This window comes from Methanobrevibacter boviskoreani JH1 (assembly GCF_000320505.1).
Classification (GTDB): domain Archaea; phylum Methanobacteriota; class Methanobacteria; order Methanobacteriales; family Methanobacteriaceae; genus Methanarmilla; species Methanarmilla boviskoreani.
In genome coordinates, this window is the sequence record NZ_BAGX02000020.1 from 173,014 (window position 1) to 288,356 (window position 115,343).

Consider the following 115,343-nt stretch of genomic DNA (forward strand, 5'->3'; position numbering starts at 1 on the left):
AAAGAAGTTTTTTATTAAAAAAATTAGGTCATTAGGAGTACTTATTTAACTTCAACCACCAACTAAAATTGAAGTTATTAAAAAAAGGAAGAATTTTAGTAACTCCAATGACCTAAAAAGTGTATATTACTTCCAAAAATTTAAGAACCAACAAATAAATTAATGGAAGACACATACTTACTTTATGGCTTTATTTTTTTAAATTAAAGTTATATCTAACTTTAATTCCGTGTTTTGAAGCGACATTATTTAATTTATAGAAACCAAATAATTAACTTCTTATTTTTTGAGTTAAACAACTCTTACAACCCATATTATAAAATTTATTGAATACCTAAGGAATAATGGAAAATATCCAATAAAATTTTATAAACCCATATCTATTGAGTTTAAAAATTAGGGCACTAAAAATTCAAACCCAATAGAACACCTTTTTTAAATTAATATTAATTTAAAATCCCTACTTTTTAACTAAACACCAATATATAAATTTTTATCTAACTTTTCAAATAAATTAATTGCTGAATATGCTGCAAGTAAACTAGTTTTAGGATTAGATCTACAAGGTGAATTAGAAATTCTAGTAGAAAATTGACCAAAATCTCCTTTTACATCTATTTGATGAATATTTTGACTTATAGAAGGATCACTTATAATTTTAACATCAATATCCTTATTAGCTACCAAACTTAAAGAGACTGCAACATTCATATTTAATGGAAATTTTTTAATAGCTTCTGAAGCTTTACCTTCAAAAACAACTTTTTCAATATTTTCATTTTGATTTAAAGCTTTTGGTGGTTTTCTAGTAATCAAGGATACAGAATATAAATTACCAATTGAAGCAGATTTAATTCCATCTAAACCTATAACTGCACCAGAAGGAACATATATTTTAACGTTTTTCTTTTCTGCAACTTGAATTAAATCCTCTCTAAAATTTTTATCCATTAATGAACCAACACTCATTATAATCAAAGATTTACCACTGTTTACAATATTCAACCCATATTCTTTAATAGCTGAAGGTGATGCTGCCTCAAAGACAATATCAACTTTGTTTAACATCCGATTGAAATCTTTAACAACAACCCCATTAACTAAGGAGGATAAACTCTTAGACTTATCCGTAAATTTATCAAAAAAATATTTTGGCTGAATATCTAAATGAGAATGGATAAGGTAATTTACTATAACTGATGAAATATTTCCACAACCTAAAAAACCTAAAATCATAAAAAACCACCTTAAATAATACCAGTACCTCGATGATGATTAAATTTTAATTATATAATGTTTTTGACTTTATTATTAGATAATCAATGAAATAATGAATAAAGCTAATAATTAGCTTAATTCATTAGATCATTAAAGAGATGTAAACATTTGGTGAGAATAATTTAGAAGTCAAAACCTGTTAAACGAAAACCTCCGTATTTAGATTTATATTTAATATTTAAACCAATGAGTAAAGGTGTAACTACCTCTATCAATTGTGCCTTTTCAAGAGCCCCTGCATCGATTACTTTAATACCCGGTATCTTCTCAATCAACTCTTTTGCAGTGTCTTTAGCCTCTTGATTATCACCTGCAATAATGCAATCACAGTCAATTGGTTCAGGAATATTTAAAAGTAAACTATTACTTATATTATTAAAAGCAGCAATGACTTTAACATCTTCACCTTCCAATATTGAAGCCGTTCTCTCTGCAGCAGATCCTTCAGGCAATTTAAGAACCCTTGAAACTTTACCTCCAATAGCTGTTTCTAATGGAACCGTTGCATCTAAAAAGATCTTTCCTTTAACAAAAGGTTTGATAGTTTTTAATGTTGCACTTTGAGCTTGTAAAGGTACTGTCATAATAAGAATATCCCCTTCTTTTGCAGCATCCTCATTAGCCAAACCTTTAATATCAACATCATAATCTTTTAATTCATCAATTGTTTCTCCGACAACCTTTACTGCCTTTTCTTCTTTACGTGAACCAACAATTACAGATTCACCAGCAATAGCCAAACGCTTAGCAATACCTAAACCTTGAGGTCCAGTACCACCAATAATACTAATGATCATTAGAATTACCTCCATTTACTTGAAATTTATTTCCATTCAATCTGAAAAATCCGTCATCATCCTTTACTAATCTTTCAAAATCACTTCTATGAATATATTTATTGATTTTTTTAATGACATTATAGATAGTATTTCGACTATATCCTGTTTGCTCTGCAATATCTGCAACTGACATGACATACATATTGAAAATAATATAACTTAAAACACTTATCGGCATTTTAGAATTTTCAAAGAAAGTTCCACTAAAATCATTGAATGCATGATCACAGTCATTACATTTAAATTTGCGTATTTTACCCTGAGGATATCCCTTATCAATAAATCCTTTTTTATTTACATTAAAAGATTTACATCTAGGACAATAAACACCATTAGCCCAGCGAATAGATCTAAATATATCCATAAATAATGTTTCATATGAAAAACTATTCACAAATTTAATATCAAGATTTTTCTCATAATCCTTGTTTATCATTTTAACCATCAAATGAAAATAAAAAATAATATTAGAAATTAAAAGATGAAGATTATTGAAATAATATTCAATAATCAACCTTTTCTATTTCTTTGGATAGAAACCACTTGGTTGCTCAGATAGATTAATCATTATATTTTTCATCTGTGTATAATGTTCCAATATAACCTTATGAGTTTCACGACCAATACCTGATTGTTTATAACCACCAAATGGAGCACCAGCAGGAATTGAATTATAAGTGTTTACCCACATACGACCTGTTTCAATAGCATTACATACACGGATAGCACGGTTAATATCCCTAGTCCAAACAGCACCACCTAAACCATATGAACTGTCATTAGCCATTTCAATTACATCTTCTTCATCTTTAAATGGAATGACAACAGCTACAGGTCCAAAAATTTCCTCTTGTGCTACTTTCATATCATTAGTAACATTGGTTAATAATGTAGGTTTAAAGAAACTACCTTCTGAAAGTGGTCCCTCTTTAAATCTTTCACCACCAACAGCAATTGTTGCACCTTCTTTTACACCATCTTGAACACATTTTTCAATTTTTTCAACTTGCCTCTCATTAATCTGAGAACCCATCTGTGTATCCTCTAACCATGGCATATTTACATTTATTTTACCAAATTGATCTACAGCTTCCTTAACAAACTTATCGTAAATATCTTCTTGGACAAATACACGGGAACCTGCACAACATACTTGACCCTGGTTAAATAAAATACCTAATTGTAAACCGTCCATTGCCATATCCCATTTACAATCATCAAAGTAAATGTTAGCAGATTTACCTCCTAATTCTAAGGTTGATGGAATTAATCTTGATGCAGCACAGTTTGCTACATTACAACCTATTTCAGTGGAACCGGTAAATGCTAATTTTCTGAATCCTGGATGTTCTAACATGTATTGACCTGATTTTGAACCTTTACCAGTAATAACATTAAATACACCTTTAGGAATAACTTTTTCAGTCATTTTAGCAAATTCGAGTACACTTAAAGGAGTGGAACTTGATGGGTGGAATACAGTACAACATCCTGCAGCAAGCACTGGAGCTAATTTCCAAGCAGCCATTAAGAATGGGAAGTTCCAAGGAACAATTTGACCAACTACACCTATTGGTTCCCTTAAGATTAAGCTTAAGGTATTATTGTCCAACATTGTTGCAGAACCTTCCTCAGCACGTACAGCACCAGCAAAGTAACGGAAGTGATCTGATGAAAATGGCATGTCTATAGCCATATTCTCCCTAATTGGCTTACCATTATCAAGTGTTTCAATCATAGCTAATTTATCAGCATTGTCGTCAATAATATCTGCAACCTTAAGTAGAATTTCTTCTCTTTCAATAGGTTCAACAGCTTTCCAATCTGGAAATGCGGCATTAGCAGCATCAACTGCCTCATCCACATCTGCGTTAGTAGCTTCAGCACATGTAGCTAGTTTTTCACCATTTGCAGGACAAAAAGTTTCAAAGGTTGAGCCGTCTGATGCATCTTTCCATTGTCCATTTATATATAATTGATACTTTTCCTGTGCAGGGTTATTAGGAATCTTTTCCATATTATTACCTCTTTATCTCATTTATTTTTTATCTAGAAATCAATCTCATCTATACCATAGTATATATTGTGTAAAAGTTTTTCAAACAATTCTGCAGTCATTTCTCTTGGGTTTGCAGCAGTACATGCATCAGTCATAGCATTTTTAGAAATTTCCTTGACTTTTGCATTAAATTCATCTTCATCTACACCCCACTCTTTAAGATCATGAGGTATACCTAAGTATTTATTAAAGTCTGCAACAGTATTACATAGTTTTTCAACCAATTCCTCATCAGTACCTTCCCATCCAAGATAACGGCCAATAGCAGCATATCTTGAAGGATCTTTCCTAGCATTAAATCTAGTAGCATATGGTAGATACATAGCATTAGCTTCACCATGAGGAATATGTCTTCCAGAGAATGCAGCTCCAGTTTTATGAGCCATAGAATGGACAATACCTAATAATCCATTAGAAAATGCAATTCCAGCTTCAGCCTGAGCATAATGCATCATTTCCCTCGCATCTTGATTTCCGTCATAGGACTGTTTTAGATTATTCAAAATCATGTGAATCGCATCTAAAGCCATAGCATCTGCAAATGGTTGATGGGTTGAAGCGGTATATGCTTCAATAGCATGAGTTAAAGCATCCATTCCAGTATGTGCTACTAATTTAGGTGGCATACTTGCTGGTAACTGTGGATCTACAATAGCCACATCTGGAGTTACTTCAAAATCAGCAATAGGCCATTTAATACCGGTATCATAATCAGTTATAACTGAGAATGCAGTTACCTCAGTACCAGTACCACTTGTAGAACCAATAGCGCAGAAATGAGCTTTTTGTCTCATTTTAGGTAAACCAAATGGAACACATGCCTCTTCAAAGGTTAAATCAGGATATTCATAGAAAATCCACATACCTTTAGCTGCATCAATAGGGGAACCTCCACCCATTGCTACAATCCAATCTGGTTCAAATTCACGCATTTGTTTTGCTCCTTCCATGACAGTGGTAACAGAAGGGTCTGATTCTACTCCTTCGAATAATTTTGTTTCCATGCCTGCCTCTTTAAGATAGTCCATGACTTTATCCAGGAAACCAGCACGTTTTAAGGATCCTCCACCAATTACTACAAAAGCCTTTTTACCTTCTAAATCTTTTAAATTTTCTAATGCACCTTGACCTACGAAAATTTTTCTAGGTACACAGAACAATGTTTTATCCATATTTTTTCCTCCGAAATTTAAGTAACGTGTTTATGGTGGTTAAATTCTTAAGAATTATTTTATCCACATGTAAAAATAAAAATATAAAAAAGGTATAAATTGAAAATTATTAAGTGGTACTTAAAAATCAAAATAATAAACAATAGAGCATGAAAAAATGTAAAAAAATTAACTAATCAATAGCATACTAAAATATTCCCATAAATATAAGTGATATGACTTAAGTTTATAAGAATTATATTAACTACAACCATTACAATTAAAAATTTTTACAAACTTCTATGATATCCTTTGTTATATCTATTTTACAATTAAAAATTGTAAGAACTAATATATAAACTAATCAAAAATGAAAAATTTGTAACTAACATCAAGCTTAGTTTCAATAAATAAGAACAAAATAAAAAATTAGTCTAAAATTAGATAATTAAAAATCAAAAAGAATTTATAAGAATTTTCTAAAAATCAATAAGAAAAAATAATATTATTATAAATAAATAAACTAAAAAACTACAATTAAAAAATTAAATTTAAATTGAATAGTTCATAAAATATGAATTAAATAATTTTAAAAAAACAGTTAAAATAGCTTTAAATAGAAAAATAAAAATGAAAATAAGTTAAAATAAGTATTAAATGAATAATTATATGTAAATTAATATATATAGAAATAAAAAAATTTTAAATATAAAATAAAATAATAATTAATTGTTGTACAAAAAATAAGAAATAAATAAAAGTATATTAAGTAAATAAAATAATAAATAATCTTTATTTAATTAAATCAAAGTTATAAAAATTTTTAAAAGAAAAGTAATAAAAAATAAAGAGTATTTTTTAAAAACAAAATAGGATTCATTTTAAATAAGAAAAATAGCTAAAATACTACCATTAAAAATTAGAAGAAATCCTCAAAACAATGCAATATTAATAAAAGGGTTTAAGAACAGATTAGAATAAAAATAATAAATTACATTTATTAAAATCAATTAAATTTGAAAATATGAAAACGATCTAAAAAAAGTAATTGCTAATACAAAATAAAAAAAAGAAAAGAAAAAATAAAGAAGTTTAATATTCATAGTATTTATCAAATGGAACAGGAAGTCCCATCTTCATCCTATTTTCAGCTTCTTTCTTATTTTTATCTTTTTTACCTTTAGCTAATTTACTGAGTAAACCTAAACCTGGTTTTACAGAATCATCAAATTCCTTAGTTTCAATAAGGCCTGCACTTACAGCAGCATTGAAAATAGATTCACCATCATCGGTTCTTGTAAATACAGTAGACCAACCATCTGGAGAACCAACAGATCCAGTAGCAACATCAGCAAATTCTGCTACATAATCAGGACAGACATTACATCCTGCTTGTTCATATCCATGTGTTTCTTTTAAAGAAATTCCGTGATTGTCATCAGCCGTTTCTGCAAAGAATTTACCTTTACCAATATCCATTTTAGTAATATCATTAATGTCTAATCCCATTTTTTCAGCAGTGAAAGTTTCAATTGAAGCCATAGGGAAGTTTTCCATACAGAAAATACCGATTAATAATTTAAGTTTATCTGCAACGAATCTTGTTGAGAATGGATATACTTGCATTTTTCTAATACCCATGATTTGACATGGAGTTCCTACAGTACCGACTTTTTCAATACCTGCTTGTCTTACAGCTTCTTTTAACGCCCAAACATTAGGTGAATGAGTATATTTAGTTCCAGCTGCAGCAATAAGCTCATCGGTAGTAGTAGCAACTACTGGTTTAGGTACCCAAGGTTCATCACTAGGTCCAGCGACAACTGCTCCTTCAATAATACCTTCGTCTAATGCATAGGAGAATAAAGCAGTTACAATTCCACCATCTTGAGCAACATCTTGAATTTTTTTATCGGTAGCTCTTGCACAAACAACTTGTTTATATTTTCCAAATTCTTGACCAAATTCCATACTAAATCCTCCTATAAGTCAAATTCTTTTTGAATCCTTTCATATGGGAACCAAGATCTAGGACAATGTACATAACATGAACCACATTTAATACATCTATCCTTATTACATTCAGGTCTACCTTCAACCATAGTCATTGCTCTAGTTGGACAAGCTAATGCACAAGTTCCACATCCGGTACATAATGATTTATTAGTAATGTTAGTTTTTACATCACAACCACATGCTAAATTACATGAAGCAAGGTTAAGTGCAGGTTGTAAATAATCCATATCACTATTAATTAAAGCAACAACAGCTTTAGCAATCATTTCCGGAGAAACAGGACAACCAGGAAGAGCAAGATCTACTTTTACCAAATCACTTACAGGTACAAATGACTCGTGTTTAGGTTGTGCTTGTTGACCACCATGAGCAAATCTAGTGAAACAACCAGTCATAGCACAGGAACCGAAAGCACATATTAAATCAGAATGTTTTCTAGCTTCTTGAACTTCATTTAAACTGTGTTCATCTTGTAAACATACAGAACCTTCAATAAGACATAAGTCCATATGAGGCATTTCCTCTGCATAAGTACCATGAATCCATTTATCTACTAAAGTTTGACCATATACAATATCTACCATATCAGAAAGTAAGGTTGATAAAATATCATAGTTTTCAGTTAAAGACATTGCATCACCGGTACAACCACTTAAGTGGATGTATCCGATTTTAGGTTTATTAGTAGGTTTTATAGAAACTTGACCTTCCTCGTATTTAACCTCAGATTCAACAGGTTTAGTTTCTTTTTTACCAAAAGATTTTTTTAATTTATCAAACATTTAATTAACCCCTATCTCTTTAAAAATCATATCAATGGCTTTAGGAATAGCGTTTTCAACAGGCTCAGTTAAGCCCATTACTATATCTGGTGCAGAAATTTCTTTTGGTTGGCAACCTACTATTACAACATCAATTCCTTGATTTGCCAAATCTTGTAATGGTTCTTCAACAGCCCAATTATGAGCATTTTCATATTTACCTTTAGGCATCTCAAAAGGTGAGAAAAATCTTAAGGTACCTGGTTCAGCATTAAAATCAACTACATCAACAATTACTAACTTTTTCCATTTTTCACTAGGTAGTGAAAAAACATAGTAAGTTGCGCTAGTACCTGCATCAATAAAGTCAACTTCTTCAGGAAAGTCTTTATCTTTGAAATATTTTTCTTTGATTGTTTTAATTACATATGGTCCAAAACCATCGTCCTGGAACAATACATTTCCACAGCCAACAACTAAATTTTCTACATCATATGCCATTTAAATTCCCCTATAAATTTACCATCTCACTTTTGAGAACACTTTTATCATCGTCATCCACTACCATTACATGAGTAGCACATGATAAACATGGATCATAAGCTCTAATTACATGAGGTCCATATTCATGGTGGAAACCTTCAGTAGCAGGACCCATAATTGGGATATTCCAGGTAGTTGGTACTAAACATGAATAATATTGAACCCTACCGTCTTTAATTTGAGCCATATGAACATCAGTTCCTCTAGGTGCTTCAATTACACCTAAACCTAATTTATTGGTACCTCTAGGGTCAAAGTCAGCTCTAACAGGAGCGGAAGTATCTAATTGATCAACTAATTCCACAATTCTTGCAGCATTAAGTTTCATTTCTTCAGCTCTTGCAACATGTTGAGCAACTACACCTTTATCTTTAAATCCATGATACATTTCCATTCTAGCTCTAGGTCCAGTTTCAATAGGTTTACCTTCCCATAAAGGAATAGTAGAACAAGCCCTTTTACCTATTTCCGGATCATCATACCATTGTTCAGGCATAATTTCACTGAATTTATCAAAGTCAAAATAAGATCTGTCACCATAGTAAGGACTAGATGAAAATGGTTTATTTTTAACAACACCTAAATCTTTAGGTAATCCTTTATCCGCAACTAATCCTTCGATTAATTCAGCATGTTTCTCAACATCAGGTACTAATTCTTTAGCAATCTTTGTTATTTTTTCTTTAGCTAATGGAGAAATATTTCTAGCCATTCCGCCTACTCTAATATCAGATGGGTGAATACCTTCACCTGCTAATGTATCTACAATAAATTGAGCTTTTTTCCTAATATTAGATACACTGTCTACAGCTGTTTTAAATAAGTTATCAGGTACAAAATCTGGTGCGATTAAGAAATGGTGAATAGCTGCACTATCAAGACAGTGAGCTGCTAAAGTTACCTCTCTCATAATTTTTCCAGCTTTAGGAACCTCAATATCTAATGAATCATCTATAGCTTCAACAGATGCTAAGGTATGAGGTATAGGACAAACACCACAAATTCTTTGACATAAAACAGGTGGAGTTTCAGGTGCCTTACCTACAACCATCTTTTCTAAACCTCTAACAGGAGTAATACTAAAGTATCTACCCTTTGTAACAATTCCTTCATCATCCACTTCCATGACAAGTTCTGCGTGGCCTTCTTGTCTGGTAGTAGGTGATATAACTATTTTTTCACTCAAATGTGTCACCTCTTATATTAAAAAATTAGAAACCAACGACAGTTATTAATTTATTAAAGATGATATATAAATGATTTTTAATAAAGTAAAACGAAAAATTTATATAGTAAAAGATTAATGAAAAACGAAAATTATACAAAGATGCAATAGAATTTAAAAAAAATATAAAAATAATACATAATTTAAAAAATCATTAAAAAAATTAAAATAGAAAACAAATATTGAATAATAGAAAAAAAGTAAGCATATAGCTTTAAATCCGCAATATAATGAATAAAACAATTATTTTAATAAAATAGAAAAATAATTTTATGAATTTTTAGATAAAAAGTAATACAGAAAATAGATAAAATGAAATATACAAAATTTTATAAATAAAAAAAACCATATAAGAAAAGTAATATATATTATATAAAAGTTTTGTAAAAGATTTATAAGTATAAGTAATTATAATTATAAATTTTTTACAGAACAAGTCTTATACAATATAGAGGTGAGTTGAGTGGAAAAATCTAATATTATTATCTCAATTATTATTGTTATTTGTATTGCAGCAGGAGTAACTGCTTATGGATTAACTAGTGAAGATAACGGAGTATTCAAGAATCTCCAAGGAATTGGTGCAGATAACGGAGGATCTGGTGTTGGAAATTCTACTAACGTAAGTACCAATACAGATAATTCTGGCTCTGGCTCATCAGATAACAGTGGTTCTGATGGACAATATTCTGGAGGAGACAGTTCTGGTGCTGGTTACTACGATGGTAGTGGCAGTAGTAGTGGTAGTGGTGACAGTGGAAACAATGCTATTACTCCAAATGATAACGGCGGCTCAAATGATAATGGTGGATCAAATAACGGCGACATACATGCAGTTGCATATGAATTAACCACATATCACTCCGATGGATCTTATACTGTAACTAAATATAATTACCTTGACCAGAAAGTTGGATTTATTACTTATGATAAGGATGGAAATCAAATTGAAGGTGGAGGTGGTGCTTAAAAACACCATAATAATCAGTAAAAACATTTACTGATTATAATCTTTTTTTTTAAAAAATTTAGAATTTAGTAATATTACTTAAAAAATAGTAATATTTATATATTAGTTTAAACTAATATTCTAATGTTGATATACATGGGCCGGTAGCCTAGTAGGATAGGGCGTCGGACTTCTAATCCGAAGATCCCGGGTTCAAATCCCGGCCGGTCCGTATAAAAGATACTTTTTTTATTAATTTTACTTACTCTAAAAAATTTACTGTTTAATCATAAATTTAATTAAAAAAGGGCTTGTAGCCTAGCTGGATAGGGCGTTAGACTCCTAATCTAAAGATCGCGGGTTCAAATCCCGCCAAGTCCGTTTTATAAATAGCTCTCATTTTTTAACTTTTAAACTTAGAAACTTTTATAATAAATATAATTTAATATAAAACTATGGCAAATGATATATGTGAGATTAAAAGTATAAGAGAAGATGTTATTGAAGAAGTTTCAAGGGAAATGAAAACTTGTAAGACTTATGAAGACACAGCAAATATATTTAAATTGCTTGGGGATTACAATAGAATTAGAATCATTAATGCATTGAAAATTAAAGAATTATGTGTCTGTGAGTTATCCATATTATTAGATATGAGCCAATCAAGTATTTCACATCAATTAAGAATATTAAGACATCACAATATTGTAAAGAATAGAAAGGAAAATAAAAGGGTCTTTTATTCATTAAATAATGATAAAATATTCAAACTCATTGAAGAGTCTGAGGAATTGATATAATTGAATAAAAATAATCTAAAATATAATTTCCTTAACTTGAATTATTTAAAAAAGTTATCTAAAATAAATACCACTAGATATTAAAAATCAACCAAAATTATCCAATGTAACTACCTTTTTTGAGTCTGTATTTTCCTGTTTTTCCACTTTATCGAAAGATATTTCACCATATTTTCCACCACCACCTGGTGTGATATGTACAGTACCATTTCTAAATGACAAAATACCATTTGAAATCTTTGAATCAACCTTTTCAATATCCTCAATTGGAGTATTAATTAAAACCTCAATTTCAGGACCAAACTTATTTATAAGGTTTTCCCATTTACCTTGAACTGTTTTTGTTGTGACCCCTTTATCATAAATCTTAGATATAATTTCTGCAAGAGGCATTAAATGGACATATGGAGGTCTAAAGTCTGGATGATGAGGTGAATCATAGTCATTAATCTCACTAATCCTATAGTCTACACCTTTTTTAACTCTTCCGCCACAGTCCAAACATTTCATATTGTTTTCCTTTGCTATTAAAGGATCCACTAAACTGTGACAGTTTGTACATGCTGTCATGTGATATTTTCCTAAGTTTGGAACAAGACCATAGTTAGCTTTAATTCTGTTATGTTTTATTGCATATTTTAGTGAGGAATATGAAATATCTTTCATCTCTATTTGATTAAACTCTCGACCTAATCTATGAGGCCATGGTGAATGTGCATCTGAGTTTGATAAAAATGGAAAATCCTTTAATTCTTTAACTGTATCTGCCATATCTGTATCTGCAGATAAACCTAATTCTACAAAATCAACTTTTCCACCGTAACAATCATAGATACTATCATAAGACTTATACATTCCAGTCCAGGGTGTGAAAGCATGGGCAGGGCCAATTAAACAATCATAATCCCTAACCATATCGAAAATTTCACTGCCACTCATTTTAGTACGTGGTCTTCCATCGGAATATTTATTCTTAGATACCAATTTATCTGAAAGTTCACGGGCTGTATCCATATTTGGAAGTATAATCAGGTGGTGTATTTTCTTTTCTGCCTCAACCTCAACAGTTAGAATAAAATCACAATCCCTATATGAGTATATTCCATCGCCAACATATTCCGTATTTTCCTCAATCATTTCAAGCCATTTTGGATGGAAGGCATCCCCTGTACCAACAAGATTAAGACCTTTTTCCTTAGCTTTGGGAGCCATGTTCTCTATTAACATATCCTTAGATGTTGCCATGGAAAAACAACTGTGAACATGTAAATCAGTATTAATTAACATAAGTAATGATTAGCTTAATTTAATATATTAAACTTTTGAAAAAAAAAGATCAAACAAATAATCATACATAAAGTAAATTCAAATTCCATATTTAAAGAATAGCTAAAAAATAAAACAAAACACTGTAATACCTTTTAATTAAAAAATTATAAAGAATTCCCCAGTATTATAAAAAATTAAGAAATTAAAAAAATATAGACTGTTTCAGTATTTAATTAAAATGAAATAAAAAAAAGTAAGAAACTAAAAAAAATAATAAAAAAATTAACCGATATATCTTAAATCATCTTTATCCTGTTTTGGCATAGAACGATTAATCATATCTTGTTCCATTTGTTGAGCTTTAGAAATCATTTGTCTAGTTTCTTCTGCCCTTTCTTCAAGTTTATCGGTGTTTACTTCTATTTTAAGTAGAATAGAAAGTTTATTTAATAATGCTTCTGCAGCTTCGGCATCTATAAAATAACCTGGAGTTTCACCCATCAAACAAGCACCAGACATTCCTCTAAGTTGACCTAAACCTAAAAATAATCCTGAAGCTCCAATGATTCCACCATCAACAGACCTGATTTCTATACCTGCATCCTTTAAAATATCGATTTTCTCCTCATCGGTAGCAGCACCATAAACTGTAGTCTCCTCTACAGGTTGACCTGTTGCAAGTCCGCCTAAAGTAAAAATGTTCTTAACGCCAAACTGTTCTATAAAGTCAAGAATATCTCCACATATGGAATACTGGCCCTCTGTAGACAAACCTTGAGAATTACCTACCAAAACAATTAAATCTCTTTCATCTTCACCTTGGGATTTTAGATAGTATAATTCATTAGACATACTCTCGATAATTCCATTTTCACCTATAAAAACCTGAGGAGGGAAATAAGGAGAATAAATTTCCGCAAATTTAGTGGCATTCAACTCATCAATTAAATGATCAGCAGCTAACTTACCAACATGACCGATACCTGGAAGTGCTTCAATAAATATAGGATTATCTAAAGAAACCTCTTCTAAAACTTTAATTTGAGTATTTTTCATGATTAACCTCATTTAGATTCTTCTTTTAATTTCCTTCTATATTTACCATACTTGTCTTCAATGGAATATTTTGGAGGATAAATAACATTTAATTCTCCACCACACTTAGGACATTTATCTTGTATGGTATAAATATTACATGATTTACACTTGTGCATTTTCATTTTCATAATATCACAAAAAATAGAATTAAAATTTAGTTATAAAATCACGTAAAAAAAATAATAAAAAAAGATAAGATTTAACTAATCTAATTCTCTTAAAAATTCTCCATTACCACCAGATTGCTCAATTATATCAATTGCTCTATCTGCAGCAGCTTGAAGTTCTTTTTCAGCTAAGATATAATCGGTTGAAGTAACAGTAATACGATATCTAGGAGCACCTACACATTGTACTTTAATTACCTCTCCATCATTATCGCCATTATTTTCCGCAGCGAGTAAAGCCTCTTTTACAATGTCTACACCATTATAATCAAAGGTTTGAATATCTACATATCCACTAATATGAACCTCTGGAGGAGTAATGTTTCTTTTAGCAACTTCGGTGATTGCTTCTGCCCACTCTTCACTAATACCTTCATCAGTTAAAGCAGTAGCACCTTCATCAACAGCAGTTTCAAATGCCCCGTAAATATCTCCAAAGATATCCATTAAGTCATAACCTACTTCTTTATAAGCAGTGTTTAAATCTTTTCCTAATGATTTAGCAGATAATTCTAAGAATTTTTCAGCTTTTTGTTCAATTTTCCATTGCTGAATCTTTTTGGTTCTTTGATCTTCTCTGATTCTTTTTAAAGAAGCATCAATATGACCTTTTTTAGGATTTACTCTAATACAACGTGCAACAATTTTCTGATTTTCTCTAACATGGTCACGGATGTTTTTAACCCAACCAGAAGATACTTCACTAATATGGATGAAAGCCTCTTTTCCAACATATTCTTCAAGTTTAGCAAAACAACCATAAGGGAGAACTTTGTAAACTGTTGCAACAATTAATTCACCTTCTTTAGGCCATTTACTGTTTTTTCTTACCATTAAAACACCTTCATATATAAAATATTAGGTTCTTAATTTTTATTAGGATATATAAAAAATAAAAAATAGCAATAATAAAAATTAAAAAAATTTAAAATAATTAGTTTAAAACTTCATCGATATGAGCCATGATTTTAGCTTTGGAACCACGGGATTTAACAATAGTTTTACCACAGATAATACATTTTACATCAGATGCAGCACGATCAAAAACTATTTGTTCATTTCCACAATCTAAACATTTGACTCTTAAAAAATTTCCTCTTCCTTTGCTAGCCATATTAAACACCTATTGACTTACGAATTCAGGTTTACCAGTTCTAAATGCTTTTCTAATGTGAGATTTTCCACATTCTTTACATTTGTATCTTAAGTCTAATTTCTTAACTGGTTTACTTCCACTAGGTAATGGTCTTGGGTAACCTCTGTATCCTGCAGTTACACGTCTGAACTGTCTTTGACCCCATTTTAATTCACTAGCTTTTCGTTTTTTAGAAGTACGAACTTCATGAATAGTATGTTTTTTACAATAAGGACAATAAGTCCTTTTTTCTTTTGGTATCTTCATATAATCACCTTTTTAATATTACCAACTAAACAGGAACGATTTAAGTATCCCTTTAGCCAATAGTATCTATAACTCATATCAAACTAGACAAGAACTTATTAGGTATCCCTCCAGCAAGATAATCTATAAGAATAAGTCAATATAATAAGAAGTTATTTTTAGAAAAAATAAGTAATTCATATTATCTTATAATAGATACATTTATTATATATATCACATTAGTATTTAAACTTAACTAAAAAAATAGAATCTAAGGAATATAAAAATTAGCTAGATTTCTATAATGCGTCCTTTTCTACACCTTACTATTACATTAGCATTTGCTTTAGGCATAATAACTAAATCCTGAGATTTAAATGGACCATAAATCTTCTCATCAACACCAATTATCTGATTAAAATCTTTAAAAACCAGAACCAAAGTTTTATCTACCAGATGTTTATTTTTTATTTTTGAATCCAAAAAATCCTCTTCCTTTAAATCTACAAATTGATTATCGATAGATTCCTGTAAGTTATCTAATTCATCAACATTACTTGAATCCTGATTAGTAACTACACGGGAGGAGTTTACTGATTCCCTTTCATTAGAAGATTTGTTAGTCTTGAAAGGGGCATTGTTAACATTATTTTTTTTTGCCCTTTCAATTTTAGAATTAATTATCTGTTTTTCAACGGATTCCCTCTTCTCGTTTTCTAAGACTTTACCCTTGGAGATTTCATTTAACCTATTTAAAACCTCATCATCTGAATCATCCATTTGATGAGAGTTTTCTCTAGAAGTATCCTGGTTAAAAACCGTGGCGGATTCCTCTTTCTTACTAGATTTATTGAAGGAATCTAAGGAAATGTTATTTCTATGATTTTTAAATGCGTCTATCAATGAATAGTACAATTTTTCCTCTTCATCAGTTAGATTAAGTGGGGTAGTATCCAATAAGTCAAATTCAGGTTTACCTTTAAATAAATGATATGACCTATGAATATTCATTAATGCCGCTTCGGCAATTTTATGTTCCCTTCTTTCACAGATTTCTGTTGCAATTCTTTGAGTATCCTTTAAAAGATAGTTTACATTTGAAAAAGGATCATCACTAACATTATCTATAAGATCATTAATATAGGAATAAATTAGACTATAGAAATTATTATCCACTTTAGCCAGTGAACTATTACCCCGTTCTTTTTTTTGGATTTTACGTAATTCTTGAAAAAATTTATCCACATTAATCACTCACAGAAATAAGAAAATAAAGTTTAAAAAATATGTTTAAAAGATAAAGATTCAAAATCCGATTATTCATCGGATTCAATACGTGGAGCAAGTAAGAAACTAAGTTCCCCTTCCTCAGAAACCATTTTAAGTGAAAGACTTAAAGGCATATCATTACCTAGTTTAATAGTAGCAACATCTGAGAATTTATCTGCTTTAAGCATTTCCCTAATTTTTTCCAAAGAGAATATGGATTTAGCCTCATTATCTATTTTTTCACCATGTATATATTCAATATTAGCATCACCGAATTCTCCTTCAGCTGCTGCTTTAAATACCTCTTCATTAACCATTAATATGATTTTATCAGAGAAAATATCAATATCATTAATAGAATCTTTTAAAAGTGCAAAAGGAATATCAAATTTAGTTGGATATTCTAATGGTGGTGCTGATGGAGCATCATATTCCATATCTATAAGGCGTATTTTAAATGTTCTTTTAGCTTCACCTTCAAAGGTAATAATAAGATTACCTTCATCCAATGATAAAATTACCCTATCGTTAGATTTGGAACGTTTTAAAACTTTCATCAATTCTTCGGTGTCAACATTTATTTTTTCAGGTTCATCGCAAATAAATTCATCAAATAAACTTGCTTTAAGCTCTAAATGAACAAAAGTTATATGACTTCTATCAAGAGCATTTAATCTGACACCTTCACTATCAGTTTGTAATTGTACTTCATCAACAATTGATGAAATAGCATCAAAACTTGTTTTTAAAATATTTGGGTCACTTAACTCTGCTTTAAACATAACATCATCCCAAATAAAGTTTTTAATTAAAATAATTATAAACTTTATAAGTAAATTACATCTATAATAAATTATATTATTATATATTTTTTGTTATCATTACTTATAAATTTATAATATGCAATGCCATTTATAAAAAAAATTAATAAAAATTACTAATATATAAAAGATTTAAAAAACGGCTAAAAAAGGAAAAAAACAGGTTTAGTATTAAAGTCAAAGCCTCAATAAAAAGAGAACTTAAAAACAAAAAATAGAATAAATCAAAATCATAATAAAAAAAGAACTTAAAAATAAAAAAAAGAGCAAATCAGAATCCGATGAAAAATTAAAAAAAAGATAAAAACATTAAAGATTTTATTTATCATCATCCTCTTCATTATGAACTGAGGTGTTGACTGTGATTTTAAAATCGTCTGCATCTGTTTTTACATAATCAGAATCAAAAGACTTTTTAGTAACATTATAATTGTCTTCATTATCTTCTAGTTCATATTTTTCTTCAGATATTTCAGTTTCATCATCTAAATCTTCATTATCTGTCTCTTTACCCTCGGGGATATCATCAACAGTAATTTCATCTAGAAAATCATCCATATTGATATCTTCCCTATCAATACTTCTCATTTCATCAAAAGTGTTATCGAATGGAGTTTTAACAGAAATAATCTGTATTAAAGAAAATATAAAACAGATAGCCCCAATTATAAACAAGAGAATAGACATACCAACATATTCTCCAGAAGCCACACTATCTACAACTCTTGCAGATCTGCCAAATACAAGATAGATTCCTAAAGATATTGTAACAATACCTACAATAATTCCCAATATGGGAATTATACTCAAGTTAACTTTTTTAATACCTATGCCAGACGGGTTATCTTCAACAGATTTTCCTGGTTTGGTATTCTTATCTCTATCTGCATCAAATATAGAATTTTCAGTTTTAGATTCTTTCTTGAAATCTTTAGATTTGTTTTTATCTTCATCTTTATCATTATCTTCTTCAACTTCTTTAAATGATTGATGAAGTTTAGATAAGAAAGAAGAAGAAGTTTTAGATTTTAAAGAAAATTCCTTATCAGAATTATCTTCAATATCTTCAAAATTTGAAGAGTTATCTTCAGAATCAACCGAATCATTTTCATCTGATTTTTCCTTTAAACTCATATTAATATCTTCTTTATCATTTTTAGAAGGTTTATTATCGTCTTCAAAAATATCATCAACATTATTTAAAATATTGTCTTCAAATGAGAAAGATGCCCCTTCATCAGATTTATTAATTTTTGATTCTTCTGTTTCATCTATTTCTAATTTATCAAAACTTAACTTATCATCATCTGCAAAGGAGGAATCATGTTCAAAATCCTTAGCATTTTTTAAACTCTCATAATTTAAAGTTTTTTGAATATGTACAGTAGGTTCATCATTTTTAGAGGAATATTCTGTAAGTTTTTTATCGTTTTTACCTTCATCTAAATCCTCATCTAAAATTTTATCAACCTTTTTGAAAATATTTCCAAGTGAAGATTTCTTGTCTTCTGCAGAATCGGACTTTTCAATATTCTCAGTTGGTTTTAAACTATCTGATTTAGAGGAAATGCTTTTGGATACAGATTCTTTTTTTTGGTTTTCTTTTTTAGAACCATCATTATCAGATGATTCGGAAGAATACTCTACAGATTCATCTTTAATAGAGATAGATTCTGTAGTTGCTGGTGTCTTCTTAACAGCTTTCATAATATTTTGAAGATGTTTAATAGAATCTTCATAATCTGATCCATTATTAGATTTTTTCATAATAACTCTCCATCACTATGATTAAAATTAATCATATTCTCTCCAAACATGTTTACATTCCATACATTTAAAGAATCTAGTTTCAGCTTCATCAGCACTACGTGTTTGTTGTAACCACCAATAAGCCTTAGTAAAACCACAATTTGGACAAGTAACTTTAGTAGTCGGAAGGGTCTCAATATCTTCCCCTTTCATAATAACATTATCTTTAGCTTGTACTTTTTCAGAAACCTCATATTCATCTGTTTCTGATTTGGATAAATCTTTTTCATATCCACATTTATTACATTTGACCTTGTTACCTTGTGGAAGTAACATAGCACCGCAATTTGGACAGAATTCCATTTTAGACCTCCAATAATATAATTGATTATAATAATAAATTACATTAAAAACTTTTAGAATGTAATTTGTAAATTAATATTTAAAAACATTAATTAGATTTATTTTAATATAATATGAATTATATTTAACTTACTATTATATAAAATTTATAGGATTTTTTAAAAAAAAATAAGCATTTTATCAAATATTCTTAAACTTGTTTTAACATTCATTTTAAAAAAAAAGTTGAAATAGAATCAAAAATTCCTAAAACTCTTTAAAAAAAAATAGAAAAATAGATTTAAATTTAATTGAAAACTAAAACCAATATAAATTTAATCTATCAACCATTTTAATTAACCAGTTTATGGATATCCTTAATAATTTCCCCATGGTCAAATGCCAAGTCAATATTTTTTAAATCCTCAAATGAGAAAATATCAATATCCTCTGCATCGTCATCTGCTTTTCTATCATCAAAATTACCTTTTGCCAGGAAAACAACAGTGACTGTATGACCTCTAGGGTCCCTATTGGGATCGGAATAGACTCCAACTAATTTAGTTAATTCAACATCAATACTTGTTTCTTCTTTAGCTTCACGCCTTGCGGCATTTTCAACTGTTTCCCCATATTCTACAAAACCTCCAGGAAAAGCCCAGCAGTCCTTATATGGATCATTTTTACGTTTGATGAGTATAAAATTATTCTTATCATCATATATAAAAATATCAACAGTTAATGATGGCTTTTTATGATAAGACATTTAAATCACCTAAAACTTTTTTTTATTTCAATATAAAATTGGAATAAAATTAAGAACTTAATTAGAAATTTACTAAATTAAAAATAAATATTAAAAGATTATTCTAAAATAATTCAATATCTAGCCAATAATTTAAAAAAAGCAAAATAGCCTAGAAAAGAATAATTTAAAAAAATTTAGTTTTTTTAAAAAAAAAACTAAAATAAATTAAAAACGATTATATTTGTTCTACTAAAGATTTAAATTCTTCAGCTTGATCTTTTAAAGTTTCAGCAGCTTTTTTAAGGGAGTTTCTTGCAACTTTTTTCTGCTTAGTTTTGATAGTCATTATTGGCTCACCAATCAATGGATGGTCAATACCATATACAGCATATTGTACATCATCATCTTCCATAAGAATTTTTCTTAAAGCATTACAAAGTGCATGTTTCTCTCCATGAAGAACAATTTCTAATTCTAATTTTTTATCAGTTAAAACTTCAATATCCATTTTATCAACCATTATAATTATAATTTAAATCTAAATAACACAATAAAACTTAAATACGATAGTTTGAAGAGACTTTACGTTTCTCTTTTTTACCACATCTAGGGCAAACTAATTCATCTTTCATACTAGTAGGTTCTAAAAATTGGCGGCATCTAGTACACATAGCCTTAACAACACCACAGTCATCATCTTCAGTATTTAAATCGATATTTTCACCTGTAATTCTAGATACTTTACCTTCTATGATATCCCCAATTCTAAAAGCATCAGTTAAACGCTCTAGATAATCATTTTTAACTTGAGATATATGAATAGCACCAAGATAAGGTAAAGCTAATTCTCTATCCTCACCAGATTTACCCTGAACATCAATTAAAGCCCTTTGACTACGAACATCAGTAATCTGCCCATAAACCATGTCTCCTTTTTCCAGGACAATAGGACTACCTGTAAGTGGACTGACTGATACCTGTCTATTTACCAAATCTAAATTTACATTACCAAAAATAGAAGATTTAATAGTACCATTATCATCAAATGTTCCTTCACCAGGTAAATATTGTTCTACAATTCCTAAAAAATCGCCGGGCATTACTAAATCTCCTGATTCCACCTTCATTTACACACCTCTAAAAATAGGAAAAATGAAAAACTATTAAATTTTTAATATAAAGCTTATCAAATACTTATTTATAATTTTTTTATAATATAAATATATTTAAAATTAATTACTATTTATATATTTCATATTAAAAAATATTATTCTTTGTAACGTTCATCAAATAATATCTCATCTAATTGATAGTCTTCCCATTTTCTTTTATCTGTAACAATTTCCAATTCCTGAGGAGTGATTACCGGTTTTTTATACATTGCAGAGTCATCAATTGCTATTCTAGGACATGCAGTTACTACAAATCCACCTAGATCCATATAGGGTAAAAGAATTTCAGGACTAATCATATCTACAAGAATAATGTAAGCCTCCATTCCTTCATCCTCAAGGCTTTTCTTTATTTCTTTGGCCAAAGCCATTCTATATTGACCTTCTTTAGTAGATACTAAAATACCCCATTTGTTTACGGCTTTTGCTTTAGTTATTCTTGCAAATCTGATTCTTAGAATCCTATCTGCATAATCGGAAATTTCCCTAACCTCACCAGTATAAGGATCAGCTGCAATAACTGGAGCCTTTGTAAACAGATGAATACCTACAGGATGAAAATTACCAGTACCTATAAAAAGATAGACCTCTGCATCGAGATTTTTAATGGATGAAAAATTACAGCCTAGAACTTGGCCCTTTGTAGTGCCTCTAGAGGAGGAACCTACCACCACCTCTTTACCGTTATCCTCCAAATAATCACTGATTTCATTAATCAAATGAAGATGTTGAGTTGTAGTTGCAAGTGCTATTTTACTAGAATCATCCAATAACTCTAATGTTTTATCCAAAACCTTTTTAATTTTAACGTTAGAATAAGCCTCAATGAACATTACAGGAACCTTATATCTTAAAGGCAATGGTGTATGAGCATAGTGAACAATCATATCCACCATACCTTCCATCTTTTTATCACAGACATCACATGATCCAAAACAAGGATCACCTGATATGATGACTGTCGCATCTGTTTCTTCCTCAATTCTTTTTGCAATGGAGGTAGCCTGTGTTTTCAAACCTTCTGGAAATTGTAAACCAATCGTTTTATAATCCTTTTTATTAATATGATTGATTACCTTATCCACATTCATATTATACAATGACATAAAAATCAAGAAAATTGTAATTTAAAAAAAAAGATAATTGAATTTAAATAGTCTTTAGGATTAGTAATCCTCTCCAACCACGCCGTCGACAACCACTTTATCGTTTTCAATATGTATCTTTACAACGGTATTAACTTTACAGCCTGTTTCCCTTTCTACAATCTTCTTACCTTCACCCTTTTCCAAAACGGCAATAATGGTAACAAGATCCACACCTATTTCCTTAAGGGCCTCGATAGTATTGATTAATGTTCCGCCAGTACTTACAACATCATCAATCAATAGAATCCTATCACCCTTATGTAGATCATTTACATATAAAGTTGATTCGCCATATCCTGTTTTTTTATGTATGGTTTTTTCTCCATCAAGACCATATTTTCTTTTTCTAATAATGACAAAAGGAATATCTGTTTCTAAAGATAAAGCAGTAGCCAAATGAATACCCATAGCTTCGATAGCTACAATTTTATCCACATCAATATTAAAGTTCTTAACAATAAGTTTTGAGATTTCCTTTAAAACCTCAGGTTTCATTGTTGGAACACCATCACTAATTGGGTGAACAAAATAATCGTAATTTCCTTTTTTAACAATAGGTGCATTTACTAATGATTCTTTTAATTCTTCAAGCATAATTTTCCTCTTTAATTTAAATTAAAAAATATAATTTTAAAAATTGTTTTAAAAGATAGTTAATTAAAATAAAATTTACAAAAAAAATTTATAAACTATTAATTAAAATTATAGTTTTATATATTTACTTAATAAAATATAATATTGCTTACTATATTATTAATATTTAATATATTTTAAAATTTTACAAAAACCAATATTTTAAATCTATTTAATAATTGTCAAAACAATTACAAACACAATTCAATTAAAAATTTAAAGGCTGTTGATAGATATGTTAGGAAATTTAGGAGAGAGCCTAAGTAACAGTATAAAAAAATTAGCAGGAATGTCTGTTATTGATAAAAAAACCGTTAAAGAAGTTGTAAAAGATATACAACGTGCATTAATTCAATCTGATGTTAACGTTAAATTGGTTTTTAAATTATCAAAGAGAATTGAAGACAGAGCTTTAAACGAAAAGCCTCCTAAAGGAATAACTGCAAGAGAATATGTCATTACAATTATTTATGAGGAAATGGTTAATTTATTAGGTGGTTCAGAACCAGCAAAACTAGAAATTACTGAAAAACCTTTTAAGATTCTATTTCTTGGATTACAAGGTAGTGGTAAAACTACCACCATCGGTAAACTATGTAAATATCTGATTAAAAAAGGATATAACCCTGCTGTTGTATGTACAGATACATGGAGACCAGCGGCATATGAACAATTAAGACAATTGACTGATGAATTAGATATTTCCTTATACGGAGATCCTGAAAACAAGGATGCTCTTGATTTAGCTAAAAAAGGTCTTGAAAAATTTAAAAACCAGAGAATCATAATATTCGATACAGCAGGTAGACATAAACAGGAATCCGATCTAATCGAGGAAATGAACAAATTGGACAATGTTATTAATCCAAGTGAATCCATACTTGTAGTAGACGGAACTATTGGACAGATTGCAGGAGAACAGGCAAAGGCATTTTCCGAGGCTACCGATATTGGTTCCATAATCATCTCAAAATTAGACGGTTCAGGTAAAGGGGGAGGAGCACTGTCTGCAGTAGCGGAAACCGGTGCACCTATTAAATTCATAGGTACCGGTGAGAAGATTGATGATTTCGAAGTCTTTGATCCGGAAAGGTTTATCTCAAGATTACTTGGTATGGGAGATATTCAGTCACTTGTTGAAAGGGCAGAGGAAAACATCGATGAGGATGTCGCTCAAAAAACCATGAACAATATGATGAGTGGTAAGTTTACACTTGTTGACATGAGGAATCAATTCGATATGATGAATAAGATGGGGCCAATGCAACAGGTTATGAGCATGATACCTGGACTTGGAAATAAAGTGCCTAAGGAATTTACAAAGATGACCGAGGACAAGATTGAAACATTTAAAATAATCATGTCCTCAATGACTCAGGAGGAGATGGAAAATCCTAAGATGATAAAACAGTCAAGGGCAAGAAGAATTGCAAGAGGTTCCGGTGTTGAGGAAAAAGACATTAAGGAACTTTTGAAATACTATAACAATAGTAAAAGAGCAATGAAAGGTATTGGTAAACGTGGAGGATTTGGTGGCGGAAATATTAACCGTATCATGAACCAAATGAGAAGATAATCCCCAGTTAAAATTTAAATTTTTTTATTTATTAACCTTAACAGTCGATAGTATGGAAGATGAAACATTAGATATTGCAAGAAGATTGATAGAACTTAGTGATAACAAGATATGTAATCACTGTCTAGGACGTAAGTTTTCAGATAAGATTGAAGGAAAGGACAATGAGGAGAGAGGTCTTAAAATAAGAAAGGAACTTTCTTTTGATAATCCTAAAAACAATGACATATGTCCAATATGCCAGAACACATTTGAAAAGATTAATGAGGAACTATTCAATAAGATACAGGATAAAATTGATTCAATAGGCCTTGAATTTGACAATTATTTAGTAGGTTCTAAGATTCCTAAAGAGATTCTAAATAAGGACGATGAAATCTCAGAAAGATATGACTTTAAGGTTGAGAATATAAAGAAGGAAGTCAATAGAATAATCGGGAAAGAAATTGGTTTAATCTACAATAAAGATGCCGAATTCAAACATAATGACATTACCATTGAAATCAACTTTAAAAAAGACAATCTAAGTGTCTATATCCAAATAAATCCAATCTTTATAGAGGGAACCTATAATAAATATAAAAGGGGCATTCCCCAGACCAAATGGTTATGCAGAAAGTGCCATGGAAAGGGATGTGAATACTGTAATTATCAAGGTAAAATGTATCCGGAATCCGTTGAGGAATTGCTATCAGATGTCTTACTTGAAAAGACCAAGGGAAGATCCTGTAAATTCCATGGTGCAGGTAGAGAGGACATTGATGTTTTAATGTTAGGTGACGGAAGACCATTTGTTATTGAGGTTGTGGAACCTAAGATTAGAAACATAGACCTTAGAGAACTGGAAGATGAGGCAAATAGACATGCTGCAGGTAAAACAAAATACAACAATTTAAAGTATTCAAAGAGAAACAGGAAAGCAGAGATAAAGCTTTCCTCACCAGATGCATATAAGGCATATGAGGCAATTGTTGACTGTGATGATGAAATCGATGAAGGGGAACTTGAGATTTTAAAAACATTAGATTTGATTAAGCAGCAAACCCCTCAGAGAGTGTTAAGAAGACGTGCCGATAAAGTTAGAGAAAAGAGAGTTTTAGGTGTTGAAACTGAAATAATAGGCCCAAAATCATTTAAAATGAAAGTTAAAACCCAAGGGGGATTATATATTAAGGAACTTATCTCATCAGATGATGGAAGAAGTAATCCAAGTGTTACCAGTCTTTTAAATAAGCAGTGTGTCTGTAGGCAACTAGATGTTATTGAGGTAAGTAAAAAATAGTAGGTGAGGAAATCCCCTAATTCCATTTAACTATAAAAAAAATATATTAAAATATTATTATAGATTAAAAAATTAAACAAGACCGATAGGCTTTATTTTAAGAAAACAAAAATTTAAGAGGATTTTAGAAGATTTATAAAAAAATTAAAAAATTTCAAGAATCCTATTTTTATAGAAAAAATAGCCGAAAAACTAAAAGTATATTAATAACTTTGTAGTAATAGATTAACATTATTAATTTTATGGAAAAAATTTTCAAAATTATTAAATCATTATTTTATAAAAATTTATGAAATTTATCCATTTTATATATTAAATACTAAAAAACTATGTTTTTATTATAAAATTGATTTATCCTAATGATTTAATCTAAAAATTAATATTATATATTTTTAAGTTAATAGGCTAATCAATATAATTTTTTATTAGAATAATTATTCGAGGTTATAAAAATGCAAAGATCAAGAGGATTTAAAAGTAGATCAAGAAATAAATTAACCAAAAAACCACGTGTTGGTCGTTCTAACCCTATTACTAAAAAACTTCAAACTTTCAATGAAGGAGATTTAGTACATATCATTATTGACCCAAGTATCCACAGAGGACAACCACACTCCAGATTCCATGGTAAAACTGCTAAAGTTATTGGAAAAAGAGGTAGTGCTTATTTACTTGGATTAAAAGATGGTAACAAATACAAAGAATTAATTGTAAGACCAGACCACTTAAAATTACAAGAGTGAATACAATGATAGGTAAAAATACAGTGAATAGAGAACCTATACCTGCAGCTAAAGTAAAAAGTATTCTTGAGAAATTTGGTGAAAATCATGACCTTAGTTATGAACAAAATGTTACATTAAACCATGTTAGTACTTTTAGCCAATTATCTGAAGAGGATACCGACAAATTAGTAGCTGAACTTGAAGGAAAAGTTAAAAGGAAATATGCAGTTCGTATAGCTGATTTATTACCTCAAGATTTAGATGATATGAGATTAATTTTTGCTAAAGAAAGAATTTCATTATCTAAAGAAGATATGGAAGAAATTCTTGAAATAGTTGAAAAATACACATTATAATTCAATAATCCAAGTGTATTTATAGTCTAAATAAGATTTAGACTACTTTAATTTTATATCTTTAAAAAAATTATGGCTTTTAATTTAAGTACTTTAAATATCTTTTTTTTCTAATTTTAATAAAGTTTAATTTTAACAGAATCCTTAATTTACAACTATTTTTATTCATTAACTATTTTTTCATAGATAATTTTTTCATAATCTAGAAAAATATCTAAAAGTATTTTAATAATAAAATTATTATAGATTAAAAAATAGATTATAATTCACTTATAGATTATATTTCCAGGTTTATAACAATTTTATAATTATAATTAAATGACTTAGTGAAGTGATTAGATGGCAGATAAAACACAAAATAAAAACAAACACTTATTTGTTAAAGAGGAAAATGCTATTATACTAGATTATCTAAGTTTAGGTTACACAAACAAAGATCAAACTAGATATAAAAGAAAACCAATCGCACAGGCAATAGGAACCGAAAAATTCACTTTACTTGAATTAATCCCCAAAGAGAATGTAGACATTGAAATACATGAAAAGGTATACATTGGCCCTGGTAAGAGAGATAAGATTAAAACCGTCAAACAACTTAAATATGAAAACTTAACCCCCACAAGCCGTATAGAACTTGAATATGTTGTCAAGGAAATTGTCGAGGAAAATGAGGAAAAATACATTGAATTCTTTAACACAACAGGATCACTTAGTACAAGACTCCATAAACTGGAATTGATTCCTGGAATAGGTAAGAAAATGATGTGGTCCATTCTTGATGCCAGAAAAGAAAAACCATTTGAAAGTTATGAGGATTTAAAAAACAGAGTCCCGTCACTACCTGATCCGGTTACTATGATATCTAATAGAATCCTTCAAGAGCTGGACAACACTACTGTAAAAAAAGGTAAAAAGAAATATTACCTGTTTACCCAAATTCCAAATGAAAGGATGAAGGAGTATTATAGAGAACAGAAAAGAAAAAACAAAAGGTACCATAGAAGAAGGTAGAACAGATTCTTAAATATAAAGTTGGTGATGAATTGAGTAAAGGTTACTCACTTTCTGCTGAGACTAAAAGTGTTCTAAATAAATATAATATTAGATTAAACCATAAACTGGGACAGAACTTTTTAATCGATGCAAATAAAAGAAATCAGATAATAGAATATGGAAATATATCCCCGGATGAGACAATACTTGAAATTGGACCGGGCATAGGAACTTTAAGTCTGGAAATAGCTAAAAAAGCAAAGAGATTGATCTGTATAGAACAGGATAGAAAAGTTGCAGATATTCTACAAAAAAGGACCATGGAAGAGTCAATTGACAATATTGAAATTATCAATGAAGACGCCCTTAAGGTAGATTTTCCAAAATTTGATAAGATCATATCCAATTTGCCCTATCAGATATCATCTCCAATAACATTTAAACTGTTAGAATATCCTTTCAAATCAGGAATATTGATGTATCAGAAGGAATTTGCAGACCGTATGACTGCAAATGTAGGAAGTAAAAATTATTCAAGACTATCTGCAATGTTATATTTTAAGGTAGATATGGAATTTCTAATGAATGTTCCTTCAGAATGCTTTATGCCTAAACCTAAAATAGACTCCTCTGTTGTTAGACTAACTCCTAATGACAGATTTAAAGAAGATGGGAAACTCTTTAGAAATTATTCAAGGATATGTAAAGCATTATTTCAGCATAAAAACAAGAAAGCAGAAAACTCTTTAATTAATTCTAGACATGAAATAGGTTACTCAGATAAAAAAGAGCTAAAAAACAATTTGAAGTCTATTGAATCTGAAAGACTAGAAGATTTACTTGAAAAAAGAGTAATTAATCTGAGTCCTGAGGATATTCTAGATTTAACCAAGGAATTAGAAGACATTCTATAATCACAATATAATTCCTATATGGACGGAATCTGCCAAAATCCGATTTCTTAATAAAACATTACCCAAAACAAGAACCATTCATTTAATGTTTTTTATGTAATAGTTCTTATGTTTTCGGCAAACATATTAAAAATAGAAAATAAATCAAGTGGTTAAATGAAAACAGAAGATTTTCAAATAAAAACAAGCGATCTGGTCTACATTCCAGCAGAGGATACTTTCCTTTTAGCGGACAATCTTGAAATTGATAAGAATGATACCGTATTGGAGATTGGAACCGGAACTGGAACTGTTGCCATGTATGCATCCAAACTAACAGATAATCAGATCACAGTCACAGACATTAATTTAGACGCCCTAAGCTTAGCTGAGGAGAATTTTGAAATAAACAATATTGATAACATTGAAACTGTTTTCGGTAATCTGTTTGAGCCATTGAAAAATAGAAAGTTTGATGTAATTTTATTTAATACTCCATATCTACCAACCGAAGAAAATGATATTATCGATGATGATTTAAATTATGCATTCGACGGTGGAGCAGATGGAAGAAAAGTTATTGACCCATTCTTATATGAAGTGAAAAATCATTTAAATGATAATGGAAAGGTTCAGCTAATACAGTCATCATTATCAAACATTCCAAAAACCTTAGACATTCTTGAAAAAGAAGGTTTTAAATGTGAGATAACAGCTAGTGAACATTTCTTCTTTGAAGAGGTTGCTTTAATCACAGGTTATTTAATTTAAACAATAAAAATAGATTTAAAAAAATATGTTTAGATTAGAATCTTAGAAAATAGCCATAACATAAAATGACTAAAAGAAAATAGATAATAAAAAAAATTCTAGAATTAAAAAAAATAATTACTGTTTTTTAAGTCTGTTTTTAAACTTTCTAATTGGAGCCGTCATCTTCCAACTATTGGAGGACAATAACTCTTCTAGTTTACCTGTCCTCTCATTAACCAAATTAGGAATAGCTTTATTAATCAGACTTTTACTTACACAAACCATGTCCTCTTCTTTTGAATTATTCTCAACAAATTCAGAGTATTTATCTAGAATTTTATCTGGAATGGAACCATTTAAACTAGAATTAATTAAGCTCTCTTCAATATTATCTATAGAGTTTTCATAACTATAGAAATCATACATATCTGCAAGGGATAAACGAAGGCATACTATCTCTTCTAAATGGTTATTAAAAAGTTCAGGATTATCCTTTTCAAATACCTCATGGACAGCTTTAAACAAGTCTTTATCATGTATATTATCTTCTAATGATAAAAATATGAAAAGGGATTCGGCATATTTTATTAAGGAATCGTTGAATTTACCATCACCATCAAGTATTTTAAAACATTGATAATAATGCATCATATAATCATGTTTTTTCTCGTAATTATTAATCCTTTTATTTGGTCCTCCTGCAGCTTCAAAACTATAACCATATAAATTAACAGGTACCGTAACAATATAATCAATTTTAGTTAATATATGGGCAAGAAATACAGGATCTTGACCTCTTTTTAAATCTGGAAAACGAATATCATATCTATCTAAAAAGTCTTTTCTATAGATATTCTTGTAAAAAGCCCATGGAATACCATATTCCTCTGGACGAATCTTTTCAATCTTGGAGCAATATGCATAGTTATCATCAACATAATTAAAGTTCTTTAAAAGTTTACCATGGTTATCAACTCTTAATAGATTTCCTGCAACCATGTCTGCATCATATTCTATACCTGCATTATACATTTTCTCTAATGCGTCTTTATCAATGAAGATATCATCTGCATCTAAAAAAGCGATATATTCTCCCTGGGCTTTACTGATTCCGTAATTTCTGGCTTTACCGGAACCTTGATTATCCTGACTAAATATTTTTATAAAATCATATTTATCTGATAGTTTCTTCAATTCTTCCAGGGAATTATCACTAGAACCATCATCAACACATATTAGCTCAAAGTCATCAAGTGTTTGTTTAGATAGATTTTTACATGATCTTTCTAGAAAATCCTCACCATTATAAACAGGCATAATAACTGAGATTTTAACCATTATATCACAATTTACGTTTTAATTTTCTAAGTGGAGCAGTTATTCTCCAACTTTTAGAAGACAATAATCTTTTATTCTCCTTTTTTAAATCATTAATCTCTTTAGAAAAGAAATTAAACAGATCCTTACTTAATGTTATACTGTCCTCTTTATTATTTGATAAGATTTCAGAATACTTATCCATAATACTTTCAGGAATCTTACCATCCTTTAAATATATCTTAAACAAGTTTTTATCCACATCATTAATTGCCTTAGAGAGGTAATCAGAATTTGGATCTATTATGCATAATTGAAGAAAGGCAGTTTCTGCATCAAGATTTTCAAAATAATTAGGATTATCCTCCTCAAAAACTTTATGAATTACTTTCCAGTATTCCCTTTTATATTCATCTGCAATCGTTGTGATAAAACCAACTAATCTTTGCTTATATTTATAGGAAGATTCATAGAAACCTGCATTATCAAAGAAGTTAAAACAATCAAAATAATTTTTAATATAACCTAATCTCTTCTCAGGAGTGTCATTCTTATATCTAGAACCTCCACCAATATCATAACTATAAGCATATAAACAAACAGGAACAGTTACCATAAAATCAATACTAGTTAAAATTTCTGCAAGAAATACAGGATCTTGACCTCTTTTATAATCAGGAAAATAAATATTATTCTCTTTTATAAAGTCTTTCTTGAAAATATTTTTATAAAAAGCCCAAGGAATACCATAGTCTTTTGGAGAAATCTTCTCTAGCTTTGAACAATAATAATAGAAATCACGGTCATAATTTGGATTATGGTTTCTTAATATCTTATTATCTTTAGCATAACAAAGATTTCCTGCAACCATATCTGCATCATAATCCACACCGGCATTATACATTTCTTCCAATGCGTTTTCATCAACAAAAAAATCATCTGCATCTAAAAAAGCGATATATTCTCCTAAAGCCTCATCAATTCCATAGTTTCTGGCTTTACCAGAACCTTGATTATCCTGTTTGAGGATTCTTATAAAATCATATTTTTTAGATAGATCATTTAATACTTCTAGAGAGTTGTCTGAAGAACCGTCATCAATACAAATCAACTCAAAATCTTTTAAACTTTGTTTAGATAAACTTAAAATAGAATTATTAAGGTATTTTTCACCATTATAAACAGGCATAATTACAGAAATCTTAACCATTATATCACATTAAATCATTAATAAAACATTAAAATAGAATAAAAATATTAAAAAAAAAATAAATAAAATTAGAAAGAATAAAATCATCTGAAACGATTTCTGAACCTTCTCATTGGAGCAGTCATTTTCCAACTTCTAGAGGACAATAGTTTTTTATTAGTGTTTTTTAAATCAAAGTTCTCAACAGATAATCTTACAACTACTGGATTATCATTTTCCAATATAGTATCAAATATAAATTTATTACGTCTGTATAAGAAACTTACAATCTCGTCATAGGAAACTTTATTATTAATCCAAGAATTATAGGTTTCCCTAATACCATCTAAATAGCTCTGTTTATAATCTTCCTGAATACTTTTAAATCTGTTATAATTTGTTCTAACAGCTTTGTTAAATAAGTTTCTTTCATAATCCCCATATAACATGTTGTTTTCTTTAAAAACATCAATTACTAAGTCAACAACTTTGTAACTATCCATGAATCGTTGATCACCTGCACGGGTTGAGGAATTACCATGCCATCTTCTATAGAACAAATGATCTTTTAAGAAACAGATTTTTTTAGCAGCAAAGAAAACTTCCCAGAAAAATACATTATCCTCAAAAATGAGTCCCTCAGGGAATCTTGCCCCACAATCTTCAACAAATTTCCTATTATACAATTTAGTCCATGGAGTTACAGTTATGCCAAAACTTAAATCCCCATCTAAATCCTTATAACTGAATACATTATCTTTAACTTTATTATATACTTTGTTCATTGAATAATCTTCAGTTTTATAGTATATGTCATTATCATCATCATAGTTTATAGCTTGGAAAAGTACAAAATCAACTTGTTTCTCCTCAGCCAATTTATATGATTTTTCAAGGGCATCTGTTTTAACAAAATCATCGGAATCCATTAAATAAAGGTATTTACCTTTAGCTAAATCCATTCCCCTATTTGTAGCTACTGCATGACCACCGTTTTCTTGATCAATTACAGTTATCCTATCATCTTTAGCTGCATATTTATTTATAATATCCAATGAATTATCTGTGGAACCGTCATTAACACATATGATTTCTATATCCTTTAAGGTCTGATTAACAATACTATCTAAACACTCTTCTAAATAGTTCTCAACATTATATATAGGTATTATAACTGAAACTTTTACCATAAATTCACCATTTCCAATGTTTTCCAATAATAATAAGGTAATAATTTATAAAATAAGTATAATTATTAAATATATTTCTAATTAAATTAATTAATAAATTTAACTATTTATCAATATATCATATAAAAAATAAAAAATCAGAAAAAAATAACTAAAAAAAGTGACATAAATCAAGATTAGTCTAAAAAAGAAAAAATAGAAAATGGAATTTAGAATTTATTGGATTTCCCCGTCAAATACTAAAGTAGCAGGTCCTTCCATAAATGCACCTAACTGGCCATTATCATCATATACGGTGAATTTAAGGTTTCCACCAGGTAAATGTAGAAGAACATCGGAACTGAAAACACCTAACTTGTAACCTGCAATAGCTGTAGATGTAGCACCAGTTCCACATGCCAAAGTTACTCCAGCACCACGTTCCCAGGTTCTCATTTTACCTTCATGTTCTGAGATGGCCTCAACAAAGTGAACATTAATCTTCTCTGGAAATAGATGGTGGGACTCGAACAATGGACCAAATCTATCAATATCCACACTGTCAACATCGTCAACAAATATTATAACGTGAGGGTTTCCAACACTTAAAACGGTGATATTGAACTTCTCGCCATCCACTTCGATTTCACCGTCGACACATTCCTCTTTATCATATTTCATCGGAACCTCATCGGTGTTAAAAGTGGATAAACCCATATTAACTCTAAAGAATTTAGGTTCGTTGTTTTCCAAGGTAATATCAACTGTTTTAATACCACTTTTAGTTTCAATAGTCATTGATTCTGTTTCCAATATTTTCTTACGATATACGAAATCTGCAAAACACCTAATACCATTTCCACACATTTCAGCTTCGGAACCGTCTGGGTTAAACATTCTATATCCTAAGTCTGCTACATCTGAGGTTTCGACAAATAATACTCCATCTGATCCTACACCGAAATGTCTGTCACATAAGAATCTGCATGCTTCAGGTTTATCTGATTCGGAAATAACTGTTTGTTTACTTTCATCAATAATTACAAAATCATTACCGATACCATGCATTTTAGAAAATTTTAGACCTTTTAAATCCATAATAAATACCTCCTCAAATATAAGGATTTATAATCAAATCGATTATTGTAAATAATCTGGGATAATTTGATTTCTAAATAGATCATCAAATGTTTGAGCTTTACGAACTAAGGTTGGATTACCATCCTTAATTAAAACCTCAGCAGGAAGTGGTCTTGAATTATAGTTTGAAGCCATGGTAAATCCATATGCTCCACTGTTTAAGATACCTAAAATATCTCCTTCCTCAATATCTGGAAGAGGTCTATCCCTTGCAAATAAATCTCCGGATTCACATACATCTCCTGCGACATCTACCTCTTGTGTTATTGGTGCACTCATTTTACTTGCATCTACAATATGATGGTAGGAACCATACATACATGGCCTAAGTAAGGTGTTAAATCCTGCGTCCACACCAATATATTTTCTATAACTTTGTTTTACACTGTTTACTTGTACAAGTAAGGTTACAGCATCTGCAACTATATATCTTCCAGGTTCTAAGAACATGGTTGGATTTTTCATATTATATTCTTTTAATTTTCCTTTAAAGAACTCTACATTTTCATGGGCAAAATGATCAATATCCAATGCCTTCTCATCAGGTGTATAAGGTACTCCTATACCTCCACCGAAATCAACAAACTCAAAGTCAATACCTAAATCCTCATGTACTTTACCTGCTATATCCATAGTAGAACCAATAGCTAACTTAAATGGTTCCGGATCCAATATACCTGAACCTATATGTGAATGGATACCGATAGGATCAAATCCTAAATCCTGAGCTAATTTATAAACTTCTGTAGCCTCATTATCCATAATACCGAATTTACTCATTACTCCACCGGTAATAGTATGTTCATGGTGACCTGCACCAACCATCGGATTTACCCTTATGGACACTTTTAAACCTTTAGGATCAACAACTTCTGCAAGTCTTTTTAAAGCAGATCTGGAATCAACATTTAAAATAACACCCATGTCATGAACCATTTTAAGCTCTTCATTTGTAATGTTATTTCCTGTAAATAATATTCTATCTGGAGAGAATCCTAATTTTTCAGAGATATAAACTTCACCAGGTGATACTGTATCAACGCAACAACCTTCACTCTCTAAGATTTTCATGACAGCAAGGTTTGTATTTGCTTTACAAGCATAGAACACTTTAAAGTCAGGATAATATTTTGAAAAAGCATTGTAAAATCTATTATAATTATCCCTAATACGGTTTTCATCTATTGCATATACTGGAGTACCAAATTCATTTGCAATATCCACTGCATCAGCACCACCAATATCCAAATGGTCTTTATCATTTACTTTAATATTTAAGTCCATTCTAATCCTCCAACAAAAAAATATATTATTATTTATCAATTCTTAGATTGTTGATTTTTTAATTGATTTAAAACATTTATTAAATCAAGCCAATTAATTATGTTATTAGATTTATTACTTCTATTATTATAATTATTCTATCAAAAGATATCAAATAAGATATAAACTTAATACTATATAAAATTTAGGTATGCAAAAAAGTTTTAAACCTGTAAGATTATAAGATTATAATATAAATAATTAGAGGTTAAAGTATGGAAAAACCATTTGGACTTGTAATGCGAGGAATAGCTCAAAAAGACGGCAAAATATTAGTTTTAAAAAGACATCCTAAATGTAGAACTTATGCGGATTTATGGGAGTTTCCAGGTGGTAAAGCTGAAAAGAATGAATACTTTGATCAAACATTAATAAGGGAGTTTAAGGAAGAGACCGATCTTGACATATCAATTGATGGTTTTTACGAGGCACTAGAAGACATCCAACCTAAGAGAACAACAGTGCAGGTTTATATGAAAGTGAATATATTAGGCGGCGATGTAAAAATCAGCGATGAGCATATTGACTATGCTTGGAAAACCCTTGATGAGATAAAAGAAATGAATCTCTCAAGACCTACCTTAAAGGTTTTAGAAAAAAAGAATTGGACAATCTAAATATTGTACAATGAATTCCTAAAACTTTACTTTTTTTAATAACCAATTAATGAATAATTAAAAATAAAATACTATTTTTAAAAATAAGATAATTAAAATATTTAAATCAAACAATAGACTTAATTTTTAAATTTAGAAGAAGATCCGCACGAAAATAATTAAAAGAATTTAATTCCTTAAAGAATAGAAGAAATAAATAATTAAAGGAATTTAATTAAGTAATTAAAAAAAATAGAAAAAAACAAGTAACTAAAAGAATTTAATCAAATAATTAAAAAAAAATAGAAAAGATAAAAAATAAATAAGTTTATAATTCTGCAAAGACTTGGTCTAATTTTTCTACCATGGTGTCGATATCTTCCTTTTCAATGATAAGAGCGGGAGCAAGTCTTAAAACATTACCGGCAGTACAGTTTATTAAAACCCCTTTCTCTCTCATTTTATCAACAACATCTCCACCTTCCATGGTAAGCTCAACACCTACTAAAAGACCAAGACCCCTTACATCAGATACAAAATCATATTTATCTTTTAAAGTGTTTAACTGTTCTTTAAGGTATTTACCCATTTCTTTACAATTATCCAATAGGTTCTCATCCTTAATAACACTTAATGTAGCATTTGCTGCAGCAGCAGCCAATGGATTTCCACCAAAGGTTGAACCATGATCTCCAGGAACAAAACCTTTGGAAACCTCCTCGGTAGCCAAGGTTGCACCTATTGGCACTCCTCCACCTAAACCTTTAGCAAGGCTTATGATATCAGGTTTAATATCATAGTTTTCATATGCAAATAGGGTTCCACATCTTCCTATACCAGTCTGGACCTCATCAACAATTAGAAGAATATCATTATCATGACAGAGTTTCTCAACGTCCTTCATGTATTTTTTATCTGCAACATTAATTCCACCTTCACCCTGTAGTACCTCTAACATTATAGCGCAGGTATCATCTGAGATTGCATCCTCCATTGCTTTAATATCATTATATGGAACATGTTTAAAACCAGGTGGTAATGGTTTAAATGGTTTAGAAAATTGTTCTTGACCTGTTGCAGTTACAGTCAACATTGTTCTTCCATGGAAAGATTTCAATGCAGTTATAATCTCACCTTTACCTGTGTATTTTCTTGCAAGTTTAATAGCTGCCTCATTAGCCTCAGCACCACTATTTGAGAAAAACACTTTAGAAAAGTCTGATACTTCTGCAAATGTGTTTGCAAGCTTTGCACATGGTTCATTATAGTAAATGTTAGAACAGTGAATAACCTTCTCAGCCTGTTCTTTAATAGCTTCAACAACTTTATCATTAGTTTGACCAACATTATTTACTGCAATTCCAGCAAAAAAATCCAAATATTCATTTCCATCTAAATCATAAACCTTTACCCCATGACCATGGTCCACTACAATAGGTTGTCTTCCATAGGTATGAAGCACATGTTTATCATAAGAATCCATAACTTCTTGACTATTCATACATAATTCCTCAAAATAAGAGTTAATAAAAATTAAATTAATATAAGTTTTAATTTGATTAAAATTTATCAATAAAATTACAATTAGATTTATTCATTTAATATAATAAAAAATTTTTCATGAAACAGGTATCCTAAATTCCATATGAAGGACAAATAATAAAATCATGAATAAAATTATTAAAACCATTGAAAAATTTTAACATAGATATAATAATCCGATTATAAAATTACTAAAAACTTTCATAAATGAGCCAACTAATAAATAGGTAAAGACAATATAATCCGATTATTTAAACAATTTTTTATAAGCCTTTTTAGCATAAAATGAAGGACTGGTATTTATTATATGATATTTTCTATTCATACGGTTATTATAGAATAATAGATTCTGTTGATAGTCAAAATAGGAATCTGAGTCCAACAACAGATTATATCTTCCAAGTAAATCTGAATCCTCTGGAATAGACTTAACGTTTAGGTTTTTGAATTGATCCTTTGCTAAATTAAAGTATTCAATGGAATTGGTTGATAGGACATATCTTAAAATATGCTCTATTTTAAATTTAGTAAACTCATATTCAAATTCATCGAAAACCCCTTCACTTCTTAAGAAACCCTCAACAATATCAATGATTTTGAAGATGTCTATCTGATTAGACTTCGTATTATTGACAGATGTGGGATTGGACAACCTATAGAAATAGAGATAGTCTGGTACAAATGAAATTCTCTTAGCCCTAACAAGGGACATTACATGAAATGGAACATCGTCAAAAGCAAGACCCAATACAAATCTAAAGTCATCATAACTGTCCAAAAACTCTTTTTTATATAGTTTTAACCATGGTGCAAAAGAGGAGTTTAAAACATAATGTTTAATGTCATCACGGTTGAAAGAGAAATTATTAAAATCCTTGCCTTTAAATAGCTCATCAAAATTATATGCAGGGTGGCTGTAGTCTACCTCATGGCCGTCCATAAATGTTGCAAGTTTAAACATCACCAAATCGGAATCATTAGATTCCGCATTATCATATAATTTTTCCAATGCCTCAGGTTTTGTTTTATCATCTGGATCAAAGAAGTAAATATATTTACCTTTAGCTAAATCCAGACCCTTGTTTCTTGCAGACCCACATCCACCATTCTCTTTATCAATAACTTTAATTCTTTCATCTTTCCTTTGAAAATCATATAGAATATCTAAGGAATTATCTTTAGAACCGTCATTAATACATAAAACCTCAATATCAGTAAATGTTTGATTTAAAATAGAATTAAGGGCTTCCTCCAAATAATTTTCCACATTATAAACAGGAACTATAACTGAAATACCAACCATATTCTCACCAAAGAATTAAAAGAATAAATTAATGAATAATTTTAAGATTTCATTTTGAAAAAATAATTATCACTACTCTAATAATTTAATCCATATACTATAAAAAATTTATTTAGATATAATTAATAAAATAATATTAGGATAATTGTATCAATATTTAATTAAATTAGTGATTATATGGAAAAGATTGAGTTAGGCCAAACTGGAATGATAGTGAATAAAATAGGTTTTGGAGCATTGCCCCTTCAAAGATCTGATGAGAGGGATGCTGTTAGATTTCTAAAAAAGGCTTATAATAATGGTATTAATTTTTTTGATACTGCAAGAGCATACACAAATAGTGAGGAAAGAATTGGTAAAGCATTATCAGATGTAAGGGAGAATATTTACATTGCATCAAAGACCAAGTCAACCACACCGGAAGAGGTGTGGAAAGATTTGGAAACTAGTCTTAAAAATCTTAAAACCGACTACATTGACCTTTATCAATTTCATAATCCCCCATTTTGTCCAAAGCCCAATGACGAACACGGAATATATGATGTGTTTTTAGAAGCCAAAGAAGAGGGATTAATTAAACATATTGGAATAACCTCACATAAACACTCACTTGCAAATAAAGAGATAAAAAGTGGTTTATTTGAAACTATGCAATATCCTTTCTCATATTTATCTGACGAAAAGGATTTCAGAATTTTAGATTTATGTATGGAAAATAATATGGGATTCATTGCAATGAAAGCATTAAGTGGAGGATTAATTAAAAATTCCAAAGCAGCTTATGCATTTATTGAAGAGTATCCCGAGGTTGTTCCAATTTGGGGTATTCAGAAAGAGTCTGAATTAGACGAATTCTTGAAATGGGGAGAAATCAATCCTAGAATGGATGATAAAATCAAAGAGGTAATTAGAAAAGATAAGGAAGAACTTCAGGGTGATTTTTGTCGTGGATGTGCCTATTGTCAACCTTGTAGAGAGGACATACAAATCAGCATGTGTGCTAGAATGTCTCTGTGGATTAGACGTTTTCCAACAGAACCATATTTAACAAAGGAATATCAGGATATGATGTCTAAAATCGAGGACTGTGAGGAATGTGGAGATTGTATAAAACGTTGTCCATATGAGTTAAACATTCCAGAACTTTTAAAAGAAAATTATAAGGATTATCAGAATGTTTTATCTGGAAAAACAAAGATAGAATAAGAATTGTTATTTATAAAAATTCATTAAAATCATAAGATTTAAATCATAAACCAAATGGCAATTATTATAAAAATTCACTAAAATCATAAGATTTAAATTAAATAAATACCATTAATATTATAAAAATAAATTGATTTGTAAAAATATTAATGAACTTATAAATTGATTTATAATTTTAAAGTGATATTATGAAAAAAGCAAAAATAGAAACTGAGAAAGGAGATATAATATTAGAATTATTCCCAAATGAAGCTCCTGGTACTGTTGCTAACTTTGAAAAATTAGCAAATAGCGGATTTTATGACGGTTTAACTTTCCACAGAGTTATACCTAACTTTGTTATCCAAGGTGGAGATCCTAATGGAGATGGAACCGGAGGACCTGGTTACACAATTAAATGTGAAACTGAAGGAAACCCACACAAACATGGTACCGGTGCTTTATCAATGGCTCATGCAGGTAAAGATACTGGTGGAAGCCAATTCTTTATTACACATTCCCCTCAACCTCATTTAGACGGAGTCCATACCGTATTTGGTCAGGTTATTGAAGGTATGGATGTTGTCTATAAGATTAGACAAGGAGATAAAATGACCAAAGTAACTGTAACAGGTTAAACAATTATGCAGTTGTTAATTCAACTGCTTAATCTTTTTATAAATAGCTATTTTAAAAAAAAACATAAATGCGTTTTTAAATTTAAAAAATTAGCATACTAAAATAGAAAAAGATAAAAAACTATTTCTTTGATATTGAATCCTATAAAAATAAAAAAATTAGTATACTAAAATAAAAAAAGATAAAGACTATTTTTAAATATTGAATCTTATAAAGAAGAAAAATAGTATGCTAAAATAAAAAAAGATAAAGACTATTTCTTAAATATTGAATCTTATAAAAATAAAAAAATTAGTGTATTAAAATTAAAAAAAAATAAATAAAAGCTATTTTTTAGATAACTTATCCATTAAACCAGATTTTCTTGCATAGTGGAAAAGATACAATTGAACATATCCTGCATAATCACCGAACTCTTCCATTCCAAATTCCCTGATTTTTTTAACTGGAATACTTTGGTCATTATCAAAATATAGGTATGAAACTATTCTTTTAATCCAGACATCAGATGGAAAGGCTTCCCTAAAATTAAAACCATATAATAAAATACAATCAGCAACTTTAGGACCTACACCTTTAATCTTGATTATCTCATTATATGCCTCATCATAGGACATATGATAAAAATCGTTGAGGTCCATTTCAAGTGTAAATATCTCACTAGCCTGTTTAACATAAGGTACCCTATAACCTAATCCACAGGATTTAAGATTGTTAGTATAACATTCTATTTCCATCTGTCTATTGTCTGCCTCATATTCCTCCAGATTATTTTCATAAGCCTCCATCAATACCTCAGATGGTGGAAACTTATAGTACCTTCCAGATGGAAAAAGATATTCGTCTCCCCATATCTTCTTAATCTTATCAATGGTTTTAGTCCATCTTGCTATTGAGTTGTTTGATGAGGAGATAGATGCAATAATTGATTCAAAAGGATCAGCTGCAATGAAAAGTCTAAGACCTTTACAGAATTCTGCAGACGGAGCTAACTTCTCATCCTCTTTTAAATAATTGTAGAATTTACTTAAATCATAATCCAAATCGTAAATTCTATTTACCTCGGATTTTATTTTAGATTCCAACTTATTTTTATCTATAATTGATTCATCAATAGCTGTTGGTATCTCATAATCCAGATTCATTGAATCAATATTGTTTTGGCTTAATTTCAAAAGAACGGGAATATTGTCTACAATAATTACATTGTTAAAACTATTAGATTCACAATCCAATCTCCATGGGGACTGTGATGTTTGACCAGAATACTGGGTTAATTCTAAATCAATGAGATTATTAAAATTCATAGAACCACAAAATTAATTATAACCTTACATTAATTCCGTTATTATTTAAATATTCTTTTACGACTGGAACTGGATATTCACCGAAATGGAAAATACTTGCTGCTAAAGCTGCACTTACATCGGTTTCCTGAAATGCCTTTTTAATATCTTCCGGATTACCTACACCACCGGAAGCGATTACAGGAATATCGATTGCATCATTAATGGCTTTAGTTAAATCTAGATCATAACCCTCTTTAGTACCGTCTCCATCCATTGAGGTTAGAAGAATTTCACCGGCACCTCTACTTTCACATTCCTGGGCCCATGAAATCGCATCAATACCAGTGAATTCACGGCCTCCATATATACTACAGTCAAACCAACAATAATCTGATTTGTCAGTAGATCTCGGATGTTTAATCTCAACTACATTTTTATCAGGTGCATCAGAAGGATTCTCAACATATCTTCTTTTTGCATCTATACCAATCACACATGCCTGTGAACCAACTACCTTTGATGCGTCATTTATCAAGTCAGGATTATGAATAGCTGCAGTATTAGTAGAACATTTATCGGCTCCAGCTTTAAGCATTTTAATATAATCATCAACCTTCCTGATTCCACCACCTACACATATAGGTATGAAGACGTTTTCAGTCAATTTTTCAATAACATCAGCCATAGTTTCCCGTCTTTCATGTGAAGCAGTAATGTCTAGAATAACAATCTCATCTGCTCCATCATTATAATACTTAGTAGCAAGTTCTACAGGGTTCCCTGCATATTTAATCTCTTTAAACTCTACCCCCTTAACTACACGACCTTCAGGAACTTGTAGGTCACAGTCTAAACAAGGAATAATTCTTTTAGTTAACATAATAACAGAACCTATAATCAATTATTAAAATATATCTTTCTAATAGTATAAAAAATATTATATTGATTTTAGATAAAAATAAGAAATACAATATCAATTTTATATTTAAAAATAAGAATTAAAAGAATATTATTAAATTATAAATAATCTATTAAGAAATAATTAAACTTTTCAAGATACTTTAGTACATGTAATTTTAATTAATTGTTAAAGATTAAAACAAGATTTATTAATTATAAAAGAGAAAATTATTAATGTTAGATTGGTCCTATGGTCTAGTCTGGAATGACGCGGGACTTCGGATCCCGAGGCCGGGGGTTCAAATCCCCCTAGGTCCGCTTTAATGACTGTTTTTAAAAAGAATTATCAATAAAATTTTATTTAATCAATTTTACATACTCATTTTCTACAATAGCTTCTTTAAAAAAGTCAGGAACTAATGATTTATATAAAGGACTTTTAAATAGCATTGTAATATCCTTATCTAAAATATATGTAGTACAGGAATCATCCTCAGCTCTCATTCCCCTACCATAAGCCTGCATAATGGTCATGACAGTCTTGTAGGCATACCATCTTTTATCCCTTCTCTGCCTCATATTTATTTGTTTATCTCCAAGATATGGGAATGGCACCTTATAGATTATCTGGAAACGGCATTTATCATAAGGTAAGTCTACACCTTCACTCATTGATGGGGAGACTAACACCAATGGATTATCATCATTTTCAAAATAGTCCAAAACCCTCTGTCTATTTAAAGAAGTATGTGATATTAATCTAGAGTTTGGAATATTTTGTGTAATGAAACGTGAATTTTGATAACTATGGGTGTGAATCAGTCCCTTATCATCAGGATGCTTTCTTAAAATATCATTTATAACCGGAATCATCTTAGGGGCAGTGTCCTTAATTCTATTTTTAGACATCTTTCCTACAAGTTTAAGTTCGATAGGTCTTTTTGAAGCTGGAAAAGGACTGTCCACTTTAATGTAGTATACCTCGTTATCCTTAAGACCTAACCATTTTGTAAACATCTTATGAGATAAGATTGTAGCACTCATAAATATACAAACATCACCATATTTTAAAAGATTGTCTTTAGCATAGTGATTTACCCTAAGCGGTTTAAATGACACGGCCTCCTCATTTGCATCAATGACCCAATTTTTAGGTTCCTTTTCAAGATGGTCCCTTAATGATTTTAATCTACTTGTGGTACTTCTAATCCTTTCCACTTTGTTTATAGGTAATTCCTTAAGGTCCACATCCTGATATGCCTCATATAAAGATTCAATCTCCAAAATCCAGTCTTCAACACTGCCGTCCTTTAAAGTATTCTCGGAGATATGTTTTTTAATATCCTTTTCAAGTCTTTGATTAGATAGGGTTAACTCTAAACTTTTCATTAGTTTATTTTCAATATTATGGGCCTCATCTAGAATGAGAAGTGACCTTACACCAAAATGCTTTACATAGTTTAACTCAAGAAAGGCATAATCGTAATTCATCAAGGTTATTGGAGAATTAATAGCATCGGCCTTTTGTTGCCAATAATTGCAGTGGTTTTCAGTGTTGAAATATATCTGATTACCGAAGGAATCTTCAAAGGCCTCGGTTCCAGACAAGGTTGGATTTTTACTTATTGAAAATGGGCAAAAGAACTTTTTAGAATTAATGGTGGTTTTACATACACCCATATCACAGGTTACCTCATCACCACCCATAAGACATGAGAAGTTACCTCTTCCTTTAACAAGTGGAAAGTCGAATTCCCTTGCATATTGATTCTGTAGTTGTTTAGTCATGGTAAGGATATAAGCAGATTGATACATACGTGCCAAGGTTGAGGCAATAGCGGATTTACCTGTACCGGTACCTGCCTCCAGAATAATATATTTATAACCTTTTGAAATTGCATCCTCTATTTCCTGAATGATTTCCAATTGTCCTTGCCTTGGACTTTCAAAGGGAAAATTCTCAATAATATCATCACTAATATATGGATATTTATCTTTAAGATATTCTATTCTATCATCACTTAATCTATGGTCTTCAATAGAATATACTCCCGGAATATCATTGATAAGTGGAGATTTTGTTTTTTTCCTTGTATCCATGTATTGCAATAAATCATTAGATTTATTATTCTTTGAAGAATTATTATTACTATTCTTGTTATTTTCACAGACACAATTAGATTTTAACATTCCACATTTAGGGCAAAAAAGAGAATCATTCATAGATTAATATTGGATATATTATTTTATAAATATTATGAGTGTCCAATTGAAAAATAATATTTAATAGTTTAAAGTTAGATTTAATATTAATAAGAAATAATAATTTATATATAAACTAAAGATTTAAAAAATCAGACTAATTTTACGATTATATTAAAATAGTTAATAAGCATTATAGGTGATAATATGGAAAATAAAGGTAAGTTATATGGAATTGGTGTAGGACCTGGGGATATGGAACTATTAACCTTAAAAGCTGCAAGAATCCTTAAGGAAGTAGATGTTATATGTGCACCACATGCAGGGGCAGAAAAGGAAAGCATTGCATTATCCATAATACAACCATTGTTAGATGAAAGAGAAAAAAAGGCCATGGTTGTACAACCCCTATTTCCAATGAAGGAAGATGTAAACCACCTTAAAAAACATTGGATGGAAGCGGCATTTATCATCTCAGATTATCTAAACCATGGAAAGGATGTGGCATTTATTACTTTAGGTGATCCGTCAATCTTCTCAACATTTACATATGTACAAAAAAAATCTTGATGGAAAATATGATATCGAAGTTGTTCCAGGAATAACATCATTTACAGCATGTGCAGCTGCAATTGGAGAACCTTTAGTTGAAAAGGATGAGACATTAACCATTGTACCGAAAATAGATAAGAGCATTAAGGACATTATTGATAAGTCTGACAATTTCGTATTTATGAAAACATCAAGAAACTCTAGAAAGGTTGAAAATAAGATTCTAAAAGATCCTAGAGAGAAAACCGTCTACTCTGTAGAAAATTGTACTATGGAAGATGAAAAAATAGTCGAGGGATTCTCAAATGAAAAACCTTATTTAACTACCACAATAGTTAAATTCAAGAATTAAAAACATTTTTAATATTTTTAAAATAATTAATTCTTATTTAAAACTATTCTTAAAGTAATTAATTTTTATATAGATACCTTCAAAATTTAATTTTTGTATAAATATTTTAAAATATTATATTTTACATTGAAGATGGATAAAATCCTAATTAAAATCCCATTTTACTTTAAAACTTAGAAAAATTAGCTAAAATTCAATCTCTTAAATAGATTATATTTAAAATAGAAAAAATAGTCCAAAACTCTTTTTATGAAAATTTTAGGTTTAGTGAATTTTATAAAATAAAAAAAAATGAATAAAGAATTTATTCATTTTAAAAAAATAACTTTATTTAGAAACATCTTGTACAAATGAATATACTTCACCTTTAGGTTCAATTAAGAAAGTACAACATTCATCTCCCATTGTATAACATTTTACCTCGGTAACGTCAACCTTTGAGTTAAAATAAGATGACATTAATGCTTCCAAAATTCCGGAATCTAAGAAACATGCAGGTTTTCCTGTCTTTGGAAGTAAATAGCATTCAAAACAATCAACAGATGTAACTGTAATAATATCTCCAATTTCTATTGTAAGTTTACCTAACCCATTATCTGACCAAAATTGAGCAATGTTATTGAGGAATTGTTCAAAATCCTCATTATAAACTTGATCAAATAAAGATAAACCAATTTTCAAACCAGCCTCATGTAAAATTGGATCTATATTAATTCCTTCTTGAATCAAGGTAGTTCTTAAGGTATGGAACAGCAGTGATGAGAATTCAAAACCATTATCATTCTCTATAATGTTTTTAACAATATAATCCGTTTTATTTTCATCTAATTTTTTAGGTTCTGAATGATTAACTTCCCCTACAAATTTAGAAGATATATAAAAGACCTTTTTACGATTGTCATTAGGATTTAATTTATAATCAATAATCCCATCCTCTCGTAAAGCTTTTAAGTGAACTGAAATTGTAGATTTAGACCTACCGGTATTGGTAACAATTTCATCAAATTCCATGTCACTGTTTTTTAACAATTCCAAGATAGTTAATTTAACTGGACTTTTTATAACACTTACAGATGCACTTCCGTCTGTTTTAGCATATATTTGAACAGGTTTTTCTTTATTCAGCTGTTTTACATTATTGCCTAACATAAGTATTCCCTTCTTATTCTTTAAATTATATATTAAATTAACATAAACAATTAAGTTAAAAAACTGAAATTTAACCTATTAGCTAATAAATTTTATATATCTATTAACATATTTATTTTACTAATATTTAAATATTGTTTTATCTTATACAAACAGTTTGTATGATTACTATCAAATATTTTAAAAAATTAAACAGTATAAGAACAAGAAATAACTTGAAAAGAATAAAAATCATAATAAAAAATGTGTTAAATTGACAAGAAAAGGAAAAATAGATATTAAAACCATTTAACAAACTTATATTTTTCTGTTAAGATAATACATTGAGTTTTAAGTCCCTTAGTAACGAATTTATCAAACCTGATATTCTCCTTATTTAAAAGCTCCTCAACATGTTTGATTGTGTTTTGCTCACCTATCCTATCATAATCATCAATTATAATTATAAACTCATCGGCAAGATTCTCTGGAATTAAATCCCAAATATTAGTTCTTGAATATGTAGAGCTTTTAATCGGAGGATAATCAATAAATCCCTGTGGACCGTCAATAATAATCAAGTCAAATTTCTCATCCTTAAGTATTTTATCCAGATTTTTATATCTGTTACTTTCAATGGTTTTATTAGGGATTTCTAAGGATTCATCAATAACAACCCTTTCAATATCACACTGTATTATATTGGCATTATCAGGAATCTCTATATTTTTTGAGAAACTATCTATCCAGACCTGATCTCCTTCAATTGTTGTTAGGTTTGAAAATTTGAAATAATCAGCATACTGTGTAGTGAGTTTTGTAGTCTGACCTAGACCCATCTCCAATATATTAACAGGTTTCATCTCATCTAAAATTCTATATAAAATATATATAAATGAATAGTTAGAAGCTGCATTTATCAGGGAAAAGTTCTTAGATTTTAACCACCTGGATTCTTTTATAGTATCATGAAATACAAATGCATAATTGTTTTCTAAATTTCTTAATCTCTCATTTTTCAAATCGTTTTTTAAACTATTTATTAGGGATTTATTATTGTCTACACTATTTTTAATCCCTTCATTGTCCTTTGATAATTTTTTAAATTCATTATTGAATGAATGAATTTCTTCAGATTTTTCATTTAAGCTTGATTTAAGCTTTTTGTTTTCATTTTTTAAATTTTCATTTTCTTTAATTAAATTAAAGTAATTATTTTTATAGTATAGGTAACTATTACTTTTATTTAAAATCTTTTCAAAAAAATGACATCAAATTACCCCTAAAACTTATTCCAAGAAAATTACTATTAAACCTTAAATGTGCATATATCTAATAAAAAAAACAATCTTAGAAATTGTTTAAAATAATTATCTTCCTATTAAATAATTATTATATATACAATTAAGTAAAAAAAAATATACTACTATTCACTTTTATCTAATTACTAACTTATTTAGTTTACCATTATACAAATTTGCTTTACATATTTCAAGTCATATTGATTTAAGAAAAGTGTTTTTATAAAATTATTAAATAAATGTATTAAAAGTTTAAAAATCCCTTAAATCTATAACTATTCCTTATAATAACAAGTTTAAATCAGTGAAATCTCAGTAAAAATATATAATCAAGTGATTAATTTTCTTAAATGAAGATTGATTACAAAAAAGATACTTTTTTTGAAACAACTTATTTTATTAAATATAATTCTAAAAAAATTTCATACAAATATTGTAAATTGTTTCTTAGGATTTGGATAAACAAAAAGTTTATATAATACAATAGATAATTTAAAATTAATGTTCGATAAAATACGAACATACCTATTATAAAAATCGAATATGTGATAAAATGAATGCAAAAGCAAAGAAAATCGGCGAAGGAGTTTACTGGATTGGTGTAATTGACTGGGATATTAGAACCTACCATGGATATACATTAGATGGAACCACTTACAATGCATATCTCGTATTTGGAGAAGATAAAAATGTTGTAATCGATAATGCTTATCCTGGTAAAACCGAGGAAATCATGGCACGTTTAGACGATGCATTTGAACAAGAAGGAAAGGATGTTAAGGTAGATGTAATCGTCCAAAACCATGTTGAAAAAGATCATAGTGGAGTTTTATATGATTTACATAAAAGATTCCCTGAAGCACCTGTATACTGTAGTGAAATTGCAGTAAAAGGATTATTAAAACACTACCCAAAATTAGAAGGTACTAACTTCGTAACAGTAGGTACTGGAGATACATTAGATATTGGTGGAAGAACTTTAGCATTCTTAGATGCTTTCTTACTCCACTGGCCAGATAGTATGTTTACATTACTCGTTGAAGATGGAATCTTATTCCCTAATGACGCATTTGGTCAACACTTATGTTACTCTAAAAGATTCGATTACGAAATCCCTGAAGAGGTACTTATGGATGGAGCAAAAAAATTCTATGCTAACCTAATCACTCCACTTTCAAAATTAGTACTTAAAAAATTCAATGAAATCATCGACTTAGATTTACTTGACAAAATTAAAATGATTGCACCGTCCCACGGTCAAATATGGACCGACCCAATGAAAATCATAAATGCATATAGTAACTGGGCTACTGGAAAAGCTGCAGAAGATAAGGTAACCATCGTATATGATACAATGCACTACTCAACCCAAGCTATGGCTCATGAAATTGCAGAAGGTGCAATGGCAGAAGGTTTCGATGTTGAAATGTTCTACCTACACGAAGATGAAAGAAGTGAAATTGTTAAGAGTATATTAACAAGTAAGGCAGTGGCTATTGGTGATCCAACCATAAATGATGTACCATACCCAAGTATTGGAGATATCATGTACTACTTAAAAGGTTTACACTTCAACAGAACCGGATTCGAAAGGGCTGCTGTTACCTTTGGTTCCATGGGAGGAAAAGGTGGAACCCCTGAATTCTTAGCTAAAGAATTAGCTGACTGTGGTTTCAATGTAATTGATACCGAAGAAATCTACTATGTTCCAACTGAAGAAGAAAAAGTTAACAGTTTTGAATTAGGTAGAAAATTAGCTCAAGAAGCTAAAAAAATCAATATTGAATAAATATTTTAATAAAAAGGGGTTTTTTAACCCTTTATTTAATTTTTATTAAAACTTTAAATATATAAAATAACTATTTATAATTAAGAGGTAATATTTATGGTAAAATATATTCATAAGATTGGTACCACAGTAGGTACAGATGTAGAAAAAGAAGTAGCAGGAAACTTTTCCGGAGAAACACAAGAAGTAGGTATTTACTTAGCAATGTCTAGACAAGCATCTAGAGAAGGTTACGGCGAATTAGCTGAAGTATTCAAAAGATTAGCTCATGAAGAAGCTGAACATGCTGCAAGATTTGCAGAAATGAATGCTGTAATCAAACCAACTTTAAAAGAAAATATTGACATGATGTTAGATGGTGAACAAAAAGCTAATGTAGAAAAAAGAGAGGCTTCTGAAAAAGCACAAGCAGCTGGACTTGAAGATGCAGCTGACTTCTTCAGAGAAAGTTCCAAAGACGAAGGACGTCATGCTAAAATTTTAGAAGGAATTGTTGAAAGATATTTCTAAATATCTTTTAATTTCTCATTATTTTCATATTTTTAATTAACTAATTTTAAAAATTACTAGAATATCTGAAAATAAACTAATTCTTACTAATCTTAAAAACAAAAAATACTTTCACACTATTTTAATCCAACTACTTTTTTTTATGAAATCATAAGCAAAATAGGTTTATTAATTAATTATTATTATATTAATTGATTTAGGGAAAGATAGCTTTAAAATGATTTAGATTAAGATAAAATTTCATAAAATATTAATATTAAATATTAAATATTATTATACACAAACTATATTCTTTAAAGATTAAAAAAAATTAATTTTAATCTAGATTTTATTTAATTTAATATAATCAGTTTCTTTCGTGATATTGTGAATGGTTTATGGTATTATGTAATTGCATTCCTTTTAATATGGACTATTGCAGCTTTTTATAAATTATATCATCCGGATTCTAAAAATTTGGAAATGTCCTTTCCAATACTTCTAATGTTGAAAACAGATAGATTTAAAGGATTTATTGATAAAGTTGCCAAAAAAGCGCCCAGATTCTGGAAATGGTATATGAATGTAGGTATTGTAATATGTTTTATCTCAATGGCATTAATGTTAGTTCTATTGATCCAATCACTTGGAACCGTTTTAAAAACCCCCTCAGTATCCATATTAATTCCAGGTGTTGAGGTTCCCGGCTCCCCGATATTCATACCTTTTATCTCAGGATTCATTGCTTTAATATTACTTATTATTGTTCATGAATTTTCTCATGGAATATTAGCTAGAGTGGAAGGTATTGATATTAAATCAATGGGTTTATTGCTCTTTGTTATTTTACCTGGTGCATTTGTAGAGCCTGATGAGAAGGAAGTTGAGAAAGCCTCCAGATTAAGTAAACTTAGGATTTATGGTGCAGGGGCCATGGCAAACATTGTACTTGCACTTATAGCATTGATTATTTTTGCAGCTATCGCAAACTTTGCTGTTCCTGCCGTATATGATCAAAGTGGTGTTGAGATTACAAGTGTTGTAAATAATGGCCCTGCTTACGGAAACCTTAAAGAGGGAATGGTTATTACATCAATAAATAATCATAAGGTAACAAACGCAACATCCTATTCAAATGCAGTCTATAGCCTAAAACCAAATACCACCGCACACATAACGACGGACAAGGGCACGTATACATTCAAGTTAGGTGAAAATCCCAACAACAAAACATTAGGTTATATGGGTATTAGGTCCCAGGAACATTTAGTTTTAAAGGAAAATATCAAGAACACCTATGGAAACATTCTACCATGGGGACTATTAAGCTTAGAAGATTTGTTTAAATGGATATATTTGATCAATCTTTCTGTAGGCCTGTTTAATCTACTTCCAATGAAACCATTAGATGGTGGATTAATGTTAGAGGAACTACTAAGTTATAAACTCTCCAGTGAAAATGTTAAACTAATTACAGATTACTTTACTTACTTCACACTAATAGTAATCGTATTTAGTTTAGTTGCGGGAATTTTTATTTCTTTATAATTCTTTAAATCTTTTTTTTAACTTAATAACTTTATTGTTTAGACATCAATTATTTAGTTAAACCCTACTTTTTAGATATATTCTTTAATAAAAGATTTTAACGATAGTTAAATATTTTAACATCGTTAAATATTTAATATATTTTATACATAATTAATAATAATATAAAAAAAATTATAAAAAAATCATAATATTTTGGAATATAAATAAAATTTTTACAAAACTATATGGGAAGTAGTTATTACATGGTTAAGATATCTATAATTGTGCCGGTTTATAATACCGGGCATTATTTAGAACAATGTTTAGACAGTATTATTAATCAAACTCTAGAAGATATTGAAATTATATGCGTAAATGACGGATCTACTGATAATTCTTTATCTATCTTAGAAGAATATGCTAATAATGACGATCGTATTAAAATAATTAATCAAGAAAATAAAGGACAAGGTTTTGCTAGAAATAATGGCCTAAAAAATGCTAATGGAGAATATATCCTTTTTGTTGATTCTGATGATTGGATAGAACTTAATACATGTGAGGTATTATATAAAAAAGCTAATGTATTAGATACGGATATGCTTTTCTTCTGTGCTGCCCGTTATATTGAAGATGAAGATAAATATGACTATACCTTCAAAGACTATAATTACTCATCACTAGGAGGCAAATTCTGGAACAGGATTTTTACATACAAAGATGTACCTAATATTTTTAAGGTTGCGGTTTCTGCTTGTTTAAAATTATATAATACAGATTTTTTAAAAAAATCAGATGTTCATTTTCCGAATAATTTCTTTGAGGATAATTTTTTCTTCTATTCCCTATTTTTAAAAGCTGAGAAACTTTCAATTGTTGAAAATCAATTTTATAATCGCCGTATAAGAGATGATTCCACTACACAATCAGGTGGAAGGGCTTTTATGGACTCCATAATTGCTGCTAATCAGATTATTGATGTTTTTAAAGATAATGGACTATTTGAACAATATAAGAATCAATTATTGCGAAAAAAGTTTAATAGTAATATATCACGGTTCTTTGGTATTGACGACTCATTAAAAGAAGAGTATTGGGGTAGACTTAAAGAGGATTTCGAAGACTATAGAAAATATTATGATGAGGAAAAGGACTCATTCTATTATATTATTGTAGATTTTTATAATAACCTAATTAAATCCAAGAATTATCAAGAATTCTTAGAATCAGAATCAGTGAATTTAAAAAATAGACATGATAATATAAAAGAAAAGTATGAAAGTTTAGATAAAGAATCACATAATAAAATCAATGCATTAAATGAGAAAAACAAAGACTTAGAAGAGGAATATGAAGAATTAAAAAAAGAAAATGACCATTTAAATGAAGAAATTAACGAGCTAAGTAAATTTAAAAGAGATGTTTTAAACTCCAGAAGTTGGAGAATAACCAAGCCATTTAGAAGAGAAAAATAATTAAATTAAAATAAAATATAAAAGATTAAAAATATTAGTCAAAAGCATTTAATTTATAAACCCTCTATATTCATTGTATTGAAAAGAACAACATCAACCATATCACCCTTTTCAACTCCCTCGTTATTTTCATCAATAATAATATAGCTGTTTGCTTCAACCATTGACCTTATAATACCAGAACCACGATTTAAAACATGTTTTGCATGAAAATGATCTGAATAGGTTCTAATAAAGTCAGTTCTACCAAGGGTAGATGGAATCTTTAACATTGACTCTCTTTTAACTATATCAAAGTTATAGTCCAAACCTTCCATCCGGTATAGATAGGTTCTAACAAATACATCAAATTGACTCATTGCAGCAACCGGTTGACCGGATAAGGTGAACACGACAGTATTGTTTACTACACCAGCACCTGCAGGTTTACCTGGTCTCATGGCAACACCATGATATAAAATCTCACCAAGTTCGTCAACTGCATCAAGAACCACATCACCTTTACTAATAGCCGTACCACCAGTGGTTATTACAAGGTCGTAATCTTTTGTAGCATCATCAATGGCCTCTTTTACATCATCATAAACATCATATACATGACTAACATCTACCAAAGCACCAGTACTTTCAACCATGGAGGATATTGTGTACTTATTTGAATTGATGATTTTAGATTTTGTATCCACATCATTACTAGGTTCAACTAGTTCATTACCTGTTACAATAATTTTTACACGGGGTTTTTTATAGACCTGAATCTCATTATAACCTGCTGAAGCAATTAGACCAATTTCCTGAGGTCTTATTAAAGTATTGGACTTTAAAACTATTTGTCCTTCTTTAATATCCTCAGCCTTAGGTGATATATTCTCACCTGGAGTCACCTGTGAATGGATACTTAATTCATCACCATCACATGAGGTATACTCTGCCATTATAACAGCATTTGCCCCTTCAGGAATTGGTGCTCCAGTAGCTATTAAAATAGCTTCACCGTCATGTATCTCTTTATCAGAATAGTCACCTGCCCCAATATGATCAATAACCTTTAATGTTTTATGAACATTATTTGAAGCTCCAAATGTGTTTTCTGCAATAACCGCATAGCCATCCATAGCAGATTTATCAAATGGAGGTGAATTATAATAAGATTTGATATCCTCAGCTAAAACCCTCATATATGAATCTTTAATATTAATGGTCTCTGTATCCATAATTACTTGATTATCATTAAGTTTGGAAACTGCCTCATTAAGTGGCATTAATTTAGATAAAAACATATTACACACCCTACTACTTTTTAAAAATTAAACAATGTTTTTATAAATAAATTCGATTATATAGATTTTAGACAAATATAAATATCCTAGTTAATCTTTAATTAAAAAAATAATTACATATGCTAGATTATTTTTAGCTTTAAAAGAATTTAAGACATATCTTGATTTAAGACAAAATTCAATTTTTCCAATATGAAAATACTTAAAATTTAAAACAATACATATAATGTTTTTTTGAAAATTTTAAATCTTATCCGACACTATCTTAAATTAAAAAAATAAATTATATGAAGATAACTGTTAATTATTTCATATAAGATTCTATAACATCTGTATAAGCGTCTGTTAGATCTGCAACAGGAATTGAAACATCATCAAATTTCAAATCAAGACCTTTGACTTCACCAATACAAGCTGCAGGAACATCTATCTTTGATAATATATCATCGACAGCATCAGCCTTAACAGTCATTATATACCTTCCATGGGATTCGGAAAATAATAGATTATTGAATTTCATGTCTGAATCAACTGGAATCTCAGAGGTATTAATCTCAGCACCTAAATTAGATTTGATAGCCATTTCACTTAAAGCAATAGCTATTCCACCAGCAGAACAATCATGAATAGCTGTAATATTTTTATCTCCATCCTCTTCCAATAAATCCAAAATATTCTTTGCAGCATTAAATTCATCATCGATTCTTACCTTAGGTGCGGTACCCTGTTCAATATTAAACAAGGTTCTATGATATTCGGAACCATTTAACTCATCATAGGTATTACCAACAATAACTATCTTATCGGATTCATTTTTAAACTCAAGGGTCCTGATATTCTCAAGATTTTCAACACCAATCAAACCTACAGCAGGTGTTGGATTAATTTTTGCACCTTCGTTTTCATTATAAAAACTAACATTACCACTAATAATTGGTGCATTGAATTTCTCGGAAATCTGAGACATGCCCTCAATACATTGTTTAAATTGCCATAAAATCTCCGGATTCTCAGGATTACCGAAGTTTAAACAATCCACTATAGCATAAGGCTTTGCACCTACTGATACAATATTTCTTATACCCTCTGCTACAGAACCTGCTCCACCATCGAATGGTGATAATTTAGTATGGATTGGATTTGAATCTACTGTTAATGCAACACCTACATCATCATCAATCTTAAGTACAGCTGCATCATCACCTGGCTTAACAGCGGTTCTAAGCTGAACCTCATAATCATATTGCCTATAGACCCACACCTTACTTGCAATATTTGGTGAGGATAAGAGTTTAAGTAATGCCTCGGCAAAATCCACATCCTCAACTTCAACAAGTTCCTCATCACATACAGGTTCGCGGATAGTTCTTGATATTGAAGGAGGATCTGATAACACAATAGTTGGAAGGTTACATAATTCCTGATTCTTTTCAAAGTCCTTTACAATCATATTGTTTCCTTCTGTAACCTCACCGATTACAGCAGAAGGAAGTTCATGTTTATCACATATCTTAGTTGCTAAATCAACATCCTTAGGATTGATTACAAACACCATTCTCTCCTGTGATTCAGACAACATTATCTCATATGGTGTCATACCAGTTTCCCTAAGTGGTATTGCATTCAAATCAACGATTGCACCATTTTCACAGGCACCTGCAAGTTCTGAAATACAACAGGTTAATCCTCCACCACCTAAGTCCTTAACACCTGAAACATGAATCTTATCGAGAATCTCATATGATGCTTCCATTACACGTTTTTTAGTAAATGGATCTCCTACTTGCACTGCAGGCCTATCCTCAGTTTCACTATCAGAGGTCAATTCTTCAGATGCGAAAGTTACACCATTAATTCCATCTCTACCGGTAGTTCCACCCATTAAGAAAAATACATCTCCAACATTAGGAGCTTTACCATATACGATCTTATCCTTTTCAACAAGACCTACACACATTACATTTACAAGAGGATTTGTTCTAAATGATTCATCAAACTCAATTTCTCCTGCAACAGTCGGAACACCTACGCGATTACCATAATCAGATATACCTTTTACAACGTTTTCAAAAATATATTTGGATTTTTGATCTTCTAATGGTCCGAATCTTAATGGATCAAGAAGTGCAATAGGTTTTGCACCCATTGATATGATATCCCTTAAAATTCCACCAATTCCAGTACCTGCTCCACCATAAGGTTCTACTGCAGAAGGGTGATTATGACTCTCCATACCTACTGCAAGAGCATATTTATCTGTTATTGATACTAATCCTGCATCATCTCCAGGACCTAATATAATGTTTTCCCCTTCAGTAGGAAATCTTTTTAAAAAAGGTCTACTACTTTTATAAGAACAATGTTCTGAAAACATTACATCTAACATACCTTCCTCTAGAGAATTCATTTCTCTACCTAATAAATTAGTGATAAACTCTATTTCAGAATCTGTTAAAGTCATTTAAATCACCATATTTTAAATAATACTCCTATAGTTTAAAAATTTATAATTGAAGAGTTTAAATTAAATTCGTTTTAAAATAAAGATTAATAATCAATTACTAATAAAATCCTAAAGGAAAATAAAATAGAAATCAACTATTAAATATTTCTCTTTCAAATGAATTAATTTTTAACAATATTAATTATAATATCCTCATCTTCAATTTTCCATTCTTTTGTATATTCATTACTAATATCTTGTTGTTCATCAGATTTAATGTTATTACATTCACCAACATTAAATACAAGAGTATTTGCCCTAACTTCATTAGAGATTAAATCCTCTTGTTTTAGTACTAAATCCTTAAATGAATCTGAACAATTAACTTTTACATTAATATTAGCCTCTACATCTAAATCCATATCCTTTCTCATATCTTGAACCCTTCTAATGAGTTCCCTGGACATAGCTTCGGATAATATTTCAGGTGTAACCTTTGTATTAACAAAAACATTTCCGCCTTTAAATTCAGAGGATACAAAATCATCTGGAAGTTCACTGTCAAAGATAACCTCCTCGGAGGATAAAACAATAGCCTTTTCCATGCCCTGACGATCAACACCATTTACAGTGATCTCGCCGTTTGCCTCCAAATCAGCCTTAATTTTATTACCGTCAGCCTCTTCAAGGTATTTCTTGACAATGCCAATATCGCCTTTAAGCTTAGGACCTAAGATTTTAAGATTAGGTTTTGCAATGTAAGACAGGTCCTCAAATTCTGAGGAGGATAAAACCGCTTTGGTATTAGCCTGATCTTTAATTACATCTTCAAGGTTTGAAACCGCACTTGAAACTTTATCATCAGCAGATACAACGGTAATATCTGTTACAGGCCATCTAAGTTTATATCTTGCAACATCCCTTGCCCTTATAGATGCATCAATTACATCCCTTGCAATTGACATTTCATGCTCTAAATCCTCATCAATTAAATCCTCGTTAACTGTCCAATCTTCCATATGGACACTTTCTTTAGCATTATCAAGATTTCCAACAACCAAATTCTGATAGATGACTTCGCTTAGATGAGGTGCTATTGGAGCCATTAGTTTAATTAAGGATACAAGAGCTGTATAAAGTCCATAATATGCTCCTAATTTATCAGGATCATCACTTTCCACCCAGGTTCTACCTCTAATTAAACGTACATACCAACGACTTAAGTCTTCTAGAATGAAGTCCATGATTTTACGGGTTGCCTTATGGAAGTACAAATCATCAATATCCTTTCCAACTTCTTTTGTTAATGTGTTAACTCTTGAGATAATCCATCTGTCCTCATCCCTTAATGTCATGGTATCATCATTACATCTAGATGGATTGAAGTTATCAAGTGACATATAGGTTGTAGAGAATACATAAACATTCCATAAAATGTTAAACATCTTATTTACATTGTTTAATTCGTCCCATACAAATTTTAAGTCATCCCAAGGTTTACATGCCCATAAAAGATAGAACCTTAATACATCGGCACCATATTTCTCGATGACCTCCTCAGGGGATACCACATTTCCAAGAGATTTACTCATTTTCTTTCCATTCTCATCCAATACGAATCCATGCATTAAAACCCTGTTATATGGCACCCTGTTCATTGAAATAACACCGGTACCTAATTGAGAATAGAACCATCCTCTAGTCTGATCATGTCCCTCACATACAAAATCATATGGATACCATTTTTCAAACTTATCCTTTTCCTGTGGATAGTATAATGAGGCCCAGCCTGCTACACCGGAGTCAATCCATACATCCAATACATCAGGTATACGTTCCATTTCCCCATTACAGTGTGGACATTTTACCTTAACAGTATCTACATAAGGCCTATGTACCAATTTTGAAAGCTCCACATCACTTGGAATCTCATTAACAGAGGATTCTTTAAGTTCGGAAACTGAACCTATGACTTTCCTTTCACCACAGTCAGGACAAATCCAGACAGGTATAGGTATACCCCAGTATCTCTGTCTTGATATGGTCCAGTCCTGAGCATTAGCTACCCAATCATGGAATCTGCTAGAACCAGCCCATTCTGGAACCCAGTCAACATTATCCACTTCGGACAACATTTTGTCTTTTACATCAGTGACTTTTAAAAACCATTGCTCGGTAGCACGATATAAGATAGGAGTCTTACATCTCCAACATATACCATATCTGTGTTCAATAGTTCCATGATTATACATGAATCCTTTATTTACTAAGATTTTGATAATCTCAGGATCATAATCCTTTGTATAATAGCCTTCAAAGACACCTGCATCCTCTGAGAAATTACCGCTTTCATTAACAGGACAGAAGATAGGAAGATTAAATTCCTTACCCATGTTAAAATCATCGGGACCATGACCTGGTGCGGTATGTACACAACCGGTACCTTCCTCTAAATCCACATGGTCTCCTGGAATAATGGTATGAACATTTTCCAATGAATCAAATTCTTTTTGTTTTGGAATCTCATCTAAGAATGGATAGACATATCTAATACCTAATAATTCACTACCTTTAACTGTTTTAATAATAGTATAATTAATGGTTACGTGTTCCTCAATTTTATCCTCTTCATCCTCGTTTTCTGCAGGTATTTTATGTTTATGGACTGTTTTTTCTTTACCTAAAACATTCTCCAATAACCCGTCAGCAAGGATATATATTTTATCATCTTTTAGAACAAAGTCATAATCAAAATCAGGATTAACACAGATAGCTAAATTAGCAGGCAATGTCCAAGGGGTAGTTGTCCATACTAAAATATATTCCTCTAAACCATCTGGATTTTCATCCTCTGAAAGACAAGGATTTTCAAGTGGGAATTGAAGATAGATAGATGGATCCTCTCTTTCTTCATAATCTAATTCTGCAGCTGCAAGTGCAGTCTCACAGTGAGGACACCAACTAATTACCCTTTTATCATGGGTAAGTAAGTTCTGCTCTTCAGCTCTCTTTAAGGTCCACCATGCAGATTGCATATAGTTAGGATCAAGTGTCATATATGGATCATCCCAATCCATCCAAACGCCTAAAGATTGGAACTGTTTAGTCATTGCTAATTTATTTTTGAAAGCAAATTCCTGACATTTATCTACAAAATTGGAAATACCAATATCTGATTCAATCTCTTGTTTACTTTTAATACCCATTATCTGTTCTACTTTATTCTCGATAGGAAGACCGTGCATATCCCAACCTGCCTGCCTTCTTAAAGAATAACCTTCCATACTTTTATAACGTAACAATGTATCTTTAATAATCTTGTTCCAAGCTGTACCTAAATGTATTTTACCACTACAATAAGGAGGACCATCTAAGAAAGAATATTGAGGTCCGTTTTTTCTAATTTTATTAATTTTAGCAAAAATTTCCTTATCTTGCCAGAAATCATGTACAGACTTGTCGATTTTTTTAAATTGATAAGATTTTTTCTGCCTCTTCTATTGGCATAATTATTCTCCTCTAATATTAATAGAATATTTAATAAAAAGCATATTAAAATTTTAAAAATAATAAAAATAAAGCTAAATAATTTATTTTAAGAAATTTTACCTAAGATAAATTATATCTAAAAATAAATAGTTTATATTTGAATTATTAAAATCTATTAATCATCTAATATTTTAATAAACAATATAAATTTTAAATATGTCTTGAATCCTAATTTAGAATCAAAAATTGACCAAGATTAAAACTCAATTATATTTAAAAAATGAATAATGAAATATAATAGTTATACTATTTTAAGTTGTTTAAACAAACGCCAAACCTAGAAAGTTTTAGCTTTACCTGAAACAACTTCTTCAGTAATAACTGATATATCTTCAAGCCATTTATCTACAATAGTTTCAACATTTTTATTAACATCTTCTAATTTGTAACCATCTTCCAAGATAATTTGGGTAGATGCAGCTTTAGGTTGATCTATTGGTTTACCGATTTGACTTAAAATCATTAAATCAGCTTGTTTAACTCCTTCAACATTTTCCACAACATCATTAGCTATTTTATTAGATAATAAATTATAGATTTTACCTACATGGTTAATAGGATTTTTACCGGAAGTTGCTTCCATAGACATTGGTCTGCATGGAGTAATAAGACCGTTAGCTCTGTTACCTCTTCCTACAGAACCATCATCTCCCATTTCTGCAGAGGTACCACTAACAGTTAAATAGTAACCAGATTCGTCCTGTTTATTATCATCATCAGCAGTGTTTACATAAACATCTAAGTTACGATTTGTTAAGCCAGAAGCAAAATCAGCTACAATATCTTTTAATTCTTCCCTAATAGAAATATAAGCATCCCTATCATCTACATATTTAGATACCATAGCACAACCTATTGTTAAGGTAATATCATCTTTGTCTCTAAGACCCATTACTTTAATATCCTCACCAATTGCAGGGTGTTGTTTCTTAAAGGCTTTGGAGTTTAAAAGGTTTTCAGTTTTTAATACAATATTTTCCACTTCGGAAAATGGAGCATATCCTACACCGAAAGAAGTATCATTACTTGAGATAGCACCTTTTCTTGAGAAAACATCAACTAAATCTCCTGAACCTTTACCTATCTTACATTGTACAACACAATCTGATTCAACATCTAAGTTAATGATGGTTTTATCTAAAAATTCCTTAGCAGCATCAATTGCTACTCTTTCAAGAGGTAATTTAACTCCATCATATTCATGAACACCTCTACCTGTTAAAAGAATGTCAATAGGTTTTAAGATTTCTCCTCCACCAAAGTGAGGATCTGATTCACCTGCTGTAATCTGAACTTCATCAGTGTTATGGTGAAGAATACCTCCAAATTCATCCATATACATTTGGCATAATGCATGGCTTACAGCTTCACCTAAACCATCACTAATACTATCAGGATGACCTATACCTTTTCTTTCAACAATTTCAATTTCCTTATCTTCAATATATTTTTGATCTAATTCATCAACTATTATATTTCTCATAATATCATCACTCGAGAGATGTTTGTAAAATTTAAAGTAATAATAAATGTAGAATTTTATTTAAAACTAAATTAAAAATTGATTTAAACAAATTCCATTAAAATATTTTAATTAAATAAAATTAAGTGGAATTACTCTATAGAATTAGAATTTAGTAAAACTTAAAAAAATTATAATCCTAAATAATTCAACTTATTATAATTTAAAATTTATTTATTAAGTACTTAATAAATTTATGTTTTTATTGAAAATAAATTAGGATTTTTTATGAATTTAAAAAAAAATAAATGAAAAATTATTAAAGCTCTAAAAAAATTTAAAAATAGAAAAATGATTTTAAATAAATTTAAAAAAATACTTAAAAAGGATTAATATTATCTTATCTAAGGTGATAATATTAAAATAAAAAAACTATTAATCTATAATGATAATAAAGAGGATATAATAGAAATTGAAATATATAATACATTTTTAAAAAGATTTAAAGGACTAATGTTTGAAAAGTATATAAAAAATCCGATACTATTTATTGTTCCACAGAATATATTTCATAAAAGATTAATAATCCACAGTTTTTTTATGAAAATCCCAATCGATATAATGGTAGTAAATGATAGACTGGAAATCATTGATAAAACCAGTCTTAAGCCATGGCATTACTATAAAGTTAATGAGGAGATTGCCTGCTTTATAGAATTGGAATACGGATTTTTAAACAAACATAATATTAAAATTAATGATAAAATAAAAATTATTTGAAATTAGTTCTAAAAAGGAAATTTACAGATTAGGATATCAGGAGTCAATAAATCATCAAAGATTCCATGAAAAAGAGACAATATCGGCACCATATAAAACAAATGTATTTTAAAGGAAATAATTGATTTTTTAAAGTTTCGATTATAAAAAAAGAGTTAAAGATTAATTAAGATTTTCCTCAATAAATGGAATGATCTTTGACGGATGTTCTATAACATTAATACCCTCAATTTCTCTAAGTTTCTTGGTATTTTCAATATCAATATCTCTCATATGCATTTGAATAACCTTTCCAACTGAAATTGCACCATGAGGACATGAGTCTTTACAGAGTCCACAGCCTAAACATTTTAGTAAAGATATTTCTTTATAAGGGATAATGGCATCATTAGGACAAGTCAATGCAGCAGTACAGGGATCACACTTTTCACATTTAGAAAGTTCTAGTTTAGAAGGAAGAACCGTATCTATATCTCCAGGAGTAATGTCTACAGGTACAATAATAGTAGGCACCCTGCCTTTACCTGCTTGTGCCACGGCATTTGTAACCAGTGTATCTGATATTCCATATACAATTTTTGATACGGTGTTTGCTGTTGCAGGTGATACAATCAGCAAATCATATTTACCAAGGGAGAATCTACCTGTAATTGGAAAGCTGAATCTTTGATTGGAATCAGTGGCAAATTCCCTATAGCGGCCTCCGGTAAGGTGCTTAACATTTTCATACAATCCATACATTTTTAAAACTTCCTCACTTGCAGAAGAGAGAAATACGGTAACCTCATTATCCTTTGCAAGTTGTTGAAAAACCTGAACACTTTCATTAAGTAAATGTCCTGCACCAGTAAAAGCCCATCCAATACGCATAATATCTTCCTAAAAAAATAGATGATTTTCAAATAAAAAAAAAAATAGAAAAAATGAAAAAATATTAGAACTGAAGATATTCATATGCCTCTGTTTCTCTAAAAGCATAATGAACTTTTGTGTAATTGTTCATATATTCAGAAACTTCATCCTTAACATTTTCGTCGTCAACCACAACTCTTTTAATAAACTCAGCAATTTCAGACATGTTTTTCTCTTTTAATCCTCTTCTTGTAATCTCGGATGTACCTATCCTAATTCCGGATGGATTATCACTGTTGTTTACATCATCCCAAGGAAGAAGGTTTTTATTTAATATGATGTTGTTTCTTTCTAATTTTTTAGCAAAGGTATTTCCGTCAGTAATATTAGTTACATCAACTGCAACTTGGTGAGATTCAGTGAAACCTAAATCCTCACATAAAACATTAAATCCTAATTCATATAATGCCTGAGCTAAAGCTTTTGCATTTTTAATAATTTGTTTAGCATAAGCCTCTCCAAATTCTAACATTTCAGCAGTTGCAATACCTAATCCTGCTAAATGGTGAAGGTGATAATTACTTACAACACCAGGGAATACTGCATCATCAATTTTATCTGCATATTCCTCATGATCAGATAAGATAATTCCCCCCTGAGTTCCAGGGAATGATTTATGTGTACTTCCCATCATAACATCTGCTCCTTCTTTTAAAGGATCTTGGAATTGTTTACCTGCGATTAATCCTAAAACATGAGCTCCATCATATAAAACTTTAGCTCCAACTTCGTCTGCAGCTTCACGAGCTTCTGCAACAGGATGTGGGAATAAGAATAAGCTTCCACCTAAAAGAACAACCTTAGGTTTTTCTTCAATAATGGTTTTCTTCATTTTATCTGCATCAATATTCATTATATCAGGATTAAATGGATGGGAAACATTTTTTAATCCATGAATTCCTGCAGCAGAAACATTAGCATGTGAAATATGTCCACCATAAGGTACTTCTAAAGCCATTAATTTATCATTGTATTTAGTAAATGCAAAGAAAGCTGCTAAATTAGCAGTTACACCAGAAACTGTCCTAACATCAACATACTTAGCATTAAACAATTTTTTATTTAAATCAACAGTTAAATCCTCAATATCATCAATATATTTACATCCTTCATATAACCTTTCATGGGATTTACCTTCAGCATATCTATGGGATAAATCAGAAACCATAGCTGTTTTAACATCTGCACTTGTAATGTTCTCACTTGCTATAAGGTTAATACTATTTTTCATCCAGTCATTATGTTGCTTAAGATAACCCTGAAACTCGGTTATATATTCTTGATTTGACATTATCTCACACCTATAAAATACATTTTAAATTATTTTAAATAAATTCAATGAAAAATCACATTTATAAAAAATAATTTCAAATTACAAATTCCTATAAAAATAGAAAAAATATATTTTTTAAATTAAAATAAACATTAAACTTTTTAACAATCTTAATTTTAAATTTTTTAATATTTAATCATTATGATTAATATAAGGTATAATTTCCCCAATTAAAATGAAAACAAAAAATACTTTAAAAAAATTGATATTTATTTAAAGATCCTATCCCCTAATAGGGAATTATTTAATAATTTAAATGGAAATTAAATAAAAAACTAGTTTTAATAACATTATTAAATTTTAAAGAAAAAAGATTTAAAAAAATAGTCTACACTAAGGCAACAACAACAGATTAAAAATAAGTCTTTAAAATATGAAAAAGTAAGGATTGGAAAAATCCAATCTATACTTACATATCTTCAAATGCAGCATCGATTTGTGCCATGATTTGATCTGTTTTAAAGTGGTTTTGATCCATAGCACCTGAAGGACAAGCACCTACACAGGTACCGCATCCTTTACATAATGCAGCATTAATTTCAGCGTGTTTTGCACCTTCTTCTCCAACAATACTAATAGCACTGAATGGACAAAGTTCTACACAAACCTCACATGCACCACAAAGGTTCTCATCGGAGGAAGCAATAATTGGTTCAATTGCTACTTTACCTTGAGACATTGGGATAGCAGCACGAGCAGCTGCAGCTGAACCTTGAGCTACGGAATCAGGAATATCTTTAGGACCTTGAGCTACACCTGCAATGTAAACACCATCGGTTAAAGTATCTACAGGTCTTAATTTAGGGTGAGCTTCCATATAGAATCCGTCAGAAGATTTGGAGATTCCTAAGGTTTGTCTTAATTCGTTAGATCCTGCAGGAGGTTCTAAACCAACAGATAATACAACTAAATCATAGGTGTATTCAGTTACTTTACCAAGTAAAGTATCTTCAGCTCTAATGGTTAAAGTTAAATCATCGTTTTCGATAATTTGAGCAGGTCTACCTCTTAAGAATTCAATACCGTATTTTTCTTGGGAAGTTTTGTAGAATTCTTCGAATCCTTTACCAAATGCACGAATATCCATGTAGTAACAGGTTACTTCTGTATCTGGTTCGTGATCAATACATAATTGTGCATTCTTCATGGAGTACATACAACATACCCTTGAACAATATGGTTTACCAATTTGTTCATCTCTTGAACCTACACAGTGGATAAATGCAACACGTTTAGGAGTTTCACCATCGGAAGGTTTAATAACATGTCCGGTAGTAGGACCAGATGCGTTAATCATCCTTTCAATTTCTAAACCAGTAATGACATTAGAGTATCTACCGTAACCATATTCATATTTACCGGAAGGATCGTATGGGTCGTATCCAGTAGCAGCAATAATAGTACCTACTTCAAGTTTAATTTCTTCAGGTTGTTGATCAAGGTCAATAGAACCACGTTCACAAGCTGATACACAGAGACCACATTCAATACAGTAATCTTTATCAATAGTAGCACATAATGGTACAGCTTGAGGGAATGGAATGTATGCAGCTTTAGTCATACCAATACCTTCATCAAAGTAGTTAGGTATTTCGATAGGACAAACTTCAGTACATTGACCACAACCAGTACAGGTCTCTTCATCAACGTATCTTGCTTTTTTGTTTACAGTTACAGTAAAGTTACCAATGTATCCGTCAACATCAGTTACTTCTGCATAAGTGATTAATTCAATGTTTTCATGTTTACCACAATCTACCATCTTAGGTGCTAAGATACACATTGAACAATCAAGAGTAGGGAAAGTTTTATCTAATTGACCCATCCTACCACTAATGGTTGGGTTTCTTTCAACTAAATAAGTATGGAATCCCATATCACCTAAATCTAAAGCAGTTTGGATACCAGTAACTCCACCACCAATAACAAGAGCATTGTTATTTACGTCTACCATATGAGGTTCTAAAGGTTCTAATAATCTTACTTTAGCAACTGCCATACGGACTAAATCTTTAGCTTTTTCAGTAGCAGCTTCAGGTTCATTCATATGTACCCAAGAATCGTGTTCTCTTAAGTTAGCAAATTCAAATAAGTATCTGTTTAATCCAGCTTCTTCTACACATCTTCTGAAGGTAGGTTCGTGAAGCCTTGGAGAACATGCAGCTACAACTACTCTGTTAAGGTTTTGTTCTTTAATATCTTCTTGAATAAGATTTTGACCCGGGTCTGAACACATGTATTTGTAATCTTTTGCTACAACTACGTTAGGTAAAGTACCTGCGTATTCAGCAACAGCTTCACAGTCTACTGCTGCAGCAATGTTAACACCACAGTGACAGACATAAACTCCTATTCTTAATTCTTCGTTTTCATTATTTTTTTCTTCTGCCATTAAATCACCTTGTACAAGTATGTGACATTATCTAATATTTTATAAAAAAAATCTTAGATAAATTTATGTTTATAATTACTATTAATAAAGCTTTCTATTCTAAAAATTAAGTAAGCTTTATATAATAAAAAAACGATTCAAAAAATTTGAATCCCATAAGACATATAAAGGATAAAAAGGGCATAAAGATAAAATCTAAATAGTATAAATGAATTGATGAGTAGAATAAACCTTTAAGACTAGTTTAAATAAAATAGAAAGAAAAAATTAAAAAGCAGATCAATATGGAAAATTAGAGGTAAAAAGAAAGATAACAATTAATAAACGAATATAATTGAAAACAAAAGAGCAATACAATTATAAAAAGAAAAATGAAAAGCCTTTAATTAAAAAAATAGAAAACATCAGTTTTACATTGAAAAAATGAAAAAAATTAAAAAAAAGTTTAATCGTAAATGATTAAACAAATTTAATCCTAAACAATAGACATTATAATAGGTAATGTAATTAGACTGACCATCATATCAATAAAAATACAATCAGATGCAACATGGAAATCCAAATCAAAATTAATTGCAAGTGCTAGTGCTAACATTGCCGGAGGCATAGCAGCTTCAATTACAGATATTTGAAATTCAAAACCACCTACACCAAATAGTTTTAACACAAAAACAGCAAGGATAGGAGCAATAACAAGTTTAATTACTGATGTAAAAGCTGCCATGTTTAAACTATTTTTCAATCCTCTGAAGTCTATAGATAAACCTAATGATAGCATGATCAATGGGACAGTTAATGCTTTAAGATATACTAATACATTTGATACAACAGGTCCAATTGGTATATTTGCAACATTAAATAATAAACCTAATACCACAGCCCATAACAATGGAAATGTTAAGATTTTTTTTATAACCTTCTCCAGTTTTCCACCGAATAAAATCAATAGCAATAGATTAAATATAATAAATAATAATGTAGTACCTACATCATAGAATATAGCCCTAATTAATCCATCATTACCAAATACTCCTAAAATTAACGGATAACCGAAAAAACCAGTATTTGCCATAGCTGCAACAAGTACTACACTCCACTTTGTCTTAGTTTCAAATTTTTTAATACTCAATATTATATAAGTTATTAAACCACTAATTCCTGCTACAATAATGTTTACAATCGGTAGAATACCTAATTTAGGAATTAATGAAATATTTGTATTATATAATGAATAAAAAACTAAACAAGGCATAGCTATATTAATAACGATTTTATTTAGTGTATCTACATTATTAACCTCTAATAAACCAATTCTTTTAGAAAAATAACCTAAGAAAATAATGATTAATATAACTAAAAATGTATATTCTAAACTCATATTATCACGAAAATACTTTTAAAGAAAAAATAAGTTAAAATAAAAATTAGATAAAATTAAAAAATTATCTAAATAATTATTTTGTATTCATATTATATAAATATGTTTAGAAAATTGAATTATAAAATATAAACTATTAAAAATTAATTAGAAAATTTATACAGTTTATTAAAATAAATTAAATATATTAGCAATTAAAATTTATTTATTGAAGATATTTAAATAAAAAAAATTAAAAAAACTAAAAAATTTTAAAAATAATGTATTATTTTAAATATAAATTTTTGATAATTAATAATAAAAAAAATTCAAAATTAGGTTATTCTATAAGAAAAACTAAACTAGACTAAATAAAACTTGAAAAGAACACATAATAGATTTTAATTTATTTAATTGATAAAAAAAGAGAAAATAAGAATTTTCCTATTTAAATAAGACAAATAAGAAATATAAAAACTATTTTATTAAAAACATTGACAAATTCCGTATATAAGATAAATCCAAATAAAAAAAAAAAAAAAATAATGAGATTAGTAAGACTAATCTACTACTCCCTCGTTAGTAATTTTATATACACATTCACCTTCAGGTAAATGAGGACTGTCAACAAGTCTAGCTATTCTTTTACCAGCTAAACCTTTTTTAAGCCAGATTCTATAAGTAGAAGCATGTCCTAGAACATGACCTCCAGTTGCCTTAGTAGGGCTACCAAAGAATGCGTCAGGTCTTGCTTGGACTTGGTTTGTAATGAACACAGCTAAATTATAAGTGTTAGCTAATTGTTGAAGAACATGTAAATGTTGGTTAAGTTTTTGTTGTCTTACAGCTAATGATTCCCTTCCAACATATTCAGCTCTGAAATGAGCCATTAATGAATCAACAATTACAAGTTTAACATTACATCCGCTTTGAATAAGTTCATTAATTTTTTCAGCCATTAATATTTGGTGAGATGAATTAAAGGCTCTTGCAACATGGATCTTCTGTAAAACCTCTTCATGATCTAGTTCAAATCTATCTGCAATTTGTTCGATACGTTCAGGTCTAAATGTATTTTCTGTATCAATATATACACATTCCGCATCAAGACCGCCTTGTTCTAGAGGTAATTGTACTGTAACTGCAAGTTCATGGGAAATTTGACTTTTACCTGAACCAAACTCTCCAAATACTTCAGTGATGGATTGAGTTTCAATACCCCCACCAATTAATTCATCAAAAGCTTCACTTCCAACTGTAATATGACCAATATCTTTTCTTCTTTCCATTACATCATATGCAGTTTCAAAATCAATTTTTTCAGATTTACGAGCCGCCTCGATAACCTTCTCAGCAACACCTTCACCAATTTCAGCTTTTACAGATAATTCTTTAGCAGTAGCTGTTGCTAATCTCATCATATCAGCAAATCCAGCATCTCTTAACTTTTGAGCAGTTTTTTCACCAACATTAGGTAAATCTTCTAATTCTACCATAACCATTCCTCACATATTATTATTATATTATTATATTTATAAAAAATTAAAATTAATTAGATATCTTAATAAGATTTTGAGATAATTTTCTTAGGACTTAACCTTAACTCCTCATCAAAATCATTAAAGTTAACATCGGCAATAATGTCTATATTCATACCTTCTAAATTCTCTACTTTACCTTCTAAAGGTCCTAAATCACCACTATCATCAACAAGCTTAATAATTTCATCCTGTTTCAAGTCTAATAATTCCTCAACCAAGCGTGAGAAGAAAGTAATCTGTATATCTCCAGTATCATCTGAAAGCATACCTGGAAGCATTAATAAATAACTAGGTTCATCGATTGCCTCACCACAGTATTGACAATAATAACCTTCTTCATCTTTGTCTAATCTTGAATTACAATTAGGACATCTTGCAAGTAATAAATTATTAGCAGATAAATTATTTAAAGTACCTGAGACTCTAATATTTGTATCATCATCTTCAATAGTTTCTATAGTCTTTGAAACATATATTGAATCTTGTATATCCTCAAATGATGGTAAAGACTTAATCTCTTTATCACTTATTTCTGAGATATTAGAACTACCGTTAATACTTAATTCCAAATGATCCCCATTAAAAGTAACACGTGGATTGATTAATTTAATAGGATCGCCTATTTTAAATTCTTTAGAAGAATCTGGACTCCAATTAGCTACCCTAATAGATCCAGTATTATCAGCAATTTCCATATTTCTTACAGAACCTTTAGAACCGTCATCCCTTTCAAACTCTCTAATCTCATTAACACTTAAAATTCTTCCAATAAGTTTGATGTTTTGATCATCCTCATCTAACTCATCAATAGTTCTTGTGTTATAAACAACATTTTCCAAAGTTTCAAGTGAAGATATATATTTGGATTCTTCCTCATTTAAAGGAATAATCCTAGATGTTTTACCAATGTTTAATTGAATATCATACATTCCAAGTCTTGTTCTTGCATTTTCAATTAAATAAGCATGACCAATTTCCAAATCCTCGTTTGCTTTATCATCCCATAAAGACAAGGTAATCAATCCAGTCTCATCAGCAAAATCAACTGATCTGACTAAACCGATTGAATTGTCATCTCTTTGGAATTCCCTGACATCCTGAATACTGAGAACACGACCAATAATGTCGAATTCCTCTCCGTCTTCCTCTGCCTGTTGAACTTGTTCGATTTTACGAGGTCCTAAACTCATTTTATATTCTTCAAGTACAGCAATTAAATCTGCAGGTTCTTTTGGATTTATTGTGAAACTAGATTGCCAATTAGTATTTACCCTATAACCGGAAGTGGAATAATCATCGTATTCTATGTTACCACCGGAAACCTTTAGAATATCCCCTTTTTTAATATCCAATTTGGTATCATTACCCCATAGAGTAACCCTTATGGAACCTGTATCGTCTAAAATTTCAATGGTTTTAACATAGCCTTCTGTTCCGTCTTTACGTTCAAAAGTAATAGTATCCTGAATTTTAGATACAAGGCCTATTAATGTGACATCGTTTTTCTCCTCGGCATCACCAATCTTGAAAAGGGTCTCCTCCATCTCAGGAACATCAAAATCGCCTTTAATGATTTTACTGTTTCTATGAGTTAAAGCAATCTCATTACGGTTTTCCCTTACAACTGCATTTAATACTTTAATTGAATCTCCTACATCTAACTCTAAAGTATCAATCAAATCAACATCCTTATTCCATAAGCTATATTGAATTTTACCAGTTCCGTCCTGAAGTTCAAGTGATGTGACCTTTCCTTCTCTACCATCACGTTCGAAAGTATTTACACGTCCTTTACGTATAATTCTTCCGATTATATTAACTTTATTATCATCTAAACTTATAGAGCCAATATCTGTAATATCCTCTTTATATTCAGGAAAATCAGGATAATCATCAGGGTTTTTCTTGTTAATAGTGGAACGAGGTTGAAGGTGTATTTCATCTGCATTATTAAAACCTTCCTTAACATCCACATCATTAATCTGAATAACATCCCCCTCGGAAACATTCTTTAAAAGAGGGATATTCTGAGTCCAGAAAACGACCTTTTTCTGTCCAGTATCATCGGCAAGTTGTACATTACAAAGTTTTCCGTCTTTACCTTTACGAGTCTTAAAAGATTTGGTATTTGCAACAGACATTACCCTACCAATAACAGTAACATGATCCTGACCAGCCTCTAAATCGCCAATCTTAATATTGTCTCCAGAAACAATACCTTCATTTTTCTCATCAATGTATTTTCCTGTAATAAGTCTAGCAAGATCAATATCATCCATAAAGTCTACATCTTCATAGTTTTTCTTCTTTTCTTCCAATTCCTTTAAAAAATCCTCTTCAGACATTACATCCTTGATTTTTTCATATTCTTTTCTTACGTCTTCCTCCATACCAGACCCTCACAAAATTATTTTATACTTTCAATTACCCTATATAAACAATAAGTCCTAGAGCATGTGAAAACTAATATTTCTAAAATCCTACATAAAAAAATATTAATATATAATATATATTATTATGAAATTTTTATTAAAAATAATTTGTAAATTATAATAATATATTATTATATTTAAAATATTAAAACTTATTAATAAATTTTTTTAGGATTTAATAAAATCTTTTAAAATAGATTATATCTCTATTTTTTAAATAAAAACTAATAAAACAATATGTATATAATTTTATTATTTTGATTTTAAAAATAAAATGAAAATAGAAACAATCTAAGAGATTAAAATATTAAACTAATTTAAATTGAATAAAAAAAATATTCAATAGAATATTATCACATATATATAAAAATTCTATTGTAAAGAAGGACTTATAATATTATGTATAAACCTGGAAAGTTAAAGAAAATTGAATCCGATTAATAGGTAAAATTCAATTTTAGATTCTGAAAATTAAATTAGAACACGATATCATAAAACTTCTTAAATTAGAACATAATATTATAAAACTTTTTTATAAAGATATTATAGTTTAATCAATTTAAATTATAAAAAAAGAAAAAGATGTTTTAATAAGCATTTGTATTGCTTTTTAAAATAGTTTTAATCATAATAGCCACATCTAAACCAAAATGCCAGTTTTCTACATATTCAATATCATATTCAATACGCTTTTTAATAGATGTGTTACCTCTACATCCATGAATCTGAGCCCAGCCTGTAAGACCTGGACGTACCTGATGCTTAACCATATATTTTGGAATATCCTTTCTAAACTGTTCCACAAAGAACGGTCTTTCTGGTCTAGGACCTACAACACTCATATCACCTTTTAAAACATTGAAGAATTGAGGAAGCTCATCAATACTAGTTTTTCTAATGAATTCCCCAATCTTCGTTTTACGAGGATCATCTGGTGTGGTCCACTCTGACTTTTCTTCACTAGGATTTTGAACCTTCATACTTCTGAATTTATACATCATGAAGTGTTTTTGTTGATAACCTACCCTTTCCTGTTTAAATATAATAGGACCTGGAGAGGTTAACTTAATCAGAATAGCCACAACTATCATTATAGGTGAGGTAATAATAATTGCAATTGTAGCAACAACAAGATCAGATATCTTCTTAACCGTCTTATTAAATGCATCATCCAATGGGACATATCTTATATTAATTATAGGAATATCCTCAATCATGTCTACAGACGGCCTTGCTGGGAAATATTGGGTATATGCAGGAATAATCTCTGCTTTAATACCTGCGTTTTCACAGCTATCCACTAGTTTATTAATATGTTTATAATATTTCAAAGGAATAGCAAGTATAACCCTATCAAAAGAGTGGTCATGCAAGATTTTATCTAAGTCCCCAAATGAACCAACAATAGGAACGCCGTCCACCAGTTTACCTACCCTTTCAGGCCTACCTAAGAATCCATAGATTTTATAACCCAAATATTTATTCTGGGTAATCTTCCTTTCAAAGTTAAAAGCCAGTTCATTATCACCAACAATAAGAATATGTTTAAGGTTTTTATCGTTTTCCCTTAATTCCATTAAAAATCCACGGACAACAGATCTTTCAAATATACCGAATATAGAGGCAAATATAGGAAGTAAAAACATCAATATTCTTGAAAAGTCAGGCTGGTCAATAATAAATAGGATTGTCTCAAGTACAAAGAATGCAGTGATATTAACTTTTATTATTTGACTAGCCTCTGAGAAAATACTTCTATGAGTTCTAAATGGCTTGTATAAACCAAAGCTAAAATATAAAATCAGATATACAGGCAAAATAGCTAATAATAGAAATAGTGCATATTCCTCATAACCTAAATGACCACCAATAGGTCCAAAAATAGTTGTGTAAAATCTAACATAAGCTGCACATAATAATGAGAAAACAATGACTAAAACATCTGATAAAACTAAAATAGCATTTAACAATCTTTGGTTCTGTCTAATCATTATATCCCTTATATATTTATAAAATTTAAATTTTATAATATTTTAGATACTATTTATTAAAACTAATATTAGTATTTATTTATTATTAATTAAAATTTTTAAACAAATAATAATATATAAACTAATATTATAAAAATATAATTAAAAATCAATTTGACTTTTTAAATAGATTTAATATTAGATGTACAATCAATAGTAAAAAAATACCAATATAAACTAATCCATTTAAAAAAGGTGAATAAGTATCCTTATAATGTTTATGATAGAAGATATACATTGCCCTATAAAATTCATAGATCAATTTATTTTTCTGTTTTTTACTACTTGCACCTTTAAGGTGAGTGATTTTTACCTTTCCATAATAGACAATCTTATATCCTGCTTTTTTAATCCTATAACATAGGTCAATATCCTCACCATACATGAAGAATGTCTCATCCAAAGGACCAATTTCATCCATGACCTTAGACCTCATTAAAATAAAGGCACCTGTTAGGCAGTCAATCTCATATATTCCTGAATCATCCAGATCATCTAAATTATAATTGTCGCTTGAATCGTTATGGCTGGGAATATGAAACAATCTATAAAATGAATTAGTTGGATTTGGAAAACTACGTCTACATGCTTTATCTAACTGACCATCCTCAAGACATACCCTTACACCAAGTGCCCCTACATCCTCATGGGATTGGATATAGTTTAAAGCCTCGGTAAGTGTATTATCCTCTACAATAGTATCTGAATTCAATAACAGATAATATTCTGGATTTGAATCCCTAATAGCCAGATTATTAGCATATGCAAATCCCCCATTTACACTAGATGGGATAAATCTAACTCTGGACTCATCTGCGAAAAAATCCTTTAGATTCTCTAAGCTTCCATCACCTGATGCATTATCCACTATAATAATTTCATAATCACAGGATAAGGATGAGTTCAATACTGATTCTATTGTATTTCTTGTAAGTTCAAATGTTCTATAATTTACAATGATGATTGATAAATCCATACTTACACCTAATGATTATTTTTTAAATAATATAAAGAGATTTTTAAATAGTCTTAGCTCAATCTTAAAGTAGTTTAATGTATTAGACTTTTTAAAATCCGTTTTTTTAATCTTTTTTCTATTGTTTAACCCTTCTTTAATCCCGTCTAAATAGAATTGACCAAAACCTTTCCTTCTAAAGAACAGATATTTTATTAGAAATCCGATGAAATAAAATATAAAATTAACGATTTTCTGCGGCATTGGAAAGTCTTTATATATTAACCATATATTGTTTCTTGCAGATATCTTAACCTTAAACTCATTATATTGACTACCTGTAGTACCGCTACCTATGTGATATACAATTGCATCGGGACAGAAGTAATTCTTATATCCATATATTCTTGATCTGTATGCAAGTTCCACATCCTCCATATATGCAAAGAATTCCTCCTCAAAATATCCAATCTCCTGAAAAATAGATTTTCTATATAATGCCGCACCGGCACATGAGGAAAATATATCCCTGGAACTAGTATACCTATTTATAGGTTGGTTAAAACCTGTTTTCTTAGTATTAGCCAATATTGTATACTCGTCACCGGCATCATCTATCAAGTCCCTATTATCAAATTGAATCATTTTTGATGAAACTGAGAAAATATCCTCCCTAGACTCGATGCAGCCAATCAAATTTGAAATAGTGTTGTTTTCCATTTCTATATCATTATTAAGTAAAAATACATATTCTGATTTTGAAGCTTTAATTCCCTGGTTTACCGCCTTTGCAAAGCCAAAATTTTCCATATTTTCTATAATTTTTATAGGAATCTTATAACCCTCATCAATCAGATTATGAATATAATCCAAACTATCATCAGAGGAATTATTATCAACAACAATAATCTCTTCAATATTGTCATAATTAGTTAAAAGAGAACTAAAGTATAATGGCAAGAATTTCAAACCATTATAATTCGGTGTTACTATTGAAACTTTCATCATATCACAGAATTTATTTAAATTAATTTACGCTTTAAAATAATGAACCAGAAATCCAAATGTCTTTAAGATTACAATAAAACAATAATTACATAATACTCTATTTTTAAGTTAAATTACCTAATTTAATTAATAAATATAATCATGTTTATTAAATTTGAGTTAATAACCTACTTAATTAATTAAGTTATATAATATCAATTTATTTAAAAATTATCCCAAGTTAAATTACTACTTATTAATTAGATTATATAATATCGAATTTATTTAAAATTATTTAGGATAAATTATCTATTGTAAAAAAAATTATTATACAATATATTGTATACAGTTTATATGCTGTTTTTAAATCTCTTCCATAATTTATAATATAATTTAGGATAGATTAGAAATAGCTTGATTTTACGATTGAAATTATTATCCTGACTATCATATGGTTTAAACTTTTTAAGTTTATTAAACAGGCCTAATTCTTTCATTTTATTATTTATCTCATCAAAAGAACAGTTACCTTCATAGAACAGATACATTAAATTCCCAAAGATAGCTTTCGGAATTCTATTAGTGGTAATCAAATCTACAAGATCCCCACTGTTATTATCATAATCTTTAAAATAGCCTTTAAGATTTTCTAATGTGTTTATAAATTGGAATCTCTCAAGGGAAATAGAGTGACTTACTGATTTGGAATGTTGCAGGTAAAAATATGTGAAGTCCTTAGATATTCCAATAGATTTTCCATGAATTAAAGCTTTGATTGCAAATTCCGTATCCTCCCCATAAACTGAATCCTCATCAAATAATATATTATAATCTCTTATAATCCAGGTTGGATAAATCAACTGTACGAAGTTAAAGGATATTCTCATGAGAAATTCAAGTTTCAGAAAATCATGAACAGAGATTAGATCCAAATCTTCTATTTCCTCATATAATTGATTTGAACTTAGATAGTTATTATCAGTATCTACCTTCATAAGTTTTGTAAATCCAAAATCGGCATTGTTTTGATAGATTCCATTATAGAGGTTTTGAATATGGTCTTTATCAAGATAGTCATCATCATCTACAAATATGATATATTTTCCAGATACATTTCTCAAACCAATATTTCTAGATCCGCTTGCACCTAGGGATTTTTCATTTTCTATTATTGTATATGAGACATCTGTATCAGATAAAGTATTTCTTATAATGTTTACTGTATTATCACTGGAATTGTCATCTACAAATATAATCTCAAAATCTTTAAAACTCTGATTTACTAATGATTTAATGGTTTTTCCTATGATTAAACCTGCATTATACGTTGGAATAATCACACTTACCTTAAAAGACATCAAAACACCCTTTATTAATCATTTAATATCCATAAATATTTAACCAATATTATAAATAGTATACAATCAACATCTAAAGTCCAATAGACATAATTACTGTTTCAACAGATAATCAACAATCCTTTTAGATGAGTTAGAATCTAGATAATCAAATTCATATTTAAGAAATTTATCTAATCTGTCATAATCATAATTATTATCTTTTATAATACTGATTAAATCATCCATACTTTCTACAATAGGTCCTGGAAGATCATTATTATAATCAAGATAGAAACCTCTCTCATTATTTAAATAATTTTCTAGGTCATAGGCATAAAAGATGATAGGTTTTCTTAAGAGCCCGAAATCTATCATGATAGAGGAGTAGTCTGTAATAAGCATGTCGGAAATTAAAAGTAGATCCTGTTCATTCTCATAGTCAGTGCAGTTTATAATAGTATTATCTAGTTTACTTAATTTATTTGATATACTGTTATCTTTATCATAATCGAAGACCCTTGGATGTAGACGAATTATTAAGGAATATTCGTCACCTAGTTCCTTTTGGAATTTGTCTACATCAAAATAATCAAATATATTATTATATCTTACATCCTCTCTAAATGTAGGTGCGTATAATATAATCTTTTTATCTTTAATTTCAGGATATTTCTCTTGAAATTTTAATAGAATTTCATTTCTTATATTATCTAAATCGGGATTAAAATAGAAATCGTTACGTGGAATGCCGAAATTAAAAATCTTATCTTCATCTATCTGAAAGGCCTCCCTATAATAGGGTAGAACATTTTTTGATGATATGGAAAGGATGTCAATTTTCTCTGATGACTTCCTTATAAGATTAATCAAATCCCTGTTAGAAGAATCTATTGAAGAATATCCGAATCTTTTAAATGCACCTGAACCATGCCATAACTGTATGACTTTGGTCTTATTGGATATATTCATATATGCCAATGGGAAAAAATTATCATTTAGAAATATAAATCGGGAACTAGCTAATGTAGATATATTTGATAGGGAAACATCATTTTTAACTACATAGTTAAATTCAAAATTAGGGGAGCGTCTCTTAAATTCTTCCTCAATATATGTAAAATTATCCTTAAATGATTCCCTATCATCTAGGATAAATGAGATTTTATTTTTGTTTTTAAGAAATCTATTATAGACATTAAAAATAAAACCATATATCCTATGTTTTAAACTCATAATTACACAACTTAAAACAATTATATTTTATTAATAGAAGTAACTTAAAAAATGAATGAAATTAAAAAATAATACTTATTTTATTTTAATTTAATTTGAGATTCTTTAACTGTGCCTTAGATGCATTCTTAGCAGATGCCACATAATGATCGCATACATCCTCAACGTCACCAAATTCCACTAATTTACCATGATCAAGCCAAACAGCCTTATTACAGATGCTTCGTATAGTGTTGGTATTATGTGACACCAATATTACCGTTACACCCTCACTCATTAGGGATTCAATTTTCTTTCTACTTTTTTCCTGGAATTTAATATCCCCAACAGATAGAACCTCATCTAAAATCAGGATTTCAGGCTGAACGATAGTTGCTACCGAAAATCCCAGTTTAGCTTTCATACCAGAGGAATAATTTTTAACAGGAATTTCAATAAATTCACCAAGCTCTGAGAACTCCACTATCTCATCGTATTTCTCTTCTAGAAATTCCTTACGATAACCTAAAATAGCTCCATTTAAGAATATATTTTCCTGACCTGTAAAGTTATAATCAAAACCTGCACCTAACTCAAGAAGGGGAGCTACCTTACCGTCAACTGAGACAGTTCCCTTAGTAGGTTTCATAACCCCAGATAAAATTTTAAGTAATGTACTTTTTCCAGCACCATTAAAGCCTACAACACCTAAACGTTCACCTTTATTGATTTTAAATGTAACATCGTCCAATGCCCGAAACTTTGTCTTAGGTTTAATTTCCCTTTTAATCTTTTTAATAACATATTCCTTGATATTATCTACTTTTTCTTTAGCCAAATCAAATTCCATACTTACATGATCAACATTAATAGCTACTTCATCAGATACTGGAAATTTTTTTCTGTGTTCCTCACGTTTTTTCCTTTTATCCGCTTCAATTTTAGCTTCCTGCTCGGCTTTTATTCTTTTCTTACGTTCTATTTCCTTAACATCAGGTTCATCAATACTGATTGTATTTTCAGTACTTGAAGGTAGATACTTATCATTACCTTCATAGTTTACAACAATATCTGCAGGAAATGAAAGATTTATATTCAAAGTAGAAAAACCGTCGGCTTTAGTTTTTCTTTTATAATCTACATCAAATACATTTAAAACTATGTCTTCATCTTTAAGAGGATTTCCATTTTCATCAACAAGAATAACATTATAGATAGCTTTCTCATTCTTTAACTTTCTAACGTCATGTCCAAATAGATAAGTTTTTAATTTATTATTATCAGCCATACAAATCCTCCCATTATACATTTAAAATAAATTGATCTTGATATTTATAGAATATGTAAACTCCTATAATCAATGAGGCAAATGCCCATGCTGCCAAATAAAGGATATAATGTATATTTGGGAAAGAGTTATACATAATACACTGACGGCAAGTATATACAACAGCAAATATAGGGTTTAGCTTAAAGAAAAATATATACTTATCTGGTATAATACTTATCGGGTAAAATATTGGAGTCAGATAGGTTAACATCGTAATCATAACACCCCAAAGATATAAGATATCAGTGAAAAACGTTGTTAAAGTCGTTAAAATCAAACCAACGCCAATAATCAATATAATCAATAAGAATATTGGAATAATTGTATATACTAAGCTTATATAGAAAGGAGCCCTAGTAGCAATCATAACCATTACCAATACAACTAAAGATATTAAAAAATTAACAAATTCAGATGCAACAACCCCTAAAGAAAACATGTATTTTGGAACATAGATCTTCTTAATGATACTTGCATTTGAACGTATAGATGACATGGACCCTCTTGTTCCATTTGCAAAGAAATCAAATACTAAACGACCGGTAAGTAAATATACCGGATAATTTGGAATTCTATGTCCGAAGAATGTGGAGAATACAATAGTTAAAACAATCATTTGTAACAATGGATTAAAAAAACTCCAAAGCAACCCTAAAACAGAATCTTTATACTTTGCTTTAATATCTTTTTTAATTAACTCCAACAATAAAAAACGATATTTATAGAAGTTATTTAAAAAACCATGTATTTGCCCAAACATATTACCACATTAATTACTATCTAAAAATTAAGAAATAGATAATCCAAAATAAAATAACAAATCATTAAAGTTTATAATTTTTAAAATATTTAAATTTATTTATAAATACCCTTTAAGGGCCATATTAATAAAAATAGAATCATCTATCTTTATATATTTTATTATAGTACTCCTGATATTGACCAGATTTAACCTTACTTATCCAATCCTGATTATCCAAGTACCAATGGATCGTTTCGATTATCCCATCTTCAAAGGTATATTTAGGCCTCCAGCCTAAGTCCCTTCTAATTTTTGAAGAGTCAATAGCATATCTTCTATCATGACCTAACCTATCAGATACGAATTTGATTAATGATTCAGGTTTATCTAATTCATTTAAAATAAGCTTTACAATATCAATGTTTGCCCTTTCATTATGACCCCCGATATTATAAACCTCACCGGCTTTACCTTTATGTAAAACCAAATCTATTCCAGTACAATGATCATACACATGTAGCCAATCCCTAATGTTTTTACCATCACCATACACTGGAAGCTCCTTATTTTCAATGGCATTACTAATCATTAATGGAATTAGTTTCTCTGGAAATTGATAAGGGCCATAGTTGTTTGAGCAACGAGTTATATTTACCGGCAAATCAAATGTATTATGATATGCCCTAACCATTAAATCTGCTCCTGCTTTAGATGCAGAATATGGGCTGTTTGCTTGAAGTGGGGTTTGTTCTGTAAAATAGCCTTCAGGACCTAAGCTACCATAAACCTCATCAGTTGAAACCTGTAAAAACTTCCTAATATCATTCTTCTTTGAGGCATCTAAAAGTGTTTGAGTACCTAGGATATTTGACTTAATAAAGATTCCTGGATCTTCAATACTTCTATCCACATGGCTTTCCGCTGCAAAATGTACAATATAATCCACATTTTCCACAATACCGTTGACTAATTCCCTATCGCAGACATTCCCTTTAACAAAGGAATAATTGTCTTTATCCTCAATGTCTTTTAAGTTTTCAAGATTTCCACAGTAGGTTAAAGCATCAAGATTAATAAAATCATAATTTGGATATTTATTAACCATATATCTTAAAAAGTTACTTCCTATAAATCCTGCTCCACCAGTAACTAAAACAGTTGTCATAAAATCACCCTATAAATATTATTTAAATAAAGATGTCTATAAATCCATTTTAAAATCAACAGGCGTATCCTTAAGTCTTTTCCAGCCTTGGTCCTTTTCAGAGAATACTAGATTATCCAAACCGATATCCTCAATCGGCCAGTCAATAGCTATATCCGGATCATTCCATTGGATTCCTCCCTCATCATCTGGATTATAGAAGTCTGTACATTTATATACAAATTCTGCAATATCAGATAAAACTAGAAATCCATGTGCAAATCCTTTTGGAATAAATAGCTGTTTTTTGTTCTCCTCGGATAAAGTGACTCCAAGCCATTTTCCATAAGTAGGTGAATCACCCCTTAAATCCACTGCAACATCATACACCTCACCTTTTATAACTCTGACTAGTTTTCCCTGTGGCTGGGTATATTGGAAATGGAGACCTCTTAAAACACCCCTATGGGATCTTGACTGGTTATCTTGAACGAATTTCAAATCAATACCTTCGGCCTTAAAGTCATTCTCATTATATGTTTCCATAAAATATCCACGTTCATCTCCAAATACTGTAGGTTCTACAGTAAACACACCTTCAATTTCTAGATTTTCTATCTTAAACTTTCCCATATTATCACAGTTTTTAAAAAAAATAAATTTATAACATTCCTAGTCATTGGCCAGACTTATTAAATATTGACCATATTCCGTTTTTTTAAGAGATTCAGCTTGTTTTAATAGATCTTCCCGTCCTATATAACCTTTCAAATAGGCAATTTCTTCAAGACAAGCTATATATAACCCTTGCCTTTTTTGAATTGTTTCAATATAATTTGATGCTTCAAGAAGACTGTCATGAGTTCCGGTATCTAGCCAGGCCATCCCTCTTCCAAGTAATTCTACCTTGAGTTTTCCTCTCTTTAAATACTCCTCGTTAATGGAGGTTATCTCAAGTTCACCTCTTTTGGAAGGTTCCACATTTTTAGCTATATCGACAACCTCATTATCATAGAAATAAAGACCTGGAACAACATAATTAGACTTTGGATGCTCGGGTTTTTCTTCAATAGATAAAACATTACCTTCATCATCAAATTCCACAACACCGAAAGCCTCAGGGTTTTTAGTATAATAACCAAATACAATTGCGCCATCTTCAAGAGAAGCGGAACGCTCTAATATTTCTGTAAATCTATGACCATAGAAGATATTATCTCCTAAAATAAGTGCAACATTATCCTCTCCAATAAAGTCCTCACCAATGATAAATGCCTCGGCCAAACCATTTGGCTCATGTTGAACCTCATACTGGAAATTTATTCCAAGATTTGAGCCGTCGCCTAAAAGTTCTTTAAATAAAGGCAGGTCCCTTGGAGTAGATATAATTAGAATATCTTTAATTCCCGCTAGCATTAAAACAGAAATAGGATAATAAATCATTGGCTTATCATATAATGGCAATAGTTGTTTAGATATTGCTTTTGTAATAGGATATAAACGTGTTCCTGAACCTCCAGCAAGTACAATTCCTTTCATAAATACACCATAATAGTTTTTTTTAGAAATATTATTGAAAAACAATATTATATATTTTATAGATTAATAAATAAAATTTTTTAAAATTAAAGGGATTTTTAGAATTTATGAGATTTCCATAAAAACATTAATACAATTAATATTTAAGGTATAATTTCAAGTGTATTTTTAAGCTTATTTAACATGTGAAGATGAATTTACAATCCCAAATATAAAAAATAGTGAAAAAATACAAAAAAATCAATTAAAACAAATAAAAACCCCAAATAAAAGAAAAATAGAAAAAACATGATAAAAATACAAAAAACAAAATTAAAACAAATAAAAACCCCAAATAAAAGAAAAATAGAAAAAATTAATAAATTTATTAAGACTTTAAAATCCAAAATAAGAAATTAAGAGATTTAAAAAAAAAGAAATAAAATAGGATTAATAGATATACCATTAATAACTATTATAATGCATTTTTAATAGCTTCACTCATTTCCATAGTGGAAGCATTTCCACCTAAATCTCCAGTAACATTTTTACCTTCTTTTAGGACTTTTAAAATTGCATTTTCAAGTCTTGAAGCTGATTCCTGTTCACCAAGATAGTCAAGCATCATCTTTGCAGATAACATCATTGCAATAGGGTTTGCAATTCCCTGACCTGCAATATCCGGTGCAGAACCGTGTACAGGTTCGAACAATGCATTATCTTCACCAATATTTGCGGAAGGTATTAAACCTAAACCTCCAACTAATCCAGCTCCTTCATCAGATAAGATATCACCATAAAGATTAGTTGTTACAATAACTTGGAATTGATTTCCTTGAGTAATAAGATACATACTAGTTGCATCTACATAGAAATCATTTGTTTCAATTCCTTGATCCTTATATTCTTCCGCTACTTCATATAGTATTTTCTTAAATAAACCGTCAGATTTCTTTAATACATTTGCTTTATGAACACCAGTGACTTTGGTTTTATTATTGTTTTTAGCATATTCAAAAGCGTATCTAATGATTCTCTCTTCAGCTTCTCTTGTAATAACTTTTCTTGCGATTGCACCATCTTCGGTATATTCTTCCTCACCTGCTTTATATAAATCCTCAGTGTTTTCACGTACAATCATAATATCTAAATCATCAAATAATGCATTAGTACCTGGATAAGATTTTACAGGTCTTAAATTAGCGAATAATTTTAATGATTGTCTAAGTTTTACAATAACATCTGCAGCAGATTCTCCTGCAGCACCAAATAAACATGCATCTGATTTACGAACTAAATCTAAGGTTTCATCAGGTAATGCCTTACCGGTTTTCTCTAAACATTCATCACCTGCAAGACCATATTCATATTCAAAGTCAATATCTAAACCATCAAGAACATTAATAGTAGCTTCCATTACTTCTTTACCAATTCCATCTCCAGGAACTACAGCTATTTTATACATTTAATCACTCTTTAAATTATTGTTAAATCATTCAATCAATAAATTAATGATTTTTAAACCAAATTAAGTTTTTTATAAATGAGATTTGGACAAAATTATAAAAGTTTTTTTATTAAAAAAACATAATGCTTGGCTTTATATTTCAAGTATTTTCCAAATGTAAAAAAAATCGAATTTTGCCGAGGTCTCAAAAATTGATTTTTATAAAATTACAATATTAGTTTTATTTTATAAATATAAAAGATTTTTTGATATATATTATATATACTAGATTAAAGAAAGTAATAATAAAAACTGGGTTAATATGTATGAGTAATGAATTTACTTTTGATGGTTTAAAAAAGGACATCATAGATTTGAAATGGTTCTTTTTTATATATTTTCTATTTTTAGTCACATTTGTATATGTTAATAATTTAGGATTTGAAACCGTAGTAGCCGAATTAATATTCTTTTTAATACTTGGATGTATTCTACTTTTAATTATAAGTCAGAGAAACCTACCTATACATAAGGTTGCCCTTCTTATAATAATCGTTTTAGGTATATCCTGTCTATTTCTATCACCGATAATCGGAGCTCCAGATGAAAACGAACACATCTGCAGAGGAGAATTAACATCCAGAGGAGAATTTATACCTCAGTATGTTTATAGTCCAGGTAATAACTATACCCATAAGGACTATAAATCAATTAGATCAATTTCTCAGATCGGGCCTAAAGTACAGATGAATTATACAAGTATCTTATCAAGAAAAACAGTTTTTCAAACAAATTGGGACGATCAAAAAATAGATTATACTCCAAGCTATGTTAATTCAGTGTTTGCTCAGAACCCCTTCTATGGATATATACCACAGGCAATTGGAATAGACATTGCAAAAGGATTAAATCTAAATAATATATGGATGATATGGTTAGGAAGGCTTTGCAATCTATTAGTCTATGGAATGCTTGCTTCATATGCCATTAAAAAAGCTCCCATATACAAATCTGCACTTTTTGTAACATCAACACTGCCTTTATCCATCTTCCAGGCATCCTCAATGAGTATCGATGCAATGGTAAATGGCTTAAGTCTTTTAACAATAGCCTATTTCTTATATATGTATAAACAGGAAGACAACACCCTAACCTTAAAGCATGTTGGAATCTTTACTGTATTGTCAGTGTTAACTGGTCTTGTAAAAATCACATTTTTAGCTTTAGCTCTATTAATATTCTTAGTTCCAAAATCCAAGTTTAAAGATAAAAAAACACAATTAGAAGGTTCAATAGGATTCATTATAACAACGGCCATTATTCTAATATGGACAAAGTTCTATGCAAGTATTGCTAATCTTCAGTCTTGGAGATTCAAATATGGACTAACCCACAATATTAATGCCCAAAGTCAGATAAGCTTCATAATACATAATTTTAGCACATATCTATCTGCAATAACCAGCATTAAGATGTATAAATATATAGTGTGGACTCTATTCTACTCAGGAGGATATAAATACTTTGCAAAAACATTTATACTATTATACTTGGTTCTATTTATTGTATTCTGTATAGAATATCCCCAAAAAGAAAAGATCAAGAATAGAAGCAAAGTGGGATTATGTATTATTGGAGCAATAATATTGTTTGGTACAATTACCATCGAATACATAACCTGGTCTCCTGTTGGAAGCCATAAAGTAGTAGGTATGCAAGCAAGATATCTTATACCACTAATTGCATTTGCACCGATGGTTTTAAACATTAATAGAAATAATGAAAGTCCTAAGAACAATATAAAACTGTTATTATACACCATAACAATAGGATTTATTGCCTTAACAGTCTTTGCAATATTTTTAAGATATTATTTCTAATTTTTTTATGAATTTTTAATCCGATTATTGTTTTAATAGCATTATTAACTACTGAATTAAATTTACTAAAATTCGATGTTTATAGATAGATAGTTTAAGATAAGAATTTAATATCCAATTATTTTAATATCTTTATAAATTTAACTAAAGAATTATAAAATAATGGATAACAGATAATTTAATTTAAATAATTTATAAATAAATATTTAATCAGATAAAAATAATTAGATTTTTTAATGGAATTGTAAAGGGATTTAATGTTTGATACTAATGATTTAAGTGGATTAAAAATGGAGATTAAAAACCTTAAATGGTTTTTTACAATATATTTAATATTTTTATTATCATTTCTATCATATCAGATGAGGACAACTAATTTCAATATTAAGCTTACATCAATTTCATTAATACTTTTGTTTATACTTGGATCTTTTATTCTAGTTTTTATATCTAAAAGGAATCTTCCCCTATATAAAATAGCCTTCATAGTTATATTGATTTTCGGATTATGCTGTGTATTCATTACACCTATTGTAACGGTATGTGATGAGACAGAACATTTCTGGAGATCTGAGATAACCTCAGAAGGCCAACTATTTCCAAATTATGTAGATATTCCTAATTCAAACAAGAGTGGATATGAGGCTAAGGGATATGAAACGATTGCCTCAATGAGCCCACTTTATAAGAATACCGGAAATACCATATTCAATACCAATTGGGATGATCTGTCCATAAACTACACCACAACCTATGTCTCCTCTGCATTTTGTCAGAATCCGTTTTATGGATATATCCCGCAGGCAATCGGGATAGATATTGCAAAGGGATTAAATCTGAATAACATATGGATGTTATGGTTTGGAAGAATAGCTAATCTTTTAATGTTTGCTTTTGTATGTTCATATGCTATTAAAAAAGCGCCAATATTTAAGATTCCACTATTTATTACTGCAACCCTTCCACTTACAATTTATCAAGCTGCATCATTAAGTATTGATGCAACTGTAAATAGTTTTGCAATCCTTACAATAGCATATTTCCTATACATGTACAAAGCCGAGAAAAACAGTTTAGATTATAAAAATCTATTAACATTTTTAATCATCTCTCTTATTGGTGGATTTACAAAGGTAACCTATATGGGGTTACTGGTTCTAGTATTTCTAGTCCCAAGAGACAACTTCAAGGACAGAAAAGTGGAATATTCAAGGATCATTGGATTTATAGGTGTAATCTTAATCGATTTATTATGGACCAAACTATATGCAACTAAACACTTGTTAAATTCATGGAGAGGCACCTATTTCATAAAAAACAATGTGAACATATCAGGTCAATTAACATATATGGCACACCATCCGTTGAACTCACTTTATTTACTGTTTACACCAGATAATCTTATAAACGTAATTAGCGGATATTTCTCATTTGGTAATTTACCGCCATACACATCTACATTTCTAGTTGTAACATTTCTAATCTTTTATGTAATCCTATCCTTCTTATATCCACAGGAGATCAAACTAGATAGAAAATCAAAAATAGGTCTTTTCTTTATTGGACTCTTAATTTTTATAGGCACATACCTCATCCAATATCTAACCTGGTGTAATGTCGGAATGTCAAGGATTGAAGGTGTCTTTGGAAGATACTTTATTCCCCTTTTAGTGTTAGGACCAATGATATTTGGACTTAAAGAAAGTAATAAAAACGAAAAAAACAGTCAATTATTAGTAATAACAATGATGATAGGTTTTATATCCTCAATGATACTTCTAACAATTATGAAATTTTATTAAATACTAATCAAGAGACAATCTTAATCTACTGTCTACCTCTTAATTTCATGGCCATCCTTCTTAAAGAAGCTGCAAGTCTATATGGTCTTGTTTTTAAAAGTTTATTCTTAAAATCCAACTCCTTTTTTAGCTTTTGATTTTCTTTTTTAAATGTATTCCCTTTTTTATAAAGATTATAGATATAATTGTTAATATCTTTTATATTATCCTGAGTATTAACATCCAGAGAATCTAGACACTTGAAAAATCTTAGATAATCGAAGTTTTCAATATGATATGACTCTATTTCATATAACGCTTTAAAATAATCTTCAGGATGTTTTTCAATATATCTAACTATGAAATTCTTCTGTCCCACATTAACAATAAAATCTAGAAGTTTAAAGATCTTCTCTTTATCTTTGGATTTCCTATATGTATTATCAAGGGATTTCATTACTTTCAATCTATCTACAACATTGAACTGAAATGACATGTCCTGCCTAGATATAGAACCTGGAACAAGGACCCTATAATAAATGGCCTCCCTTTCATTGTCTACTATATAGAATTCAAAATCGAATTTGGAATATAGTTTAAAGAAATAGTCCAGATCCACCCCATTATATAGATTAGGATTAAACCTAACCTTATTAGCATAAATAGTAGGAACAAGTTTATTTGTTGTAATCAATAAGGGATTTACATCAAAGTCATATAAATGGAACAATCCATTGTTTTCAAGTAAGGTGTCACTGAAATAGGTTTTAGACAGATTACCATTCAAATCCACATTAAAAAAATTACCGAGAACTATCCTATTTGATTTACGATGTTTATATAATTCCTCAAGATAATTATAGGAGATATAATCATCAACATCAATAAAGATACAGTATTCCCTATTAATAGTATCAAGGGCTAAATTTCTAGCATTGGACACCCCTTTCTGGGATTCCATTATTTCAATATTTAAATCAGTATTCTCACTTTTAAATTTTTTAATAATACTCTCAGAATTGTCCCTTTCACCATTTATGACAAATAATGCATCAAAAAGATTCTTATCCAAAGTTTGATTCTTTAATGAATCCAATAATTTTAGAATGTATTTCTCTCCTTTATAAGTAGGAACAATTATAGATATCCCCTGATTAAAATCAGACATGTTATCCAACCTAATTTTACAAAATAGTAAAAAAAATAAAAAATAGTTTAAAATAAAAAAATTTCCTTTTTATTTATAAAACAGCTCTAATTAATTATATTCTTAATTAAAAGTTTAATTTAATGATATCTAAATATCATCAATATTATTCTTTAACCAAGGAATTAATCCGCCGCTATTTAGGATATTTAACATGAATGGAGGTAATTTCTTAAATTTAACCTCTTCACCAGATGAGGTTTTAATTACTCCCTTTTCCATATCAATATCTATTATATCTCCATCTTTTACCTTATCAGCAATTCCAGGAGCTTCAATAAGTGGAATTCCAATATTAGTAGCGTTTCTATAGAAGATTCTTGCAAAGGATTCTGCAATTACAGCACCAATACCTAAACCTTTCATTGCAATAGGTGCATGTTCTCTAGATGAACCACATCCAAAGTTAGTTCCTCCAACAATGAAATCTCCTTTTTGAGCTTTTTTACTAAAATTAGGATCTAATCCTTCCATACAATGTTTAGATAATGTTTCCTCATCAGTATAGATTAGATATCTTCCAGGTAAAATAACATCAGTATCAACATCATTTCCAAATTTCCATACTTTTCCTTCCATATTATTATCTCCTTAATTATCAGGTAAAGAAATTTCTCCCTTAATAGCTGAAGCAGCTGCAACCTTTGCAGATGATAAGTATACCTCACCATCAGGACTACCTTGTCTTCCTTTAAAGTTTCTGTTTGATGTTGAAAGACTTACCTCACCAGGTCCAATAAGACCTACATGTCCACCTAGACATGGACCACAACATGGATTTGTAACAAGTGCACCAGCATCAACGAATATTTTTATTAAACCTTCATCTAAACATTTAGAATAAACTTCACGGGAAGCAGGAATCACAAGCATTCTTGTACCCTTTGCAATCTTGTTTCCTTTTAGGATTTCTGCTGCATCCCTCATATCCTCAATTCTTCCATTGGTACATGAACCTAAGAATACCTGGTCTACATGTTTTGAAACCTCACTTGCGTCTTTAACATTATCAACATGATTTGGACAAGCGATTTGTGGATCTAAATCAGATACGTCTATATCTACGGTTTCATAGTTTGCATCCTTATCAGTCTTAAAGATTTCATAAGGTTTATCTGTTCTACCCTTTAGGTATTCCTTGGTTTTTTCATCTGCCTCACATAAACCTACTTTTCCACCCATTTCAACGGTCATGTTTGAAAATACCATTCTATCAGATATGCTCATGTTTTCAATTGTATCTCCAACAAATTCACATGCCTTATAAGTAGCACCATCTGCCCTCATCTTACCAATAATGTGTAATATAACATCTTTTGCAGAGGTGTTCTCTTTTAAATCTCCAGTAATATTAAATCTGATAGTCTCAGGAACTTTAAACCATAATTTACCTGTTGAAAGAACCATAGACATATCAGTGGATCCAATACCAGTTGCAAATGCACCTAATGCACCATGGGTACAGGTATGTGAGTCACAACCTACTACAACCTCACCTGGACGAATATGTCCCATTTCAGGAAGTACCTGGTGACATACACCTTGATTTACATCATAAAAATTAGTGATGTTCTGTTCTTTTGCAAATTTTCTCATAAATATATGATTGTTAGCAGCTGTAATTGAATCAGCAGGTACCTGATGGTCGAATGGAATAACAACTTTATCCTTATCCCATACCTTTCCAGTACCGATTTCTTCAAATCCTTCTACAGCAAGAGGACCTGTTAAATCATGAATCATAGCGATATCAATATTAGCCATAACAATTTCTCCAGCTTCAACCTTATCTTTACCTGAAGCCTTAGCTAATATCTTTTCAGACATTGTCATAGACATAATTTTTTTTCTCCATAAATTGATTTAAAAAAATATTTAAATTATAAAGTCAATTAAAATAATTAATTTTTTATTATTCTATTAATATTAATTTATTTGTTTTTATAAATATAGTTTAAAAGCATCTAAAAAATGTAAAGGATTATTAATAATATAATTCAATATTTATATGAATAAGGTGACATTATGAATTTAAAAATAGAAGGATTAAAAAGAAATATTATCAATTTAAAATGGTTTTTTATAATATACGGGCTATTTTTATTAAGTTTTATATTTTATGAAACAAAAGAAACCAATTTTAACATTAAAGCAACATTATTAGTATTCTTAGTATTATTAATAATTGGATCCTTTATTTTACTATTTATAACAAATAAAAATCTCCCATTACATAAGATTGCTCTAATTATAATATTAGTTTTTGGAGTAATGTGTGTGTTTTTAAGTCCAATAATATCCATTAGTGATGAACAAGAACATTTTGCACGTTCAGAAATAGTATCCCATGGAGATTTAAATACAAAAATATATAATAAATCATTAGATTCTTATAATCATTTTCTTACAATTCAGTCTGTTGGAGAACTTAAAGTAAGTAAAATGGGAAATAAAACTGTATTTAAAACAAAATGGGACGATCAAAAAATAAATTATACTAAAAAATATGTAAGTAGTGCATTTGCTCAAAATCCTTTTTATGGATATATTCCACAAGCAATTGGAATAAATATTGCAAAAGGATTAAATCTGAATAATATATGGATGTTATGGCTTGGAAGATTATGTAACTTAATATTTTATGCAATAATTTGTTCATATGCTATAAAAAAGGCTCCAATATATAAGATTCCTCTACTTTTAACAGCATGTTTACCACTCTCAATATATCAAGCTGGATCAACAAGTATTGACGGAATGATTTTTGCATTAGCCTTATTATCAATAACTTACTTTTTATATTTATACAAAAAAGAAGATCATACAGTAGACTGGAAAAATATAGGTATATTAACTTTAATAACAGCACTCTGTGGGCTATGCAAACTAACATATGCTGCATTAATACTTCTAATATTTTTAATACCAAAAAACAAATTCAAAACACCGAAAATAAAGCATTTATCAAGATTATGTTTTATAATAGTATCTGCAATTACACTAATTTGGAGTAGATATGCAACTAAAATGCTTTATTACTCATGGAGATATGGTTATTTCCTTAGAAAAAATGTGAATTCAAAATTACAAATCTTATATATAGTTAATCATCCAATAAATTTTTTAAAAATATTATTTAATCCAATGAATTTTATAAAAGCATTTAAATCATTATTTAGTTTTGGACACGGAACATATACAACAATTAAATCATATTTTCTAGTGATTGCACTTTTCATATTACTTTTATTATTTATTTTCACATATTCACCAAAACAGGGATTAAATAAAAAAGATAAAATAAAGTTATTAATAATTACCTTATTAATAGCCTTAGGAACTTATATAGTTCAATATATATCCTGGACAACAGTAGGATTACCTAAAATTCAAGGTGTTCAAGGAAGATATTTTATACCGGTGATAGCTTTATTATTAATTATATTTAGTTTTAATTCAAATAATAAACTCTTAAAAAGTAATAAATTCGATTTTATAAAAAATAACTACAATATTTTAGCAGTTACATTTATAATATCATTTTTAAGTTCACTTATACTTTTATTATTCATGAAATACTATTAGATTATAAAATTTTTCTTATAACCTTTTAATCAATAACTCTTTTTAATTTTTTATTTAAAAATTATTAATTAAAGTTCATTTAAAAATTTAATTTCCGATAAAAATTTTTAATAATTTAAATCATAGAAAAAATTTTAATATAATATTCTTAAAGGTATTAAGCCCAGATAAATTATAGTTTAATTAAATAAGATTTTCTGAAAAATTAGCAATAAATAATAAATAAATTAAAAAAATTAAAAAAAGTAAGACTTATAAAATCTATCTATGAAAATTAAAGAAATAATAAATTTATATTCTAAAATAAAGTACCATACTAATTATTAAAAAATGATGGGTAAATCTAAATCTTATAAAGATTTCCGAAATTAAAGAGAGTTATCTCGTCTGGAACATCTTTAATAATATCTTTAGTATCGAATATAATCGAATCTTCCATCTTATCAATAAATAGATTATAATCTAAATCTTTAAATTCATCATGATCTGCAAGTATCAATGCAAGTGAAGCACCGTCTAAAGCATCTTCAAGTGATAGATAACTTTCATCTTCAACATGGGGATCATGGACTCCTATCTTATAACCCTCCTTTTGAAGTTTTGATATGATTTCAAATGCAGGACTTTCCCTGGTATCTCCAGTATTACCCTTATATGAAACTCCAAGGATTGCGATTTTAGGAGTATATTCATCGGTATAGTTTTGAATAATCTTTTTAGCATTATCTACTGTAAACTGTGGCATACTGTTATTGGTATCCCTTGCAAGCTTAATGATTTTAGCGGTATCAGGTGCTTTAGAATATATGAAGTATGGATCTATTGCAAGACAATGTCCACCTACACCTGGACCTGGATTATGAATGTTGACCCTAGGATGTTGGTTTGCAAGTTTAATCACATCAAGTGCATTTGCCCCAATCTTCTCACAGATTTTAGTAAGTTCATTTGCAAGTGCAATATTGACATCACGATATGTGTTTTCCATACATTTGGACAATTCTGCAGTTATAGCCTCTGTTTTTAACAATTTACCTTTTACAAATATCCCATAAGCCTCTGCAGCTTTTTCAGTACAGGCTTCAGTTACTCCACCGATAATCCTATTATTGTTTACAAGTTCATACATAATTTGGCCTGGAAGTACTCTCTCAGGACAATGTGCTAGATATAAATCTTTCCCAATGGTAAATCCAGCATCCTCAAATATTGGTTTGATTATATCGTTTGTAGATCCTGGAGCAATAGTTGATTCAACTATAACTGTATTACCCTTTTCCAGATAGTCAAGAATAGATTTACAAGCACTTATAACATAACTTAAATCACAGCTTAAATCTTCGACAACATATGGAGTAGGTACAGTAATAATAAATACATCTGCCTTATCAGGTTTTAAAGATACATGGTACCGGCCTTCAGCTAAAGCATTGTTAATACTTTCGCTTATGCCTGGTTCTTCAATGTGAACAATTCCATCTTTTAAGTCTTTAATAATCTCTTTATTAACATCTACTCCCAAAACGTCACAATTATTCTTTGCAAATAATGCTGCTGTTGGAAGTCCGATATATCCTTGACCTACTACACAAACTTTCATTATATCACTTCTTAAGTAAAACTAAATAAAAATAAAATTAGTTATTAAAAAAATCATTTAATTATAATATTATTAATTATATATTAAGTAAGATAAATATATTTTTGAATAAATTTTAATAATACTGTAAATGGTGCTAATATGAGAATTTTAATTACTGGTGGAGACGGAATGCTAGGTACCGATTTAAGGGAGGTACTTAAAAGCGAAGATTTAATTGTAACAAATCATGAATCTTTAGATATTACTGATAGAAACCAAGTAATGGAAAAAATAAAAGAATATAAACCGGAGATAGTAATTAATTGTGCTGCTATGACAGATGTAGATGGGTGTGAAACCAAGAAGGATTTGGCATATAAATTAAATGCTGAGGGACCTGAAAACTTAGCCCTGGCTTGTAGAGAAATTGATGCTACATTGGCACATATTAGTACAGATTATGTATTTAAAGGAAATAACAATAGACCACTTATAGAGGATGATGAATTAGGACCTATAAGCATATATGGAAAATCCAAGCTTAAAGGTGAAGAAAATGTTGAGAATATCCTGGATAAATATTTTATTATAAGAACTGCCTGGTTATATGGAAAGAATGGTCCCAACTTTATTGAAAAAATGCTAGAACTTGCAAAAACCCATGATACCTTAACAGTTGTAAATGATCAGAAAGGTTCACCAACATTTACAAAGGATTTATCTAAAGGAATATATGAGTTAATTAAATCAAATAAATATGGAACATATCATCTAACAAACAGTGGAAGCACTACCTGGTACGAATTTGCAAAGCTAATATTTGAAAAGAAAAAAATCGATATTAATGTCATGCCTGTTACAAGTGAGGAGTTTGCAGCTCCTGCTCCAAGACCACATTATTCAGTGTTATCCCATGATAAATGGAAAAACAACGGATTTGAAGAACTGAGAAATTATGAAGATGCCTTAGACGAATATTTAAATTTATATTAACAGAGCCAATGTAAAACTTATTAATCATATATCTTTAAATTATCTCCACTTCAATTAATCTTATAAAAGTTAATTATAATTAAAAATTATATTAATGTATAAAGTTTATTAATTTTAAATGATAAATATGAAATATTATATATAATAATTATATATTACAAAACAATTGCATAAATTACAATCATTTAATAAAATGATTTATTAAATTAAAATAGGTTTTAAAAATGAGATTAACAGTTATCGGAACAGGATATGTAGGGCTTGTTACAGGAACATGCTTTGCAGAAATGGGAAATCAAGTTTATTGTGTAGATGTCAATAAAAAAATTATTAATAATCTTAAAAAAGGAATTATACCTATTTACGAACCACAACTTGCAGATATGGTTATTGATAATCAAAACAAAGGGAATATTACATTTACAACTGATACCAAAACATCACTAGAAAAATCCGATATATACTATATTGCAGTTGGAACACCAATGAGTGAGGACGGTAGTTGTGACTTAACCTATGTCTATAACGTAGCATCTGAGATAGGACAGTATATGAACCATGACTGTTATGTCGTTATTAAATCAACTGTTCCAGTAGGAACATCTGATGAGGTTAAAAGTATCATTAATGAGGAATTAGATAAAAGAGGGGAAAAATTCGATTTTAAAATGATATCTAATCCTGAATTTTTAAAAGAAGGTTCTGCAGTCCATGACTGTTTATTCCCAGATAGAATAATAATCGGATATGAGGACGAGGAATGTTATCAAATAATGGAAGAACTGTATGAACCATTTACAGATAACAATAAAAACATTTTATTCATGAATATCAAAAGTGCTGAACTTACCAAATATGCGGCAAATGCTATGCTTGCATCTAGAATATCCTTTATGAATGAGATGGCAAATATCTGTGAGAAAACCGGAGCAAATATTGAGGACATCCGCATTGGAATCGGAACAGATAAAAGAATTGGAAGCCATTTCCTACATGCCGGATGTGGATACGGTGGAAGTTGTTTCCCAAAGGATGTTCAAGGATTAATCAGTATTGCGGAACAAAATGGATTAGATCCTAAACTTTTAAAAGCGATTGAGGATGTTAACTACAATCAAAAATTATCCTTAGTTAGAAAGGTTGTAGACCACTTTGGAGAGGATTTAAGTGGTTTAACCTTTGGTGTATGGGGCCTTTCATTTAAACCAAATACTGACGATATGAGAGAGGCAAGTTCCATAACCTTAATCAATGAATTAACTAAAAGAGGAGCTAAAATCCAGGCATATGATCCTAAAGCTATGGAAGAATCTAAAGAGAAATATCTAAAAGATAATGAAAATATTGAATATTTCAACAACAAGAAAGATGCTTTAGTTGACGCAGATGCAATGATTCTTGTAACAGAATGGAAGGAATTTAGAACTCCTGATTTTAAAGAAATCAAGAAAATACTTAAAAATCCAGTTATATTCGATGGAAGAAACCAATATAATAATGAGAAACTTAAAAAATTAGGATTTAAACATTATCAAATAGGTATTAAAGATTAATACTAAAAGATTAGAAGAAGTTAATATGGAAAAAACTTAAGGTTTTCTAGAAAATATAAAATATTAATATATAATTATTATATAAAATAATAATATATTAAGAATAATTTAATTTATTAAAAATTATGAGGTAATGATATGACTAAAATACAATGGGCAGCTTTATTTATTATTTTAATCATGGCCTTAAGTGGTGTAGCATATTTCGTAATACTAGTAGTTTAAATAAATTTTATTTTTCATATTAATGAAAGGTATTTAGATTTGAATTTATGTTTATTTTAAAAAATAGAATATTTTAAATTTAATCCATATTTTAAGGTATAATAAATTATAAAAATAAAGGAGAGTATAAAATGGGAAAATATAATATTGGAGCAGTTGTTGCTGAATTTAATTTTGATATTAATCAAAGTATGTTAGGTCTTGCTAAAGAAGAGGCTAAATCAAGAGGTAGTGAAATTACTAAAGTATTTATTGCACCTGGAGTATTTGATATGGCTCTGCCTATTAAAAAATTACTTGAAAGGGATGACATTGATGCTGTTGTAGCATTAGGTTCTGTAATTGAAGGTGCAACAGACCACGACCAAATAGTAGCACAACATGCAGCTCGTAAAATTACTGACTTATCCCTAGATTATGATAAACCTGTAACATTAGGTATTAGTGGTCCAGGTATGACAAGACTTGATGCACATAAACGTATTGACTATGGTAAAAAAGCTGTAGAAGCAGCTATTAAACTTTTAGATAGATTAGAAGAACTTGAAGAAGAATAAACTTTAATTTGTCTTATTGAAAATTGAAAAATTTTCTTTCAATTTATTTTATTTATATAAAAAAAGCTTTTTTTAAATATTATTTATTTTTAGATGATTCTATGGAAATATTAAAACCTGAAGATTTAAAAAAAAGATATGATGACCCTTGGATAGCACCATATAAGAAAGTTTTGACAATGGTAGATAATGATACAGTTGAAATTGTTGAGTATCATTCATGTATATCAGGATCACATTGGTTAGTAAACCAATATAAGCATAGTAGTCCATTGATTAAAAAAGCATATCGTGATGGAAACAAACATATATTTATTGGAAAAGTTGGTAAATCACCACTGGATTTAAAAGCAAGTTATAATGCTGCTGGAATTGAAGAGATTCAGGCAGATGGCGATGAGGTTAAAGTAACCCATGCAGGACTTGCAGGTGCAGGTGTTGGAGCTGCAATGTGCAGAGGTATGGGTGACGGAGTAAAGTATATCCAACTTTTAAAAGAAGGTGGAGGCTCTAAACTAGGAAAAGCAGTTGTAGTTACTCCAAAACTTGAGAAAGTTGTTATTGGTATAGATGATACCGATATAAAAGATAAAGGTGCAACCTGGACCATGGCACATAACATTGGTGAGGAATTAAAAGAGGAAGGATTTGAATACTTGGACCATGTTATATGTCAATTATACCCTAAGAATCCTCATAAAACTCAAAATTGTGTTTCAATTGCACTGACCTTTGCAGTAAAAGAGGAGGATAAGGATAAACTTATCAACAGAATAGTTGAACTTCTTAAAAGGGACACACTATCAAATGAAACATCAATTGCAGTTAAAACCGGAATTGAGATACCTGAAAAATTAAGAAAGTATGCACATAAAACAAAAACAGGTATGATGGATGTAGAGACATCTGAGAAAATAGCAGATGAGTTAGGTATAGATCTTATTGCAGTTACAGGAGACCATGGAAAGATTGGCGCTCTTGCAGCTTTAGGTTTATATGACGATCCTGATGAGGCTGTTAAAATATATAATTAATTAAATAATTATATTCTATTTTTTACTTTTTACTTTTTTTAAAATTAGCCAGAGTTATAAAAAATTCAAATAACCATATAATACTTAGTTAACAATTTAGAAACCATTCATTTAAAGACTCTATTACGGTTAATTAATGTCTTAAATACAATTAAATAGTACATCAAATATTATAAAATATTTATAAACTTAAAAAATCAAATCAGTGAAATCTAGTTTTATACAAGTCTTATAGTTTTTTGTATAGATGTTTAAAATCCCATATGAATTAAATTTTATTTTATTCAAAAAAATTTACTTTAAAATCCCAATTTTTAAAAAATTAATTGTTTTAATTAATTTTATCTACTTTTACTAAATGTTATATGGATATTTTCAAATCATTTTAGAAAATATTAAAAATGTTAAGATATTTATTATAAATTGTACATTTTTTATTGATGTACGTTAAGGGGGAATTTCAGTTTTTACTCTAATATTTAAAAAAAGGTTTTTTATTAATTTTTAGATTATTTAATTTTTTTCATAAAGCAATTCTGAAAATCTGTAATTGCAAGTTTAAAATCAGATAATACAGAGTTAACTAGTAAATATGCAGAATTTACAGTAAGAAAAGCTTCACCAGCAATCACTGTTACAGGAGTTGACATAAGCTATGGTAATGATGAGACTGTAACAGCCACATTAACTGGAGTAAACAATACAGGATTAAATGATACCATCACTTTAACAATCAACAACACTGAATATAATATCACAATAATTGACGGTGTTGGTTCAGCAGTTATCAGTAATCTTTCAGCAGGTACCTACAATGTTAATGTAGTTTACATTGGAAACGATAATTATACATCAGCTAATGGAAAATCTGAATTTGAAGTTTCACCAATTACAACTAAACTTAATGTTGGTTTTGATAATAAAGCTAATATTATTGTTAGATTAGTTGATGCTAATGGTAATCCTATTAGTAATGCAGATATTAGTTATTTAGTTAATAATACTACAGTTAGCACTGTTTTAGTTACTGATGAAAACGGTAATGCTCAAATCAATAATCTAACAGGAAATAATTATATTACCTTAATATATGGTGGTAACAATAATTACATAGGAACTAACTCCTCAGAACATGTTGTAATGGTTCCTAAACCAGAAAGAATTGCAAGTCAAATTATATCCTCTGATTTTAATCAGACTGCTGTTGATTATGTTAAGGGTGAACGTGGTGGATACTTTGTAGTTGCACTTAAGGATTCTGAAGGTAATGCTTTAGCTGGCAAACACATTAGTATTGGTTTCAATGGTAAGGTTTATAACCGTACAACCGATGAAAACGGTAGTGCTCGTCTTCAAATTAATCTTCCAAATGCAGGTGTCTATACTTTTGCTACTGCGTTTTTAGGTGACGATGAGTGTAATGGTAGTTTTGTTGTAAACAAGATTACAGTCACTAAAAAACCTACAGCTATCACTGTTAAAGGAACTCAACCTGTTAAAGTAAGATCCTACAGAACCTTAACCTTTAATTTAAAGGGTGTTAAGGCAACCAGTAAATCATCCTATGTTAATGCTGCTGGTAGAACATTAAAGGTCACTGTTAATGGTAAGACATATACCTTAAAGACCGACAAGAATGGTAAAGCCACCTTAAAAGTTAGATTTACTAGAACCGGTACCTATACTATTAAGACTGCATTTGCAGGTGACGGTACCTTTAATGCTAAGACAATGAACAGCAAGATAACTGTAAGAAGATAAAAATTAGATTTTTTTAAAATAGTCATTAACTTGACTATTTCTCTATTTCTTTTAAATAAAAATTTTTAATATTTCAATCACCTATGAAAAAGGTTAAAGACTTATTATATTTAATTAAATCACATTTAAAACCCATATCACTAATTTTATATAATAAAATTTAATAGCATTTTAAAAATTTAATAAAATTAATTTTTACATTTAATCACTGAAATTTTAAATATTAGGTTTTTTTGTTAAAAGTTATTTAATTTTATAAAAACTAATTTTGGACCCTTTAAATTCCATTTTTACATATGAAATAATATTTAAAACATGAACTAATCATATGATACCTTTTTTATTGGATTTTTCCATTGCCTTGACCATACCTTTTATAAAAAAAGACCAAATTAGATTTTAAAAAAACTATAAATCATAGATGCATGAAAACTTTCTTAAAATAAAATAAAAGATATCCAAAATAATATCCAATATAAAATAATTAAAACTAAAATAATCGATAAAGATTTTCAATTTAAAAAGAACTAATGAAATCTACAAAAAAATAGAACACTCCATCTATATCTATACATATCACAAAAAAAATTTAAGACCTATTTTAAATACGATTTAAGATTCAAGACACAAAGATCAATAATATGCTTTTAAACAAAAAAATAGTTTAATTAAAATCCTAAAAATAGAAAAAAGAGATAGAAATAAAATAAATTTAAAATTTATATGATTTTTTATATAAAATAATCAAAGCTTATTGATTGTCATCTGTTTCTGTAGTAGTATAATCCTCATTGGAACCGTTATTAATATTAGTACTATTTGTTGTTTGATTTGTTAAAACAAAACTCAAGAAAGTTCCATCATTAGTATCAACAGCATTTCTAACAGATGATGTGTCACCTTTAGATCTTAACTCTATGCTATGAACACCATAGTCACATTGGAAAGTACGATTATTTGTAATGTTATCAACTGTAAATGTACCTACCAATTCACCATTTACATCGATTTCATAGGTTTTATTTTCTTCAAATATTGCTGATGTTGTTGCAATATAATGATTATCTATATAAATATCAAATGTTGATGCGTTAATAGATTTATACTCAACATTATAGTTTTCAGTTATGTTATAAGACAGATCAGAGATATTCAAAGCACGGACCGTGTGATGAACTAAAGCTCCATTAAATGTTGAAGCAATATGAGAATTCGGTATAATCTCCCCACTTCTAATATTCAAATGTCTTCTCAAATCTTTTGAAACCCTTAGAGTATTATCCTCATTCTGTCTTGTTTTATTTATTGAGTAAACATCATCATTTATATAGACAGTATCTCCATAATTCATTTGCAGCGTTTGCAAAGCTTGATACGGCATTCTAATAATATCTGATTCATTCTCTATTGCACTATCCACAGTATAGGGACCTCTAACAGCGATATGATTATCAGATCCATGACCAAATATTACAAGATTTCTTGATGTAGCCTCAATAGATATCTGTCCGTTATCTCCAATGGTAGCTGCAGAGATAAATGTAGATATCATTAAAATCAATACAAAGAATACTATGATAATTGGAAAATGCATTTTAATAAAGGATACCAGAACATTTTTATTGGTTGGAGCTTTCCTAAATACTGTTATCGACCTTAAAATCAGTATTATTATATAAATAATAGCCAATATAATACCTAAGAAAATAAATATTACACTTAATTGATAAGGTACTTGAGGAACAAAGAACAATAAAAACAGACCTAAAATAGCTAATGTTAATCCTAAAATGGACATTCTAATATAGTTTCCCAAGGTATCAATCATTGATATACGTCCATAATCCATAGCACGTGTAATGATTGTTCTTACAACCTCATTGGCCATTTCATGTAAATCACTCAATGGAGACATGTCATGTTGAATATCTCCAATATCAATTTCCATGATTTTAATTCCTCTAACATCAGCATCTAAAACAATACCAACATCAACACCATAATCACTTTCAAAATTAAGTTTATTTAAAACTGAACGTTTTGCAGCAAATTGACCACTTAATGGCTGATCATAATTAATCTCAGGAAAGAAAAAATTTAAAAGAGGCTTTGCAGTAAGTTCTGTTACACGGCCACTTTCCCTTGAGAACTTAGTCTTTGTAATATCTGTTTCACCATTAAGAATAGGTTTAATAATCAAATCTACTTTTTCCTGAGTTAAATTTTTAATATCTGCATCTATAAAAGCGATAATATCTGCTTTAGAAGAATTTACACCTGTTTTAATAGCTGCTCCTTTACCTTTATTAACTTTATGATTAATTACACGGGCACCAGCGGATTTAGCCTCGGATTCTGTATTATCAGTAGAACCATCATTTACTACAATTACTTCGTGAATATAATCCAATTGTTTTATAACACCAATTACAGTAGCAACAGACTCTTCCTCATTAAATGCAGGTATTACAACATCAACAGTTAAGTTTTTAGAACTAGAATCAGAAGACTTTCTAAAGTTAAACAAGAAAAAACCTCTTTAAATCTTTTAATTATGGATTTAGAAAATGATTAAATTTCCCCATTAATAATTTATTATTAAACTTATTTATTAAAATAATCTTTTATAAAAATATCCTAACTTTTATATAAATACTATTAAAATTAGATTTTATTAGAATTAAAAATTATAAAGGTCTAATAAAAATTAGATAGAAAACAAGACAGATTCATTCCAATTGAAACAACCCTTAAAAAATAGAATTAAAAAAATAGAATTGAATATTAGATGCCTTTTTTATGAAAAAATATTATTTAAAGCATTATAACAATAAAAAAACAATAATGGAATACTTTAAAAAAACGGCAAAGTTTAAAATGATATTTAAGAAAGGTGGAAATTAAAGAAAATGAAAAATCTAATTATCTTTCTTATTGCCGGCATCTCTTGCAAGACGAATTAATGTTAAATGTTGTTCAAAGTTTTGGTCATGTTGTTTTTTAAGAACATGTAATATTACACCACTTAAGAATATCATTACAGCAGTTAAGAATACTACACCTACGGAAATTAATGTAGGTATTTTTAAAACCGTACCAGTATCTAAAAAAGAAATCAACACAGGATAGAAATAAGCAAATGCAATAATTAAAAGAATTAATGTCATTAATGAAAAGAAAGACAAAGGTCTAGTATCTCTAAATAATGATAAAATAACTCTTATAACTTTAAAACCATCACTGAAAGTATTTAATTTAGAGAAACTACCGTCAGCCCTATCCCTATAATCAATAGGAACTTCAACAAGTTTAAAATTGTGATTTAAAGCAAATATGGACATTTCAGTTTCTATTTCAAATTCCTTAGAATGGACTGGATATGATTTTACAAAGTCATAGTCAAATGCTCTCATTCCAGTCATAATGTCATGTAGGTCACTGTCAAAGATTTTATTAATGGATTTTCTAACAAAGATATTACCACTATTATGGAAAGGACGTTTATTCTCGGTAAAATATGTAGAGGATAGTCTATCTCCAATTACCATGTCTGCTCTCTTTTCCAATATTTCCTTTTCTAGTTCAGGAGCAGCTTCAGCAGGATAAGTATCATCACCATCTACCATAATATAACAGTCTGCATCAATATCCCTAAACATTGATCTAACTACATTACCCTTTCCCTGTCTATATTCATATCTTACAATTGCCCCTTCTGCTTTCGCTATTTTATCTGTACCGTCTGTGGAATTATTATCATAGACATAGATATCTGCATGTGGCATTACCCTTTGAAAGTCATTAATAACCTTTTTAATAGTTACTGCCTCATTATAACATGGAATCAAAATAACCGTTCTCATTAAATCACAAAACCCTTAAATTTTTAATTATTTATGTATTTTATTTAATAAAAATTTTTTTATATAAAAATAAATAAGGTATTGAAATGAATTATTACAAGATAAAATAGAAAAGTATAGTCCAATTATTATCTGTACAACTAAAGTATAAATTCTAAAAATCATGAAAAAGACATGAGTTTATTCACCTATTTTATAAAAATTTTAATCTCTTATATTTATTCAAACTTAATTAAAGATAATGATTAATGTATCTATTTAATTAAATATAATTGGAATATGTTAAAGAATTCCTAAATTCCGTCTAGGCATTATTAAAAAATATAATTAGAAATTTTTAAGTTAAAAAAAATACAATAATTTTAATATTATTAATTTCTAAAATATATAATAATTGATGATTTTAATTTTGTGTGATTTTTGGTGGAAAAATGGGGGAAAACTCTTCTTTAAGGCTTAACTTAATAAGTCTATTAAACAATCTTGAAAAAAACAAATGGTATTTATTATTATATGTAATAATGATTTTATCATTTTCACTTTTTCAACTATTCGCTTATAACCATCATGCTTCTGTAAAGCGTGAAGTAATTACCTTGTTTTTACTTATATTAATAGGTATTATCCTATTATTATATAGAAATAGTAATAAAGAGAAGATACATAGAATAGCTTTCGTGACTATTATAGTGTTTGGAATTATAACCTTAGTATTATCACCAATACTTGTTGGCTGTGATGAGGATGAACATTTAGCAAGAACGGATTTAACCTCAGAGGGTGTTTTCATCCCCCACTATGAACAGATCGGTTCCCATAGAGGGTATATTGTTAATGATTATGTTGTAGCACTTGATGAGAAAACAAGATTTAAAACAATATTCTCATCTGCAACAGATGACAAACCAATAAATAAAAGTTCACATCTGGTTGAAGCGGCATTTGCTCAGAATGCATTTTATGCCTATCTGCCTCAGGGTTTTGGAGCATTTTTAGCTAAGGAATTGAACCTTACAAATATATGGGTACTCTGGTTAGGAGGTATTATGAACCTTCTCATGTATGCATGTGTGGCATCATATGCTGTTAAAAAGACACCGATACTAAAGGTTCCGATGTTGATGATAGCATGTCTACCATTTACCATATATGAGGCCACGACTGTAAGTTCAGATGCATTTATCAATTGTTTCTCACTGCTTTTAATGGCATATTTCTTCTCAATGTATAAGACAGAGAAGGCCAGTGTAAGTAAGGAAAACTTGATAATATTCTATATCTTAGTACTGCTTGTAGGATTAATCAAGCCGCCACTATTGTTATTTGCATGTTTAACCCTAATTATTCCAAGGGAAAACTACGAGTCTCCATCCTACTTCAAATATGCTTTAATTGGAATAATATTGATATTTATAATAGGAGTCCTATGGAATGTAACCTATTCAATGCCGAATATGAGAAGATCACATAGGGGACCTAGGGCCCGGAAATTAAATATTGACACGGTTTTACAGTTGAAATTCATGTTTTCCAGTGTAAAATATTTCACGGCAGTGATGAGTGACATCTTATCAAAAACATGGTATGTATTTAAAGACTTATTCAGATTCTGTGATTGGCAGGGAAAATATGGTGTATATCAATCTTCAATATTGGCTTTAATCTTTTTAGTATACTATGGAGTTATAAGCTTTCTATATCCAATAAAATATAAGATAAGTAGAAATAAAAGATTATTTGCCGCTTTAGTATTTTTAGTCATATATATTGCATTATTCCTAATACAATACTTAACCTGGACACCTGTAGGATCACTTAGAATTCAAGGAGTTCAAGGAAGATACTTCATACCACTGCTAATATTACTTCCATTTATACTGAATATTAATAGTGAAAATACAAGATATGGTGAAAGAATAAGAAAACACATTACAAAAGAAAGGTTAGACAACATAAATCTTCTAACCTACATTGTGATTATCGGACTGTTATCCTGTCTACAGATATTAACAGTAGTTTTATATTATTAAATTTAATATATACCTACTTTTTTTATAATTTTAACTCAATAATCTAATTTTTTTAACTAAATAAATTCTTAAAAATTTTTCATAAATATATCTAATACTTTTTCTATTACTTTAATTCTATAGTCCAATTTTTTAACAAAATAAATTCTTAAAAATTTTTCATAAATTTTATGCTTTTTCCTGAAATTTTTCTAAATCCATTAAAATATTAAATATTTAATCTTACAAAATATTATTATTAAAAATTTATTAATCAACTAAGACTATTAAATAGTTAGTCTTCATAAAAATTTTATTTTTATTTTTAATATTAAGGTGGTAGAATGAAACCAAAAGTAATGATAATATTAGGTTCTGCATCAGATATTAAAATAGCTCAAAAATGTATAGATAAATTAGAAGAATTAAAGATACCATATGATTTTAAGATTTCTTCAGCACACAGAACCTATAAAAAAGTTAAACATGACGTACTCCAAGGTACAAAAAATGGAATTGAAGTATTTATTGCAATTGCAGGTATGGCGGCACACCTACCTGGAGTTATCGCATCATTTACACATAAACCTGTTATCGGAGTACCTGTTGAAGCTAAATTAGACGGATTAGACGCATTATATGCAAGTATTCAAATGCCGTTTCCAGCACCGGTTGCTACTGTTGGAATAGATAGGGGAGATAATGCAGCAATCCTTGCAGGGCAAATCATTGCAACATATGATAAAAATATGAGAGCAAATATTCATGATTTAAGATCAGGTTATAAAAACAAGGTTTATAATAGTGAAAAGGAATTGCTAGAAGAGTTAAATGGTGAATATATTCAAAAAGACTTTTTAGTAGACGACTTTGATGATATTGAATACAATGACAATAAAAACTTAGATGTTGAAGCGTTATCACCTGATGAATGTCCTGATGTAGCTGTAATAGCTGGAAGCCATTCTGATATGAGTATTGCTAAGAAAATATCCACTTTACTTGATCGTATGAAAATATCATATGATTTATCAGTTGTAAGCCCTATCAGACATCCTAAGAAATTCCAAGAATATATGATGAAAATGGAAAATGTTAAAATATTTATTGGTGTTAATGGATTATCCTCACAGGTTACAGGTTCTATAGTAGGTTCCAGTGAAAAGGTTGTATTAGGTGTTCCATGTTCCAAGGAATTCGAAGGAAAGGATGCCTTACTTTCAATGGTAAGTATGCCACCTGGTGCACCTGTTGGAACAGTTGGAATTAATAATGGCCGTAACTGTGCTATTTTAGCTGGAGAAATTCTAAGTATTAGCGATAAAAATATTGAGGATAACTTAAAAAGAATAAAATATAAGGCAGCTAATTTATAATGTGATAAAAATTAAAGATGATTCAAAGAATAATATATAGAGCTAATTTATATTTTAAAAAAAAGATTTGCCACAGGTAAATTGAAAATTTCTTTATTTATTAAATCTTCAAACCTAAAAATATTAGATAAAGGTAGCTGATTATAAATTATAACAATGATTAAAAAAAGTGATTCTATGAAATTAAATAGTTATAAAAATCTTATAGAAATCAACGATGAAGTGGACACTGAATATGAAATAGTAGAGATATTAAAGAAATATCCGAAGGATACTGTTTTATTCACTAATGTCAAACATCATCGTATTCCGGTAATAAGTGGAATCTGTAATACAAGGGAAAAGATTGCCCAATCAATAAACTGCAAAAAGGATGAGATTCTTCAAACAATTGTTAAGGCATGCGATAATCCAATTAAAGTTGAAAACTACAAGGATTTAGATGATTATATAAGTTATGATGCAAACTTAAATAAGATACCAATTTTAAAACACTATAAAAAAGATGGTGGAAGATATATTACAGCAGGTGTTGTGTTTGCACGTGACCCTGAGACCGGAGTCCAAAATGCCTCTATTCATAGAATGCTTGTAAAAAATAGTAATACTTTAGGAATTAGACTTGTACCAAGAAACTTATTTACCTATTTCCATAAAGCAGAGGAATTAGGTAAGGATTTGGATATTACAATCTGTATTGGATTAGATCCTGCAATCCTACTTGCAAGTACCTGTTCAATACCTATTGATTCCGATGAGATGGAAGTTGCCAATGCATTTAAAAATGGTGAATTGACCTTATTAAAATGTGAAAATTCAGATTTAAAGGTTCCTGAAGCGGATATTATTCTTGAGGGAAAAATCATCCACAATAAAAGATCAAAAGAAGGTCCATTCGTAGACTTAACCGATACCTATGATGTTGTAAGAGAGGAGCCAGTCATAAAGTTAAGCAAAATGCATCTTAAGAAAAACGCCTATTATCACGCAATTATTCCTGCAGGATTTGAACACAAACTCCTACAAGGTCTTCCACAGGAGCCTAGAATATTTGAACATGTTAAAAACACAGTTCCTACAGTCCAAAATGTTGCCCTAACCGAGGGAGGTTGCTGTTGGTTACATGCAGTGGTACAAATCAAGAAACAGACACAGGGTGACGGTAAGAATGTCCTAATGGCTGCGCTTTCTGCACACCCATCCTTAAAACATTGCGTTGTAGTTGATGATGATATTGATATATTTAATCCTGAGGATGTGGAATATGCAATAGCTACAAGGGTTAAAGGTGATGAAGATTTAATGGTTGTAACTAAAGCAAGGGGTTCTTCCCTAGATCCGAAAGCATTACCTGACGGTACTACTACCAAAATAGGTCTTGATGCTACCAAGGATATTAATCATCCCGAGAAATTTGAAAGAGTAAGTTTTTCCGAATTCTAAACTTACTCAATACTATTTTTTTTAATCTATGCAATTTTTTTATTTTATACTATTTTATCAAGTCAAAGTTTCATAATCTATAATATTAATCATTTTAATGTCTAATTTTCATTAAAATCCACAACGATCAAATAAAACTCTAATTCTAAATAACTTAATCAATTAATCACAAAGTTTAACCTCCAACAGTACGTTATTAACCTTAATCAATCAATAACCTCCAACAGTGTGCGATGTTAAGGGTTTATTATTCTCATGATTAATCCATTACAAAGTTTAATTTTCTACCGCAGTTAGTACATTTGTTATTTTTGATTTTACCTAAATCTTTTGTAAAATAGCCATTTCTTTCAATCAAAAGCTCACCACATTCAGGACAGAATGTATTCTGATCATCAGGCATATTACCTAAATAGATATATTCGAGTCCAGTTCTATGGGCAATATCAAATGCATTAATTAAGCTTGAAGGGTTTGTAGCCTCTATATCATCCATCTTATAGTAGGGAAATGCCCTTGTAAAATGTATAGGAACTTCCGGACCTAATTCATCCATTATAAAATCTACCAATTTTTGAATCATATCATCGGAATCATTTAAGTCTTCAATAACCAGATTTGTTAGTTCGAGATGAGCTTTACTTTCATAAATAGCTTTTATATTATCAAGTATCACATCCAGGCGGGCATCAGAGTAATCTTTATATAATTGTTTAGACATGAATTTTAAATCTATATTGAATCCGTCCATATATGGTAGAATGTACTCCAGTGCCTCAGAGGTAAAAAATCCATTGCTTATGAAAACATTTTTAATATTTTCCCTATGGGCAAGTTTAGAACAATCCTCAACATATTCTAAAAACATAGTAGGTTCATTGTATGTATAAGCAATTGACTTACAGTTTGTTAAAGCTGCATTTTTAACAATTGTCTCTGGCATAATATTAACAGTACCAATATCTTTGGCAATTTTCTGTGAGATGATATAGTTCTGACAAGCCAAACATGCCATATTACAACCATAACCACCTATCGAATATGCTAAGCTTCCGGGATAAAAATGGTACAATGGTTTTTTTTCAATTGGATCAACATTGTATGAGGATATCTGACCATAGGTAATTGAATATAGGTCTCCCCCATCATTATACCTTGTCATACAAAGACCATAATCCCCTTCTGGAATTATACAATTTTGGTTACAGATATTACACTTAACCCTTGACTTAGCTAGCTTTTCATATAATACAGATTCAATTTTCATAGAAGACAACCCCTTTTTAATTTTTAATAATATTAATTTAATTATAACTTGAAATGTTCATAACCCATACCTGATAAGGTTTTAATCTCGTTATTGGTGAGGACTATTTCAAGTGTATTATTTAAGGTAACCTCACCTATAACATAGAAATCCAGATATTTTTCAATTTCACTCTTTAAATCCCTAGGTATAATGAATATAAGTTCGAAATCCTCGCCGGTATGAAATAGCAATTCATATAAATCAAGATTCAAACTATCTGCAATAGTTAGATACTCCCTATCAACAGGTATCTTATTTTCATAAATTCTAATACCCTTATTATATGGAACATTACCATTAATTGAGTCAGAATATTTTTTATCCGCTTCCAGTAAGGATTCAAGTTCGCTTGCAAGACCGTCCGTTATATCAGTTGCAGTTTTAACTCCTAGAGATAAAAGTTTTTCCCCTTCATTTAACCTTGCATTAGGTTTTAATGCCTTATTTATTGATTCGGTAATGGTAATATTATCTGATGAGACCTCTTGATTTAATAGTTGAAAACCTAATGCTGCAAGACCTAACTTACCAGTTATACAAACCAGATCTCCCTTGTTAAAACCATATTTCATCATTGGTTCAGTAGATGTTTCACCAATAGCCGTTCCACAGACTATAATATCCTCTGAATCATTAGTATCACCACCTAAAAGTGGAATATTATAATAATCACAGGCTGAAAGAACACCGTCAATAAAATCATCAAAGTCATTAATGGATAAATCCCTGTTAAAACCTATACTTAAAAGAAATCCTAGAGGTTTAGCTCCCATAGATGCAAGGTCACTTACATTAACGGTTACAGATTTAAATCCCATGTCATAATAGGTCATCTCATCTGGAAAATGATGACTTCGAATAAGCATGTCTGATGTGGTAATTAAGTATCTATCTAAATATCTGATTACGGAACAATCATCGCCTATTCTATTTAAATAAGTATTATTAACTGTGGAAGACCTTTTAATGGACGCATTAATTATTCTTTCAATTAAAGCTTTCTCACCATATGATGAAATAGAATCTTTACTCATGAAAAAAGATATGTTTTTTTAGATTAAATAAATTTTTATAAAAAACATTAAAGTTCTAAAAAAAGATATTTTAAAGATTCAAAATAGAAGACTTAAAACTATAAGTCTATAATGAAAAATCTAAAAAAAGCTAAAAACTCAGTAAAAACAAACTAAAAATAAAGTTTAAAAATAAAAATCTAAAAAAAAAGCTAAAAACTAAGTAAAACCAACTAAAAACAAAATTTGAAAATAGAAATCTAAAAAAAAAGCTAAAAACTAAGTAAAACCAACTAAAAACAAAATTTGAAAATAAAAAGAGAAAATAGCTAAATAATTTATTTAACTACTTTAAATTTAAATCCGTATGAAATTACTCCATCATCTCCATCTTCAGAGATTTTTCTAAAGACCATTTCAACAGGATCTCCTATTTCAATGTTTTCAATATCAGTATCAACAAGTTGTGCAGTTAATTTTGCACCCTCTTCTAATTCAATAATAGCTACAGCATAAGGAGCGATAGTCTTAAAGTCAGAAGACGGTGATCTAACAATAGAGTAAGAATATATCTTTCCTTTACCATTAAATTTAAAATCTTCCATATGTCCTTTTCTTCTGCAGTCTGGACAAACAACTCTTTGTGGGAAATATAATCTACCACAGTTTGTACATTTTGAACCAATTAAGTTATATCTTTGTTGAATATGACGCCATACTCTTACTGTATCAGACATAAGATACCTCCATATAAAATAAATTAGTATGTATTATATTTACTTTATATTTTAAAATATAAATAAGTATTTTTTTTACCCTAAAATTTTCCTATTTTCCAAATAATCAGATAATTATAATTTTTTAAAAATAGATTACTAAAAACTTCAATTTAATTTTTAAAATTTAAATAAATGATTCCTTTTAAGGTAAATCTTAAAATACATATAAATTATTTATAATCATTTAAAATTTAAAATAGACTTGATAATTCATCATCTAATAAAAAAGGATTTAATAAAACAGGATTTAAAGAAATCTTATGAAAAATTTAAATCAAATTATAAATGACAATGACGGGAATCTCATAATTTCATTTAGTTTAATTTTGATTTTCATAGTTATCACATGCTTGATTCTAGCTTTAATGGCCTCAGACTACCTAAACGAGGAAAAAACAGATGAGGTTACAAGCAGTAACATTCAGTTTATAATTGGAGATTATAAAAGAAATATTGAAACTGTATCCTATGAAAGTTTAAACGAAAGTATTATGGATGTAATCTCATCTAAAAATAGCTTAAAGGATAGTAGGACATATCTGAAAGATAAAATCAACAGAAATCTTCAAGATTTAAACAAAGAATATTATAAAACCTATAAAGTTACTGTAAACTCTGAAATCACAGAGGTGGACAATGATGAGAATCCATTTTACATTAAAGTATCAGGCCATATGGAAATTATAAAGAACAACATCTCATATTCATCAAATGATACATTCACCATTCCAATTACAGGATTAAATGATCCCCTACCTGTTTTAAAACTAAAAAATCAGGAGGGACTGGAATATACAAACG

Annotated in this window: 95 protein-coding genes, 3 tRNA genes and 2 pseudogenes (1 of these 100 running past the window's edge); 33 read left to right on the forward strand and 67 right to left on the reverse strand. The window is 29.5% G+C overall.

The annotated features are described in order from the left end of the window. Window positions 1-471: 471 nt before the first annotated feature. From ON24_RS04890 to frhA, 9 genes are all read right to left on the reverse strand, one after another. Window positions 472-1,236 (reverse strand): aspartate dehydrogenase, encoded by a 765-nt coding sequence (locus ON24_RS04890; protein ID WP_040682130.1) that lies wholly within the window; start codon window positions 1,234-1,236, stop codon window positions 472-474. A gap of 164 nt (window positions 1,237-1,400) precedes the next feature. Beyond that, entirely contained in the window at window positions 1,401-2,075 is a 675-nt protein-coding gene (gene npdG / locus ON24_RS04895; protein WP_016359186.1) for an NADPH-dependent F420 reductase, read from the reverse strand. Further along, entirely contained in the window at window positions 2,065-2,553 is a 489-nt protein-coding gene (locus ON24_RS08945) for a transposase (RefSeq protein WP_050553559.1), read from the reverse strand. Before ON24_RS08945 ends, npdG begins: the two co-directional genes overlap by 11 nt. 84 nt (window positions 2,554-2,637) lie before the next feature. Then, window positions 2,638-4,134: an aldehyde dehydrogenase family protein gene (locus ON24_RS04905; RefSeq protein ID WP_040682131.1), complete on the reverse strand. Its 1,497-nt coding sequence runs from the start codon at window positions 4,132-4,134 to the stop codon at window positions 2,638-2,640. 32 nt (window positions 4,135-4,166) lie between these two features. After that, window positions 4,167-5,348 carry an iron-containing alcohol dehydrogenase gene (locus tag ON24_RS04910; protein ID WP_016359189.1) on the reverse strand — a complete coding sequence of 394 codons (1,182 nt, stop codon included), beginning with the start codon at window positions 5,346-5,348 and terminating at the stop codon, window positions 4,167-4,169. A gap of 1,071 nt (window positions 5,349-6,419) precedes the next feature. Next, window positions 6,420-7,298, reverse strand: a complete 879-nt coding sequence (gene frhB, locus ON24_RS04915) for a coenzyme F420 hydrogenase subunit beta (RefSeq protein ID WP_040682132.1) — start codon at window positions 7,296-7,298, stop codon at window positions 6,420-6,422. 11 nt (window positions 7,299-7,309) lie between these two features. Beyond that, window positions 7,310-8,125, reverse strand: a complete 816-nt coding sequence (gene frhG, locus ON24_RS09270; protein WP_040682133.1) for a coenzyme F420 hydrogenase subunit gamma — start codon at window positions 8,123-8,125, stop codon at window positions 7,310-7,312. Next, complete coding sequence (gene frhD / locus ON24_RS09275) at window positions 8,126-8,605, reverse strand: coenzyme F420-reducing hydrogenase, FrhD protein (RefSeq protein ID WP_016359192.1); 480 nt, start codon at window positions 8,603-8,605, stop codon at window positions 8,126-8,128. 10 nt (window positions 8,606-8,615) lie between these two features. Beyond that, entirely contained in the window at window positions 8,616-9,833 is a 1,218-nt protein-coding gene (gene frhA / locus ON24_RS04930; RefSeq protein WP_016359193.1) for a coenzyme F420 hydrogenase subunit alpha, read from the reverse strand. 502 nt (window positions 9,834-10,335) lie between these two features. Here frhA and ON24_RS08950 point away from each other — a divergent pair. The 4 genes from ON24_RS08950 (at window position 10,336) to ON24_RS04950 (ending at window position 11,621) form a co-directional block, all read left to right on the forward strand. Beyond that, window positions 10,336-10,842, forward strand: coding sequence for a hypothetical protein (locus tag ON24_RS08950; RefSeq protein ID WP_016359194.1), 507 nt, complete (start codon window positions 10,336-10,338; stop codon window positions 10,840-10,842). A 137-nt stretch (window positions 10,843-10,979) separates the two neighbouring features. Next, window positions 10,980-11,053: transfer RNA gene (locus ON24_RS04940), tRNA-Arg, on the forward strand. A gap of 75 nt (window positions 11,054-11,128) precedes the next feature. Then, window positions 11,129-11,202, forward strand: a tRNA-Arg gene (locus ON24_RS04945). Between the two features lie 74 nt (window positions 11,203-11,276). Further along, on the forward strand, window positions 11,277-11,621 hold the full coding sequence (locus ON24_RS04950; protein ID WP_016359195.1) for an ArsR/SmtB family transcription factor: 345 nt from the start codon (window positions 11,277-11,279) through the stop codon (window positions 11,619-11,621). An 87-nt stretch (window positions 11,622-11,708) separates the two neighbouring features. Here ON24_RS04950 and ON24_RS04955 read toward each other — a convergent pair whose 3' ends face one another. From ON24_RS04955 to hpt, 15 genes are all read right to left on the reverse strand, one after another. Further along, a complete protein-coding gene (locus ON24_RS04955; RefSeq protein ID WP_040682134.1) occupies window positions 11,709-12,908 on the reverse strand; it encodes a TIGR00375 family protein in 1,200 nt (399 codons plus the stop codon). Between the two features lie 264 nt (window positions 12,909-13,172). Further along, entirely contained in the window at window positions 13,173-13,946 is a 774-nt protein-coding gene (locus tag ON24_RS04960) for a proteasome assembly chaperone family protein (protein ID WP_016359197.1), read from the reverse strand. A gap of 8 nt (window positions 13,947-13,954) precedes the next feature. After that, entirely contained in the window at window positions 13,955-14,116 is a 162-nt protein-coding gene (locus tag ON24_RS04965) for an RNA-protein complex protein Nop10 (protein WP_016359198.1), read from the reverse strand. A gap of 75 nt (window positions 14,117-14,191) precedes the next feature. Beyond that, the gene (locus tag ON24_RS04970) at window positions 14,192-14,989 is read right to left on the reverse strand and encodes a translation initiation factor IF-2 subunit alpha (protein ID WP_040682135.1); all 798 of its coding nucleotides are present in this window, start codon (window positions 14,987-14,989) and stop codon (window positions 14,192-14,194) included. A gap of 100 nt (window positions 14,990-15,089) precedes the next feature. After that, window positions 15,090-15,269 (reverse strand): 30S ribosomal protein S27e, encoded by a 180-nt coding sequence (locus ON24_RS04975; RefSeq protein ID WP_016359200.1) that lies wholly within the window; start codon window positions 15,267-15,269, stop codon window positions 15,090-15,092. Between the two features lie 9 nt (window positions 15,270-15,278). Continuing rightward, window positions 15,279-15,557: a 50S ribosomal protein L44e gene (locus tag ON24_RS04980; RefSeq protein ID WP_016359201.1), complete on the reverse strand. Its 279-nt coding sequence runs from the start codon at window positions 15,555-15,557 to the stop codon at window positions 15,279-15,281. Window positions 15,558-15,827: 270 nt separating this feature from the next. Beyond that, window positions 15,828-16,781, reverse strand: a complete 954-nt coding sequence (locus ON24_RS04985) for a DNA replication complex subunit Gins51 (protein ID WP_040682136.1) — start codon at window positions 16,779-16,781, stop codon at window positions 15,828-15,830. A 71-nt stretch (window positions 16,782-16,852) separates the two neighbouring features. After that, on the reverse strand, window positions 16,853-17,587 hold the full coding sequence (gene pcn, locus ON24_RS04990; RefSeq protein ID WP_016359202.1) for a proliferating cell nuclear antigen (pcna): 735 nt from the start codon (window positions 17,585-17,587) through the stop codon (window positions 16,853-16,855). A 357-nt stretch (window positions 17,588-17,944) separates the two neighbouring features. Beyond that, window positions 17,945-19,393, reverse strand: a complete 1,449-nt coding sequence (locus tag ON24_RS04995; RefSeq protein ID WP_040682137.1) for a hypothetical protein — start codon at window positions 19,391-19,393, stop codon at window positions 17,945-17,947. Window positions 19,394-19,420: 27 nt separating this feature from the next. Continuing rightward, window positions 19,421-19,738, reverse strand: a complete 318-nt coding sequence (locus ON24_RS05000) for a transcription factor S (RefSeq protein WP_016359204.1) — start codon at window positions 19,736-19,738, stop codon at window positions 19,421-19,423. A gap of 331 nt (window positions 19,739-20,069) precedes the next feature. Further along, window positions 20,070-20,483: an NUDIX domain-containing protein gene (locus tag ON24_RS05005; protein WP_016359205.1), complete on the reverse strand. Its 414-nt coding sequence runs from the start codon at window positions 20,481-20,483 to the stop codon at window positions 20,070-20,072. Between the two features lie 217 nt (window positions 20,484-20,700). Next, entirely contained in the window at window positions 20,701-20,973 is a 273-nt protein-coding gene (locus ON24_RS05010; RefSeq protein ID WP_369751280.1) for a DNA-directed RNA polymerase subunit L, read from the reverse strand. A 49-nt stretch (window positions 20,974-21,022) separates the two neighbouring features. Further along, entirely contained in the window at window positions 21,023-21,592 is a 570-nt protein-coding gene (locus tag ON24_RS05015; RefSeq protein WP_016359207.1) for an exosome complex RNA-binding protein Csl4, read from the reverse strand. Between the two features lie 140 nt (window positions 21,593-21,732). Next, complete coding sequence (gene dph2, locus ON24_RS05020) at window positions 21,733-22,743, reverse strand: diphthamide biosynthesis enzyme Dph2 (protein WP_040682139.1); 1,011 nt, start codon at window positions 22,741-22,743, stop codon at window positions 21,733-21,735. Window positions 22,744-22,803: 60 nt separating this feature from the next. Then, window positions 22,804-23,379, reverse strand: coding sequence for a hypoxanthine/guanine phosphoribosyltransferase (hpt, locus tag ON24_RS05025; RefSeq protein ID WP_040682140.1), 576 nt, complete (start codon window positions 23,377-23,379; stop codon window positions 22,804-22,806). A gap of 268 nt (window positions 23,380-23,647) precedes the next feature. On the opposite strand from hpt, the gene ON24_RS05030 reads away from it, so the two are divergent. From ON24_RS05030 to ON24_RS05060, 7 genes are all read left to right on the forward strand, one after another. Then, window positions 23,648-24,994, forward strand: coding sequence for a signal recognition particle protein Srp54 (locus ON24_RS05030; RefSeq protein ID WP_198008290.1), 1,347 nt, complete (start codon window positions 23,648-23,650; stop codon window positions 24,992-24,994). 52 nt (window positions 24,995-25,046) lie between these two features. Continuing rightward, the gene (locus tag ON24_RS05035) at window positions 25,047-26,276 is read left to right on the forward strand and encodes a tRNA pseudouridine(54/55) synthase Pus10 (RefSeq protein ID WP_040682141.1); all 1,230 of its coding nucleotides are present in this window, start codon (window positions 25,047-25,049) and stop codon (window positions 26,274-26,276) included. A gap of 452 nt (window positions 26,277-26,728) precedes the next feature. Next, entirely contained in the window at window positions 26,729-27,019 is a 291-nt protein-coding gene (locus ON24_RS05040) for a 50S ribosomal protein L21e (RefSeq protein WP_016359212.1), read from the forward strand. A 5-nt stretch (window positions 27,020-27,024) separates the two neighbouring features. Continuing rightward, the gene (locus ON24_RS05045) at window positions 27,025-27,357 is read left to right on the forward strand and encodes an RNA polymerase Rpb4 family protein (protein WP_016359213.1); all 333 of its coding nucleotides are present in this window, start codon (window positions 27,025-27,027) and stop codon (window positions 27,355-27,357) included. Window positions 27,358-27,696: 339 nt separating this feature from the next. Continuing rightward, the gene (locus ON24_RS05050) at window positions 27,697-28,368 is read left to right on the forward strand and encodes a DUF655 domain-containing protein (protein WP_040682142.1); all 672 of its coding nucleotides are present in this window, start codon (window positions 27,697-27,699) and stop codon (window positions 28,366-28,368) included. Window positions 28,369-28,400: 32 nt separating this feature from the next. Continuing rightward, entirely contained in the window at window positions 28,401-29,264 is an 864-nt protein-coding gene (gene rsmA / locus ON24_RS05055; protein ID WP_040682143.1) for a 16S rRNA (adenine(1518)-N(6)/adenine(1519)-N(6))-dimethyltransferase RsmA, read from the forward strand. Window positions 29,265-29,420: 156 nt separating this feature from the next. Next, the gene (locus tag ON24_RS05060) at window positions 29,421-30,014 is read left to right on the forward strand and encodes a HemK2/MTQ2 family protein methyltransferase (protein WP_040682144.1); all 594 of its coding nucleotides are present in this window, start codon (window positions 29,421-29,423) and stop codon (window positions 30,012-30,014) included. Between the two features lie 117 nt (window positions 30,015-30,131). Here the strand turns inward: ON24_RS05060 and ON24_RS05065 are convergent, their stop codons facing one another. From ON24_RS05065 to lysA, 5 genes are all read right to left on the reverse strand, one after another. Further along, a complete protein-coding gene (locus tag ON24_RS05065) occupies window positions 30,132-31,334 on the reverse strand; it encodes a glycosyltransferase family 2 protein (protein WP_040682145.1) in 1,203 nt (400 codons plus the stop codon). Between the two features lie 4 nt (window positions 31,335-31,338). Then, window positions 31,339-32,523 carry a glycosyltransferase family 2 protein gene (locus tag ON24_RS08955; protein WP_050553560.1) on the reverse strand — a complete coding sequence of 395 codons (1,185 nt, stop codon included), beginning with the start codon at window positions 32,521-32,523 and terminating at the stop codon, window positions 31,339-31,341. An 83-nt stretch (window positions 32,524-32,606) separates the two neighbouring features. Further along, window positions 32,607-33,692 carry a glycosyltransferase family 2 protein gene (locus ON24_RS05075; protein WP_040682146.1) on the reverse strand — a complete coding sequence of 362 codons (1,086 nt, stop codon included), beginning with the start codon at window positions 33,690-33,692 and terminating at the stop codon, window positions 32,607-32,609. A 216-nt stretch (window positions 33,693-33,908) separates the two neighbouring features. Continuing rightward, complete coding sequence (gene dapF, locus ON24_RS05080; protein WP_040682147.1) at window positions 33,909-34,769, reverse strand: diaminopimelate epimerase; 861 nt, start codon at window positions 34,767-34,769, stop codon at window positions 33,909-33,911. A gap of 42 nt (window positions 34,770-34,811) precedes the next feature. Next, entirely contained in the window at window positions 34,812-36,095 is a 1,284-nt protein-coding gene (gene lysA, locus ON24_RS05085) for a diaminopimelate decarboxylase (protein ID WP_016359221.1), read from the reverse strand. A gap of 278 nt (window positions 36,096-36,373) precedes the next feature. Here lysA and ON24_RS05090 point away from each other — a divergent pair, with 278 nt between their 5' ends. After that, window positions 36,374-36,751: an NUDIX domain-containing protein gene (locus ON24_RS05090; protein ID WP_236254923.1), complete on the forward strand. Its 378-nt coding sequence runs from the start codon at window positions 36,374-36,376 to the stop codon at window positions 36,749-36,751. A 307-nt stretch (window positions 36,752-37,058) separates the two neighbouring features. Here the strand turns inward: ON24_RS05090 and ON24_RS05095 are convergent, their stop codons facing one another. After that, window positions 37,059-38,231: an acetylornithine transaminase gene (locus ON24_RS05095; RefSeq protein WP_040682149.1), complete on the reverse strand. Its 1,173-nt coding sequence runs from the start codon at window positions 38,229-38,231 to the stop codon at window positions 37,059-37,061. Between the two features lie 288 nt (window positions 38,232-38,519). Further along, entirely contained in the window at window positions 38,520-39,575 is a 1,056-nt protein-coding gene (locus ON24_RS05100; RefSeq protein ID WP_040682150.1) for a glycosyltransferase family 2 protein, read from the reverse strand. Between the two features lie 177 nt (window positions 39,576-39,752). Between ON24_RS05100 and ON24_RS05105 the strand changes: the two genes are divergently transcribed. Both ON24_RS05105 and ON24_RS05110 read left to right on the forward strand, forming a co-directional pair. Beyond that, window positions 39,753-40,781: an aldo/keto reductase gene (locus tag ON24_RS05105; RefSeq protein WP_040682151.1), complete on the forward strand. Its 1,029-nt coding sequence runs from the start codon at window positions 39,753-39,755 to the stop codon at window positions 40,779-40,781. Between the two features lie 188 nt (window positions 40,782-40,969). Continuing rightward, on the forward strand, window positions 40,970-41,398 hold the full coding sequence (locus ON24_RS05110) for a peptidylprolyl isomerase (protein ID WP_016359226.1): 429 nt from the start codon (window positions 40,970-40,972) through the stop codon (window positions 41,396-41,398). Between the two features lie 327 nt (window positions 41,399-41,725). Here the strand turns inward: ON24_RS05110 and ON24_RS05115 are convergent, their stop codons facing one another. Then, a complete protein-coding gene (locus tag ON24_RS05115; RefSeq protein WP_040682152.1) occupies window positions 41,726-42,706 on the reverse strand; it encodes a DNA glycosylase in 981 nt (326 codons plus the stop codon). Window positions 42,707-42,722: 16 nt separating this feature from the next. Continuing rightward, window positions 42,723-43,568: an imidazole glycerol phosphate synthase subunit HisF gene (hisF, locus tag ON24_RS05120; RefSeq protein WP_040682153.1), complete on the reverse strand. Its 846-nt coding sequence runs from the start codon at window positions 43,566-43,568 to the stop codon at window positions 42,723-42,725. Between the two features lie 264 nt (window positions 43,569-43,832). On the opposite strand from hisF, the gene ON24_RS05125 reads away from it, so the two are divergent. Next, window positions 43,833-43,906: transfer RNA gene (locus ON24_RS05125), tRNA-Arg, on the forward strand. A gap of 39 nt (window positions 43,907-43,945) precedes the next feature. Here the strand turns inward: ON24_RS05125 and ON24_RS05130 are convergent. Then, the gene (locus ON24_RS05130) at window positions 43,946-45,811 is read right to left on the reverse strand and encodes a helicase C-terminal domain-containing protein (protein WP_040682154.1); all 1,866 of its coding nucleotides are present in this window, start codon (window positions 45,809-45,811) and stop codon (window positions 43,946-43,948) included. A gap of 186 nt (window positions 45,812-45,997) precedes the next feature. Here ON24_RS05130 and cobI point away from each other — a divergent pair. After that, window positions 45,998-46,694, forward strand: a pseudogene (cobI, locus tag ON24_RS05135) (precorrin-2 C(20)-methyltransferase). A 327-nt stretch (window positions 46,695-47,021) separates the two neighbouring features. On the opposite strand, the gene ON24_RS05140 reads toward cobI, so the two are convergent. Together ON24_RS05140 and ON24_RS05145 are read right to left on the reverse strand one after the other, a co-directional pair. Beyond that, window positions 47,022-47,843 (reverse strand): V4R domain-containing protein, encoded by an 822-nt coding sequence (locus tag ON24_RS05140; RefSeq protein WP_236254924.1) that lies wholly within the window; start codon window positions 47,841-47,843, stop codon window positions 47,022-47,024. 278 nt (window positions 47,844-48,121) lie between these two features. Beyond that, complete coding sequence (locus ON24_RS05145) at window positions 48,122-48,844, reverse strand: hypothetical protein (protein ID WP_040682155.1); 723 nt, start codon at window positions 48,842-48,844, stop codon at window positions 48,122-48,124. A gap of 832 nt (window positions 48,845-49,676) precedes the next feature. Between ON24_RS05145 and ON24_RS05150 the strand changes: the two genes are divergently transcribed. The 4 genes from ON24_RS05150 (at window position 49,677) to ON24_RS05165 (ending at window position 54,406) form a co-directional block, all read left to right on the forward strand. Beyond that, the gene (locus tag ON24_RS05150; RefSeq protein WP_016359233.1) at window positions 49,677-50,912 is read left to right on the forward strand and encodes an FprA family A-type flavoprotein; all 1,236 of its coding nucleotides are present in this window, start codon (window positions 49,677-49,679) and stop codon (window positions 50,910-50,912) included. Window positions 50,913-51,008: 96 nt separating this feature from the next. After that, on the forward strand, window positions 51,009-51,422 hold the full coding sequence (locus tag ON24_RS05155) for a ferritin-like domain-containing protein (protein ID WP_016359234.1): 414 nt from the start codon (window positions 51,009-51,011) through the stop codon (window positions 51,420-51,422). A gap of 366 nt (window positions 51,423-51,788) precedes the next feature. Continuing rightward, window positions 51,789-52,949: a site-2 protease family protein gene (locus tag ON24_RS05160; protein ID WP_040682156.1), complete on the forward strand. Its 1,161-nt coding sequence runs from the start codon at window positions 51,789-51,791 to the stop codon at window positions 52,947-52,949. Window positions 52,950-53,194: 245 nt separating this feature from the next. After that, window positions 53,195-54,406 carry a glycosyltransferase gene (locus ON24_RS05165; protein WP_050553561.1) on the forward strand — a complete coding sequence of 404 codons (1,212 nt, stop codon included), beginning with the start codon at window positions 53,195-53,197 and terminating at the stop codon, window positions 54,404-54,406. Between the two features lie 53 nt (window positions 54,407-54,459). Here the strand turns inward: ON24_RS05165 and ON24_RS05170 are convergent, their stop codons facing one another. From ON24_RS05170 to ON24_RS05185, 4 genes and pseudogenes are all read right to left on the reverse strand, one after another. Further along, complete coding sequence (locus ON24_RS05170) at window positions 54,460-55,686, reverse strand: molybdopterin molybdotransferase MoeA (protein WP_040682157.1); 1,227 nt, start codon at window positions 55,684-55,686, stop codon at window positions 54,460-54,462. A 304-nt stretch (window positions 55,687-55,990) separates the two neighbouring features. After that, window positions 55,991-58,147, reverse strand: coding sequence for a phosphoribosylformylglycinamidine synthase subunit PurL (purL, locus tag ON24_RS05175; protein ID WP_040682158.1), 2,157 nt, complete (start codon window positions 58,145-58,147; stop codon window positions 55,991-55,993). Window positions 58,148-58,311: 164 nt separating this feature from the next. After that, a pseudogene (gene ileS / locus ON24_RS05180) lies at window positions 58,312-61,636 on the reverse strand (isoleucine--tRNA ligase). A 319-nt stretch (window positions 61,637-61,955) separates the two neighbouring features. Then, window positions 61,956-63,161 (reverse strand): methionine adenosyltransferase, encoded by a 1,206-nt coding sequence (locus ON24_RS05185; RefSeq protein WP_040682159.1) that lies wholly within the window; start codon window positions 63,159-63,161, stop codon window positions 61,956-61,958. A gap of 456 nt (window positions 63,162-63,617) precedes the next feature. Between ON24_RS05185 and ON24_RS05190 the strand changes: the two genes are divergently transcribed. Continuing rightward, window positions 63,618-63,920, forward strand: a complete 303-nt coding sequence (locus ON24_RS05190; protein ID WP_268869983.1) for a DUF192 domain-containing protein — start codon at window positions 63,618-63,620, stop codon at window positions 63,918-63,920. Window positions 63,921-64,082: 162 nt separating this feature from the next. Here the strand turns inward: ON24_RS05190 and ON24_RS05195 are convergent, their stop codons facing one another. The 17 genes from ON24_RS05195 to ON24_RS05275 all read right to left on the reverse strand — a co-directional run bounded on the left by ON24_RS05195 (window position 64,083) and on the right by ON24_RS05275 (window position 86,610). Then, window positions 64,083-64,790, reverse strand: a complete 708-nt coding sequence (locus ON24_RS05195; protein WP_040682161.1) for a dihydromethanopterin reductase (acceptor) — start codon at window positions 64,788-64,790, stop codon at window positions 64,083-64,085. Window positions 64,791-64,854: 64 nt separating this feature from the next. Next, entirely contained in the window at window positions 64,855-66,123 is a 1,269-nt protein-coding gene (gene glyA / locus ON24_RS05200) for a serine hydroxymethyltransferase (RefSeq protein ID WP_040682162.1), read from the reverse strand. A 451-nt stretch (window positions 66,124-66,574) separates the two neighbouring features. Then, entirely contained in the window at window positions 66,575-68,557 is a 1,983-nt protein-coding gene (locus ON24_RS05205; protein WP_040682163.1) for a CoB--CoM heterodisulfide reductase iron-sulfur subunit A family protein, read from the reverse strand. 475 nt (window positions 68,558-69,032) lie between these two features. After that, complete coding sequence (locus ON24_RS05210) at window positions 69,033-69,935, reverse strand: AEC family transporter (RefSeq protein WP_040682164.1); 903 nt, start codon at window positions 69,933-69,935, stop codon at window positions 69,033-69,035. Window positions 69,936-70,474: 539 nt separating this feature from the next. After that, entirely contained in the window at window positions 70,475-71,410 is a 936-nt protein-coding gene (gene radA / locus ON24_RS05215) for a DNA repair and recombination protein RadA (protein ID WP_040682165.1), read from the reverse strand. 65 nt (window positions 71,411-71,475) lie between these two features. Beyond that, window positions 71,476-73,845 carry an OB-fold nucleic acid binding domain-containing protein gene (locus ON24_RS05220; RefSeq protein ID WP_040682166.1) on the reverse strand — a complete coding sequence of 790 codons (2,370 nt, stop codon included), beginning with the start codon at window positions 73,843-73,845 and terminating at the stop codon, window positions 71,476-71,478. Between the two features lie 629 nt (window positions 73,846-74,474). Next, the gene (locus ON24_RS05225; RefSeq protein WP_016359248.1) at window positions 74,475-75,878 is read right to left on the reverse strand and encodes an undecaprenyl-phosphate glucose phosphotransferase; all 1,404 of its coding nucleotides are present in this window, start codon (window positions 75,876-75,878) and stop codon (window positions 74,475-74,477) included. A 148-nt stretch (window positions 75,879-76,026) separates the two neighbouring features. Continuing rightward, complete coding sequence (locus ON24_RS05230; RefSeq protein WP_040682167.1) at window positions 76,027-76,893, reverse strand: glycosyltransferase family 2 protein; 867 nt, start codon at window positions 76,891-76,893, stop codon at window positions 76,027-76,029. 15 nt (window positions 76,894-76,908) lie between these two features. Further along, entirely contained in the window at window positions 76,909-77,877 is a 969-nt protein-coding gene (locus tag ON24_RS05235; protein WP_040682168.1) for a glycosyltransferase family 2 protein, read from the reverse strand. 332 nt (window positions 77,878-78,209) lie between these two features. Next, window positions 78,210-79,217 (reverse strand): glycosyltransferase family 2 protein, encoded by a 1,008-nt coding sequence (locus tag ON24_RS05240; protein ID WP_050553562.1) that lies wholly within the window; start codon window positions 79,215-79,217, stop codon window positions 78,210-78,212. 93 nt (window positions 79,218-79,310) lie between these two features. Next, complete coding sequence (locus ON24_RS05245; protein ID WP_040682170.1) at window positions 79,311-80,432, reverse strand: CDP-glycerol--glycerophosphate glycerophosphotransferase; 1,122 nt, start codon at window positions 80,430-80,432, stop codon at window positions 79,311-79,313. 85 nt (window positions 80,433-80,517) lie between these two features. Continuing rightward, window positions 80,518-81,699, reverse strand: a complete 1,182-nt coding sequence (locus ON24_RS05250) for an ABC transporter ATP-binding protein (RefSeq protein WP_236254925.1) — start codon at window positions 81,697-81,699, stop codon at window positions 80,518-80,520. 13 nt (window positions 81,700-81,712) lie between these two features. Beyond that, window positions 81,713-82,501, reverse strand: a complete 789-nt coding sequence (locus ON24_RS05255) for an ABC transporter permease (protein ID WP_016359254.1) — start codon at window positions 82,499-82,501, stop codon at window positions 81,713-81,715. 139 nt (window positions 82,502-82,640) lie between these two features. After that, complete coding sequence (rfbB, locus tag ON24_RS05260; protein WP_040682171.1) at window positions 82,641-83,648, reverse strand: dTDP-glucose 4,6-dehydratase; 1,008 nt, start codon at window positions 83,646-83,648, stop codon at window positions 82,641-82,643. 36 nt (window positions 83,649-83,684) lie between these two features. Then, window positions 83,685-84,260, reverse strand: coding sequence for a dTDP-4-dehydrorhamnose 3,5-epimerase (gene rfbC / locus ON24_RS05265; protein ID WP_040682172.1), 576 nt, complete (start codon window positions 84,258-84,260; stop codon window positions 83,685-83,687). Between the two features lie 39 nt (window positions 84,261-84,299). After that, window positions 84,300-85,166 (reverse strand): glucose-1-phosphate thymidylyltransferase RfbA, encoded by an 867-nt coding sequence (rfbA, locus tag ON24_RS05270; protein WP_040682173.1) that lies wholly within the window; start codon window positions 85,164-85,166, stop codon window positions 84,300-84,302. Between the two features lie 454 nt (window positions 85,167-85,620). Then, window positions 85,621-86,610, reverse strand: a complete 990-nt coding sequence (locus ON24_RS05275; RefSeq protein WP_040682174.1) for an isocitrate/isopropylmalate family dehydrogenase — start codon at window positions 86,608-86,610, stop codon at window positions 85,621-85,623. Between the two features lie 308 nt (window positions 86,611-86,918). Between ON24_RS05275 and ON24_RS05280 the strand changes: the two genes are divergently transcribed. Beyond that, window positions 86,919-88,472: a DUF2142 domain-containing protein gene (locus ON24_RS05280; protein ID WP_040682175.1), complete on the forward strand. Its 1,554-nt coding sequence runs from the start codon at window positions 86,919-86,921 to the stop codon at window positions 88,470-88,472. Between the two features lie 257 nt (window positions 88,473-88,729). Then, window positions 88,730-90,274, forward strand: coding sequence for a DUF2142 domain-containing protein (locus ON24_RS05285; protein WP_050553563.1), 1,545 nt, complete (start codon window positions 88,730-88,732; stop codon window positions 90,272-90,274). Between the two features lie 25 nt (window positions 90,275-90,299). On the opposite strand, the gene ON24_RS05290 is transcribed toward ON24_RS05285, so the two are convergent. From ON24_RS05290 to ON24_RS05300, 3 genes are all read right to left on the reverse strand, one after another. Further along, window positions 90,300-91,421, reverse strand: coding sequence for a glycosyltransferase family 2 protein (locus tag ON24_RS05290; RefSeq protein WP_050553564.1), 1,122 nt, complete (start codon window positions 91,419-91,421; stop codon window positions 90,300-90,302). Between the two features lie 129 nt (window positions 91,422-91,550). After that, window positions 91,551-92,039, reverse strand: coding sequence for a 3-isopropylmalate dehydratase small subunit (locus ON24_RS05295; RefSeq protein WP_040682176.1), 489 nt, complete (start codon window positions 92,037-92,039; stop codon window positions 91,551-91,553). 12 nt (window positions 92,040-92,051) lie between these two features. Beyond that, window positions 92,052-93,299, reverse strand: a complete 1,248-nt coding sequence (locus tag ON24_RS05300; RefSeq protein ID WP_040682177.1) for a 3-isopropylmalate dehydratase large subunit — start codon at window positions 93,297-93,299, stop codon at window positions 92,052-92,054. Window positions 93,300-93,485: 186 nt separating this feature from the next. Between ON24_RS05300 and ON24_RS05305 the strand changes: the two genes are divergently transcribed. After that, window positions 93,486-95,045 carry a DUF2142 domain-containing protein gene (locus tag ON24_RS05305; protein WP_040682178.1) on the forward strand — a complete coding sequence of 520 codons (1,560 nt, stop codon included), beginning with the start codon at window positions 93,486-93,488 and terminating at the stop codon, window positions 95,043-95,045. Window positions 95,046-95,388: 343 nt separating this feature from the next. On the opposite strand, the gene ON24_RS05310 is transcribed toward ON24_RS05305, so the two are convergent. Beyond that, on the reverse strand, window positions 95,389-96,645 hold the full coding sequence (locus ON24_RS05310; protein WP_040682179.1) for a nucleotide sugar dehydrogenase: 1,257 nt from the start codon (window positions 96,643-96,645) through the stop codon (window positions 95,389-95,391). Window positions 96,646-96,786: 141 nt separating this feature from the next. On the opposite strand from ON24_RS05310, the gene rfbD reads away from it, so the two are divergent. The 4 genes from rfbD (at window position 96,787) to mmp11 (ending at window position 100,989) form a co-directional block, all read left to right on the forward strand. Continuing rightward, on the forward strand, window positions 96,787-97,620 hold the full coding sequence (gene rfbD / locus ON24_RS05315) for a dTDP-4-dehydrorhamnose reductase (RefSeq protein WP_040682180.1): 834 nt from the start codon (window positions 96,787-96,789) through the stop codon (window positions 97,618-97,620). Between the two features lie 224 nt (window positions 97,621-97,844). Beyond that, window positions 97,845-99,173: a UDP-glucose dehydrogenase family protein gene (locus tag ON24_RS05320; protein WP_040682181.1), complete on the forward strand. Its 1,329-nt coding sequence runs from the start codon at window positions 97,845-97,847 to the stop codon at window positions 99,171-99,173. Window positions 99,174-99,529: 356 nt separating this feature from the next. After that, on the forward strand, window positions 99,530-99,955 hold the full coding sequence (gene ribH, locus ON24_RS05325; protein WP_016359267.1) for a 6,7-dimethyl-8-ribityllumazine synthase: 426 nt from the start codon (window positions 99,530-99,532) through the stop codon (window positions 99,953-99,955). A 101-nt stretch (window positions 99,956-100,056) separates the two neighbouring features. Beyond that, complete coding sequence (gene mmp11, locus ON24_RS05330; protein ID WP_040682182.1) at window positions 100,057-100,989, forward strand: methanogenesis marker protein 11; 933 nt, start codon at window positions 100,057-100,059, stop codon at window positions 100,987-100,989. A gap of 509 nt (window positions 100,990-101,498) precedes the next feature. On the opposite strand, the gene ON24_RS09450 is transcribed toward mmp11, so the two are convergent. Continuing rightward, window positions 101,499-101,639, reverse strand: a complete 141-nt coding sequence (locus ON24_RS09450; protein ID WP_236254926.1) for a hypothetical protein — start codon at window positions 101,637-101,639, stop codon at window positions 101,499-101,501. Between the two features lie 490 nt (window positions 101,640-102,129). On the opposite strand from ON24_RS09450, the gene ON24_RS09455 reads away from it, so the two are divergent. After that, window positions 102,130-102,750, forward strand: a complete 621-nt coding sequence (locus ON24_RS09455) for an Ig-like domain-containing protein (protein ID WP_040682183.1) — start codon at window positions 102,130-102,132, stop codon at window positions 102,748-102,750. 751 nt (window positions 102,751-103,501) lie between these two features. Here the strand turns inward: ON24_RS09455 and ON24_RS05340 are convergent. Continuing rightward, a complete protein-coding gene (locus ON24_RS05340; RefSeq protein ID WP_040682184.1) occupies window positions 103,502-105,277 on the reverse strand; it encodes a glycosyltransferase in 1,776 nt (591 codons plus the stop codon). Between the two features lie 391 nt (window positions 105,278-105,668). Next, complete coding sequence (locus tag ON24_RS05345; RefSeq protein WP_040682185.1) at window positions 105,669-106,613, reverse strand: glycosyltransferase family 2 protein; 945 nt, start codon at window positions 106,611-106,613, stop codon at window positions 105,669-105,671. Between the two features lie 431 nt (window positions 106,614-107,044). On the opposite strand from ON24_RS05345, the gene ON24_RS05350 reads away from it, so the two are divergent. The 3 genes from ON24_RS05350 (at window position 107,045) to ON24_RS05360 (ending at window position 111,441) form a co-directional block, all read left to right on the forward strand. Further along, window positions 107,045-108,643, forward strand: coding sequence for a DUF2142 domain-containing protein (locus tag ON24_RS05350; RefSeq protein WP_040682186.1), 1,599 nt, complete (start codon window positions 107,045-107,047; stop codon window positions 108,641-108,643). 323 nt (window positions 108,644-108,966) lie between these two features. Next, complete coding sequence (purE, locus tag ON24_RS05355; protein ID WP_040682187.1) at window positions 108,967-109,998, forward strand: 5-(carboxyamino)imidazole ribonucleotide mutase; 1,032 nt, start codon at window positions 108,967-108,969, stop codon at window positions 109,996-109,998. 177 nt (window positions 109,999-110,175) lie between these two features. Next, window positions 110,176-111,441, forward strand: coding sequence for a UbiD family decarboxylase (locus tag ON24_RS05360; protein ID WP_040682188.1), 1,266 nt, complete (start codon window positions 110,176-110,178; stop codon window positions 111,439-111,441). A gap of 259 nt (window positions 111,442-111,700) precedes the next feature. Here the strand turns inward: ON24_RS05360 and amrS are convergent, their stop codons facing one another. The 3 genes from amrS to ON24_RS05375 all read right to left on the reverse strand — a co-directional run bounded on the left by amrS (window position 111,701) and on the right by ON24_RS05375 (window position 114,500). Continuing rightward, entirely contained in the window at window positions 111,701-112,708 is a 1,008-nt protein-coding gene (gene amrS / locus ON24_RS05365) for an AmmeMemoRadiSam system radical SAM enzyme (RefSeq protein WP_016359275.1), read from the reverse strand. Window positions 112,709-112,749: 41 nt separating this feature from the next. Then, a complete protein-coding gene (gene thiL, locus ON24_RS05370; RefSeq protein ID WP_040682189.1) occupies window positions 112,750-113,784 on the reverse strand; it encodes a thiamine-phosphate kinase in 1,035 nt (344 codons plus the stop codon). 317 nt (window positions 113,785-114,101) lie between these two features. Continuing rightward, entirely contained in the window at window positions 114,102-114,500 is a 399-nt protein-coding gene (locus ON24_RS05375; RefSeq protein WP_016359277.1) for a Zn-ribbon domain-containing OB-fold protein, read from the reverse strand. A gap of 302 nt (window positions 114,501-114,802) precedes the next feature. Between ON24_RS05375 and ON24_RS05380 the strand changes: the two genes are divergently transcribed. Next, window positions 114,803-115,343, forward strand: the 5' portion of a protein-coding gene (locus ON24_RS05380) for a hypothetical protein (protein WP_152411890.1). The gene runs 422 nt beyond the window's last position; the window shows 541 of its 963 coding nt (coding positions 1-541); its start codon is at window positions 114,803-114,805; its stop codon lies beyond the right edge, outside the window.

Bases quoted from the DNA above. Each gene is read 5' to 3' on its own strand.
- ON24_RS05185 (WP_040682159.1), bottom strand. From the start codon at position 63,161: ATGAGAAATATAATAGTTGATGAATTAGATCAAAAATATATTGAAGAT.
- ON24_RS05130 (WP_040682154.1), bottom strand. From the start codon at position 45,811: ATGAATGATTCTCTTTTTTGCCCTAAATGTGGAATGTTAAAATCTAAT.
- ON24_RS05005 (WP_016359205.1), bottom strand. From the start codon at position 20,483: ATGTCTTATCATAAAAAGCCATCATTAACTGTTGATATTTTTATATAT.
- ON24_RS05035 (WP_040682141.1), top strand. From the start codon at position 25,047: ATGGAAGATGAAACATTAGATATTGCAAGAAGATTGATAGAACTTAGT.
- dph2 (WP_040682139.1), bottom strand. From the start codon at position 22,743: ATGTCATTGTATAATATGAATGTGGATAAGGTAATCAATCATATTAAT.
- ON24_RS05295 (WP_040682176.1), bottom strand. From the start codon at position 92,039: ATGGAAGGAAAAGTATGGAAATTTGGAAATGATGTTGATACTGATGTT.
- ON24_RS05250 (WP_236254925.1), bottom strand. From the start codon at position 81,699: ATGGCTGATAATAATAAATTAAAAACTTATCTATTTGGACATGACGTT.
- ON24_RS04995 (WP_040682137.1), bottom strand. From the start codon at position 19,393: ATGAAAAAATCTAATAATGGATCAGATTATGAAGATTCTATTAAACAT.
- ON24_RS05165 (WP_050553561.1), top strand. From the start codon at position 53,195: ATGGTTAAGATATCTATAATTGTGCCGGTTTATAATACCGGGCATTAT.
- ON24_RS05255 (WP_016359254.1), bottom strand. From the start codon at position 82,501: ATGTTTGGGCAAATACATGGTTTTTTAAATAACTTCTATAAATATCGT.
- ON24_RS04955 (WP_040682134.1), bottom strand. From the start codon at position 12,908: ATGTTAATTAATACTGATTTACATGTTCACAGTTGTTTTTCCATGGCA.
- ON24_RS05010 (WP_369751280.1), bottom strand. From the start codon at position 20,973: ATGGATATTGAAGTTTTAACTGATAAAAAATTAGAATTAGAAATTGTT.
- ON24_RS05290 (WP_050553564.1), bottom strand. From the start codon at position 91,421: ATGTCTGATTTTAATCAGGGGATATCTATAATTGTTCCTACTTATAAA.
- ON24_RS08945 (WP_050553559.1), bottom strand. From the start codon at position 2,553: ATGATAAACAAGGATTATGAGAAAAATCTTGATATTAAATTTGTGAAT.
- ON24_RS09450 (WP_236254926.1), bottom strand. From the start codon at position 101,639: ATGTCAACTCCTGTAACAGTGATTGCTGGTGAAGCTTTTCTTACTGTA.
- ON24_RS05350 (WP_040682186.1), top strand. From the start codon at position 107,045: ATGGGGGAAAACTCTTCTTTAAGGCTTAACTTAATAAGTCTATTAAAC.
- ON24_RS05015 (WP_016359207.1), bottom strand. From the start codon at position 21,592: ATGAAGGTGGAATCAGGAGATTTAGTAATGCCCGGCGATTTTTTAGGA.
- ON24_RS05210 (WP_040682164.1), bottom strand. From the start codon at position 69,935: ATGAGTTTAGAATATACATTTTTAGTTATATTAATCATTATTTTCTTA.
- ON24_RS05360 (WP_040682188.1), top strand. From the start codon at position 110,176: ATGAAATTAAATAGTTATAAAAATCTTATAGAAATCAACGATGAAGTG.
- rfbC (WP_040682172.1), bottom strand. From the start codon at position 84,260: ATGGGAAAGTTTAAGATAGAAAATCTAGAAATTGAAGGTGTGTTTACT.
- ON24_RS05320 (WP_040682181.1), top strand. From the start codon at position 97,845: ATGAGATTAACAGTTATCGGAACAGGATATGTAGGGCTTGTTACAGGA.
- ON24_RS04960 (WP_016359197.1), bottom strand. From the start codon at position 13,946: ATGAAAAATACTCAAATTAAAGTTTTAGAAGAGGTTTCTTTAGATAAT.
- ON24_RS05220 (WP_040682166.1), bottom strand. From the start codon at position 73,845: ATGGAGGAAGACGTAAGAAAAGAATATGAAAAAATCAAGGATGTAATG.
- hisF (WP_040682153.1), bottom strand. From the start codon at position 43,568: ATGTTAACTAAAAGAATTATTCCTTGTTTAGACTGTGACCTACAAGTT.
- ON24_RS05040 (WP_016359212.1), top strand. From the start codon at position 26,729: ATGCAAAGATCAAGAGGATTTAAAAGTAGATCAAGAAATAAATTAACC.
- ON24_RS05275 (WP_040682174.1), bottom strand. From the start codon at position 86,610: ATGTATAAAATAGCTGTAGTTCCTGGAGATGGAATTGGTAAAGAAGTA.
- ON24_RS04910 (WP_016359189.1), bottom strand. From the start codon at position 5,348: ATGGATAAAACATTGTTCTGTGTACCTAGAAAAATTTTCGTAGGTCAA.
- ON24_RS05065 (WP_040682145.1), bottom strand. From the start codon at position 31,334: ATGGTTAAAATCTCAGTTATTATGCCTGTTTATAATGGTGAGGATTTT.
- ON24_RS05235 (WP_040682168.1), bottom strand. From the start codon at position 77,877: ATGAAAGTTTCAATAGTAACACCGAATTATAATGGTTTGAAATTCTTG.
- ON24_RS04890 (WP_040682130.1), bottom strand. From the start codon at position 1,236: ATGATTTTAGGTTTTTTAGGTTGTGGAAATATTTCATCAGTTATAGTA.
- radA (WP_040682165.1), bottom strand. From the start codon at position 71,410: ATGGTAGAATTAGAAGATTTACCTAATGTTGGTGAAAAAACTGCTCAA.
- purE (WP_040682187.1), top strand. From the start codon at position 108,967: ATGAAACCAAAAGTAATGATAATATTAGGTTCTGCATCAGATATTAAA.
- ON24_RS08955 (WP_050553560.1), bottom strand. From the start codon at position 32,523: ATGGTTAAGATTTCTGTAATTATGCCTGTTTATAATGGTGAAAAATAC.
- ON24_RS05300 (WP_040682177.1), bottom strand. From the start codon at position 93,299: ATGTCTATGACAATGTCTGAAAAGATATTAGCTAAGGCTTCAGGTAAA.
- ON24_RS09455 (WP_040682183.1), top strand. From the start codon at position 102,130: ATGGTTCCTAAACCAGAAAGAATTGCAAGTCAAATTATATCCTCTGAT.
- ON24_RS05195 (WP_040682161.1), bottom strand. From the start codon at position 64,790: ATGCGTATTGGATGGGCTTTTACTGGTGCAGGACATTTACTTAATGAA.
- thiL (WP_040682189.1), bottom strand. From the start codon at position 113,784: ATGAGTAAAGATTCTATTTCATCATATGGTGAGAAAGCTTTAATTGAA.
- rfbA (WP_040682173.1), bottom strand. From the start codon at position 85,166: ATGAAAGGAATTGTACTTGCTGGAGGTTCAGGAACACGTTTATATCCT.
- ON24_RS04975 (WP_016359200.1), bottom strand. From the start codon at position 15,269: ATGGCTAGCAAAGGAAGAGGAAATTTTTTAAGAGTCAAATGTTTAGAT.
- hpt (WP_040682140.1), bottom strand. From the start codon at position 23,379: ATGCTTGAAGAATTAAAAGAATCATTAGTAAATGCACCTATTGTTAAA.
- ON24_RS05000 (WP_016359204.1), bottom strand. From the start codon at position 19,738: ATGGAATTCTGTCCAAATTGCGGTGCTATGTTACTTCCACAAGGTAAC.
- ON24_RS05285 (WP_050553563.1), top strand. From the start codon at position 88,730: ATGTTTGATACTAATGATTTAAGTGGATTAAAAATGGAGATTAAAAAC.
- ON24_RS05090 (WP_236254923.1), top strand. From the start codon at position 36,374: ATGCGAGGAATAGCTCAAAAAGACGGCAAAATATTAGTTTTAAAAAGA.
- ON24_RS05310 (WP_040682179.1), bottom strand. From the start codon at position 96,645: ATGAAAGTTTGTGTAGTAGGTCAAGGATATATCGGACTTCCAACAGCA.
- ribH (WP_016359267.1), top strand. From the start codon at position 99,530: ATGGGAAAATATAATATTGGAGCAGTTGTTGCTGAATTTAATTTTGAT.
- ON24_RS05150 (WP_016359233.1), top strand. From the start codon at position 49,677: ATGAATGCAAAAGCAAAGAAAATCGGCGAAGGAGTTTACTGGATTGGT.
- frhB (WP_040682132.1), bottom strand. From the start codon at position 7,298: ATGGAATTTGGTCAAGAATTTGGAAAATATAAACAAGTTGTTTGTGCA.
- ON24_RS05305 (WP_040682178.1), top strand. From the start codon at position 93,486: ATGAATTTAAAAATAGAAGGATTAAAAAGAAATATTATCAATTTAAAA.
- ON24_RS05105 (WP_040682151.1), top strand. From the start codon at position 39,753: ATGGAAAAGATTGAGTTAGGCCAAACTGGAATGATAGTGAATAAAATA.
- ON24_RS05075 (WP_040682146.1), bottom strand. From the start codon at position 33,692: ATGGTAAAAGTTTCAGTTATAATACCTATATATAATGTTGAGAACTAT.
- glyA (WP_040682162.1), bottom strand. From the start codon at position 66,123: ATGTCAAATCAAGAATATATAACCGAGTTTCAGGGTTATCTTAAGCAA.
- ON24_RS05045 (WP_016359213.1), top strand. From the start codon at position 27,025: ATGATAGGTAAAAATACAGTGAATAGAGAACCTATACCTGCAGCTAAA.
- ON24_RS05155 (WP_016359234.1), top strand. From the start codon at position 51,009: ATGGTAAAATATATTCATAAGATTGGTACCACAGTAGGTACAGATGTA.
- pcn (WP_016359202.1), bottom strand. From the start codon at position 17,587: ATGTTTAAAGCAGAGTTAAGTGACCCAAATATTTTAAAAACAAGTTTT.
- ON24_RS05100 (WP_040682150.1), bottom strand. From the start codon at position 39,575: ATGGTTGGTATTTCAGTTATAGTTCCTGTTTATAATGTGGAAAATTAT.
- ON24_RS05240 (WP_050553562.1), bottom strand. From the start codon at position 79,217: ATGTCTTTTAAGGTAAGTGTGATTATTCCAACGTATAATGCAGGTTTA.
- ON24_RS05205 (WP_040682163.1), bottom strand. From the start codon at position 68,557: ATGGCAGAAGAAAAAAATAATGAAAACGAAGAATTAAGAATAGGAGTT.
- ON24_RS04905 (WP_040682131.1), bottom strand. From the start codon at position 4,134: ATGGAAAAGATTCCTAATAACCCTGCACAGGAAAAGTATCAATTATAT.
- ON24_RS05115 (WP_040682152.1), bottom strand. From the start codon at position 42,706: ATGAATTTTAATAATCTCATTGATTTAGAATTAACCCAGTATTCTGGT.
- ON24_RS05230 (WP_040682167.1), bottom strand. From the start codon at position 76,893: ATGGATTTATCAATCATCATTGTAAATTATAGAACATTTGAACTTACA.
- ON24_RS05375 (WP_016359277.1), bottom strand. From the start codon at position 114,500: ATGTCTGATACAGTAAGAGTATGGCGTCATATTCAACAAAGATATAAC.
- ON24_RS05140 (WP_236254924.1), bottom strand. From the start codon at position 47,843: ATGTTAGGCAATAATGTAAAACAGCTGAATAAAGAAAAACCTGTTCAA.
- mmp11 (WP_040682182.1), top strand. From the start codon at position 100,057: ATGGAAATATTAAAACCTGAAGATTTAAAAAAAAGATATGATGACCCT.
- frhG (WP_040682133.1), bottom strand. From the start codon at position 8,125: ATGTTTGATAAATTAAAAAAATCTTTTGGTAAAAAAGAAACTAAACCT.
- ON24_RS05345 (WP_040682185.1), bottom strand. From the start codon at position 106,613: ATGAGAACGGTTATTTTGATTCCATGTTATAATGAGGCAGTAACTATT.
- rfbD (WP_040682180.1), top strand. From the start codon at position 96,787: ATGAGAATTTTAATTACTGGTGGAGACGGAATGCTAGGTACCGATTTA.
- ON24_RS05280 (WP_040682175.1), top strand. From the start codon at position 86,919: ATGAGTAATGAATTTACTTTTGATGGTTTAAAAAAGGACATCATAGAT.
- ON24_RS05110 (WP_016359226.1), top strand. From the start codon at position 40,970: ATGAAAAAAGCAAAAATAGAAACTGAGAAAGGAGATATAATATTAGAA.
- ON24_RS05050 (WP_040682142.1), top strand. From the start codon at position 27,697: ATGGCAGATAAAACACAAAATAAAAACAAACACTTATTTGTTAAAGAG.
- ON24_RS04950 (WP_016359195.1), top strand. From the start codon at position 11,277: ATGGCAAATGATATATGTGAGATTAAAAGTATAAGAGAAGATGTTATT.
- dapF (WP_040682147.1), bottom strand. From the start codon at position 34,769: ATGGATTTAAAAGGTCTAAAATTTTCTAAAATGCATGGTATCGGTAAT.
- ON24_RS05245 (WP_040682170.1), bottom strand. From the start codon at position 80,432: ATGAGTTTAAAACATAGGATATATGGTTTTATTTTTAATGTCTATAAT.
- frhD (WP_016359192.1), bottom strand. From the start codon at position 8,605: ATGGCATATGATGTAGAAAATTTAGTTGTTGGCTGTGGAAATGTATTG.
- npdG (WP_016359186.1), bottom strand. From the start codon at position 2,075: ATGATCATTAGTATTATTGGTGGTACTGGACCTCAAGGTTTAGGTATT.
- ON24_RS04970 (WP_040682135.1), bottom strand. From the start codon at position 14,989: ATGGTAAGAAAAAACAGTAAATGGCCTAAAGAAGGTGAATTAATTGTT.
- amrS (WP_016359275.1), bottom strand. From the start codon at position 112,708: ATGAAAATTGAATCTGTATTATATGAAAAGCTAGCTAAGTCAAGGGTT.
- ON24_RS05095 (WP_040682149.1), bottom strand. From the start codon at position 38,231: ATGAATAGTCAAGAAGTTATGGATTCTTATGATAAACATGTGCTTCAT.
- rfbB (WP_040682171.1), bottom strand. From the start codon at position 83,648: ATGACAACTGTTTTAGTTACTGGTGGAGCAGGATTTATAGGAAGTAAC.
- lysA (WP_016359221.1), bottom strand. From the start codon at position 36,095: ATGGACTTAAATATTAAAGTAAATGATAAAGACCATTTGGATATTGGT.
- ON24_RS04980 (WP_016359201.1), bottom strand. From the start codon at position 15,557: ATGAAGATACCAAAAGAAAAAAGGACTTATTGTCCTTATTGTAAAAAA.
- ON24_RS05060 (WP_040682144.1), top strand. From the start codon at position 29,421: ATGAAAACAGAAGATTTTCAAATAAAAACAAGCGATCTGGTCTACATT.
- ON24_RS04965 (WP_016359198.1), bottom strand. From the start codon at position 14,116: ATGAAAATGAAAATGCACAAGTGTAAATCATGTAATATTTATACCATA.
- ON24_RS05170 (WP_040682157.1), bottom strand. From the start codon at position 55,686: ATGTTTTTATCTAAATTAATGCCACTTAATGAGGCAGTTTCCAAACTT.
- ON24_RS05225 (WP_016359248.1), bottom strand. From the start codon at position 75,878: ATGATTAGACAGAACCAAAGATTGTTAAATGCTATTTTAGTTTTATCA.
- purL (WP_040682158.1), bottom strand. From the start codon at position 58,147: ATGACTTTAACAGATTCTGAAATAGAGTTTATCACTAATTTATTAGGT.